The sequence below is a fragment of the Halomonas sp. H10-59 genome, from assembly GCF_040070555.1.
Lineage (GTDB): Bacteria > Pseudomonadota > Gammaproteobacteria > Pseudomonadales > Halomonadaceae > Halomonas > Halomonas litopenaei.
The window spans coordinates 2,167,800-2,283,142 of the sequence record NZ_CP098828.1; the positions used below are offsets into that span (position 1 = coordinate 2,167,800).

The window sequence follows — 115,343 nt, forward strand, 5'->3', positions numbered from 1 at the left end:
CGGCTGGTGGCCTGGTGCCTGCTGTGTGCAGCGCTGATGGCGCTGGGTATCGGCCTTGGACTATGGCAGTGGGAGCGCGCCGCCGGCAAGCGCGACTATCTTGCAAACCTTGCCGAGGCACCGACCTTGAACATGCCAGGGACATTGCCGCCGGACGGCAGCCGCCTGTCGCTCGAAGGCGTCTTTCAGGCCGACGAAACCCTCTACCTGGACAATCGGATGCTCGGCAATCGACTCGGGGTGGCGGTGCTCACGCCCTTTGTCGACGTCGAGGGACAGCGGTGGCTGGTGGAGCGCGGCTTTCTCGAGACAGGGGTGTCGCGCCAGGCGCCCTACGCAGCGACGCCGAAGGGGCTGGTGTCGCTGAGCGGTGACTGGCAGGCGGACGGCCGGCGTACGCCGCGGTTCGGTGACAACCTCGAAGGCACGCGACTGCAGCGCATCGAACTCGGAGCCTGGGACGAGGAGTTCAGCTTTGCCGGTTGGCTGCATCAGCGCCAGGGTCCCGGGCATCTGGAGGACTGGTGGACGCCTAACGTCATGCCACCAGAGCGACATCTGGCCTATGCACTGCAGTGGTGGGGGCTTTCGTTGGTGGCGCTGCTGGCGCTGCTGTTTGGAGGTCGACGACTCTATCGTGACCTGTGGGCGGCGGGTACCTCACGCCCTGAAACGTCGATCGCCGACATGACCGCGAGGCAAGAACGCTAAGGCCGTGAGATGGCAAGACCGCGAAAGAAAACCGCGAAAGAAAACCGCGGAAGACAACAACGCCGCGAAAGACAGGAAAGGGTCGAAAGACAAGCGACATCAACGAGGACAAGAGGCTAGCGCGAGAGCACGACACTAGGCGCTGTCCGAAAAGTCGACGAGCGAAGGTTAGACAAGGCAAAAATCGGTGAGAAAGCGCAGTTTACGGGGTGTAAATGAGCATTTTGATCCGATTTTTAACGCCGTATTACCGAGTGCAGGCACTTTTCAGACAAGCGCTAGCGCGAGAACGACAGATACCCGATAGCCCAGCGGACACGACAGGACCGAACGTGTCGACGCAAGGAGTGGAGGTGCGAGGATGACGACGATGGGGTGGCAGCGGCTGAAGCTGGTCGCACTGATCGCGATCTTTGTGATGCCCATGGCGCTTGCCTGGGGCATGGTCGAGTTCCGTATCGGCATTCCCGACAACCGTACCGCACACGGGGCGCTTGATGCCGATGTGCCGCCGCTATCCCGGTGGCCGGCTCTTGAGCGCACAGACATTGCCAGTCGCGATCGTGGAGGGGAGGTCGCGGCGCATGCCTGGACCCTGGCCTACGACTGCGGCGATAGCTGCGCCGAAGACGCGGATCGCTGGTGGCGCCTGCACCGGGCGTTGGGCAAGGACGCCCATCGTCTGAGTCGGCTGCGCGTGGGTGGAGACGCTGCCGCCTTGCCTGGCGAGTCGCTGATGACCTGGACCGAGTCGCCGGAGTGGGCCAGTCAGGGGCAGGCATGGCTGCTTGACCCCCAGGGGTGGGTGGCGGTCGCCTATCCTGCCGGGGTGGAGACCCGGGCGGTGATGGACGACATCGAGCATCTGTTCAAGCGCAACCCCGAGCCACCGCTTGCTGCCCTGGGCGAAGATCCCGGTGAGGCCGAGGCTACCCAAGGTGCCACCGAACTGGTCAGTCTGCACGACAGCCAAGGTGCCAGCGAAGACGGCCGCCAGGAGGTGCGCCATGAATGATCGACGCCTGGCGACGCTGCGGCTCTTGAGTCTGGTGGGGGCGCTGTTCACCGCCCTGGTCATCATGGCCGGTGCCTTCACCCGCTTGCTGGATGCGGGGCTGGGTTGTCCCGACTGGCCGGGGTGCTATGGGGCGCTGGTCGTGCCCGATGCAAGCAGCGCTCTGCTGCATAGTCCGGATGCACCGCTGGAGGCATCCAAGGCCTGGATGGAAATGATCCATCGCTACCTGGCCGGATGTCTCGGGGTCATGGTGATGGCCCTGCTGGTGCTGGCCTGGCCCAGGCGGCGCAAGCCTGGGTTTCCCTGGCGTCTGATGCTGATTCTGTTCGCCGCCTTGATGGTGCAGGGGGCCTTCGGTGCCTACACCGTGACCCTCAAGCTGTGGCCCCAGGTGGTAACCCTTCACCTGCTGGGAGGTCTCACGGTGATGACGCTGTTCATCTGGCTGCATCTGCGCCTGCGTCGCGTCGCCAGGGGCGAGGCGGCGCTCGCTGCCCGACCACTGGGGGCGCTGATGGGGGTGGCCACCATGCTGCTGGTGCTGCAACTGGCGCTGGGCGGCTGGACCTCCAGCAACTACGCGGGCATCGCCTGTCAGGGGTTTCCCACCTGCAATAGTCAGTGGGTTCCCGACACCGACTGGGGTGAGGGCTTTCACCTTACCCAGACGGTGGGGCCCAACTATCTGCACGGGGCCCTGCACGCCGAAGCACGCACGACGATCCATCTGGCCCATCGGCTGGGAGCGCTGGTGTTGACGCTGGCGCTGGCACTGGTGGTGATACGTCGCTGGCACCGCCGTGAAATGCGGCCCTGGTTGCTGACGCTGGCAGGAGCGACAGCTTTGCAGGTCGCCCTGGGTATTGCCAATGTGCTGTTGTGGCTGCCGCTGGGGCTGGCGCTTCTGCATACCGCCGGCGCGGTACTGCTGGTCTTCAGTTTTACCCTGGTAGCGTGGAAGCAGCGCCATTCAAGACAGGCGGTGAAGGGACGTCAACGCCAGACCAGAGGAGGGTGGCTCCATGCGTGATGCACAGGCCATGGGGGCAGCGACCCATCCGCTATGGCGTGACTTGCTGACGTTGTGCAAATGGCGAGTGGTCATGGTGATGCTGGTATGCGCCCTGGTGGGGATGTTGCTGGCGATCCCCGGTGCGATATTGCCAGCTGCGCTTAACGCCATGGTGTGCGGGCTTATCGGGATTGCACTGGCCGCCGCCGGGGCGGCGGCGATCAACCACGTGGTGGATCGCAAGCTGGATGCGCGGATGCATCGCACCTCGCGGCGCCCGCTGGCGTCCGGTCGCTTGTCGACGCCACTGGCGCTGGCCTGGGCGCTGTCATTGTCCACATCGGGGGTGGCGCTGCTGGCGCTGACCGTCAATCCGTTGACCGCTTGGCTTACGCTGTTGTCGCTGGTCGGTTATGCGTTGATCTACACAGTGTTTCTGAAACGGGCCACGCCGCAGAATATCGTCATCGGTGGAGTCGCCGGTGCCGCGCCGCCACTGTTGGGCTGGACCAGTGTGACCGGGACAGTGGGAGCCGAGCCGCTGCTGCTCATGTTGATCATCTTTGCCTGGACGCCGCCGCACTTCTGGGCGCTGGCGATCTACAAGCGCGATGAATACGCCGAGGCAGGGGTACCGATGCTGCCCGTGACCCATGGCCTCGCCTTTGCCAGACTGCAGGTCTGGCTATATGGCTGGTTGACGGTGGCCGCCACCTTGCTGCCGTTCACCATCGGCATGAGTGGCTGGCTCTATCTGGTCAGCGTCTGTGTGCTCAATCTACGCTTCATGCAGTGGAATCTCAGGGTCTGGCGTGGACACGACGAACAGGCGCCCTTGCAGGCCTTCTGGTTTTCCATTCGCTATCTGCTCGGCGTCTTTCTGGCCTTGTTGCTGGATCACTATCTGAGCATCGCCTTGAGTCCGTGAGGGCCGACTACCTTCGTTCAACGGTCCGGTGTCACGGGAGTGTCATCGGCAGGTGGCAACAATGCAGGCGGCAGTCACCGGTCTTTCTCGCGATGAATGGTTCAGCCTCTCTGGTAGATGTGTAGAATGCCCCCTTTGACCATCGCACAGGGGGCTGCATGTCCACGACGCTCGCTTATGCCTTGCTCGGGCTTGGCATTGTCATCATTGCCGCGTTGGCGTGGTACGCCTGGTCGTTGAAGAATGAGGTGCGGCGCCGAGAGGGAGTGATTCGGGACGAGGAACGTCGTGCCAGGGAAAATGGCCTGGAAAACCTCGGTCTGGTTGCGTCGGCGCTATTGCAGCGTCAGGTCGATGTGACCGAAGGCTGCTGGCGGTTGAAAGTATTGTTCGAGATCATCGATCCGGCACTGCTTGAGCGGCGCGAGTTCAGAGTCTTTGCCGAGGTCTACGAACAGACCCGTCATCTGCACACACATCAGGCGCGTCAAGAGCTTACGCCCAAGGAGCGGTTCGCTGAAGACAAGCAGCGACTGGCCGTGGAAGAAGCGAATCGCGACGATGTGCTGGCTGCGGCACAGGCTGCGCTGGATTTTCAAGCCCGTTACCCCGACTCTCTCAATTGAGCGATCTCGAACACTGTTCGATGAAGTGAATGACGGGCGGGTATCGCCTGTGCTAGTTTGATTGTACAGAAGCGATACGTCATGATATCGCCTGCAAGGGATTGGTCGTGCAGCAATTGTCTTGCACGATGGGCCGTTGGCAGAAGACGTTGAGATATTGGCGACTAATAGACTGGCTAGGCGCTGTATTTCATGCTTTTCTTGCCTATGAGGAAGTAGGGTACCTATCCTGTTTCTCGATCGGCACAACATTGGACCCGCTGAAGAACAGGGTTACCCGTATTCAGCATTGAGTGTCAGATAGAAGAAGGAGTCTTACATGAAAAAATCAACGACTGGCTTGCTGCTCGGTTCTGCACTGGTTGTCGGCCTCTCCGGCTGCGCCAGCTCCGCCTCTCAGTCCTCCTCCGGCATGAGCGCATCTGACGCCAAGCCGTGGTACCAGCACCCGATGGTGTGTGGTATCGCTGGTGGTCTGATCGGCGGTGGTATCGGCTACGGCACCACCAGCGATGACGACGAGGAAACCGGCGCTGCTGTCGGCGCGACCGTCGGCACCGTGGCTGGCGCTCTGCTGTGTGCCGAGCCGAACAAGGAGCCGATGAACGCTCCGAAGGATTCCGACGGTGACGGCGTCTACGACGCCAACGACCAGTGCCCGGGTACTCCGGCCGGTGTCGCCGTGGACGCAGTGGGTTGCCCGCTGGATTCCGACAACGATGGCGTGCCGGACTTCCAGGACCAGTGCCCGGGTACTCCGGCTGGCGTCGAGGTCAACTCCCTCGGTTGCGAGAAGGACCTGGTCCTGCGTGACGTGAACTTCGAGTTCGACTCCGCCGTCCTGACCGCTCAGGCTGAGCAGGTTCTGGCTGGTGTTGCCGAGCGTCTGCGCGCCAACCCGAACGTCGGCGTGCGCATCGAAGGTCACACCGACAGCGTCGGTTCCGACAGCTACAACAAGCAGCTGTCTCAGGAGCGTGCCGCTTCCGTTGCTCGCTTCCTGGCGAGCCAGGGTGTTCAGCCGAACCGCATGCGTGCCATCGGTTACGGTGAAGAGCAGCCCATCGCGACCAACGACACCGATGCAGGTCGTGCGGAAAACCGTCGTGTGGAACTGGGTGAGTGGCAGTAAGTCTGCCCTGACCGAGTCCGTCTCGATCGCCTGATCGAGCACGATGACATCAGCGAGGCGCCTTCGGGCGCCTCGCTGCGTTTCGGGTGGTGGTGGCCAGGCTTGCCATTCCGCTCGCTAAAGGTGTCGCGACGCCCTCCACAGGGGTAGAGCATGGCGCCGGCGGCGCCATTTCTGATATTCTATGTCGCTGTTTCACCCCTCGAATCCATTTTGGCGACACGTGATCCCTGGTATGGATCACCACTGCGCACAAGGACAGCTTGCATGCCCATCGTGACACTGCCTGACGGCAGTCAGAGAACCTTCGATTCCCCCCTTAGCGTCATGGAGCTGGCCGAGAGCATCGGCCCGGGACTTGCCAAGGCCTGCGTGGCCGGCAAGATCGACGGCGTATTGGTGGACGCCGCGGACCTGATCGAGACGGACGCCGAGGTGGCGATCCTGACCGCACGTGACGAGGAAGGCCTGGAGATCATCCGGCATTCCTGTGCCCACCTGATCGGGCACGCGGTCAAGCAGCTCTATCCCGAGGCCAAGATGGCCATCGGCCCGGTGATCACCGACGGCTTCTATTACGACATCGATTTCGGCCAGTCGATCACCCCGGAAGACCTCGAGACCATCGAGAAGCGCATGAAGCAGCTAATCGATGAAGAGTACGACGTGGTCCGCGAGTACGTCGATCGCGATGCCGCGATGCTGGAATTCCTGCATCGCGATGAGCCCTACAAGCAGGAAATCGTGCGCGGGATTCCCGAAGGCGACACTATTCGCCTCTACCGCCACAAGGAATATACCGACATGTGTCGTGGGCCCCACGTGCCCAACACGCGTCACCTCAAGGCGTTCAAGCTGACCAAGCTGGCCGGTGCCTACTGGCGCGGCAATGCCGACAACGCCATGCTGACCCGCATCTACGGCACCGCCTGGGGCGACAAGAAGCAGCTCAAGGCCTACCTGCACCGCCTCGAGGAGGCCGAGAAGCGCGATCACCGCAAGCTGGCGCGTCGTCTCGACCTCTTCCACATGCAGGAAGAGGCGCCGGGCATGGTGTTCTGGCACCCCAACGGCTGGACCCTGTGGCAGCGCGTCGAGCAGTACATGCGCGGGGTCTACAAGGAGGGCGGCTATCAGGAGATTCGCTGCCCTCAGATCATGGACGTGTCGCTGTGGAAGAAATCCGGCCATTGGGATAACTACGCCGACGGCATGTTCTTCACCGAGTCCGAGAAGCGTGAGTACGCGCTCAAGCCGATGAACTGCCCGGGCCACGTCCAGGTGTTCAACTCCGGCCTGCGCAGCTACCGTGAACTGCCGGTGCGCTTCGGCGAATTCGGCGGCTGTCACCGTAATGAGCCGTCCGGCGCGCTGCACGGCATCATGCGAGTGCGTGCCTTTACCCAGGACGACGGCCACATCTTCTGTACCGAAGAGCAGGTGCAGCCCGAGGTGACGAGCTTCCATCGCCAGGCGCTCAAGGTCTACAGCGACTTTGGCTTCGAGGATATCGCGATCAAGATCGCCCTGCGCCCGGAAAAGCGCATCGGCGACGACGACACCTGGGATCGTGCCGAGAACGCCCTGCGTGGTGCGCTGGAGGCCTGTGGGGTCGAGTGGCAGGAGCTGCCGGGCGAGGGCGCCTTCTATGGTCCCAAGATCGAGTATCACATGAAGGACTGCCTGGGCCGCGAGTGGCAGGTCGGCACCATGCAGGTCGACTTCATGATGCCCACGCGGCTGGGTGCCCAGTACGTGACCGAAGAGGGCGAGCGCAAGCCGCCGGTCATGCTGCACCGTGCCATCGTCGGTTCCATGGAGCGCTTTATCGGCATCCTGATCGAGCACTACGCCGGCGCCATGCCGCTGTGGCTCGCGCCGGAGCAGGCGGTGGTGATGATCATCACCGATGCCCAGAAGGAATACGCCGAAGCCTTGACCTCACGACTGCAAAAAATCGGTCTTCGCGTCAAGTCGGACTTGAGGAACGAGAAGATCGGCTTTAAAATTCGCGAGCATACGTTGCAGAAGGTACCCTATCTCCTGGTGGTCGGAGATAAGGAAGTAGAGGCCGACTCGGTGGCTGTGCGTACGCGCAGCGGCGAAAATCTGGGCACCATGACCGTGGACGCCTTTATTGAACGAGTTCAGGCCGAGCGGTACTAACGGGTAGGCGGCATGGGCCGCCCCCTCGTGTGAGGCTCTAGGCACGCACCTTCCCAGCTCTCGCACCTTCCAAAGCTACAGTGGAGACGGAACCATCAAGAGAAGCAACCCCAGAGGACGCCCCCAGGACAAGCGTCCGCCAATGAACGAGCGCATCACCGAAGATCAGGTCCGCCTGATCGCCAGCGACGGCGAACAGCTTGGCATCGTGGATACCCGCGACGCCCTTGAGCGTGCTGAAGCGGAAGGGATGGACCTCGTACAGATTTCCAATGCCGATCCGATCGTCTGCAAGATCATGGATTACGGCAAGTTCGTCTTCGAGCAGAAGAAGCAGAAGGCTGCTCAGAAGAAGAAGCAGAAGCAAATCCAGGTCAAGGAAGTCAAATTCCGTCCTGGCACCGACGAGGGTGACTATCAGGTCAAGATGAAGAACCTGATTCGATTCCTCGAAGGTGGCGACAAGGGCAAGGTCACCCTGCGTTTCCGCGGGCGTGAAATGGCGCACCAGGACATCGGCCGCAAGCTGATGGAACGGATCGCAGCGGATCTCGAGGAAATCGGGACCGTGGAATCCTTCCCCAAGATGGAAGGGCGCCAGATGATCATGATCATTGCCCCCAAGAAGAAGTGATCCGACGGCCGGTTCAACGATTGGTCAGCCTGTGAAGGCTGGCCATTGGCCCCGGATTTTCTAAAGAAACTCGAGCGGAGTTATTCTCATGCCGAAGATCAAGAGCAACAGCGGCGCTGCCAAGCGCTTCAAGAAGACTGCCAACGGCTTCAAGCACAAGCAGTCCTTCCGTAGTCACATTCTGACCAAGAAGTCCACCAAGCGTAAGCGTCAGCTGCGCGGCATGCAGCAGATCCACGACGCCGACAAGGCACTCGTGCGTCGCATGCTGCCGTACGTATAAACCCTTGGTGAACCCCCTTTAACGTCAGGAGAGTGCTATGACTCGTGTCAAGCGTGGTGTCGTCGCCCGTCGTCGTCACAAGAAGATCATGAAGCAGGCCAAGGGCTACTACGGTGCCCGTTCGCGCGTCTTTCGCGTTGCCAAGCAGGCCGTCATCAAGGCCGGCCAGTACGCGTACCGCGACCGTCGCCAGCGCAAGCGTCAGTTCCGTGCCCTGTGGATCCAGCGTATCAACGCCGGTGCCCGTCAGCACGGTCTGTCCTACAGCCGCTTCGTCGGTGGTCTGAAGAAGGCCGGTATCGAAATCGACCGCAAGGTCCTGGCTGACCTGGCCGTTCACGAGAAGGCAGCCTTTGCTGCCATCGTCGAGAAGGCCAAGGCTGCCCAGTAAGCGCGTTCGAATGATGAGCGAGCTCTCCCCATGGGGAGACGAGCGTTCATGATCGCCCCAGGGGAAGAGCAGCCGCTCTTCCCCTGTTTTTTTGGCGACCCCTTTTTCATCGCGATCTCTCTACTATTGCGCGACCACTCCACCACTGAACGATCAACGATATCGGAGCTCAACGTATGGACCACCTTCCCGACCTGGTTCAACAAGCTCGCGACGCCATCCAGTCAGCCGACTCCATGGCCGCACTCGACGAGATTCGCGTCAAGTACCTGGGCAAGAAGGGCGAACTGACCGCGCTGCTCAAGGGGCTCGGCAAGCTGCCCGCCGAGGAGCGCCCGGTGGCCGGTGAGCGCATCAACCAGGCCAAGCAGGAGCTGGCCAAGGAACTCGATACCCGGCGCGAGGCCCTGGCCAAGGCCGAACTCGACGCCAAGCTTGCCGCAGAACGCCTGGACGTGACCCTGCCGGGTCGTGGACAGCCCACCGGTGGCCTGCATCCGGTGACACGCACCCTGGAGCGTATCGAAGGCCTGTTCCGTCGCATCGGCTACGAGGTGGCGGTGGGGCCAGAGCTCGAAGACGATCACCACAACTTTGAAGCCCTGAACATCCCGGCCCACCATCCGGCGCGAGGCATGGCCGACACCTTCTATTTCGACGCCACCCGGCTGTTGCGCACCCACACCTCGCCGGTCCAGGTGCGCACCATGAAGGCCGAGGAGCCGCCGATCCGCATCGTCTGCCCGGGTCGGGTGTACCGCAGTGACTCGGATCTGACCCATACCCCGATGTTCCATCAGGTCGAGGGCCTGCTGATCGAGGAAGACGTCAGTTTTGCCGACCTCAAGGGCACCATCGAAGACTTTCTGCATGCCTTCTTCGAGCGCGATGACCTGTCGGTACGTTTCCGTCCGTCCTACTTCCCCTTCACCGAGCCCTCCGCCGAGGTCGATATCGCCTGCGTGATGTGCGCCGGTGAGGGCTGCCGTGTGTGCTCCCACACCGGCTGGCTCGAGGTGATGGGCTGCGGCATGGTCCACCCGGAAGTCTTCCGTCACGGCGGCATCGATCCCGAGCGCTATACCGGTTTCGCCTTCGGTATGGGTGCCGAGCGCCTGGCCATGCTGCGCTACGGCGTCAACGATCTGCGCCTGTTCTTTGAAAACGATCTGCGCTTTCTTCGTCAGTTTCACTGAGCGCTGCGGGCCAGAGGGCTCGATAAAGAACATCGAATGCAGGAACAGGACGTCAAGGAGTCCTCATGAAAGTATCCGAACAGTGGCTGCGTGAGTGGGTATCTCCGCAGCTTTCCACCCAGGGGCTTGCCGACCAGATCACCATGGCGGGGCTCGAGGTGGACGCCGTCGAACCCGTGGCGGCGGCCTTCAGCGACGTCGTGGTGGCCAAGGTGGTCGACAAGGCCCCGCACCCTGATGCCGACAAGCTCAACGTCTGTCAGGTCGACGACGGTAGCGGCGAGACCGTGCAGGTGGTGTGTGGCGCACCCAATGTGGCCGCCGGTCAGCACATCCCCTTCGCCCGCGTGGGCGCGGTGTTGCCGGGTGACTTCAAGATCAAGAAGGCCAAGCTCAGGGGCGTCGAGTCCCGCGGCATGATCTGCTCCGCCTCGGAGCTGGGCCTGGAGGAGGGCACCTCCGAGGGTATCCTGGTGTTGCCCGAGGACGCTCCGGTGGGCACCGCCCTGCGCGACTACCTGGGCCTGGATGACCACACCATCGAGGTCGATCTGACGCCGAACCGCGGCGACTGTCTGAGCGTCCAGGGCCTGGCCCGCGAGGTTGGCGTGCTCAACCGTCTTGGCCTGAACGAGCCGCAGATCTCCGAGGTTGCGGCCAGTCATGACGAAACCTTCCCGATCAGGGTCGAGGACGCAGAGCGCTGCCCGCGCTATATCGGCCGTCTGATCAAGGGCGTCGATATCAGCCGTCCCACGCCGATGTGGATGGTCGAGCGTCTGCGCCGTAGCGGTGTGCGCGCCATCGATCCGGCGGTAGACGTGACCAACTACGTGATGCTGGAGCTGGGCCAGCCGCTGCATGCCTTCGATCGTGCCAACCTCGAGGGTGCCGTGATTGTGCGTCTAGCGCGCCAGGGCGAGGAGCTTGTGCTGCTCGATGGCCAGACCGTCAGTCTCGACCCGAGCACCCTGATCATCGCCGACGAGAAGGGGCCGCTGGCCCTGGCCGGCGTGATGGGCGGCGAACACTCCGGTGTCAGCGAGGCCACCCGCGATATCTTCCTGGAAGGCGCCTTCTTCACCCCCTTGGCGGTGGCCGGGCAAGCGCGCTCCTACGGGCTTCACACCGATGCCTCGCATCGTTTCGAGCGCGGCGTCGATCCCGAGCTGACGCGCCGTGCCATCGAGCGGGCCACCGAGCTTCTGATCGCCATCTGCGGCGGCGAAGCCGGGCCGCTCAATGAGCAGGCATCCGACGCGCACCTGCCGGCTCAGCGTGAGGTGACCCTGCGCACCGAGCGGCTGGTCAAGGCGCTGTCCAAGCGCCTGGACGACGCCGAGGTCGGCGAGATCCTCGAGCGCCTGGGCATGGCGGTGGAAAGCATCGACGCTGGCTTCCGGGTCAAGGTGCCGAGCTGGCGTTTCGACGTCGCCATCGAGGAAGACCTGATCGAGGAAGTGGCGCGGATTCACGGCTATAACCGTTTGCCGGTGCGTCGCCCCGCCGTGCGTCTGGCACTCAAGGCAGACCATGAGTCCAGGAGCCCGTTGTCGCGGTTGCGTCGTCAAATGACCGCACGTGGCTACCAGGAAGCGATCACCTACAGTTTCGTCGCCCCGGAGCTGCAGCGTGTGCTGCTGCCCGAAGCGGTGTCGCCGGTGCTGGCCAACCCGATTTCTGCGGATCTGTCGGTGATGCGGGCGAGCCTGTTCCCGGGCCTGGTCAGGGCGCTTGAGCACAATCTCAATCGCCAGCAGACCCGCGTGCGCCTGTTCGAGAGCGGCCTCATTTTCCGCGGTGAGCTCGATGAACTGGAGCAGGTGCCGATGCTCGGCGCCATCGTCTGCGGCTCGCGCCTTCCCGAAGGCTGGGCTGGCGGTCGCGACAAGGTCGACTTCTTCGATCTCAAGGGTGACCTCGAGAGTCTGTTCGAAGTGACCGGCAGCGCCGACGCCTGGCGTTTCGAGCCGGGCGAGCACCCGTCACTGCATCCCGGACAGTGCGCGCGCATCCTCCATCGCGGCGAGGAAGCCGGCTGGATCGGCACCCTGCACCCGGCGGTCAAGGCCAAGCTTGGTCTCAAGACCGACGCCGTGCTGTTCGAGGTGCGCCTCGATGCGCTCAGCCAGGGCAGCATCCCTGCCTTTGCGCCGCTGTCACGGTATCCCGAGGTGCGTCGCGACCTGGCCTTTGTGGTGGATGAGGACCAGCCGGTGCAGGCGCTGCTCGACCGCGTGCGTGCCGAAGCCGGTGAATGGCTCACCGAACTGGGGCTTTTCGACGTCTATCAGGGTAAAGGCGTAGCCGAAGGTCGTAAGAGTGTGGCCTTGGGCTTGACCTGGCAGCATCCTTCGCGCACGCTAAATGACGAAGAAATCAATCAGTTGGTCGATGCCATCGTGGCAACGGCTCGGCAGGGACTCGATGCCGAGCTGCGTGCCTGACGCTTTCCCCTGACGGGCGCGGACGGTTGGCGTGACCATCACCATGAGGATAAGAACATGGGAGCGTTGACCAAGGCAGAACTGGCCGAGCATCTGCATACCGAGCTCGGCCTGTCCAAGCGGGAGGCGAAGACCATGGTGGAAGCCTTCTTCGAGGAAATTCGCGCCTGTCTACGGGAAAACGAGCAGGTCAAGCTGTCGGGATTCGGCAATTTCGACCTGCGCGACAAGCGTGAAAGGCCTGGGCGAAACCCCAAGACGGGAGAAGAGATTCCGATCTCGGCTCGGCGTGTGGTGACCTTCCGGCCCGGGCAGAAATTGAAAAGCCAGGTGGGGCATCCCGAGGAAGCCTAGAGGAGTGAAGCCTTGGCTTTGCTGGCCTCGCCCGATCGCCAAGCGTTGCTCCACGATGGTGTCGTCTTGCGACGTCTTGCGCCGTCTTGAAAGGTTCCGGCCCGTAAAGGCGTCACCCTGAAGAAGTGTCGTAACCGAAGGTCGTGACGCAAAGTGTCATCGTAAAAAGCGCCGCCCCAAAGGGGGCGGCGCTTTTTTTGTGGCGGGGCTGGAGTGGAGCCTTGCAGCAGAGCCTTTGCAGCCGTTGCTGATATCAAGGTCAGCGGCGCACCGGGCGTCAGCCTTCCTCGGTGCTCTGGCGATCGAGATTCGTCTGTCGGGCTTCTTCCTCCCTTTCCTGGGCCTCCTGGGCCAGTGTCTTGCGCGGCAACAGCAGGTTCAACAGGAAGGCGCTGATCGCGGCGATCACGATGGGTGCACCTGTGACCACGTCCTTGACCGTTTCCGGGAACTGCTCGATCGCCGACGGCACCGAGGTGATGCCCAGGCTGAGGGCCAGCGACAGCCCGACGATGGTCATGTTGCGGGCGGTCATCTCGTCCTTGATCAATAGCTGGATACCGGTCACCGTGATCATCCCGAACACGGTGATGGTGGCGCCACCGATGACCGGATAGGGGATGGTCGTCATCAGCGCGCCGAACTTGGGGCTGAGGCCGGCCAGCAGCACGATGACACCCGCCAGCATGAAGACGCTTCGACTGATGACCTTGGTGATCGCCACGATGCCGACGTTCTGGCTGTAGGTGGAGGTCGGCAGGGCACCGAAGAAGGTGCTCAGGGTGGTCGTCAGGCCATTGCCGAGCAGGCCGCCGGTGAGTTCCTTTGTCGCCAGTTCCCGGTTCATCCCCGCCACGCTGGTCGCGGAGAGATCGCCAATCGTCTGGACCGAATTGATCACGCAGATCACCACCATGGAAATGATGGCCGCGGAGTGAAACTCCATCTCGAACGGCATCAACTCCGGCACTGCCAGCCACGGGGCGTTGCTCACCGGGGAAAAGTCGATCATGCCCAGGGGGATGGCGACCAGGTAGCCTACCAGCATGCCGATGATGATGGCCGACAGCTTGACCACGCCGCGCCCGAACTGGGACGCCACCAGGACGGTGACCAGGGTCAGGACACCCAGCCCCCAGTTGATGAGATCACCGAAGCCTTCGGCGTTGACGTTGCCACTACCGGCCATGTAGCGGATGGCGATGTCATAGAGCGACAGTCCGATCACCAGTACCACGGTTCCTGCCACCACCGGTGGGAAGAGGTGGCGGATGAACTGTATGAAGTAGCCCACCACCATCATGGTGATGCCACCGATCAGTTGCGCACCCAGGATGCCCTCGATGCCGTACTGGGCGCCGACGGCGATCAGCGTCGGCACGTAGGCGAAGCCAACACCGAAGATGGCCGGCAGGCGGGCGCCGAACTTCCAGACGCCGTAGAGGTGGAAGAGGGTGCACACGCCGGAGGCAAGCACCGCTACCTGAATCAGCTGGAGCTTTTCCGCCGGGGTGGCGCCGACCACGCCGGCGACGATAAGCGGCGGCGTGATGACACCGGCGATCATCGCCAGCACGTGTTGAAGCGAGATGGGCAGCGCCCGGGCTATGCCGGGCCGGCCGTGGAAGTCGAACAGCGTCGTGGGGGGTGTCTGCATGATCCTGGCCATTGTGGTTGTTGTCAGGGCGTCTGTAGTCGCTGAATACACTATGCAACGTTAGTGTATCCAATGTAGGACGACGAACTGTATACAACAATGGTTCGATACCTGATATCGGCGGTACGAACAAAACGGCAGAATCGGTAAGACAACGACGACATGGACAATGGCGATATCGACCTGGAGGCCGAGGCTCTGGTGGAATAGTCGACGAGTGCAAGTGTCGCCAGGAGCGGTGCTAGACCCCCTTGCCTTCCAGATACCAGGTAATGACGACCTTTGCCACGTAGCCCAGCATGCCGGCGCCAAGCACGATGAACAGCATCAGGGTGCCGAAGCGGCCAGCCTTCGACTGCTTCGCCAGGTCCCAGATGATAAAGCACATGAACAGGATCAGGCCGCCGATCATGATGGGGGTGATCCAGGCCTCGAAGGTCTCGCGCATGGGGCTCTCGCTTGTGTGGTGGCGGTGGGCGGGGGAGTGTGAACTGGCCTGCCATGGTATCCGGTCCAGACACGGCTTGCAGCGCCCGAGGGATGCGCAGGCGCCAGCCTACGTGCTAGAATCCGACCAAAATTCTCAGGTAATTCCATCACATGCCTACTCTCAAGATACTGGTTGGCACCATGTACGGTGGTGCTCTCGACGTAGCCGAACAGGTCAAGCCGTTATTCGAGGACGCGGGCTACGAGGTTTCGGTGCTCGAAAACCCGACCCTGGCCGACGTCACCGACGACGCACCCGATCTGGCGCTGTTCTGCGTGTCTACCACCGGCAGCGGCGACTTTCCGGGAAATTTCGTCAGCTTCGTGCGCGAGTTGCAGGACAAGAGCCCCGGCCTTGGGCAACTTCGCTATGGCCTGATCGCCCTGGGCGACAGCTCCTACGGAGAAACCTTCTGCGGCGCCGGGCGCCGCCTGGACCAGCTGCTCGAGGAACAGGGCGCAACACGCCTCGACGACCGGCTCGAGATCGACGCCATGGAGACCTTCATGGCCGATGACGAGGCGCTGCCCTGGGTCGAGGGCTGGATTGCCCGTCAGAACCTGAAGGTGGCCTGATGGCCAGGGCGATCGCGAGCCCAGCTCGCCTGAGCCTGATGGTCGGCCTGATGCTGGTGCTGGCGCTGACCCTGCCGCGCTACCAGATGGCCGGTCTCGATACCCGCGAGACGCTGGGCTATATCGTGCTCGGTGTACTGGCCCTGGCCAGCCTGTTTCAGTGGCGGTTGCTCGATGGCGCGGGACGCTCGCGCTTTCTACGCATGCTGTTCACCCTGTTGGGCTGCATGGTCGTAGGCCTGGTGGTAATGGCGATCTACAGCACCCTGGTCGATGGCATGGCGCTTGGCCTGGCGGTGCTTTCCCAGGGCGCGACCGCAGGACTGTTGCTGCACGCCGTGGTGCTGGTGTTCTCGAAGCGGGATTGATTGAAGGTCTCAATGCACATCGCCCCGAGCCTTGCGGCTCGGGGCGATGTGTTTTTATGGTGCCGCGGATACGGATGAGGTCGATCAGGCGACAGCGCCGCCCAGGGTATAGCAGGGGACATAGTCACCCGCGAGTTTCATGCGACCCTGGGCGACGAAGGACGTCAGCAGGGCGTCGAGCTTCTCCATCAGGTCGGCCTCGGCGTGCAGGCGGAAGGGGCCGTGGGCCTCGATGGCGCGAATGCCCTGTTCCTTGACGTTGCCGGCGACGATGCCGGAAAAGGCGCGGCGCAGATTGGCGGCCAGTTCGTGCTTGGGCAGTTCACGGTTCAGCGCCAGCGACGCCATGGCTTCGTGGGTCGGCACGAAGGGCTCCTGGAAGTTGCGCGCGATGGTCAGGCGCCAGTTGTAATAGAAGGCGTCCTGGCGGGCGCGACGATACTCGGTGACCTTGTCGATGTTGGCGCGCATGGTGCGGGCCACCTCGGTCGGGTTATCGATGATGATCTGATAGAGCTCGCGCACCGATTCGCCAAGGGTGTAGACCAGGAATTCGTCGATTCGCTGGAAGTACTCGGCGGCGCTGGCGGGGCCGGTGAACACCACCGGGAACTCCATGTCGGCGTTGTCCGGGTGCAGCAGGATGCCGAGCAGGTAGAGGATTTCCTCGGCGGTGCCGACCCCGCCGGGGAAGACGATGATACCGTGGCCCAGGCGCACGAAGGCTTCCAGGCGCTTCTCGATATCCGGCATCACCACCAGTTCGTTGACGATGGGATTCGGCGCCTCGGCGGCGATGATGCCGGGCTCCGACACCCCCAGGTAACGGCCGGGGTAGCGGCGCTGCTTGGCGTGGGCGACGTTGGCGCCCTTCATCGGTCCCTTCATGGCGCCGGGGCCGCAGCCGGTGCAGATGTCGAGATCGCGAAGCCCCAGGTGGTAGCCCACGTCCTTGGTGTACTCGTACTCCTCGCGGGAGATCGAGTGGCCACCCCAGCACACCACCAGGCTGGGATCCCGGCTAGGCTTGAGCGTGCCGGCCTTGCGCAGGATATGGAACACCGCGTTGGTGGTGCCTTCGCCTGTGGCCAGGTCGAAGCGCGACTGGTTCTGGATCTCGTTGTAGACGTAGACGATGTCGCGCAACACGCTGGAGATATGCTCGCGGATGCCGCGAATCATGCGGCCGTCGACGAAGGCCTCGGCGGGGGCATCGGTCAGCTTCAGACGTACCCCGCGGTCCTGCTGCAAAAGCTCGATATCGAAGTTGGGGTAGGTCTCCAGCAGGGCCAGGCCGTCATCCATGGGGTTGCCGGAGTTGAGCACCGCCAGCGTACAGCGGCGCAGCATCTCGTGCAGGCCGGTCTGGGAGCTGTCGCGCAGACGATTGACCTCGTGCTGGGACAGGATCTCGAGGCTGCCTTCGGGGGAGATTGTGGTGGAAATGGTCTCGGGCATACAAGGCTTCCTTGTCTGGGCGGGTGTCAGGGCGCAGGGGCCTTGGCACACGCCTGATTGAAGAGGGCGCGCACGGCGCTCTGATCCGCGTCGCTCATGCCGTCCTGGGCAAAGGCGCCGTCTAGCCATTCATGGAAGACGGCGTCGAAATCGTCACTGGTGACTTCGCTCGGGTCGTAGTCCAGCTGGTCCACCACCAGGGGGATCTGGGGAATCAGATAGCCCAGCGGAAACAGCTCCTCGGCGCTGGCGTCACGCTCCATGTCGATCAGGGCATCATGGATGGCGTCGGCACGGGCGGCGATGGGGTCATGCATGGTGGTGAACTCTTGGTCGGAGGTGGTGTGAAATGAACGATCGATCATGGCTCGATGCTACCACGGCCGGGCGTCAGGGCGCACCGCTGCGGGCTTCGTGCTGAAGTGGTAGACTATGCCGACCCAAGGAAAGGGCCTCGTTCACCGCGTGGGCATTTCCTCAATTGGCCTTGGTTTGCAGCAGCCATGACCTGGCTTGTCGCTGGCCTGCAAACCGGACGGATCACCCTGGCGTCACTCCATGTTCAATGCCCTGTACTTCCGCACCTTCATCACCCTGGTAGAGACCGGCAGCTTCACCCGTACCGCTCAGCGTCTCGAGATGACCCAGCCGGGGGTGAGCCAGCACGTGCGCAAGCTCGAGCGTTATCTGGACAAGACCCTGCTGGAGCGCCAGGGGCGCCGCTTCCGCCTGACCGAGGCCGGTCGCCGAGCTTACGACTACGCGGTAAAGCTGTTTTCCGAGCATGAACAGTTTCGTCACTCTCTGGACGACGAGAGTCTCGATAGCGGCGAGTGTCGGCTGGCGTCACCCGGCAGCATCGGGCTCATGCTCTATCCGTTTATCCTGGGCCAGCAGCAGCGGCATCCAGGGCTGACCGTATCCTATTGCTTCGCCTTTCATCAGGAGATCCTGGCCGATGTGCTGGCCGGTCGGCACGATCTCGGCATCGTCACCGAGGTCACCCGTCACCCGGATCTCGAGTGTGAGGCGTGGCACGACGAACCCTTGAGCCTGGTAGTGCCGGCGGACTTTACCGGCACCAGCCTCAATGACCTGCTGGGGCTCGGCTTCATTAGCTATACCGATGGTCTGGACAAGGCCGGTAGCCTGCTGCGAGCCAATTTTCCCGACGACTTCAGCTCCATGAGCCACTTCCCGCGCCAGGGCTTCACCAACGAGGTGGGCATGGTGCTCGACGCCGTGGCCCGTGGCCTCGGCTTCAGCGTGGTCTCGCGCCTGGTGCTCGAGACCTCGCCCTGGCAACGTCAGGTGCGCGAGATGACCCTGACCCACCCCATGGACGAGACGCTCTACCTCGTCAGTCGACGCGGGGCGCGGGTCCCCAGTCGCTACCACCACCTGCTCGAGGCCTTTCGCGAGCAGCGTCACCTGGAGCGCTTCGGCCACCCCGAGGGTCGCCAGGCCGAGGGCTGAGGCGTCAGTCCTTCCTGCACACATGCGATAAACGACAGAACCCCGCCGTGGCGGGGTTCTGTGCTTTGCCTGCGACGGGATCAGTCGCGGTATTCGTCGATGCTCGGGCAGGAGCAGATCAGCTGGCGATCGCCCAGCACGTTGTCGACCCGGTTGACCGCCGGCCAGTACTTGGCACCCTTGACCGCCTCGGAGGGGAAGGCGCCGATCTCGCGGGAGTAGCCCCGGTTCCATTCCGCGTCCATCAGGTCGGCCATGGTGTGCGGGGCCTTCACCAGAGGGTTGTCCTCCAGGCTCCACTCGCCGCTCTCGACCCGGGCGATCTCCTCGCGGATGCCGATCATGGCGTCACAGAAGCGGTCCAGCTCATAGAGCGACTCCGACTCGGTGGGCTCGATCATCAGGGTGCCGGCCACCGGGAAGGACATGGTGGGGGCGTGGAAGCCGTAGTCCATCAGGCGCTTGGCGATGTCTTCCTCGCTGATGCCGGAGGCCGCCTTGAGCGGACGGATGTCGATGATGCACTCGTGGGCCACGGTGCCGTTCTGGCCCTTGTAGAGCACCGGATAGTGCGCTTCGAGGCGGGTGGCGATGTAGTTGGCGCCGAGGATGGCAAGCTCGGTGGCTTCGCGCAGGCCGCGTGCGCCCATCATCTTGATGTAGGCCCAGGAGATCGGCAGGATCGAGGCCGAGCCGAAGGCCGCCGCGGACACCGCGCCGGAGTCCTCTTCGACGCCGTCGATCGGGGTCACGCTGTGGTTGGCCACATGGGGCGCCAGGTGCGCCTTGACACCGATCGGGCCCATGCCGGGGCCACCACCGCCGTGGGGGATACAGAAGGTCTTGTGCAGGTTGAGGTGGCTGACGTCGCCGCCGAAGTCACCCGGACGTGCCACGCCGACCTGAGCATTCATGTTGGCGCCGTCGATGTACACCTGACCACCGTTGGCGTGGACGATGTCGCAGGCCTCGCGCACTCCTTCCTCGAACACCCCGTGGGTGGACGGGTAGGTGAGCATGATCGCGGACAGCGCCTGTGAGTGCTGCTCGGCCTTGGCCTTGAGGTCGGCCAGGTCGATGTTGCCGTCCTCGTCGCACTCCACCACCACCACGCGCATGCTGCACATGGCAGCGGAGGCCGGGTTGGTGCCGTGGGCCGAGCTGGGGATCAGGCAGACGTCACGGTGGCCCTCGCCCTGGGCCGCCTGGTAGCGACGGATCGCCAGCAGACCTGCGTATTCGCCCTGGGCGCCGGAGTTGGGCTGCATCGAGATATGGTCGTAGCCGGTGATCTCCACCAGGAAGGCCGCCAGTTCGTCGATCATCTGGCGATAGCCGGCGACCTGATCCTTCGGTGCGAAGGGATGGATGCGGGCGAACTCCGGCCAGGTGATCGGCATCATCTCGGTGGTGGCGTTGAGCTTCATGGTGCAGGAGCCCAGCGGAATCATCGCGTGGGCCAGCGACAGGTCCTTGTTCTCCAGGCGCTTGAGGTAGCGCAGCATCTCGGTTTCGCTGCGATAGCGCTGGAAGGTCGGGTGCTCAAGGAAGTCGCTCTCGCGTCGGCAGGCGGCGGGAATGCCGCTGGCCTGGGACTCGAGGATGCCGTCATCGAGTTCGCGCACGCCAAGGCCGTGCTCCTCGCCAAGCAACACGTCGAACAGTGCGTCCAGATCGTGGGCGGTGGTGGTCTCGTCGAGACTGACACCTACGTCGCCATTGTCGAAGTAGCGCAGGTTGATCTCGTGGGTCATGGCACGACCGTGGATCTTGCCGCGATCGACCCCGGTCAGACGCAGGGTGTCGAAGTAGCTGTCGTTGGCCAGGCTGACGCCTTTCTGGGCCAGGCCGGTGGCCAGGATGGTGGTCAGCCGATGGATGCGCCCGGCGATGGTGCGCAGGCCCTCGGCGCCGTGATACACCGCGTAGAAGCCGGCGATGTTGGCCAGCAGCGCCTGGGCGGTGCAGATGTTGGAGGTGGCCTTCTCGCGACGGATATGCTGCTCGCGGGTCTGCATAGCCATGCGCAGGGCGGTGTTGCCGCGGGCATCCTTCGACACCCCGATGATACGGCCGGGGATCGAGCGCTTGAGCTTGTCGGTGGTGGCGAAGAAGGCAGCGTGGGGGCCACCGAAGCCCATCGGCACGCCGAAACGCTGGCTCGAGCCGACCACGATATCGGCGCCCATGGCGCCGGGCTCCTTGAGCAGGACCAGGGCCATCAGGTCGGTGGCAACGCAGGTCATCACGCCGCGTTTCTTGGCCTCGGCGATCAGCGGCGCCAGGTCGTGGACGCGGCCGTCATTGCCGGGGTACTGCAGCAGTGCGCCGAAGACGTCATGGCTTGCGAGTTCTTCCGCCGGGGCGATGACGATCTCGTAGCCGAACCAGGAGGCGCGGGTCTCGAGCACGTCCAGGGTCTGGGGGAAGACATCGTCGGCAACGAAGAAGGCATTGGTCTTGGCCTTCTTGTTGGAGCGTCGGCACAGCGCCATGGCCTCGGCGGCGGCGGTGGCTTCATCCAGCAGCGAGGCGTTGGCCAGCTCCATCCCGGTCAGGTCCATCACCATCTGCTGGAAGTTCAACAGGCCTTCCAGGCGGCCCTGGGAGATCTCGGGCTGATAGGGGGTGTAGGCGGTGTACCAGCCCGGGTTTTCCAGCACGTTGCGCTGAATGACCGCCGGCAGGTGGGTGTCGTAGTAGCCCTGGCCAATGTAGCTGCGGGCGACCTTGTTCTGGCGGGCCAGACGATACAGGTAGTCCAGCGCCTCGGCTTCGGCCTTGGGGGGATCCAGATCGAGCTCACGGCCCAGGCGGATGTTGGCGGGTACCGTCTTGTCGATCAAGGACTCCACGCCTTCGACACCCAGGGCCGACAGCATCTTGGCCCTGTCGTCCCCATCGGGACCATTGTGACGACGGAGAAAGGCATCGTGATCGGCCAGTTCGGCCAGGCGACGTGTATCGAAAGCCATGGAACACCTTGAGTGTGACGGACCCCGAAGATCCGGATGAATAACGGGTTGCCTCGCGTGGTGGCGGGCGCGTTGGCCGGGGCCACATGGCCCCGGCGAGGGGAGAGAGTGGCTCCCCCTGGTGGCGCGGGTCACAGAGGCCCGGCTCAGCCTTCGGCGTCGACCACTGCCTGATAGGCGTCGGCGTCGAGCAGGTCGTCGAGGGCGCTCTGGTCGTCGAGGCGCACCTTCATGATCCAGCCATCCTCGTAAGGCGCTTCGTTGACGGTCTCCGGAGCGTCCTCGAGGGACTCGTTGACCTCGACGATCTCGCCGTCCACCGGCGCATAGAGGTCAGAGGCGGCCTTGACCGACTCGATGACGCCGAATTCGTCGCCCTTGGCGAGGCTGGTGCCGACCTCGGGCAGGTCGACGAAGACCACGTCACCCAGGGCTTCCTGAGCGTGATCGGTGATGCCGATGGTGACGGTTCCGTCGCCGTTGTCCTGAATCCATTCGTGGCTGTCGACATAGCGCAGGTTGGCGGGGATTGAGCTCATCTCGATTTCCTATACGAAAAAGGTTTTCCGGTTTCGCGCATGCTAACGCCATTCTCGGCGTTTGGCGAGTCCATGATGAGAGAAAAACGGGGTGGTCGCCGCACTCTCAAGACATAGGGTGGAACGACTCGCGGTTGGCGTCCAGTCCACGCCCGTGGCTGAAGCCACGGTGAGGTGAAGGGGATGGGCGGATGGCACGTGATGGACGCGTTGGTGGCGAGACCCGGCATGATTCGACGTTGGCGACTATGCTACAGACGTCGAAGAGGCGCGGGGGCCTTCAGCGACCAAAGGGGGATTTGCCAAGACCAAACGCCTTGGCTAAGGTGGCAAAAGTTTCCAATAGGAAACACGGTTGACGTTCACGCATGCGACGGCTGGCGATGCGGCGTTAGCGTGGACAAGCGTTGCTGGTGCCCTTGCGACAATATCCGCTATCGTAGGCGGGTCCGTGCTGTCGATTCGTCTGATATGCCTGTTATTCCGATAACAATTCACGGTAAACAGGCTTTCTGCTGGTCGACAGCGCATAACAACAAGTGCCGAGTCAAAAGGGAGACTTCCGTGGAAGCACTCAACAATATCTTCTCCGCCATCAATGGGGTGGTGTGGGGACCGATCATGCTGATCCTGTTGCTGGGGGTGGGTATCTACCTCCAGTTGGGTCTCAAGCTCATGCCCATCCGCAAGCTGGGGATGGGGTTCAAGCTGATGTGGGGCGGGCGTGACAGCAAGTCCGAAAGCAAGGATGAAGGTGAGATCTCGCCGTTCAACGCCTTGATGACGGCGCTGTCGGCGACCATCGGTACCGGTAACATCGCCGGTGTGGCCACGGCGATCGCCCTGGGTGGCCCCGGTGCGGTGTTCTGGATGTGGATCACCGCCCTGGTGGGCATGGCGACCAAGTTTGCCGAGGCGGTGCTGGCGGTGCGCTATCGCGAGACCGATGACACCGGTTTCCATATCGGCGGACCGATGTACTACATCAAGAACGGACTCGGCCGCAAATGGCTGTGGCTGGGTGGCGCCTTCGCCTTCTTCGGCGCCGTGGCCGCCTTCGGTATCGGCAACACCGTGCAGTCCAACTCGGTGGCCGACGCCCTCGAGTCGAGCTTCGGCATCGAGCCCTGGATTACCGGTGTGGTGATCATGGTGCTGGCCGGTGCGGTGATCCTCGGCGGTATCAAGCGTATCGCCAAGGTGGCCGGCAAGCTGGTGCCGATCATGGGTATCGCCTACATCATCGCCGGTGTCAGTGCCCTGGCGGTCAATGCCGACCAGATCGGCGGCGCCCTGAGCAACATCTTCTACTACGCCTTCAATCCCCACGCCGCCATGGGAGGTTTCGCCGGCGCAGCCGTGATGGCGGCCATCCGGTTCGGTGTCGCTCGGGGTATCTTCTCCAACGAGGCCGGTCTTGGCAGCGCGCCGATCGCCCACGCCGCGGCCCAGACCAAGAACCCGGTTCGCCAGGGGCTGATCGCCATGCTCGGTACCTTCATCGATACCATCATGGTGTGCACCATCACCGCCCTGGTGATCCTGACCGCGCCGATCTGGGAGACCGGTGAGGCCGGCGCCTCGCTGACCGCGCTGTCGTTCGACAATGCCCTGCCCAATGGCTGGGGTGAGGCCATCGTGTCGATCGCCCTGGCGATCTTCGCCTTCACCACCATCCTTGGCTGGTCCTTCTATGGCGAGAAGTGCTTCCAGTTCCTGTTCGGTACCCGCTCCATCATGATCTACCGGGTACTGTTCGTGCTGGCCATTCCGGTGGGTGCGCTGGCCCAGCTTGGCTTCATCTGGCTGATGGCCGACACCTTCAACGCCATGATGGCGATTCCCAACCTGATCGCCCTGGCGCTGCTGTCGCCGGTGGTGTTCAAGCTGACCAAGGACTACTTCGACGGCAAGGACATCCTGCCGGGCGAGGCCCTTGATCACGACAAGTCCTGAGCCTGAGCCGACCACGGGAGGTGCCCTCAGGGGCACCTCCTGTCGTTGCAAGGGTTCTTTCACGAACCACGAGACGAAACGCCATGAGTGAACTCAAGACGACACCGCTGAATGCCCTGCATCGAGAGCTGGGGGCCAAGATGGTCCCGTTCGCGGGCTATGACATGCCCGTTCAGTATCCGCTGGGGGTCAAGAAAGAGCACGAGCATACCCGCGCGGCCTGCGGCCTGTTCGACGTCTCGCACATGGCGCAGATCCTGATTCGTGGCGAGAACGCGCTGGCCGCGCTGGAGACCCTGGTGCCGGCGGATCTGGTCGGCCTGCCCGAAGGCATGCAGCGCTATGGCCTGTTTACCAGCGAAGACGGCGGTATCCTCGATGACCTGATGACGGTCAACGCCGGTGACCACCTTTACCTGGTGGTCAACGCGGCCTGTCGGGATCAGGACATCGCCCATTTGCGTCGCGGGCTGCCCGACCACGAAGTCGAGGTGGTCGATCGCGGCCTGCTGGCGCTGCAGGGGCCGAAGACCGCCGATGTCATGGCGCGCCTGTGTCCGGCAGCCTGCGAGATGGTGTTCATGCAGCATGGTCGCTTCGACATCGACGGTATCCCGGTGTGGATCAGCCGCAGCGGCTATACCGGCGAGGATGGCTTCGAGATCTCGGTGCCGGCGGAACAGACCGACGCCCTGGCGCGCAAGCTGCTGGCCGAGGAAGAGGTCGAGGCCATCGGCCTGGGGGCGCGTGATTCCCTGCGCCTGGAGGCTGGGCTCTGTCTCTACGGCCACGATATCGATACCACCACCACGCCGGTGGAGGCGGGGCTGATCTGGGCCATTGGCAAGCCACGTCGTCGTGGCGGCGAGCGCGCCGGTGGCTTCCCGGGGGCTGATCTGGTGCTGCACCAGGTCGAAGTCAAGGACCACCAGCGCAAGCGCGTCGGCCTGCTGGGCGAGGGGCGTGCTCCGGTGCGCGAAGGTGCCGAGCTCTACAGCGAGGACGATCGTCTGCTTGGGCAGGTGACCTCCGGTGGCTTTGGCCCCAGCGTCGGCAAGCCGGTGGCCATGGGCTACGTCAGCCTCGATCACGCCGAGATCGGCACCACCGTGTACGCCGAGGTGCGTGGCAAGCGTCTGCCGATGACGGTGACTCGCATGCCGGTCATCACACCGGGTTACTATCGGGGCTGATAATGCGGCTGACATCTCGATAGATAACGTGTTATACCGTTATCTTCGGTGGCGTAAAGTTGCCATCGGATGAACGATCAACGGCGCCCACAGGGCGCCGTTTTTATGTCCTGGAGAAAGAGACGGCTCGGGTCTGGCGCCGGCATTGCAGGTCAGGCGATAAGTCGACGAAAGGTCAGGTTGATTCGCTCACCCGGGATCTTGCGCGGCAGCAGGGCGTGTTCGAGCTGTTCCTGGCAGCCGGGCCCCATCCACAACAGGCTGCCGCTTTCGAGCCAGACGTTGAAGGCCTCGGACGAGCGGTCCTTCCAGCGAAAGCGCATGGGACGGGTCGCCCCCAGGCTGATGGAGGCGATGGTAGGGCAGTCGCCAAGTTCCGCTTCGTTATCGCAGTGCCAGCCCATGCGGTCCTCGCCGTTGCGATAGCGGTTGATCAGTACGCTATTGAAGGCGCTGGTCGGTGTGCTCTTGTCGACGGCCGAAAACCGTTCGAGGAGGTCATTGAGACGATCACGCAAGGCCGCCACCGACGGATGCCAGGGGCAGGGCGCGAAGTCCCTGCCGGAGTAGCGATAGGCGTGATCGCCCATCCATACCTGCTGGCGGGGAATGGGATGACTGCGCCCGTAAAGGGTCAGTTCGGGCTGCTGCCAGTCGAGTTCCTGGCGCAGCCTATCCTGCAGGTCGCTGGCGTCGGACTCGCTTATGAGCCCGGGCAGGTAGTAAAGCGGCGGGGTCTCGACCAGGGTTTGGGGTGGCGCTTCGAGTGGTGCTTCGTGTAGCAATTTGAACAGCGCTTTGGGGTCATGTGGAGGCATTCAAGCAGGATGCCAGTGAAGGCTGGCTGGCGCCACCGATCAGGAGCGGTGGCGCTTGTTCTGGAGGTGCGGGCGAGATGCGGGCGAGCGGCAGTGATGCCCCCCCGAGGCGGCGTCAGTGGGACGCCGCGATCAGCAGAGTGGTCGAGGAAAGCCCGAGGCTGGCCAGGGCCATGCCATAGCCGAGCGCCGCGCCGGCAAGGACGTCACTGTAGTAGTGCAGCCCCAGGCCCACCCGCGAGATAGCGATCAAGCCCGCCAGCGGCAGCAGCCAGGGCAGCAGGGCGGGGCTGTGTACCGCGACCAGGGTACAGAACATCACCGCGTGCATGGTGTGGCCGCTGGGGAAGCTGTAGCGGTCCCTGGCCGGTTCGTTGCACTGGATGCTGCCGCCAAAGGTGATGAAGGGCCGCTCTCGACACAGACGGGTCTTCAGCAGCTTGTACACCGCGATAGCCACCACGGCGGTGAGGGTGTATTCGAGCATCAGGCGCAGACCGATATCGCGGCCGTGGATCGCCGGCAACGCCACGATCAGCGCCACCCAGATCGGCCAGTCGCCCAGCTTGCTGGAGATCTTCAAGGTGGATAGCCAGGGGCGGTGAATGCTGAGGCCGGCGGTGCGCTGGCACAGTTGCCACTCGAGCATATCCAGGCGGTCGAACATCTGCGGGATTTTAGTGGGCATGTCACATCTCCCTGGCGGTAAGTCGTCTTCTAGCGTCTTTTGTCGTCATGTGTCGTCATGTGTCGTCATGTGTCGTGCTAGGGCCCGCTTCCTGTGGCCTCCACGCCGCCGCTCGGGCCGGCGGCGGGGTGTTCAACGAGCGATCTAGGCCTTGGCGGGGTCCGACAGGCCGGTTCCCGACGTCAGGGCTTGGTGATGGGCGTCGAGGAAGGTCTGGGCGATGGATGGCCAGCGGTAGGCCAGGGCGCGTTCCCGGGCGGCGCGGCCCAGGCGGGCGTAGCGTGCCTGCTGCTGGCATAGGGCTGTCGCCTGCTGGCGGAATTCGGCGTTGTCACCGGCGGCGACGCTGACACCATCCTTGTCGGTGGTGATCAACTCGGCGCCGGCCGCGTGGCGGAAGGCTACCACCGCCAGGCCGCTGGCCATGGCTTCGAGAATGACGTTGCCCCAGGTCTCCGACAGCGAAGGAAAGACGAAGATGTCAGCGCTGGCGTAGTGGATTTGCATCTCGGCGGAATCGATGAAGCCGGTAAAGATGGCGTCCGGCAGGGCCTTTTCCAGCGATGCCCGCCCGGGGCCGTCGCCCACCACCACCAGGCGCATGTCGGGGCGCGCCTCGAGCATGTCGAGAAAGGTGTCGCGCAACAGCTCCAGGTTCTTCTCTGGCGCCAGTCGGCCCACGTAGAGCGCCACCGGCTGGTGCTGGCCGACACCCCAGCTGTCGCGCAGTTGCTGACTACGCTTGGCGGGGGTGAAACGATCGCCTTCGATGCCGCGTGCCATGACGCTGACGCGCTCGAAGCCTCTTTGCGCAAGCTCCCGGGCTTGCTGATGGGTCGGTACCAGGGTCGCCGCACAGCGATTGTGAAAATGACGCAGGCGATTGCGTACCAGTGGCGCCAGCCACGGCAGACCATAGTCCTGGCAGTAGTGATCGAAGTTGGTGTGCCAGCCGCTGACCACGGGAATGTCCAGCTTTTCTGCCGCGCGCAGGGCTGACCAGCCCAAGGGGCCTTCGGTCGCTACATAGATGGCGTCGGGACGATTGTCGCGCCATAGCCTGCGCAAACGACTGGCGGAGGCCCAGCCGATACGCACTTCCTTGTAGCGCGGCATCGACATGCCGCGTACGCGAAGTTCGTGGGCCATCCCGGTGGCGGGTTCGGTGGAGCCGTCGACGGGGGCCGGCCGGACCAGCTGCAGCGTCACGCCAAGAGCACGCAGTTCCTGGCTGATGCGCCCCAGCGTATGGGCGACCCCATTGATATCAGGAGACCAGGTTTCGCTGACCAGACAGATGCGCATGGAATTCCTCGTACCGGTCGGGCCCCGTATGGCCCGCTCCCGAGACAGGGTGATACGCCAGCATGACATCTCTAGGTCAGCGATATGAACAGGCTGTTACGGTGGCCACGGGGCCGGGCGACGGACAAGCGCATTACGCTTGCGTCGGCTCGGCCCGCAGCGCTCAGCGAAGGATGGTGTCCGGGTCGATGGGCTTGCCACCGTGGCGCATGTCGAACAGCAGATCGTGGCGGCCGGTCGAGGCATGCTTGCCGACCACGCATAGCGGGGCGCCGCGGCTCACCTGGTCCCCTTGCTTTACCAGCAGGTCGTCACACAGCGCGTAGACACTCTGCAGGTTGTCGGCGTGGTGCACGATCACCACCTGGCCCAGTTGGCGCATGCCGTCGGCGAAGCGTACCTGGCCATCGGCAACGGCCTTGGCCCGGGCGCCCTCGTCGGTGGCCAGCAGCATCGGCTGCAGGCTGCCGCGGCTGTCCTTGCCGTAACGGCGCACCACCCGGTAGTCGTCCAGCGGCCAGGGCCAGCCACGAGCGTTAGAGGCGACCGGACCGGGATCCGGCAACGAAGCGGAGCGAGAGGGGCTGGCCGTGGCTGAGCTGCTGGATGATGAGCGGCTGGCGACCGATCGGCTGGCCAGCGGCACCTGGATCACCTGGCCGACCTTGAGGTCGGTGGCGCGGACGCCAGGGTTGGCACTCTGGATGCGCTGAGCGGTGGTGCCGAAGCGCCTGGCAACGGCGCTATAGGTGTCGCCGGGGCGGATCTGATAGCGATAGGGGCCACCGGACGGCGCCCGCTCCTGATGAGAGGGCACCAGCAGGCGCTGACCCACGGCCAGGTGGCGGGCGTCGACACCCGGATTGAAGCGCTGCAGTCGCAATAGCGGTACGCCGGCGCGGCGGGCGATGGAGCCGAGGGTGTCGCCGCGCTGCACGCTGATCCAGTCGCCGGCAATGCTGCTGCCGGCGACGCTGGCGCTGCGTTGTGATGACGTCGGGGATGCCCCCTGACCGGCGCAGCCGGCCAGCAGCAGGGCGATCACCAGCGGTGCGAGTCGAGTGAGGCGTCCTTGTTCTGCCACAGGGCGTTGAGCCATGAGTGGAAGCGTTCCTTGTAGTGCGGGTCGTCGTGATAGCGCCCCTCCAGCATCCACGGCGCCACGTCGAGGCGGCGTGCATCAAGGCGAATGGCCTTCTCCTGGCCGCACAGGAAGCGCCAGAAGCTGGGTTGGCTCGACTGGTAGTCGATGGTGAGGTCGATGATGGCGTCGAGACGATCGCCGAGCAGGTTCAGTACCTGGGCGATGCCGCCGGCCTTGGGGCGCAACAGATGGCGAAAGGGGCTTTGCCTGGCCTCGCGCTTCGCCGGGGTGAAACGGGTCCCTTCGACAAAGTTGATGATGGCAATGGGGACGTCGCGGGCACGCTTGCACATGCGCTCGGTGGCCTTGCGATCGCGTTCGGCCAGGCGTGGGTTGGCGGCCAGGCGCTCCTTGCTGTAGCGGCGCATGAAGGGAAACTCCAGTGCCCACCAGGCCATGCCTACTACCGGGATCCAGATGAGCTGCTGCTTGAGAAAGAAGCGCGGCATCGGGATCTTGCGATGAAACGCCATCATCAGCAGGAAGATGTCGGTCCAGCTCCGATGGTTGGACAGCACCAGGTACCAGGCGTCCGGGCTCAGTCCCTCGGGCACCGACATGTGAAGGTCGGGCTTGATCCAGTGACGCATCCACCACAGGTTGAAACCGATCCAGTTGAGGGCGATGGCGTTGAGCCCGGCCAGCACGCGCCGCTGCCAGCGTCGCCCGGGGGTGACCACCTTGAGCAGGGTCAGGATCACCAACGGGATGGTCCAGAATAGCGTGTTGCCAACCAGCAGCAGAACGCTGATCAGGCCCTTGAGGGTCGACATTCCTTGGATAACCTCGCAACAGCAGATAGAGCGGGTGTCGCCTGGCCGTGACAGTGGGCGAGGCAGGCCCGCCAATCCTAATGGATCCGGTGCCGGCTGCCCAGTGCGAGGGTCCACGGCCATGTCGGCGTCATGCTTCGGAGAGGGTCGGTGTCTCGATATTGTTGACCAGTACCTGGAGCATGGCGCGGGCGGCCACCGACAGCTCATGGGGATTCCAGGTGACCACCCCCACGGCGCGCTCGATGACGGGATCCTTGAGCGGGCGGCAGACCGCGCCGGCCTCCTGCATCTGACGCAGGCATAGCGAGGGCACGGCGCTGACGCCCAGGCCATTGGCCACCATGCGTCCGACGCTGGCGAGCTGATGGGTCTCGAAGGCTACCTTGAGGGCCCCGTGTCGGGCACCGAGCTGCTGCTCCAGCAGGCGGCGTACCATGGAAGGCCGCTGCAGCGCCACAAAATCCCAGCTCATCAGGCTTTCCCAGTCGAGGCTTGAATGCTGTACCAGAGGCGAGCGTGGGGGCAGCACGGCCACGAAGCGGTCGTGAAACAGCGGAGTGAAGTGCAGGCTGCCGGTGGCCTCCGGCTCGAAGGCGATGCCCATCTCCACCTGGCGCTGGCGCACCATGTCGATCACCTGCTCGTTGACCACGTCATGTACGGTGACGTTGATACGCGGGTGCTGGCGGTGAAACACCCCCAGCGCCGGGGCCAGCAGATTGCCGGCAAAGGCCGGCATGGCGGCCAGGGAGAGCCGTCCAAGTTGCAGGGTGAAGCGTTGGCGCAGGGCGTCCTCGGTGTTGTCCCATTCCACCAGCAAGCGTTTGGCCAGCGGCACCAGGGACTCACCTTCGGGGGTCAGGCGGACGCTTCGGGTCGTGCGGATCAGCAGTCTACCGCCTAGGCTGTCCTCGAGACCCTTGATCGCCAGGCTCAGCGCCGGCTGGGAGAGGTGGAGCTGTTCACAGGCCTGGGTGAAGCTCAGGGTTCTGGCCACCGCCAGAAAGGCACGCAGTTGCTTGACGGTCACGACATGCTACCAAGGTCAAATTTATTTAAAGATATAAATAATCAATAAAGAAAACAAACTTAACAAATATATGGGGGCGAGCAACACTGCCTTCAGTGCTACCTTGAGGCAGGGCGGGGCACCGGAACGGTGCCGGTTCGCCACCTCTCCTTTCACTTTCATCGACAGACGAGGCGCCCCACATGGCCGGATTCGACAAGCGCGTGTATTCCTATGAAGAGGCGATGGACGGCATCGAGAGCGGTATGACGGTGCTGGCCGGAGGCTTCGGTCTCTGCGGCATTCCGGAGAACCTGATCGCCGAGATCAAGCGTCGCGGGGTCAAGGACCTCACGGTGGTCTCCAACAACTGTGGCGTCGATGGCTTTGGCCTCGGGGTGCTGCTGGAGGACCGTCAGATCAGCAAGATCCTGGCCTCCTACGTGGGCGAGAACGCCCTGTTCGAGCGTCAGATGCTCGACGGCGAGATCGATGTGCAGCTGACCCCGCAGGGGACGCTGGCCGAAAAGATGCGCGCCGGTGGTGCCGGTATTCCCGCCTTCTACACGGCAACCGGCTATGGCACCCCCATCGGTGAGGGCAAGGAAGTGCGCGAATTCAACGGTCGCCACTATATCCTCGAAGAGGCCATCGTCGGTGACTTCGCCATCGTCAAGGGCTGGAAGGCCGATCGCTACGGCAATGTGGTCTATCGCAAGACCGCCCAGAACTTCAATCCCATGGTCGCCACCGCCGGCAAGATCACGGTGGTCGAGGTCGAAGAGATCGTCGAGCCGGGCGAGCTGGATCCGGCCGAGATCCACACGCCCGGTATCTACGTCGACCGCCTGATCCAGGGCACCTTCGAGAAGCGTATCGAGAAGCGCACCGTACACCAGGGCTGATCAGGCGCATCGCCCTGACGCAACGACTTCTCCAAAGAACAGCAAAGAGGCATCAAGATGGCACTCACTCGTGAACAGATGGCGCAGCGTGTCGCGCGCGAACTCGAAGACGGCTTCTACGTGAACCTGGGCATCGGCATTCCGACCCTGGTGGCAAACTATATTCCGGAAGGCATGGACGTGATGCTGCAGTCCGAGAACGGTCTGCTCGGCATGGGGCGTTACCCCACCGAGGAAGAGGTCGATCCGGACATGATCAACGCAGGCAAGCAGACCGTCACCGCGCGTCCGGGGTCGGCGATCTTTTCCTCGGCGGAGTCCTTCGCGATGATTCGCGGCGGTCACGTCGACCTGACGGTGCTGGGCGCCTTCGAGGTTGACCAGAACGGCAACATCGCTTCCTGGATGATCCCGGGCAAGCTGATCAAGGGCATGGGCGGAGCCATGGACCTGGTGGCGGGTGCCGAAAACATCATCTGCACCATGACCCATGCCTCCAAGGACGGCACCTCCAAGCTGCTGGAGTCCTGCAGCCTGCCGCTGACCGGTGCCGGCTGCATCAATCGTGTGCTGACCGATCTGGCCTATCTGGAGATCGACAACGGCGCCTTTATTCTCAAGGAGCGGGCACCGGGCGTCAGTGTCGAGGAGATCAAGGAAAAGACCGCCGGCAAGCTGATCGTGCCGGATGACGTTCCGGAAATGGTCTTCGACTGACCAAAACGCCCTTTGACCAGCGTCACCCTTGCCGAGCCAGCATGTTCTGCTGGCTGATACCTTGAGCGACAACAAGGTTTTGGCACCCTCGCAGCGGCCCGGCTTACGCCGGGCCGCTGGCGTTTGCGAGACCCTGTCGCGGTTGCCGAATTTATGACCATCTTGAGTCCGGTGCCGCAGTGATCGGGCTTTTGGACGGTTCAAACGCCTTGATGCACAGCTTTATCCACAGAATCTGTGGATGAACCTCGTGGGAGGGATGGAGACTCGAGCCCTGGCAGGTACAATGCGGCGCCCAGGTCACTGGTCGAGACGGGCTCTCGGCCGGCCATTCGCCATCGCCACGGAGGTCTCTGTTGCGCGCACTCCCTGCCACTCTCCCGGTTCTGTTCCTGTGTGAGATCAGCTTCCTGCTGGGTCACGGTCTGATCATGACCCTGCTCGGGGTCCGCATGTCGCTGGAGGGCTTCCCCTCCCAGATGGCGGGGCTTCTGATGTCGAGCTTCTCGCTGGGGTTCGTGGCCGGAAGCTACTGGCTCGAGAAGCGCATTCGCAGCGTCGGCCATATTCGCGTGTTCGCCGCCTGTGCGGCGTCGCTGGCGGTTACCGCCATGCTTCATGGACTGTGGATCAATCCCTGGGCCTGGCTGGTCTGGCGGCTGATCGGGGGTGGTGCCACGGCGGGCCTGTTGATGGTCATGGAGTCCTGGGTGTCGGGGGAGTCCAGCAACGATAATCGCGGTCGCGTGCTGGGCTGGTACATGGTGATTTCGACCACCTCGCTGGCCGGCGGCCAGTGGATGCTCAATCTGGCCGACCCGGGCGGCCCGGTACTGTTCTCGGTGGTGGGGATGCTGTTTGCGCTGTCGCTGGTCCCGTTGTCGATTCATCGCATCCACGGGCCCAGTCGTCACCACGACGTGACGCCGCGCAAGATTCGTCTGTCGACCCTGTATCGGCGGGCGCCGGTGGGCCTGGTCGGTGCCTTTACCGGCGGCCTGATGGTGCAGGCGTTCTTCGCCATGACTCCGTACTACGGTCAGGAAATCGGCCTGACCACCGCCCAGACCGCCAAGTTCATGGCGGTTACCACCCTAGTGGCGCTGGTCGCCCAGTGGGGGCTGGGACGGGTTTCGGATCGTCTCGACCGGCGTCGCGTCATTCTGTGGATGGCGATCGTGATGACCGTCACCGGTGCTCTGATCTCGGCGGCGGCCGGTGCCAGCTTCTGGCTGCTGCTGGCGATCGCCTGCGGCCACACTGCCATGCTGCACACCCTGTACTCGCTCAGTCTGGCCCATACCAATGACTGGCTCGAACCCGAGGAGGTGGTCGCTGCCAATGCCAAGCTGATGATCTGGTACGGCATCGGCTCGGTCATCGGGCCTTTCAGTGCCTCGCTGGTGATGCAGGCGGCGGGTCCCGACGGACTGTGGCTGTTTCTCGGCATGGCGGCCTTTGCCCTGGCCATGTTCGTGATGGTCAGGCTCCACGGTGAGCGGGGCAAGTCGGTCGAGCAGGAGCCCTTCGTCGCTCAGCCGGTGATGGAGACTCCGCACTTCGCCGAGATCGATCCCCGCTACGAGCCCCAGCAGCTTGAGCTGGACCTGGAGGGTGAAGAAGAGCACACAGCCGACGCCGTCGGCGGACGCCAGGGCGTCAGGTGATTTCGCAGCGGCTGTGGGGTGGCAGCATCACGTCGGCGGTACGTTGCTGGCCCGCACTGGCCTGTTTTTCCAAGAGCAGCAGGCCGCCGAGCTGCACCCGATGTTCATCTCCCAGGGCGAACGCCAGACGCCGAGAACAGGTCGGGTAGAAGCGGTGTTCGACCATCGCCGACAGCGGGAGCGCCAGATCCTCGTTCTGTCCGGCGTGCAGGCCATGTTGCTGGAGTGCCTGGTCCAGCTCGACCAGGCTTCTGTCGAGTCTGCGGCAATCGAAGGCGACGTGATGCACCCGGGGGCCCATGACCGCCAGCCAGCCGGCCAGTGGATGGGCGCGATGAAGCTGCTGGTAGCTGTCCCAGTCAGGCATCGACCAGGGGCGGTTGGCGCCAAGCAATGGGGTTCGTTCTGCGTTGCCGGTGGCGACCAGCTTCAGCAGAGTATCGCGAGGCTGGCGCGACAGACGGGTGGTCTGCAGCTCGACGATGTTCAGTCTCGGCCCTTCTTCACGGCCGGCGAACAGGCAGGCGAGCAGGCCTCGGTCGGGCAGGGCGTAACGATATAGAGGGCGGTAGCCGTGCTGTTCAAGATCTGGCAACAGGGAGGCCAGGCTCCAGGGGGACTGGCTCACGGTGACCAGCGTGAAGCACTCGACCGGCGCATCCACCGGCCACAGGCGCAGCGCACCGATGTCAGGGTGCTGATGGACGTAGTCCAGCCACAATTGCTGAACGAAGCGCTGCTGCTCTGTCATTGCCGATCCTTGCCTGCCAGGAAGCCTGTTCTGTGAGTATAGGCAGGAAGGAGGGACGATCTTTCAACGACGGGCGAACGTTCAACGGTTTCGGCGGCCAGACGGGTGAGGGCAAGCTCTGTTGGCCAGGATGGGCAGGGCAGGTGGCATGACCAGGCGCACGTTTCGTGGGGTCTTCAGCAAAAAAACGGGAAGCCCGTGTGGGCTTCCCGTCTTGTTACCGGCTGTGCCGTCGGTTCAGGCAGGCATCAGCTCATTGTCGCGAACGTACTGGTCGAACTCGGTGAAGCCGCCCACGTGGGTCTGGTCGACGAAGATCTGCGGCACGGTGGTGACCGGCTTGCCGATGGTCTTTTCCATATCGGCCTTGGTGATGCCTTCTTCGTGAATATCCACGTAGCGGTAGCCCTCGATGCGACCGGCGTCACTCAGAGAGTTGGCGAGCTCCTTGGCGCGTACGCAGAAGGGGCAGCCGGGGCGACCGAAGATGACAACAATCATGAAAGCTCCTCGCATCGTTGATGCAGTGGGTAGTGTTGAATCAGCGACCTGTCCGGCGCCATGCAGCGGGACGGTCAATGAGTAAGTGGATGGCGCGCATTGTGACGGATTGCGTCGTGGAAGGCCAATAGCGTTGCTGAATGCCGTTCGATCGAACACGGCTATCGGCATGGCGAAAAGTCGACGCTCAACCGATACCGATATCGCGCAATTCCCCTGCGTCGGCCTGGCGCAGCAGCTCTCCGAGTTCGTCGAAGATCGCCGGGGCGCTGACCAGCAGGTTCTCGCCGTAAAGGTCCTCGGGCAGGCCCTCCGGGCAGGGATACAGGTGCCCGGTGCGGGCGCCGGCCTCTCGGGCGATCAGCCAGCCTGCGGCGAAATCCCAGGGAGAGACGGTTTCGTAGTAGGCGTCCAGGCGGCCACAGGCGACATCGCACAGATCCAGGGCGGCGGCGCCGTTGCGACGCACATCGCGACAGTGGTGAAGCACCGCGCCAAGGCGTCGCATCAGAGGCAGTCGGCTGTCACGCCGGTACGGAAAGCCGGTACCGACCAGGCTCTGCTCGAGGGACTCGCTCTGGCTTGCGCTGATCGACTGTCCATTGCGCCAGGCACCCTTGTCGCGTATCGCGGTGAAGGTCTCGCCGAGGAAGGGGGCATGGACCACGCCCAATTGGGTGACGCCATCCTTGACGTAGGCGATGGACACCGCCACATGGAAAAGTCCGTGGGCAAAATTGACGGTACCATCGATGGGATCGACCACCCACAGGGCGCCATCTTCTTCCACGGCATCCTTGTCGGGGGCCAGCTCCTCGCTGAGGCGGTCCTCGCCGGGGAAGGCCGATTCCAGGCGTTCGGTGATCATGGTGTCCACCGCCACGTCGGTATCGGTGACCAGCTCCTGGCCTTCCTTGAAGTGATGCTTGAGGTCGTCACCTTCGCGGGCATCGCGGATCATCTTGCCAGCCGCCGTGGCGATGTCGATGGTGGCTTCCAGACGTTCCTCGAGGGTCATGGGCGACTCCTTGCAGGGGGAGGGATTTTGGCTGAAGTCTAACATTCCCGTTCGGCGCGTGCCTGTGGGTGTCGAGGACAGTAACGGGGTATCAAGGGTTCAACAGTGACAGGAAGGTGTGATGTCTGCGTTATCGATGGAGCAGTACCGGCGGCTGGAACGTCTTGCCAGGGAATTCAGTGATCGTCACCTGCGAGCGTTCAAGGCGCGTCCGGAGTTTCACCCCCGGCTTGCGGTGGATGCCTTGTGTTTTGCGCCCTGTCCTGGCCGGCCTGGATGGCTGGTTGGCGCCTGGCTGACGCCCTGCGACCTGTCGCTGGCGCTGGTGCGGGAATCCGCCGAGGCGTGCGATACGGACACGGCTGGGCCTCAGGTGCTGGAGCTGCCAAGGGGGGAATTCGAGCTGGAGCCGGAAATCATGGCCGGGGACATATTGTGGCGCTGCCTGCTATTGAACGACCTTGGCGATGTCGACGACATGGGCGAGGCCTGTCGCCTGGCACAGCGGCTGATGGACAAGGTGATGACGGCCCCCGAGTGAGCGATCGAGACCTTTGTCCGGCTGGCGCTGCAATGCAGCACTGGCATATGCTGGGATGCTGATGTAGGCATTGGCAGGCATCGTCATCAGCGACGCCACCCGTTCGACGGGTGATGTGTTCCAGACCCAGAGGAGAGCAATAGTGAGCGATCATTCCACTCCCAGAGTTGCCCTGGTGACCGGCACCAGCAGCGGCATCGGTGCGGCGGTCGTCGCCCATCTGCGTGCTCAGGGGCATCAAGTCCTGGCGGTCGACTTCAACCCGGCCGGACGGGAGGTGGCCGAGGCCGAGGGTGCGGTCTTCCACGAGGCCGATCTCACCCAGGCCGAGGCCTGTCGCGGCGCCGTCGATGAAGCCCTGAGGCGTTTCGGGCGGCTGGATATTCTGGTCAACAACGCCGGCATCCAGCACGTCGCTCCCATCGAGGAGTTCCCCCAGGAAAAATGGCGTCAGATCATCGATCTGATGCTGACCGCGCCCTTCCTGCTGACCCAGGCGGCCTGGCCGTCGATGCGCGAGAATGGTTGGGGGCGCATCGTCAATATCGCCTCGGTCCATGCCCAGGTGGCCTCGCCCGGCAAGGCCGCCTACATCAGCGCCAAGCACGGCATGATCGGACTGACCAAGACCGCTGCGCTGGAAGGCGGCGCCCAGGGCATCACCGCCAACGCCCTGTGTCCGGCCTACGTCAAGACGCCACTGGTGGACAATCAGATCGCCGACCAGGCCAGACTCCATGGCATGGAGGAGCAGGAGGTGATCGAACAGATCATGCTCAAGAATGCCGCCGTGAAGCGCTTGATCGCCCCCTCCGAGGTGGCGAGCCTGGTGGGCTATCTTGCCTCGGATGCGGCCGGTGCAGTCACCGGCGCCAGCTGGAATATCGATCTGGGCTGGACCGCCCAGTAAAGCACGCTGTAGCAGAGCCTCCGTTTCAGAGCCTCTGTTGCAGACCCCCCGGCGCTTGGCCCTTCGTGTTGAGAGTCTGGGGGTAAAATGCACGGGCGCAAAGACCTCTGATCTAGAGGCGCCTGGCGCAATGAAGGACGGTAGAGAGGGCCGGTAGAGAGAGGGCTGGTAGAGACACACCTGACGTCGGACAGCGCCTAGCGTGTTGAGCTTAAACAAGAGACGCAGCCCTTGGGCTGCGTCTCTTTTTGTATCGGGTGTCCGCTGTATCGGGGGGCTGTCACCGGCAGCGTACGCTGGTGTCATCAACGCCGGACAGGACGCTTCTGCAGTTTGCGCTGCAGGGTGCGACGGTGCATGCCGAGCGCCCTGGCGGTGGCCGAGATGTTGCCGTCGTGTTCCTGCAGCACCTTCTGGATATGCTCCCAGGTCAGGCGGTTGATCGACGGCGGGTTGTCTGCCACCTCGGTCTCGGGATTGCCCTCACGCTGTTCCAGGGCGCTGAGTACCTCGTCGGCGTCCACTGGCTTGCACAGGTAGTTGACCGCCCCGAGCTTGATCGCCTCCACCGCCGTGGCGATGCTGGAGTAGCCGGTCAGCACCACGATGCGGCAGTCGGGAACCACCTCCAGCAGTTCGGGCAACAGCTTCAACCCCGAGTCCTGGTCGAGCTTGAGGTCCAGGGTGGCGACCTCAGGCTGGTGGCGACGCGCCAGTTCCAGCGCCTGGGTGGCGTCATGGGCCACCTCGACCTCGTGGCCGCGGCGCTGCATGGCGCGTTCGAGTACGTGGCAAAAGACCTCATCGTCATCGATGATCAGTAGCCGGTGTGCGGTGTCTTGCATGATGTCCTCGTGAATGGAGACTCAGCCGACGCGGGGCAGGGTGACCTCGGTCAGGGTGCCGCCGTCGTGATGATTATACAGACTGACGCCCCCGCCGAAGCGATTGATGGTGGCATGGGTCAGGAACAGGCCGATTCCCAGTCCCTTGCTCTTGGTCGACACGAAGGTCTCGCCGAGCTGGTCGGCGATCGACATGGGGATGCCTGGCCCATGATCGCGGATATCGATGATCACCCTGTCGGCGGTCCAGTCGAGCTGGATCTCGATATCGTCTGGCTGGGCGTCGGCGGCGTTGTTCAGCAGGTTGGTCAGCGCCTGGTCCAGGGTGGTATCCACCGCGATCGATGGCTGGCCGCGTCTGCGTGCGACCTCAAGGCGATGGGTAACGTCCGGGCGCAGCACCAGCCAGCGGTCGATCACGCCGTCGAGCCAGCTCTGGGCGTCGCGGGTCTCCGGCTCGTCTTTGCGCCGGAGGTCGGCGCTTTCGACCAGGTTGCGCAGGCGCGCCTTGCAGGTGTCAACCTGCTGGCGCAACAGGTCGATATCTTCCACCAGCCTGGGGTCGTCGTGGTATTCGTTCTTGAGTTCGGACAGCACTACCGCCATGGTCGACAGCGGCGTGCCGAGTTCGTGGGCGGTGCCGGCGGCCTGGGTCGCCACCGCCAGCACCTGTTCCGAGCGCAGCGCCGCCTCGCGAGTCCGAGCCAGCGTCTGGTCGCGATGGCGCAGGGCGTGGGCCATCTTGTAGATGAAGAAGGTCACCAGCCCTGCCGACAGGAAGAAGTTGAGCCACATGCCGAGCACGTGAAGGTTGACGCTGGAGGCATAGTGGGAGCCCAGCTGTGGCACCGGATGGTAGGCCACCATCAGGGCGCTGTAGGCGGCCATGGCGGTGAGCGCCAGGATCCAGGCGTGACGCCAGGGCAGGGTGGCGGCGGCGATGGTCACCGGCACCAGATAGTAGGTGATGAAGGGATTGGTCGCACCGCCGGTGAAGTAGAACAGCAGGGTCAGCCCGGCCACGTCCAGCAGCAGGTGGATCAGGTACTCGTGATGGCTTACATCCCTGGGCCGGCCCAGGCGCCACCAGGTGGCGATATTGATCAGGCCCATGGCGACGATCACCGCGATCACCGCAGGAACGTCGAGGGCGAAGTCCAGCAGCTCGATGCCGACGATGATGGCGACCAGAAAACCGGTCCAGGTGATGCCGCGTACAAAGGTCAGGCGGATCAGATTGCGGTTGGGCGTCGACAGTGGCAATGGAAGGGCGGCAGGCATGATCTCTCCCTCGATGAGTGGCGGCATGATAGCGCATCGCAGGCCCGACCGTCGTGGGGCGCGCGCAACAGGCCTGGCGCCCGAATCGGCGGGTTCGGCCTGGGGTCATGCGCACCAGGGATAAAGTCGTTGGCGGCGAGCGATTGCGTCGTGCCCTCGGCTGGGCAACAGTGGCAGGAGCCTGTGCAGCGAAGACGCCAGGTGGTGTCTTCGACGTGACTGTCGGCTTGAGCACACTACCAAGTGGCTTTATCGGCATGCGTTGACACAGCGCTTCATCGGCAAAGGGCGCGGTCTGAACAAGGGAATGGATGGAATGCTGAAGCGACTGCTACCGATCGTGGTTCTGGCGATCGGCGTGGGTGGGTTCTGGCTGTTGAAGGTGACGCGGCCGGCGCCGCCTCCGGTAACGGTGGAAGAGCGCGAGTGGCCGGTCTCCGCCATGACGCTGTCGCTGGGCCTCCACGCACCGACCCTGGCGCTCTACGGAGAGGTGCTGGCGCCGGATCGCCTGAGGCTGGTGGCGTCGCTGGATGGCCACGTCGGGCAGCGCCCGGTACGTGATGGTGACCGGGTCGAAGAGGGCGACCTGCTGGTAGCCCTGGCCGAGGAAGACGTGGTGCCGGTGGTGACGCGGGCCGAGGCGGAGGTGGCACGGCTGGAAGCCGAGATCGAGGCGGAAAAGATTCGCTTCGAGAGCGATCGACAGGCGCTGGCCCGGGAACAGTCGCTGCTCGACAACGCCCGCAGTCAGCTCGAGCGTATGCGCTCGCTGGTGCGGCGTAATCTGGCCTCCCGGGCCGAGCTTGACGCCGACGAGAACGAAATCGCCCGAGCCCAGGTGACGCTGGTCAGTCGCCAGGGCGAACTCGACGGACACCCCGCCAGGCTGGCCAGTCTCGAGGCCCAGCGGCGCCAGGCCGAGGCGTCGCTGGCCGAAGCCCGTCGCGATGCGCGAAGGGCCCGGGCCGAAGCGCCTTTCGCCGGTATCGTCACCGCTGTTGAAGTCGCGCCGGGCGACCGGGTGCGCGAGGGTGACGCCCTGCTCGATCTGATCCCGCTCGATGGCCTCGAGGTACGTGCCCGGGTGCCCAGGGGCGTGCAGTCCGAACTGGTGTCGAGCCTGGCCGATGGCGCTCGCCCTGAGGCCGTCGACGACGAGGGCGGGCGCTATCGGCTGAGAGCACTGTCGGGCCAGGGGGACCCCGCCGGCACCGAGGCCATCCTCGAGGTGGTGTCCTCGCCTGCTCGCCTGCGGCCTGGTTCGCTGGTATCGCTGTCGCTTGCCCGTCCCGAGGTGGCCGAGAGTGCGGCGATACCCTTCAGCGCCCTGTACGGTGCCGATCGGATCTACGTCATCGAACAGGGACGTCTGCGGCCGATTGAGGTCAGGCGTCACGGCGAGACCAGCGGGCCTGACGGGGGCTCCTGGGTGATCGTCAGCGGTGAGGGTCTGGCCGACGGCCAGCGCCTGGCCACCACCCATCTGCCCAACGCCATCGAAGGATTGAGAGTGGTGGACCTGTCCCGGGGCAACGGGCCCGCCGAGATCAGCGCAACCCAGACGCCGGCTGGCCAGAGGTCTGGTGAGCCCGTGAGCTCACCGTCCGCGGGCGACGATGTTCGGGCGGAGGCCGGCCCGTGAGCGAAGATACCCAACCGAATGCCCCCAGAGGCCCGATCGGCTTCTTTGTCCGCCACCGGGTCGCGGCCAACCTGGTGATGCTGGTGATGCTGATCGGCGGCGCCCTGGGCCTGTCGCGGATGAACATCCAGTTCTTCCCCGATTTTGCGCTGGACATCGTCTCGGTGCAGACCGTCTACAGCGGCGCCTCGGCCGAAGACGTGGAGCAGGGCATCACCATCCCGCTGGAGCAGCGCCTGCGCAATCTCGATGGCCTGAAGCGGATGACCTCGACCTCGGCCCAGGGGGTGTCGAGCATTACCCTGGAGTTCTACGAGGGTACCGACCCGGTGCTGGCGCTGGATGATGTGCGCGAGCAGGTCGATGGCTTCACCAATCTGCCCGGGGACGCCGAGGAGCCGCGCGTTTCGCGGGCCCAGAACTTCGAACCGGTGGCCCGCCTGATACTGTCAGGTGACGTCGATCGCGAGGCGCTGCGTCGGCTGGCCCGGCGTTTCGAGGACGAGCTGTTGTCGGCCGGGATCGATCGGGTCGAGCTGGTCGGGCTGCCGGAGCAGCAGATCAGCGTGGAGGTGCCGGTGGAGCGGCTCGGCGAGCTGGACCTGAGCCTGCCGGAGATCGCCGAGCGCATCGAGGGACTGTCGCTGGACCTGCCGGCGGGGCTGCTTGGCAGTCAGGACGGCGAGCGCGAGCTGCGCGCGGTGGAACAGCGCCGTAGCGCCGAGGAGTTCGCCGATATCGCGGTGCGCGGAGGCCAGCGGGTGCGTCTGGCGCTCGGTGACATCGCGGTGATCCGCCAGGAGAACCGTCCGCGTCAGGTGGAGGTGCTCCACCACGGACAGCCGGCGGTGGAGTTGATGCTGCAGCGCTCGGAGAGCGGCAACTCACTGGCCGCCGCCGAAGTGCTCAATGGCTGGCTGGAGCAAACCCGCGCGGAGCTGCCGGAGAGCATCACGCTGGAGGTCCACGACGAGACCTGGCAGCTGATCGCCGATCGCATCGGTCTGCTGATCAACAATGGCCTGGGCGGGCTGGTGCTGGTACTGGCGCTGTTGTATCTGTTCCTGCCGGCGCGGGTGGCGCTGTGGGTAGCCATCGGTATTCCCACCGCCTTTCTCGGCGCACTGGCGGTGTTCTGGGGCATCGGCGGCTCGGTCAACATGATCTCGCTGTTCGCGCTGATCATGGCGTTGGGGGTGATCGTCGATGACGCCATCGTCGTCGGCGAGGACGCCGATGCCCACTTTCGCGCAGGCGAGGCGGCACGCCTGGCCTCGGCGGGTGCGGCCCGCAGGATGCTGTGGCCGGTGGTGGCGTCGTCGCTGACCACCGTGGCCGCCTTCATGCCGCTGTTGATGGTGGGGGGAATCATCGGCAACATCCTGCGCGACATTCCGGTGGTGATGATCTGCGTGCTGGTGGCATCGTTGCTTGAGTGCTTCGTGGTGCTGCCGGCCCACCTGCGCAACGCCTTCTCGCCTCGCGCCGGTGGCGAGCGCCGTCCGGGGCCGCTGGGGCGTCTGCGAGGTGCCTTCGACAGCGGCTTCGATCGTTTTCGCCAGGGGCCCTTCCGGCGCTTCTCCGCCAGCACCCTGCGCCATCGGGCGCTGACCTTGAGCGCGGCGCTGGCGCTGGTGCTGGTGACGGTGGGGCTGCTGGCGGGCGGACGTCTGGCGTTCAATTTCTTCCCCACGCCGGAGCCGAATATCCTCTACGCCAACCTGAGCTTCGTCACCGGCACCTCGCGGGATAGGGTCGAGGACTATCTGGCCACCATGCAAAAGGCCCTCGACGACACCGAAGAGGCCCTCGGCGGGGATCTGGTGCGCAGCGCCGTGGTGCGCGTGGGTGGCACCCTGTCCGCCGACGCCAGCGGGCGGACCGGTGACAATGTCGGCTCGATCATGGTCGAGCTGGTGCCGTCAGACCGGCGCTCGGTGCGCAATCTGCCGTTTATCCGTGCCTGGCGAGAGCGTCTGTCCGAGGTCCCGGGACTCGACACCCTGTCCATCGTCGAGCGCAGCGGCGGGCCACCGGGGCGTGACGTCAACGTGCGCCTGGTCGGCGAGTCCGCCGAGTCGCTGAAGCGGGCGGCGGAATCACTGACCCGCAGCCTCGGACAGTTGCCCGGGGTGCTGGAGCCCGAGGACGACATGCCCTGGGGGCGCGAACAGCTGATCTACTCGGTCAACGCCTATGGTCAGGCGCTGGGCCTGACCACCCGGGAACTCGGGCGCCAGCTGCGGGCAGCCTTCGATGGCGTGCTGGTGCAGACCTATCAGGACGGTGCCGACGAGATCGAGGTGCGGGTGCTGCTGCCGCAGGACCAGCGTGAGCACCTGGCGACCCTGCCGCGGCTGATGGTGCGAGTGGATGATGGCCGCCTGGTGCCATTGGACCAGGTGATGGCGCTGGATCACCGCCAGGGCTTCGAGGCGCTGCGTCACGCCGATGGCCGTCTGGCCGTCGAAGTCAGCGCCGACCTCGACACCGAGGTGACCAACACCGCTACGGTGGTCGAGGCGCTGCAAGCCGAGGTGCTGCCGGCGCTGACCGAGCGCTACCACCTGAGCTACACCTTCGAGGGCCAGGCGGCGGACCAGCGTGATACCTTCGCCGACATGCGTACCGGTCTGATCATCGGGCTGGGGCTGATGTACGTGGTGCTGGCTTGGGTATTTGCCTCCTGGAGCCTGCCGCTGATCGTGATGGCGACCATTCCGCTGGCGCTGGTGGGAGCCCTGCTGGGCCATTGGGTGATGGGGCTGGATCTCACCATCCTGTCGATGTTCGGGCTGTTCGGGCTGTCCGGGATCGTGGTCAACAATGCGATCATCCTGGTGACCTTCTATCGTCACGAGCGTGACGCCGGGCGGGATATCGACGCGGCTCTCAACGAGGCGGTGGTGCAGCGGGTCAGGGCCATGTTCCTGACATCCCTGACGACCATCGGCGGGTTGACCCCACTGCTGTTCGAGACCTCGCTGCAGGCTCAGTTCCTGATCCCCATGGCGGTGACCATCGCCTTCGGCCTCGGTGTCTCGACCCTGCTGGTGCTGGCGGTGATCCCGGTACTGCTGAGCTACCTGGAACACCTCAAGGCCGCGTTGGCCTCACGGACATCACGTCACACCACGTCTGAGGGCTAGGCCGCTATAGGGGGGCGCGGTCGGACCTGCGCATGGTGGGCCTGTCGTGCGCTCCATTGGGCCCGTGGCCCAGGTGCAAAGGACAAGCGCCGCCTTGACGGCGGCGCTGTCGGGTCTTGGCAGCGACAGGCGGCATCGCCTGACTAGCTGGCCTGCTGGGGCGTCAATACCTGCTGATGCAGGCTGTTGCCCTCGGTGTCCTTGAGGGTGACGGTGAGCGCCAGGCTGTCGCCATCCAGGTCCACCTGGCCGAAGAACTGAAAGCCTTCGCTGGGCGGCAGGTTGGCTCGACCATCGGCGGGGGCCTTCTGGAACACCACCTCCGGGCCAAAGGTGGCGTCCAGGGTATTGGGGCCGAAGGTACCGGCGTGCAGCGGGCCGCTGACGAATTCCCAGAAGGGCGTGAACTGCTGGAAGCTGGCACGTTCCGGCGCATAGTGATGGGCGGCCGTGTAGTGGACATCGGCGGTCAGCCACACCACGTTGGCGATGGCGTTGTCGTGGATCGCCTTGAGCAGTCGGGCGATCTCGTGCTCGCGCCCGGAAGGGGCGCCACCCTCGCCATTGGCCACCGCTTCGAAGTGCTCGCCGTCGGCGACCACCAGGCCCACAGGCATGTCGGAGGCGATGATCTTCCAGGTGGCCGTCGAGGCCTTCAGCGCCGCGATCAAGTCGTCCACCTGGCGAGCCCCCATCAGGCTTGAGGCCGGGTCGTCGGCGCCCTGGGTATTGGTGCTGTTGGCCGCGCGATAGGTGCGCATGTCGAGCATGAACACCTCGAGTTCGGGACCGTAGGTGAAGCGACGGCGAATCATCTCCGGGGCCTCGGGGCGCTGACGGATCGGCATCGACTCGAGGAAGGCGCGGCGGGCACGCGCCGCCAGCAGCGAGACGTTCTTCTCGGTATAGCGCGGATCATCGAGGATCTCGCCGGGGTACCAATTGTTGACGGTCTCGTGGTCGTCCCACTGGGCGTACATCGGCACCTCGGCGTTGAAGCGCTTGAGGTTGTCGTCGAGCAGGTTGTAGAGGTACTGGCCGCGATACTCGTCCAGGGTCTCGGCCACCTTGCTCTTGGCGTCGGTCATGCGGTTGCGCCAGACGCTGCCGTCCTCCAGGTTCACGCTTTCTTCGAGCGGGCCATCGGCGTAGATGGTGTCGCCGGAGTGCAGGAAGAAGTCCGGCGACTGCTTGAGCATGGTGTCGTAGATGCGCATGCCGCCGCGGGATTCGTCGATGCCCCAGCCCTGGCCGACGGTATCGCCGGACCACACGAAACGTACCGAGCGGCGTGTGCGTCCCGGCATGACCAGCCGGCCGATGACCGGCTCGCTGACGGCGCGGTCGTCGCCGAGGGCCGCAAAGCGCACGCGGTAGAACACCTCCGGCAGGTCGGCAAGGCCAGTGACGTCGAGCTTGGCGGTCAGCCCGCTGGCCGGCAGGGCGGTGGGTCCCTGCAGGGTACGGGCGTTGTTGAAGGCAGCGTTGTCGGCGATGTCCAGCAGCATCCGCGAGGGGCGGTCGGCACGCGACCAGATGACGGCGCGGTCGATGCCGACGTCGCCGCTCATTACCCCGGAGGTGATCACGGGTCGACGGGATTCGGCCAGCACGATGCCGGGGGCGGCGGTGATCAGGCCGAGGCCGGCACCGGCCTTGAGGCCGAGTCCAAGAAACTGGCGTCGGGTGGGTTGCATGGGGCTCTCCTTGTCGTTGCGTCCGATGGTCTTGGCGGGGTGGCGCGTCGCCCTTCGAGGGGAGCGGTCGCGGCCAGTCGCCTAGCATTGCGGCCGTCGATGACAGCTTGATCGCGAATCTATTGCATTAATGCGAAGCGCAATGAACCGCAGAGCCGTAACGACGCTCGAGGGGGCTCGATAGAGAGGATGATGGTGTCAGTATAGTCAGATGCAGCCAGGGCCCCTGTCGCGGTATCATGGCGGCCTTGCGCATGGGGGCCTTGTCCCCGTGCCCCACTTTTTTACGAGCAAGCAGGCAACCGTCTCCATGTCCAACCCCAAGCAGGCCCAGGAAACCGGGCTTCGGCGCACCTTTGCCATCATCAGCCACCCGGACGCGGGCAAGACCACCATCACCGAAAAGATGCTGTTGTTCGGAAACGCCATCCAGCTGGCCGGCTCGGTAAAGAGCAAGCGTGACGATCGCCACGCCACCTCGGACTGGATGAAGATGGAGCAGGAGCGCGGTATCTCCGTGACCACTTCGGTGATGCAGTTCCCCTACGGCGGTCGCATGGTCAACCTGCTCGATACGCCGGGCCACGAGGACTTCTCCGAGGATACCTACCGCACCCTGACCGCGGTGGACTCAGCGCTGATGGTGATCGACGGCGCCAAGGGCGTCGAGGACCGCACCATCAAGCTGATGGAGGTCTGCCGCCTGCGTACCACGCCGATCCTCACCTTCGTCAACAAGATGGACCGCGACATCCGCGACCCCATCGAGGTGATGGATGAGGTCGAGACGGTGCTCAATATCCAGTGTGCGCCGATGACCTGGCCGATCGGCATGGGGCGTCAGTTCAAGGGGGTCTATCACCTCTACAATGACGTCATCCACCTGTACACCCAGGGGCAGGGCAACCGGATTCCGGAAGACAAGCGTATCGAAGGCCTCGATAGCCCCGAGGTGGACGAGGTGCTCGGCGAGGATCTGGCCGAGGAGCTGCGGATGGAGGTCGAGCTGGTGCGCGGTGCCTCCCACAGCTTCGACCTCGAGGCCTATCGTCGTGGCGAGCTGACGCCGGTGTACTTCGGTACCGCCATGGGCAACTTCGGTGTACGCGAAATGCTCGATGGCTTCGTCGAATATGCGCCGCCGCCCCAGGCGCGGGAAACCGACGTGCGCGAGGTTCCGGCCGAGGACGAGCGCTTCACCGGCTTCGTGTTCAAGATCCAGGCCAACATGGATCCCAATCACCGTGACCGCATCGCCTTCCTGCGGGTGTGCTCGGGCAAGTACCAGAAGAACATGAAGATGCGCCATGTGCGCATCAACAAGGACGTCAAGATCGCCGACGCCCTGACCTTCATGGCCTCCGATCGTGCCCACGTGGAAGAAGCCTGGCCCGGTGACATCATCGGCCTGCACAACCATGGCACCATCCAGATCGGTGACACCTTCACCCAGGGCGAGGACATGCGATTCACCGGCATTCCCCACTTCGCCCCGGAGCTGTTCAAGCGGGTCAGGCTCAAGGACCCGCTGAAGATGAAGGCCTTGCAGAAGGGCCTGCAGCAGCTTTCGGAGGAGGGCGCCACCCAGGTATTCATGCCGTTGGACAACAACGACCTGATCCTTGGCGCCGTCGGTACCCTGCAGTTCGATGTGGTCGCCCATCGCCTCAAGGAAGAGTACAAGGTCGACTGCATGTATGAAGGGGTGAACGTCAATACCGCCCGCTGGATCTACTGCGACGATCCGAAGATGCTCGAGGAGTTCAAGCGCAAGGCCAGCACCAACCTGGCCATCGACGGCGGTGGCTACCTGACCTATATCGCCCCGACCCGGGTCAATCTGCAGATGACCCAGGAGCGCTGGCCGGATATAAGGTTCAGGGAGACCCGCGAGCACTAAAATGCTGATCGACGCCCACTGCCACCTCGACTTTGCCGACTTCGACGCCGATCGCGACGCGGTCCTGTCCAGGGCCCGGCGGGCGGGCGTCGAACAGCTGGTGGTCGCCGGTACCCACCGTGACGCCTGGCAGGGCACCCTGGAGCTGGCCGAGCAGACGGGGTTGCACGCCTGTCTCGGTCTGCATCCGGTGTTTCTGGAGCATCATCGCCTGGATGGCGAGGATGACGACATCAGCGCGCTGGGCCAGGCGCTGAAGGCCCACCCTCGCTGCGTCGCCCTGGGGGAGTGCGGGATCGATGCGCGCTTTGGCGACACCCTCGATCGCCAATGGCACTTGTTCGATGCCCAGCTCAGGCTGGCGCGGGATCTGCGCCTCCCGGTGGTGATCCACTGTGTGCGTGCCAACGACGAAGTCGCCAAGCGTCTGGCCCAGTTGGGCCTCCCCGCAGGGGGCCTCATCCATGCCTTCGCCGGCTCTCCGGAGCAGGCGAGGCGCTTTGTCGATCTGGGATTTACGCTGGGCCTCGGCGGGGCGGTGACCTATCCCCGGGCCAGGAGGGTGCGCCGGGCGGTGGCGTCGCTGCCCGATGACGCCTACGTGCTGGAGACGGATAGCCCTGACATGCCGTTGTCGGGCCACCAGGGCGAGCGCAATGAACCTGCCCTGGTGGCCGAGGTGTGTCGCCACGTGGCCGAGATCAGAGGGCAGACACCGCAAACCGTAGCGCTGCACTCAAGTGACAACGCCCGTCGGCTGTTCGGCCTGCCGGCACCCTGACCACGGCGCCGGCAGGAATATCGCCCGGATCGAATTACCCGGGCGTCAGCGGTGTCAGACCAGACTCTCGGGGTCGAGGCGATCGATGGCGTAGGGCAGGTGCAGAAGCTTCAGGCGTTGATCCTCGCAGCTGAGGGCGGCTTCATCGGCGCGGGTATTCAGCACCGCCAGTACCTCGGCCTGCCCATAGGCATCGAGGGCGCTTGCCACCACCTCGCCCTGGCGCTTGCCGCTTTCGTCGATCACCTCGCTGCCCAGCGGCGGCAGTCGAGCCCCCTCTAGCTGGGCGCGATACAGGCGCTTCTTGACCTGGCCGCGGAAGTGGGCGCGGGCCACCACTTCCTGCCCGGTGTAGCAGCCTTTCTTGAAACTGATGCCTGCCAGTGCCTCCCAATTGAGCATCTGGGGCAGGTAGGCATCCTGCTGATCGGCATCGATGAAACACAGCCCCGCCTGGATATCCGCCAGCCGCCATACCTGATTGCCCACCGGCTGACACTGCTCGATCAGGCGCGAGAACAAGGCCTCTGCCTGGTCTTCTGGCAGCATGATCAGGTAGCGGGGGCGAGGGCCAGGCTGGCCGAGCACCAGGGGCTCGCCGTGGCTCGCCTGGCGCCAGGGATCGGGCGGTGTCAGGTCGCAGTCGACCTCGGTCAGGGCGGGTGCTTCCTGGCCGATCAGGCCGATCAGCGCCAGGTCATCGCGAGCCGTCAGCTCGGCCTTGTAGAAGGCGGCGAACTTACCCAGGTGCTGGGCCAGCGGGGCCACCAGACTGCGATGCAGCACGATCCTGAAGCGTTCGTCGTCGACCTTCATCAGCTGGCCGTTGGCCAGCATGCGGCCCTTGGGGGTGCAGAAGCAGGTCAGCGGAGCGAAGTGGCCATTGGCGTGGGCGAGCTGGGCACTGGTCTGGCCCTGCAGAAAGCGCTCAGCGTCGGGGCCGACCACGTCCAGCGCGCCGAGATGGACCAGCGGGGTGGCCACGGTGCTGTCCAGGGCAAGGCGGGCCGCGTCGGGGGTGTCGAAGTCGACCTGGTCCGAGCCGGTCAAGCGGCCGCCGTGGGCGGTGATCCAATCCGTCATGAGCAATCCTGTCGCGCGTATCGAAAAAAGGTGAAGTTTGCGCCTGTCAGCAATGTGAGGGTGAGACGCCCCTTTTGCAAGGTACGGGCAGAAGAACCCGCACGGGGTGTCGTGCTAAGCTTTTCCACCAGTTTCAAGCTTGCTGTTACGATCTTCGGTCCTTCCGCTTCACCCGCCAAGGAGGCGCGCCTCATGTCCCAGCAATCCCTGACCTTCCAGGGCGTCGACAACGCCGACCAGGTCAACCAGATCACCACCGCCTTGATGATGCTCGACGGCGTCGACAGTGTGGAGGTCGGCCGCCATGGAGCCGAGGTGGAAGGGCGCGCGCGTCGCGAGGCCCTGATCGAGGCGATCAAGCGACTCAAGCTCGGCATCGAGGTGAAATGATGAGTATCGAGATTACTACCGAGAAGGATGGGAAGCTGCGCCAGCGGGTCAGCATCGACAGCTTCGACGACCTGCTGGTCGATGTGCCGGTTGCTTACGGCGGCGATGGCCTTGCGCCGGACCCCCACGACTACTTCGATCTGTCGCTGGGGGCGTGCAAGGCGATCACCTCGCGCATGTACGCGCAGCGCAAGGAGTGGCCGCTGGAAGGCGTCAGCGTCACGGTCACCAGAGACGAGCGCGACGAGCGCAAGGGCGTCTACCGGCTCGATGTGGCGATGACCTTTCACGGCATCGAGGATCCCGAGCGGCTGGCACGGCTCGAGGAGATCAGCCACAAGTGCCCGATCCACCGCTTGATGACCACTTCCACGGTGGAAATCACCACGCGAACGCTGGCGCCAACGGCCCAAACCTGACGTCGGCGAGCGTGCGCGAGACTTGAAGTCGGCGCCAGCCGCCCCGATCTGGGTGGTGTCCCCCAGCAGGAGTCATGATGAGCAAGTCCTTTCGTCTGTCGTCGAAGTTCCAGCCTGCCGGTGACCAGCCGAGCGCTATCGAAAGCCTGGTCGGGGGGCTCGATTCGGGCCTGGCCCACCAGACCCTGCTCGGGGTGACCGGTTCGGGCAAGACCTTCACCATGGCCAACATCGTCGAGCGATTGCAGCGGCCGACCATCGTCATGGCGCCGAACAAGACCCTGGCGGCCCAGTTGTACGGGGAGTTCAAGGCGTTCTTCCCGGACAACGCCGTGGAGTACTTCGTCTCCTACTACGACTACTACCAGCCCGAGGCCTATGTGCCCTCGTCGGACACCTTCATCGAGAAGGACGCCTCGATCAATGACCATATCGAGCAGATGCGACTGTCGGCGACCAAGGCCCTGCTGGAGCGTCGCGATGCGCTGATCGTGGTGTCGGTGTCGGCGATCTACGGCCTGGGTGATCCGGACCAGTATCTGAAGATGCGCCTGCACTTCACCCGCGGCGAACTGATCGATCAGCGCGGCTTTCTGCGTCGTCTGGCGGAACTGCAGTACACCCGCAACGACATGGACTTCAAGCGCGGCACCTATCGGGTGCGTGGCGACGTCATCGACATCTTCCCTGCCGACGCCGAGGATGAGGCGGTCAGGGTGGAGCTGTTCGACGACGAGATCGACACCATCAGCCTGTTCGATCCGCTGACCGGCGAGGTGCGCGGCAAGGTGCCGCGCATGACCATCTATCCCAAGAGCCACTACGTGACCCCGCGGGAGACCATCCTGGCGGCGGTGGATCGGATCAAGGAGGAGCTGGTCGAGCGACTGACCTTCCTGCGCAAGGAAGACCGTCTGGTCGAGGCCCAGCGGCTGGAGCAGCGTACCCTCTACGATATCGAAATGATGCTGGAGCTGGGCTACTGCAACGGTATCGAGAACTACTCGCGCTACCTGTCCGGACGCAACCCCGGCGAGCCGCCCCCCACCTTCTTCGACTACCTGCCCGCCGACGCGCTGCTGTTCATCGACGAGTCCCACGTCAGTGTGCCCCAGGTGGGCGGCATGTACCGCGGCGACCGCTCGCGCAAGGAGACCCTGGTCGAGTACGGTTTCCGCCTGCCGTCGGCGCTGGACAACCGTCCGATGAAGTTCGAGGAGTGGGAGCGGATCTCGCCCCAGACCATCTTCGTCTCGGCCACGCCGGGTCCCTACGAGGCCGAGCACGCCGGCCAGGTGGTGGAGCAGGTGGTACGTCCCACCGGGCTGCTGGATCCCGAGATCGAAGTGCGTCCGGCCTCGACCCAGGTGGATGACCTGCTGTCGGAGATCCGTTTGCGCACCGCCGTGGGCGAGCGGGTGCTGGTCACCACCCTGACCAAGCGGATGGCGGAAGACCTGACCGAGTATCTCGACGAACACGACGTCAAGGTGCGCTACCTGCACTCGGACATCGACACGGTGGAGCGGGTCGAGATCATCCGCGACCTGCGCCTGGGCAAGTTCGACGTGCTGGTCGGTATCAACCTGCTGCGCGAGGGGCTGGATATTCCCGAGGTGTCGCTGGTGGCGATCCTCGACGCCGACAAGGAAGGCTTCCTGCGCGCCGAACGTTCGCTGATCCAGACGGTGGGGCGGGCCGCGCGTAATGCCAACGGCAAGGCGATCCTCTACGGCGACCGCATCACCGACTCGATGCGCAAGACCATCGACGAGACCGAGCGGCGCCGCGCCAAGCAGCAGGCGCACAACGAAGAACACGGCATCACGCCGCAGACGGTGACCCGCTCGGTGGCGGATATCCTCGAAGCCGCCCAGGCTCCGGGCAGCCGCAAGACTCGTGGACGCAAGGGCGAGCGCAAGGTGGCCGAACCGGAAGCGGTCTACGATCCCGCCAGCCTGTCCCCGGAGGAGCTGCGCAAGGAGATGACGCGGCTCGAGGACGCCATGAGCGAGGCCGCCGCCAATCTGGAGTTCGAAGAAGCGGCGCGGCTGCGCGATCGCCTGCATGGGCTCAGAGAGCGTCAGCTGGCGCTCGGAGCGGTATAAAGGAGGCAGCGTAAGCGGGGCGCGCGAATCTGGCAGTCCGTCCTGCCTTGTCCGCGCTCCTGGTGCCTTTAATCGAACATTATACCGTTATCTTGCCGATTGGCCTGATCTTCCGCCTGGCTGCCCTTGCTGGCGCATCCTGTTCAATTGGCGCAGCCCAGGCTCGTTCTCCAGAGTGAGGCGGGATCTCCGCCAGCCGGCAAGCAGACGCCGGATCAGTAGCGCGTTAAACGAACCGGCACAGACGGCTGCCGAGCCGTGGCGTAATGCGCTACACTACGGGCCCTCGCAAGCCCGCCATGACGCCTACGGGACGCCAAGAGAGCGGGCGTATCGACCCAGCCAAGGAGTCTGCCATGACCGTGATCCGCCAGGACGACCTCATCACGAGTGTCGCCGATGCCCTGCAGTACATCTCCTACTACCACCCCAAGGACTTCATCGACGCCATGGCGGCCGCCTACGAGCGGGAGGAGAATCCGGCGGCGAAGGATGCCATCGCCCAGATCCTGATCAACTCGCGGATGTGTGCCACCGGCCATCGTCCCATCTGCCAGGATACCGGCATCGTCACGGTCTTCGTCCATGTGGGCATGAACGTGCGCTTCGAGGCCGACATGAGCCTCGATGACATGATCAACGAAGGGGTGCGCCGGGCCTACAACTTCCCGGACAACGTGCTGCGCGCCTCGGTGCTGGCCGACCCCGACGGCAAGCGTCAGAACACCAAGGACAACACTCCGGCGGTGATCCACCACAAGCTGGTGCCTGGCGATACCGTCGAGGTTCACGTGGCGGCCAAGGGCGGCGGCAGCGAGGCCAAGTCCAAGTTCGCCATGCTCAATCCCTCCGACTCGGTGGTCGACTGGGTCATGGAACAGCTCCCCAAGATGGGGGCCGGCTGGTGTCCGCCCGGCATGCTCGGCATCGGCATCGGCGGAACCGCCGAGAAGGCCATGGAGCTGGCCAAGGAAGCCCTGCTCGATCCGATCGACATCCAGGATCTTCAGGCCAGGGGCGCTGCCAATCGCGCCGAGGAGCTGCGCCTGGAGCTGTTCGACAAGGTTAACCGCAGCGGCATCGGTGCCCAGGGGCTGGGTGGCCTGACCACGGTGCTCGACATCAAGGTCAAGGATTACCCGACCCACGCCGCCAACAAGCCGGTGGCGATCATCCCCAACTGCGCGGCGACCCGTCATGCCCACTTTACCCTGGACGGCAGTGGCCCGGCGGCGCTCAAGGCGCCCAAGCTCGAGGATTGGCCGGAGATCACCCGTGAAGCCGGTGGCAACGTCAAGCGCGTCAATCTCGATGAGGTCACCCCGGAAGAGGTGAAGACCTGGCAGCCGGGCGATACCCTGTTGCTCAACGGCAAGCTCTTGACCGGTCGCGACGCGGCGCACAAGCGCATGGTCGACATGCTGGCCAAGGGCGAGTCGCTGCCGGTGGATCTGAAAGGGCGCTTCATCTACTACGTGGGGCCGGTCGATCCGGTCGGTGACGAAGTGGTGGGGCCGGCCGGACCGACCACCGCCACGCGCATGGACAAGTTCACCCGCACCATGCTCGAGCAGACCGGCCTGTTGGGCATGGTCGGCAAGGCCGAGCGTGGTCAGATCGCGATCGAGGCCATCCGTGACAACCAGGCGGTGTACCTGATGGCGGTGGGTGGTGCGGCCTACCTGGTGTCCCAGGCGATCAAGGCCTCCAGGGTTGTCGGTTTCGAGGACCTGGGCATGGAAGCCATCTACGAGTTCGAGGTGGAGGACATGCCGGTGACCGTGGCGGTGGATAGCCAGGGTTCATCGGTGCACCAGACCGGTCCGGCCAAGTGGAAGGAAATCATCGCCGAGAGCGTCTGATCTCCCCATGCCATGTCTCGCCCCGGTGCACGGCGAGACACGATAGGCGGCCCCGTCATCTGGCGGGGCCGCCTGCGTTACGGGTATGCTGAAGTCCGCAATAACGCTAGCTAGTGCGCCCCGACGCTCAGCGCTCGATGTGGTGCGGTGTCACACGGATGGAGACCTTCGATGACCTCATGGCTGCTTGGCCTGGCCATCTTTCTGATTCACCTGGGCGGGGCCATCTCCGCCGTGCTCGCGCTGATGTCGAGTCGAACCTCTCAGGGGGCGATCGCCTGGATCATTTCGCTGGTCGCCATGCCGTATCTGGCGTTGCCGGCCTACTGGGTCTTCGGCCGACCACGCTTCTACGGTTATGTGTCGGCGCGCGGCCAGCGCGATACGCTGCTGCGGCGCGTGTTGTTGCGCTATCGAGATCGCTTCGATTCCTATCTGGTGGGGGCCACCGACGCCGACGTCAAGGCGGTCGAAAAGCTTGCCATGATGCCGCTGACCCGCGCCAACTCGACGGAGCTGCTGGTCGATGGCGATCAGACCTTCGACAGCCTGTTTGCCGGTATCGATGCGGCCCGCTCTTATATCCTCATTCAGTTCTTCATCGTGCGTAATGATGAACTTGGTCGTCGGCTGCAGGAACATCTGGTGCGGGCGGCACGGCGTCAGGTGCGGGTCTACTTCCTGTACGACGAGATCGGTAGCCGGCAGCTAGGCGACGGCTATCTGGGCGAGCTGCGCGAGGCGGGCATCCACGTCAGCGCCTTTCACTCCTCGCGCGGATGGCGTCACCGTTTTCAGCTCAATTTCCGCAACCATCGCAAGATCCTGGTAGTGGACGGTCGAGAAGGCTGGCTCGGTGGTTTTAACGTGGGGGTGGAGTATCTGGGACAGGATCCTCGCCACGGACCCTGGCGCGATACCCATCTGAAGCTGGTCGGGCCCAGTGTGCTGGGGCTGCAGGAAGCCTTCTGGGAGGACTGGCACTGGGCCACCGGCACCATGCTGAGTCTGTCCTGGGCGCCCCAGGTGGATCAGCGCACGCTCGATGAAGGCAACGGGCGCCATGTGGTGATCGTCCCTTCGGGCCCGGCGGATCCGCAGGAGACCGCGAGCCTGCTGGTCCAGCACCTGATCCACAGCGCCCATCGGCGTCTGTGGGTGACCAGTCCGTACTTCGTTCCCGATGAGGGCGTACAGGACGCACTGCGCCTGGCCGCCATGCGCGGGGTGGATGTGCGCATCATGATGCCGGAACGTCCCGACCATCTGCTGGTGTTCCTGTCGGCCTTCGCCTTCCTGCCGGACATGATCCGCGCCGGGGTCAAGGTCTATCGCTATCAGCCGGGATTTCTCCATCAGAAGGTCATGCTGATCGATGACAGCGCCGCCAGTGTCGGTACCGTCAATCTGGACAACCGCTCCTTCCGGTTGAACTTCGAGATCACCGCCCTGGTGCCACATCAGGCGTTCGCCCTGGAGGTGGAAGCCATGCTGGAACAGGACTTCGCCAACTGTCGCGAGGTCAGCCTCGACGAGCTGCGCTCGCGTCCGCTGTGGCGCAAGCTGGTGTCCCGGGCCGCCTACCTGCTGGCGCCTGTGCAGTAGCCTGTGCAGGCGCCGCCGCTGCCTTGCCATCCCCCGAGGCAAAAAGAGAACAAGGCTCTGCTGGAGGCTGGTCAATGTCCGGCACAGTGGCACGCAGCATGGCGGAGCAATAAAGCGTCAGTATTCCCTTGGGAAGGTGGGCGCTTTCCGGTACATTTAGCCGTTTTATCGGGCGGTCTGATGTGGCCCCTTCGGTCACGTTCAAGGCGATGGCGTCCCGTGTGGTTGGTGTCTTGACAAGGAGTGCTGGTGAATCTAGAAACGAAATGGCTCGAGGACTTCGTTGCGCTGTCCAACACCCGCAGCTTCTCGGCCTCCGCACGCCAGCGCCACGTCACCCAGCCGGCCTTCAGCCGTCGTATTCGCTCCCTCGAACAGGCGGTGGGCGTCACCCTGGTGGATCGTTCGACCACGCCCATCGACCTGACCCCTCAGGGGCAGCTGTTTCTGGTGACCGCTCGCAATATCGTCGAGCAGCTCAACGAGTCCCTCGGCCATCTGCGCGGCCTGGCCATGGCCAACGAGGCGCTGGACGTGGTGGCGGCCCATTCGCTGGCCCTAAGCTTCTTCCCTCAATGGATCTCGCGGCTGCAGAAGGGGCTCGGGGAGTTGCCGACGCGGCTGGTGGCGATGAACGTGGGGGAGGCCATCCATGTGCTGCGCGAAGGCAACTGCGACCTGATGCTGGCCTACTACGACCCCTACGCCAGCATGCAGCTTGACGGGGAAGTCTTTCCCTCCTTTTCCATCGGGCGGGTCAAGATGATACCGGTGAGCCTGCCGGATGAGCAGGGGGCGCCGCGCTTCCCTCTGGACGGTGACGACTCCCTGCCGTACCTGGCCTACACCCAGGGCGCCTTTCTCGGGCGTAGCGTGCGCATGCTGTTGAAGAATGACCCGTTGCGCATGCGCCTGCGTACCGTCTACGAGACCGCCATGGCCGAGGGGCTCAAGGCCATGGTCATGCAGGGCGTGGGCATGGCCTGGATACCCGATTTCTGCCTCAGGCAGGAGCTGAAGAGCGGGGCGGTGGTGCGGGCCGGTGGCGAGCAATGGGACGTCCCGCTGGAGATCCGCCTGTATCGCTGTTCACTGGTGCATAAGCCCGGTGTCGAAAAACTGTGGCGCCAGATGATGAAGCTGCCGCGAGACTTCCTCGAGGCCTGATGTCGGTGAGATTGCTAACCACTGTCGGCCACGCACTGCATCGCTGTTCACTACTCCTGGTGTCATTCAGTAAGCCCGGCGTAGAAAAACTGTGGCGCCAGATGATGAAACTGCCGCGAGACTTCCTCGAGGCCTGATCGCCTTTACCTCTGACAAGCGCCTGAGGACCTGTGCCCGTCAGGCGCTATCCCCTCCTTGTACGACGACAGACAGGCAAGCCGCTGCTGGACCCGGCATGGAGGTGCCATGTCGCTCAGTGGTTGCGAAGACCCCCGCGTCTATTCCCATTTCCTGTCTTTGATCCCGCTTTGTTTTCCTGGTTGATCCCAACATTCGTGTCCTGACGTTTTTACCATGCTTTCCTGACTGATCCTGGCTGTCGCGTACTGGCGTTTTCGCTCTAGATGGCTTGGAAATTCACGATGCTGGCTGGTGGCGCTTGTCCCGTTAAGCGAGGGTTTCGCATCCGATGGCATGCAGCTAGGTCATGCCTTTCTCGCGCTACCTGCTGCGTGTGTATCCGTACCCAGCCAATGAAAAGGAGCATGAAAGGTGTAACAAAAGAGGGCCTTTCTCGCCCAGGTGACACTCTGTGCACTACCGAACGTTGTCGGTCATGACTGTGATCAAGGTCAAGAAACTGGGCCAACCTTTGCGCTCTTCGGGTTTTCATATTGACCCATTGTCCAGCTCTCTGGATAGTTGATTACACGAAGTAACATAAGTTATACGCTCGCTTTCTCGACGTTTGTGCGCTGTTGCAATGTTGGGCGCCTGTCGGTGGCGGCCGGTAGGCAGGTGCGCAACCAGCAGGCAAGACGCGTCACTCTTGAAGGCTGAGGTAATTTCGGCAGGGGGCACAGGGATGGTCGATAAAAAGTGTGGAGTGGCAGGCCAGAGGGCCTCGTGCTTCGGAAAGCAATATGGAAAGACCTGGGTCGGCGTCGCAACGGCGCTGGTGCTGTCCGGCTGCGCTGTCACCCCTCAACCGATGTCGCAACAGGCCAATGAACAACGCGCCGACGACCTGTTGGCGAGGGTCACGGCCAGTCAGGAACCTGTTATTGCCCCTATCGATCTCTATTCGGCAATGGCCCGCGCCATCAAGTACAACCTGGACTATCGGGTGGAAGTGATGGAGCAGGCCCTGCGCACCAAGGAGCTCGATCTGGCGCACTACGATTTGTTTCCAAAGGTGGTCGGCAACCTCAACTATACGGGACGCGACAATGAACCCGGCAGCTCCAGTATTTCTCTGTTGAGTGGTCAGGAGTCGCTGGAACCTTCGTCCTCCAGCGAACGCAACCAGTTGGCGACCGATCTTACCATGAGCTGGGACGTGCTCGATTTTGGCCTGTCCTATGTGCGGGCTCAGCAGAGGGCCGACAGCGTCATGCTGGCCGAGGAAAGCAAGCGCAAGGTCATCCAGCGCATCATCGAGGATGTACGCGCCGCCTACTGGCGAGCGGTCAGCGCAGAACGTCTGTTGGCCAAGACTCGAGAGCTCGAGGAGAGCACACGAAGGGCGCTGGATCAGGCCCACCGGCAGCAGCGCAGTGCTTTGACGGCGCCGCTGCCTGCGCTTAGCTATGAACGTGAACTGCTGACCATTCGCCGCGACCTCGAGTCACTGACGCGGGAACTGCGGGTGTCCAAGCAGCAGTTGGCAGCGCTGATGAACCTTCCGCCCGAGCAACCCTACCAACTGGTGTTGCCGCCGCGTGACCTGGCCTGGAAAGGGATCGATCTTTCCTACGACACCATGTTGAAGCTGGCGGTGATGAATCGCCCGGAGCTGCGCGAAGTCGCCTACCAATTGCGCAACAACGAGCGCGAGGGCACCACAGCGATTCTGGAAACCTTGCCGAGTCTCAAACTCTTCGTCGGAGCCAACTATAGCGACGACGATTTTCTCTACAACAGTGACTGGGTCAGCTATGGCGCTCGCGCCAGCTGGAACCTGCTGAAGGTGTTCAGTCTGCCGGCCCGTCAGGATCGTATCGACGCCCAGAGCGATCTGCTCGATGCACGGAGCCTGGCATTGACCATGGCGGTGGCGACTCAGGTATCGGTGACCCGAGCACGCTATGAACTGCGGCGTGGAGAACTCGGCACGGCCAAGCGATTCCTTGAGGTGCAGCGAGCGATCGAGCATCAGGTGGAAGCCGGCTATCGTGCCAGGCACGTCAGCGAGCAGACCCTGATTCGCGAACAGATGAATACCCTGCTGGCCGAGGTGCGGATGGATCAGGCGCTGTCGGACCTCCAGGGGGCCTACGCCAATGTCTATACGGCCACCGGCATCGACGCCGTGGATGCCGGCATGAGCAGCAACGAAAGCGTCCTGGAGCTTGCCGATGATCTGCGTGCTCTGTGGGCGCAGCGTGGCGATGCCTTGGCCATTGACGTGGTGGCATCGCCATGAGGGCGCACGGGATGAACAGCAGAAGCCTGGGGGCGGGGCAGTGTGGCCAGCGGACTCGCACGCTCTGGCCGGGACTCGTGCTGGCAGTGCTGCTGTCGGGGGCTGCCCAGGCCAGCGACATGGGCGAGGCCAGAGGCATCCTGAGGGCCGAGCACGAGGCGATACTGTCGAGTCGTCTATCGGCCAGAGTGCTTGAGGTGCCGTTCAAGGAAGGCGACCACTTCGATGCCGATGAGGTACTGGTCGGCTTTGACTGCGCCGGACTCGACGCCGAGTTGCGTGCGACGGAGGCTAAGGCCGCAGCGGAATCCCGCAACGCCGCCATGCAGAACGAGCTGTTGCAGATGGGCGCCACCGGACAGGCGGATGCCGACATTGCACGTTTCAAGCTGCGTGAGCAGCGGGCCCGGGTGGCCGCCATCCAGGAGCAACGCAAGGATTGTCAGATCAAGGCACCTTTTGCCGGGCGAGTGGTTGAGCCCATGGTACGCCCCAACGAGACGCCGGAAGCCAACGCTCCCCTGATCCAGGTGGTGAGTGACGGCGCACTGGAATTGCATATGGTGGTGCCTTCCTGCTGGTTGAGTTGGATGACCCGGGGTAGCGCCTTCGGCTTTGAGGTGGACGAGACCGGCGACAGGCTTGACGCAGAAGTGTCGCGCATCTCGGCTGCCGTCGATCCCGTCAGCCAGACCGTCAAGGTCATCAGCCGAGTGGACAAGGCACCGGCACGGGTTCTTCCCGGGATGAGCGGCACCGCGACCTGGCTCTCTAGTGGGGACGGTGAGGGCAGGCGCTGTGGAGTGACCTCCTCATGACGAGTGTGGCGATTGAGCGCCAGTCTACCGCCGAGGCGCAACACCCGGTGACGGTGGGCCAGGCCAGAGCGAGCGGCTCGGAGATGGGGCCAGGTGGCGAGCGGCTGATTCGTATCGAAGGCGCCTTGCGACACTGTGACAGCCTCGACCAGCTGTGGTGCCACCTGGCCAATGAGGGGCAGAGTCTGCTCCAGGCTCGCCAGTCACTGGTGTTTTGCCTGTCGGGCAGAAATCGCTGGCGAGTCAAGGCGGTGGGAGGACTCGCGCGGGTGCCTCATGACAGTGCTCAGGTGCTTGCCTACCAGCATCTGGTGGGCAGTGACTGGCGTGAACACCGGGACGAGACGCAGCCGCGCTTGCTGGATCTTGCCAACGTCCTGGAGGACGAAGGCATACCCGCCATGCGCCATGGGCTGTGGATACCATTAAGCCACGGCGACCGGCCCATCGGCGCCGGTTGGTTACTGACTCGCGAGCATGCCTGGGAAACACCGCACCTGGCCCTGGCCAGTCGTCTTGCCCAGGCCTACGGTCACGGCGCCAGTGCGATCCGAGGTCGACGCCGTGTGCCTCTTGGGCGAGCACGGGGGGCGCGCGGACTGGCGCTGGCGGCGATGCTGGGCCTGGGGGCAGCCTTGGCGCTGGTGCAGGTACCGCTGACGTCGAGGGCGCCCGCTGAGGTGGTCGCCAGTGATCCGTTTGTCGTGGCGGCACCGATGGCGGGCGTCGTCGACCGCATCCTGGTCGCTCCCGGCGCCCGGGTGGCGCTGGGTGATCCGCTGGTGCAGCTGGTGGACGTGGAACTACGCAATGACTTCGAAGTTGCCCAGCGCAAGGTCCAGGTGGCCCAGTCCAAGGCGTTGAGGTTACAGCAGGCTGCCATCGCAAGCAGTGAGGCCAAGCGCGAGCTCGCCATCGCTCGCAGCGAGCTGAGAGTTGCCGAAGCCGAGCGGGATTATGCCCATGATCTGCTCGACAAGGCGGTAGTTCGCGCCGAGCGCAGCGGGGTCGCCCTCTATGGCGACCCTCAGGATTGGGTAGGGCGTCCCGTGCGGGTGGGTGAAGCCGTGATGCAGGTAGCTGACCCGGCGGATATTGCCTTCCGGCTCGAAGTGGCGGCCGCCGACGCCGTCACCCTCGAACGTGGGGCCTCGGTGGATGTGTTTCTTGATGCAGCACCCCTCGAACCGGTGTCGGCGGTCGTGGCACGGGCCGCTTACAAGGCCGAAAAGAACGCCAGCGGTATCGCCAATTTCAAGGTGATGGCGATACCGGAAAAGCCGAGCGAAGACATGCCGCGACTGGGTCTCAGAGGCACGGCGCGAATCCATGGTGAGCCGGTGTCACTGTTCTACTATCTGTTCCGGCGCCCGATCGTCACCTTCAGACAGTTGACCGGCGTCTAGGCGTGGCCAGGGCAATGCAGGGCACGTCTGATTCAGCAGAGCAGGAGCTGCTTGGGTCGCTTCGTCAGGAGCTCGAGCTGATTGAAGGTGGGGCAGAACCAGGCAAGGCCGCTCGCTGGAAGATTCATGACCCGCTGGCCGGACGGTTTTTCGAGATTGATGCCAGGGTCGTCGATATTCTCGCCTGCTGGTCGGCGGGGACGGTGGAGGCCTTGAGACGACGTCTTGACGCTCGCGGACACGTCGACATCAGCGAAGAGGATATTCGCCAGATCCAGCAATTTCTGGATCACAACGACCTGCTCGAGGCCAGCGAAGGCCGCAGCTTCGACAAGGCTCGGCGATATCGTGAGGCCAGCCGGCCATCCTGGTGGAAGTGGCTGCTTCATCACTACCTGTTCGTGCGTATCCCCCTGGTGTATCCAGGGCGTGGGTTGAAGCGCTGCCTACCGCTGGTCGCCATCTTCTTTCATCGAGGCTTTTGGCTCTTCACGGCTATCCTGGGTGTCATTGGCCTCTACCTTGTTTCTCGCCAATGGGAGAGCTTCTTCACCACCTTGCCGGCGATGTTCAGCGTTTCCGGCGTGGTCGCGTTTTCCCTGAGTCTGGTGCTGGTGAAGACGCTGCATGAGCTTGGCCACGGCTTCTGTGCGACCCGCTTTGGGGTTCGTGTGTCGAGCATGGGGGTGGCGCTGATCGTGATGATGCCGGTGCTGTTTACCGACACCACCGATGCCTGGCGGCTGCCCCGGCGGCGCAAACGTGTGCTGATCGATCTGGCCGGGGTGGCGGTGGAACTGGTCATCGCTGTCTATGCCACTCTGGCCTGGGTTTTTCTACCGGGTGGCGCACTGCGCTTCGTGGCCTTCGCGCTTGCCACCACCGGTTGGGTGCTGAGCCTGGCGGTGAACCTCAATCCCCTGATGCGCTTCGATGGCTACTACCTGTTCAGTGACCTGCTCGGCATTGTCAACCTGCAGGAGCGGGGCTTTGCCATGGGGCGCTGGTGGTTGAGGGAAGGGCTTTTCGGTTTTGGCGATACGCCGCCGGAAGCGCTGAGTCGTGCCAAGCGCCGGGTATTGATCGGCTATGCCCTGGCGGTATGGGTGTATCGCTTCTTTCTGTTTCTCGGGATTGCCCTGGTGGTCTACCACCTCTTTTTCAAGGTGCTGGGCGTCTTTCTCTTCAGCGTGGAAATTCTATGGTTCATTGTCATGCCGATACTGCGTGAGCTGATGGTCTGGTGGAAAAGACGCAGGGAGGCCGGCCGGCGCGTGCTGATGACCCTGGCGGTGGCCGCCGGCATCGCTGTCTTCGTTGCCTTGCCTCTGCCTCATCGAATCACGGTGCCGGTGGTGTTCGGCGCCAGTCAACAGGTTCCGGTGTTTGCCCATCGCGCCGCCAGGGTCGAGCAGGTGCTGGTCCGCGTCGGCGATGTCGTCGAGCGGGGGCAGGTACTGGTCAGGCTCGAAGTGCCAGCGTTGCAACAGCGGGAAAGAACGGTGCAGGAACATCTGAATCTGGTGGATAGACGCCTGGACCGACGAAGTGCCGACAACACGGACCTGTCCCAGAGTCTGGTGCTGGAGAGCGAACGGGACATGCAACGCCAGCAGCTCGCTGGACTCACCGATCAACGTCGTCGGCTCGACGTCATCGCCCCCATGGACGGCACAGTGGTTGAGCTTGCTGACTACCTGCATCCGGGCCGCTGGGTTGGCACAGACCTTCGTCTAGCGTTGGTAGCCAGTACGGATCGGCTATCCGCCCGTGGCTACGTCAGCAGCGATGATCTGGGATTGCTGGCGCTCGGTCAGCCTTGTTTTTTTGTCGATGACGAGCGTCTCTGGCCGCAGACCCCCATGCACGTCGAGCGAATCGCCGCCGCCGCTTCCCGCTACGTCGATCAGTGGATGTTGGCGTCAGACCACGGCGGGCCTATCGCGGCACGGCCCGATGACCAACGTTCCGTACCGGAACGTGCGCTATTCGAACTGTTGGCGGTCTCTGACCAGGACCAATCGTCGCCGCTCACCGAGCTTCGCGGGGAGCTTCACCTGGAGGGGCAACCGTCGAGCCTGGCAGCCAGCATGGCACGCCGCGTGGCCCAGGTGCTGGTGCGTGAGTGGGGGTCATAGGCGTCGCAGTCATTGAAACCTGACACGTCCAGGTGACGGTCAGCCCGAATTCAAAGAGGGAGATCCGACATGATCAAGGACGACTTGTTGATTCGCGAACTCGAAGCCCGGGTGTTGCTGGATGCTGCCAGTACCGCCACCGTCGATAACGTCAAGCAAGCGGCTGACGCTGCGGTCGCAACGACAGATGCGGGCTCCGCGGATCATGATGCAGGCCATGATGTATTGATGAGCGCCCTGCAGCACGTGGAAGCCCAGAAGGGCGGGCGGGAGCGTGCTGCCGGGGGCTCCGACATCGATGGAGATGGCGTCCTGGATGTCGACGATATCGATGATGACGGGGACGGTATTCTCGATTCAGTGGAAGGTGGGTCACAGAAAATAACCTGCAACGGCGTGACGAGCGGCGGGGCTTCTTCGGCTCCTCTGGATCGCCTGGTAGATGGGGATCGCCAATCTTACTTTATCTCGTCCACTGCAGAGCAAATCAGCGATTTTACGTTCAACTTTGATCCACCCATCGATCGTATCTATGGGATCGATCTGTGGAACAATGCGGGAAGTGTGCTTAATGATTCGCAATCGATTGGCTCGATAGGTGAGATAAGGTTTTACAATTCTTCAGGGGACTTGATTTATTCAAGCACTCGGTATGCTGCCACTAACTCTATCCCCGAAGGGGCGGCGGGTCGGCCGCTTCATATGGATATACCGAAAGATATACACGGCGTGGCAAGCATTCAGTTTTTCAATATAAAAGAGCAGGTGGGGGGGGGATCAGGGATTGCGGTGACAGAAGTCGAATTCTTCGGCAGGATCGACAGTGACGGAGACGGAGCCGCTGATTCTGCTGACCTGGATAGCGACAACGATGGTATCACCGACAACATCGAGGCCCAGTCCAGCAAGGGGTATGTGGCGCCCAGCGGTATCGACAAGGACAAGGATGGCCTGGATGACGCCTACGATGCTGCCACCGCCAATACCTCCGCTACGGCCAGCAAGGGCCTGGCGCCGGTCGATACCGATGGCGACAGCACCACAGACTACCTCGACAGCGACTCCGACGACGACGGCAAGCAGGACATCGCCGAGCGCGACGCTGGGGCCTGGTCCATCACAAGTGAAACCGATACCGATGGCGACGGTCTGCTCGACATCTTCGAGGGCGCGGATGCCAATGATGGCTTTGATGCCAATGACGAGCTGATCAAGGACGGGAGCTTTACCCTTTCCGATAGTGACAACGACGTCAGCGCGGATGGGTCAGACGCGGTGCCGAACGTAGCTGACTTTGATTATCGCGATAGTGCTCGTCTCGACCCGGATGGTGATGGCATCGATAACAGCGTCGATATCGATGATGATAATGATGGGATTATCGACGATAACGAGTATGACTTTAGTCGACCAAACCTGGTGGAGAATGGCGGATTTTCCGGAGGGGATTCCTCCGGTTGGTATTTCAGCGGCTCAGACCTTGTTGATAACAATACTTCAAAGCCTAGTTGGGTTAATAGTGCAAAAAACTCATCGCTGAGCGGGGGGCTTTTTGATGAGATTAGCCCTGGTGAGAACGGTGGGAATCATAGTTTGGTAAATGCAGCGGACCACAGCGAGTCACTTGTCTACAAGTTCGGCAAGGAGTTGGCGGCAGGTGACTATCGATACAGCTTCGATCTCTCAAAAACGTATTCGCGTGGTTCGGATAGATATAATGTATTTATCTGGGATTTTGATGCTGGGAAGCGCGTCAAGACGCTTGCGTACGGCCTTATTGGCGATCTTCCTGGAAGCGGTATTTTCAAGACGTTTAGCGGTGTGTTTGATCTGAGCAAGGCCGGCAACTATGGCATCGTGATGGTGGTTGATCAGGACGGGGACGGAGGAAACGGTGACTACGCCATGGACCGGGTGGCGTTTCAATATATTTCAAAGGATACCGATGGTGATGGTATCTGCGATGACAAGGATATCGACAGCGACAACGATGGCATCACCGATAACGTCGAGGCGCAGACGACCCAGGATTATATAAAACCTTCTGGCACCGATGTCGACAAGGACGGACTCGATGACGCCTACGACAAGGACACCAGCAATACCTCCGCTACGGCCAGCAAGGGGCTGACGCCGGTCGATACCGATAGGGACACCACGGCAGACTACCTCGATCGTGACTCCGACGACGATGGTAAGTTGGATATCGCCGAGCGTGATGATGGGGCCTCTTCCATTACGGATGCGACCGACACCGATCATGATGGCCTGTTGGATATCTTCGAGGGAACGAACGCCAACGATGGCTATGATGCAAACGATGAAAATGTCACGGAGAATGGTTTTACGCTGGCTGATTCCGACGACGATCTGCCGGCGGATGGCGACGGAGCACAACCACTTGTTGTCGATTTTGACTATCGGGAAAATGCTGTCTTGGATCGTGACGGCGATGGTATCATCGATACGGTTGATATCGATCAGGATAACGACGGCATCATTGATGTTACCGAAGGAAAAGATACCTCTGTACAAGAACAAATCGACACGACCGATATCGCCAACGACAAGATACCGGATCTTGACTTTAACGGCACAAAGGTAGAGGTGACCTCAAATACCACCGAGGGTAGCCTCAGCTATGGTCAAGAAGCCGGAGCGGTAAACTTTGACTATTCCGCGGATAATGTTGCAACGGTCAGTCTTGCAACAGATACCTTTGTGGACTTCGTCATCGACAGCAAGAACGTACCTAGTAGCAGACAGTTTGATAGGTATGACCAGCTTACCGTATCGAGCCCCGGTGCCTATATCGTGGTCTACGATCCCAACAATGTCCTGAATGTCGCTCAGGGGGTTTATCTCAACTCGCTCACATTCAGCATGAGAGGATTGGGGAACCTGTACGGACTGTCGTGGTCAGTAAGGGTCGTTGATGTAAAAACGGTGACCCTGAGCATGGGGTGGCATCCTGACTACAATGTGGCTGCCAATGTAGGGTCATGTGTCAGGATTGGTATCGGTGGTGTGGCGAAGGACACCGACCGTGACAATATCGCCGATCACCTGGATATCGACAGTGACAACGATGGCATCACCGACAATGTCGAGGCGCAGACGACCCAAGGTTACATAAAGCCTTCTGGCACCGATGTCGACAAGGACGGACTCGATGACGCCTACGACAAGGACACCGGCAATACCACCGCTACGGCCAGCAAGGGGCTGACGCCGGTCGATACCGATGGCGACAGCACGGCAGACTACCTCGATCGCGACTCCGACAACGATGGCATGCCGGATATTGCCGAGCGCGATGATGGCGCCTGGGCCATCACGGATGCTACCGACACCGATCATGATGGCCTGCTGGATATCTTCGAGGGAACGAATGCCAACGATGGCTATGATGCCAACGATGACAACCTTGTTGACGGCAACTTTGCGCTCTCTGACAGCGACAACGACGTCGCGGCCGACGGCAGCGACGCTTCGCCCCCCGGTTCCGACCTGGATTATCGGGATAGCCAGATTGATACCGATGGTGACGGAATCGCAGATAGCTTGGACATCGATGACGACAATGATGGAATCCTTGATATCAATGAGTGGGGTGAGGGTGTCGCGGGAAATTGGATAGGAACAGACTACTGGGACAACTCTTCCATCAAGGTGGATGGCGGCGAAATCGTCGTGGGTGAAGCCGGGGATGTATTCGACGGTGATGATTCGAGTAGCGATTACATACATATCGATACAGGAGGCAGGAAAGGGGAGCTTGATCCGCCGATAGTGATATCTGTCTCTGTAGTAGATTCCTTGTCGAATTCTGGTTTGACGGTCGATCAGTTTTATATTGCCAATGATCGCGGTATTGTTGGTGATGGGATAAGATCGGCTACTATCAGGGTGTATGGGAAGGATGGGCTGCTGGGCGAGGAAGTTTTAGCGAATATTAGTTGTGATAATACGAGTACGCACGATATTTATAACTTTAGTCATGTGTATCGCGGCGTTCTCCGGTTTGAAGTTGTTATCACGAGTACCTATGAAACTGGTCCCTCAATAAAAGGATATAAGCTTCAGCTAAGGGAGTTGGGGCTTGCCAGTTCCGGCAATCATGCGGCCTACAGGGACAGTGATAAAGACGGCGTCTTTGATCACCTGGATATCGACAGTGACAATGATGGCATCACCGACAATGTCGAGGCGCAGACGACCCAGGATTATATAAAGCCCACTGGCACCGATGTCGACAAGGACGGACTCGATGACGCCTACGACAAGGACACCGGCAATACCACCGCTACGGCCAGCAAGGGGCTGACGCCGGTCGATACCGATGGCGACAGCACGGCAGACTACCTCGACAGTGACTCCGACGACGACGGCAAGCTGGATATCGCCGAGCGCGACGATGGCGCAACGTCGGTCAGTGACAGCACCGATACCGACGGCGACGGGCTCCTCGACATCTTCGAGGGATCGGACGCCAACGATGGCTTTGATGCCAATGATGAGAACCTTGTTGACGGCAACTTTGCGCTCTCTGACAGCGACGATGATATCGCAGCAGACGGCAGCGATGCCTCACCTCCCGGCTTCGACCTGGACTATCGCGACAGCATCGGTCCGCCGACGGCGGTGGAAGACGCCGCGGAAACCGATGAGGACGTGGCGCTGGAGGTCACCAAGGATAAGGGCTTGTTGTCCAACGATACCCTGGCGGGGGCCACCGAAATCGCCTCGGCGGCCATCGATACCGACGGTGACGGCGTGGCCGATACCGCCCTGGTACTGGGGCAGGCCAATACCGTCAAGGACAGTGACGGCAATGTCATCGGCAAGCTGACGCTGGCCAAGGATGGCTCCTACCGGTTCGATCCTGTGGCGAACTTTTTCGGTGCACTGCCGATCATCAGCTACACCCTGAAGGGATCCGGAGGCTACGCCAGTTCGACGCTTACGATTACGGTGACCGCCGTTAACGATAATCCCGTGGTCACCAACGACAAGGGCGATGCCAAGGAAGACGAGACGCTGAGTGTCGACAAGAGCGAAGGGCTTCTGGCCAATGACAGCGATGTGGACGGGGATAGTCTGGTCATCTCCGGTTTCAGCGTGGCCGGCGTCACCGGCAGCTTCACCGCGGGTGAGACCGCCAGCATCCCCGGCAAGGGGACGCTAACGCTCAACGCAGATGGCTCCTACAGCTTTACTCCGGCGCCCAACTACCACGGCAGTGTCCCGGAGATCACCTACACCGTCAGCGACGGCAAGGGCGGGACCTCCAGCGGGTCCCTGACCATTACGGTTGCCTCGGTGGAAGACAGCGTGTCACTTGGCGGCCTCGGGGATGGCAGCGACGGCAGCGATGGCAGCGTCAACGAATCGGCCTTGACCGGGGGCTCTGCCGCCGGCGGCAGTGGTAGTGTGCACACGGGCTCCTTTACCCTGGGGCCTGCCTCGAGCCTCGACAGCCTGACCATCGGTGTCACGATGATAACCCGGGCACAGCTGGAGGCCAGTGGCACCACCGCGATCACCATCACGGGTAGCTACGGTGAGCTGTCGATTAACGGCTATGACAGCGATACCGGGGTCGTGTCCTACCGCTACGTCCTGTCGTCGGTCGCCGATCATGGGTCGGATCCGGTTCTGGACAGCTTTACCATCGGCACCACCGACAGCGATGGCGACGAGACCTACAACGCAGGCACGCTGGCCATCCTGGTGGTCGATGACGTATCGACCGCCAAGGCAGACCAGGGCAGCGTCGACGAGGACGCCAGCGGCGGCAGTTCGCTGACGGGCAATGTCGTTTCCAATGACACCCTGGGGGCCGATGGGGCCGCCGACAGCGGTGCACTCAGCGCGGTCGGCAAGGGCGAGGCTGCGCCTTCGGGGGGTGTGGGCAGCAGCATTGCCGGTGACTACGGTAGCCTGGTGATGGACGCCAGTGGCAAGTACCTCTACACCCTGGACAACGCCAACGCTGCGGTCAACGGCCTGCAGAAGGGGGAAACCCTCACCGAGACCTTTATCTATCAGATCACCGACGCTGACGGCGATACCAGCACGTCGACCCTGACCATCACCATCAAGGGCGCCAACGATGCCCCGACAGCGGAGGATATCACCGCCAAGTGTGCAGAAGACGCCGAGATCACGGGCACCATCGTCGGCGAGGACCCTGACGGTGACTCCTTGAACTTTACCCTTGATGCTCAGCCCGAGGGGGGAACCGTCACCCTCGACGAGGACACCGGCGCCTTCACCTTCGTGCCGGACGCCAACGTCAACGGCGACATCACCTTCAGCGTCACGGTGGATGACGGCCACGGCGGCAAGACCCAGGTGGAGGTGACGGTCAAGATCAGTGCGGTCAATGATGTGCCGGTCGCGTCAGACGACAGCGCCAGCACAGCGGAGGACACACCCTTGATCGTTGGCAAGGACGAGGGCGTGCTGAGCAATGACAGCGATATCGATGGCGATGCCTTGTCGGTGGCAAGCTTCAGCGTCGAGGGGCTGACGGGCACTTTCACGGCAGGGGAAACCGCCAACATTGCCGGGGTGGGGGCCCTGACCTTGAACGCCGATGGTTCCTACCGCTTCGATCCCGCGCTCAACTATCATGGCAGCGTACCCAAGGTGACCTATGTGCTCAGCGACGGGCACGTCAGCGACACCGCCACCCTCAGTATCACGGTCGATTCGGTCGACGATAGCGTGTCGGTGGGCGGGCTCGGTGATGGCGGGGACGGCGTCGACGGAGAGGTCAAGGAGTCAGGGTTGGTCGATGCCGAGGGCACAGGACTGACCCACGACGGCACCTTTACGCTGGGTCCGGCGGACAGCCTGGCGAGCTTTACCCTGGGTGGTTCAACCATAACGCTGGCCCAGCTCGAGGCCAGTGCCACGACGCCGATCAAGGTGACCGGCAGCCACGGGACCCTGACGATCAAGGGCTATGATCGCCAGACCGGGACGCTGAGCTATCGCTACACCCTGACCTCCGCCGCCGACCACTCAAGTGGTGCGGTGAAGGACAGCTTTGCCATCGATGTGACCGATGTCGAGGGAGATATCACCAAGGGTATCGGTACCCTGTCGATCCGCATCACCGATGATGCGCCGTCGGCCACCGCCGATACCGGTTCGGTGACCGAGGACGACGCCGCCTCCACAGGCAACGTTCTGAGCAACGACCGGCAGGGCGCCGATGGCAGCAAGGTGTCAAAGGTGGGTGTTGCCGAATCCACCGATGGGGGAAGCGTCGGCAGCGCCCTTGTGGGCAGCTTCGGCACCCTGACGCTCAACGCCGATGGCAGCTATGTCTATGCGCTGGACAACACCAACGCCATGGTCAATGCCCTGCAGCAGGGCGAGACCCTGACCGAAACCTACAGCTACCAGATCATCGACGCCGACGGCGATACCAGCACCGCCACCCTGACCATCACCATCAAGGGGGCCAACGATGCACCGACCGCGTCGGTCGACGCCTTGACCACATCGGAAGATACGCCGGTGGACGGCAGCATCGTGGCCGAGGACGTGGATGGCGATAACCTGTCCTTTGATCTGGTCGCCCAGCCGGAAGGCGGTACCGTCAGCCTGAGTGAGGATGGCAGTTTCACCTTCACTCCCGACGCCAACGTCAATGGTGACATTACCTTCAGCGTAACCGTCTCCGACGGCAACGGAGGCACCGTCACCGTCGAGGTCAGCGTCACGGTGACGCCGGTCAATGACGCCCCGACGGTAGTGGATGACAAGGCCGAGACCAACGAAGACACGACGCTCGAGGTCGCCGAGGACAAGGGCGTACTGGCCAACGATGCTGATGTGGAAGGCGATAGCCTGAGCGTCAGCGGCTTCAGTGTCGAGGGCATGACGGGCAGCTTCAAGGCGGGCGAAACCGCCACCATTGCCGGGGTGGGGACCCTGACCCTGAACGCCGACGGCTCCTATACCTTCGTGCCGGCGACCAACTATAACGGCAGCGTGCCGAAGGTCACCTACAGCGTCAGTGATGGAAACGGCGGGACCACCAGTGGCGTACTGGTCATCAAGGTAAAGCCGGTGGATGATGAGGTCAGCCTGGGCGGGCTTGGCGATGGCAACGATGGCAGTGACGGCAACGCCATGACCGACGGCTCTGTCAAGGAGTCGGGCCTGACCGGTGGCTCGGATGTGGCGGGCGGCGGGATATCCCACAGCGGCAGCTTCACGCTGGGGCCCGCCGATAGTCTGGCAAGCCTGTCCATCGGCACTACATCGATTACTCGGGCGCAGCTGGAGGCCAGCGCCACCACCCCGATCAAGATCAACGGCACCCATGGTCTGCTGACCATTACCGGCTACGACCAGAAGACCGGTATCGTCAGCTACACCTTCACGCTGACCACCAATGCCAGCCATGGCGATGGTGCGGTCCACGAAAGCTTCGTCATTGGGGTGACCGACGTCGAAGGAGATGTCACCGCCAATGCGGGCACTCTGACCATCGCCGTCATCGACGATGCACCGGTGGCCAAGGCCGATACCGGTCAGGCCGTGGAGGACGGTGGCAACATCAGCGGCTCGGTCATCGGCAACGACCTGGCAGGAGCCGATGGTGCCCCCAGCAAGGGGCTGGTCAACGCGGTGGGCAGCGGCAAGGAATCGCCGAGCGGCGGTGTCGGCAGCAGCGTCGCCGGTAGTTACGGTAGCCTTATCCTCGATGCCAACGGCAACTACCTCTACAAGCTCGACAGCGGGAACTCCGAGGTCAACGAGCTGGCGGTGGGGGCGCACCTGACCGAGGTCTTTACCTATCAGATCATCGATGCCGATGGTGATACCAGTACAGCGACCCTGACCATCACCATCATGGGCGCGAACGATGCCCCTGTGGCCAGCGTGGATGCGATATCCACGCCTGAAGACACGCCGGTCGACGGCCAGATCACGGCCAGCGACGTGGATGGGGATTCGCTGTCCTTCGATCTGGTGGCCCAGCCGGACGGGGGCACGGTCACGCTCAATGAAAACGGCAGCTTCACCTTTACCCCCGACGCCAACGTCAACGGTGACGTCAGCTTCAGCGTTACGGTAGACGACGGTCACGGCGGTACCACCACGGTGGAAGTTACGGTGACGGTGACGCCGGTCAACGATACTCCTGTGGCCACCCCGGACACCAACAGCACGAGTGAAGACACCCCCCTTGTGGTGAACAAGGACAGTGGGGTACTGGCCAACGACAGCGATGTGGATGGTGACAGTCTCAGCGTCAGCGGCTTTACCATCGAGGGCGTGACGGGAACCTTCGAGCCGGGCGAGACGGTCGCCATCGAGGGCGTCGGCAAATTCACCTTGAACGCCGATGGGGCCTACCGCTTCGAGCCGGCGCTGAACTACCACGGTGACGTGCCCAAGATCAGCTACAGCGTCAGCGATGGTGCCGGCGGAACTACCACCGGAACGCTCCAGCTCACCGTCGAGGCGATCGACGACAAGGTCACCGTCGGTGGCCTGGGCGATGGTAGTGGTGACGGTGATGGTGCCAACGATGGACAGGTCAGCGAGTCCGGCCTGGCGGGGGGGACCGGTACCCTGGGTAGTGGCGTCTCCCATACCGGCAGCTTCACCCTGGGACCGGCGGACAGCCTCGCCAGTATCAAGCTTGGCGGAACCACCTTGACGCTTGACCAGCTGGTCAACAGTGCCGGTACGCCGATCAGGATCCAGGGTGGCCACGGCGAGCTTTTGATCAATGGCTACGACAGGGCCAGTGGCACGGTCAGCTATATCTATACCCTCAAGGCACACGCCGACCATAGCCAGGGCCCTGTCAGTGACGATTTTGCGATCGCCGTCACCGACGTCGACGGTGACGTCACTGCGGATGCCGGTACCCTGTCGATTGCCATACTCGATGATGCACCGAAGGCCGTGAACGACGTCGATGACACGATCAACAAGCCGAATCAACCCAGCAGTATCGCCGATGGAAACGTCTTGACCGGCGACGGAGGCGACGATCCCGATGCCATGGACGGTGACGCCGATTTCCTGGGCGGTGACGGTGGCACGGTCAGTGCAGTGGGGGCAGGATCAGACGGGCCGTCGGCGTCCCATATCGGACAGGGGCTTCAGGGCGAATACGGCACTCTTGTCTTGAACGCCGACGGCAGCTACCGCTATGTACCCGATTTCGACTCGGACACGGTCAAGTGGCTGGCTGCCGGGCGACACGTTTCAGACACCTTTACCTACCAGATCACCGATCCTGACGGAGATACGGCCACCGCCACCCTGACCATCCGCATCTACGGCACGACGGCGGTGGTTGGCACGGAAGGGGGCGAGGTAGACGAAGCTCAACTCAACACGGATGGCGCCACCGGCACAGACCCTGGAGACTCGGGTGAGGTGATCTACGAGGGATCATTCTCGGTGGTGGACCGGGTGACGCAGCAGCTCAAAACCCTGACCATCGGCGACACGAGTTTCACCCCGAGCGAGTTGGCGGCGTTGTCCGCCGACAATCCGTCGGTACGCATCGAGACCGATCACGGCTATTTCGAGATTATCGGCTACCAGCAAGGCGACGGCACCGACGTGCGGGAAAACACCGTGCTCTATCGGTTCGTGCTGACAGAAGCGGCTGAGCATGGTGGAGAGCAAGTGTTCGATAGCGTCGACGTGGTCATGACAGACCAACTTGAAAATTCGACCCGGGATTGCCCCAAGGCCTTGATGATCGAGATTCTCGACGATGCTCCCATCGCCGCCAAGGACAAGGTCAGCGTCGCCGAGGACGGCGATGCCGGCACCGGTAGTGTATTGACCAATGACCGCGAGGGCGCCGATGGAGACGTCACGGTGACGGCGACGGGCCCGGGCTCCAGCGTCAGCTCAGACGGTGTCGGTAGCGAGGTTGTCGGCAAATACGGCAGTCTGACCCTGGCCGCCGACGGCAGCTATACCTACACCCTGGACAACACCAATACGGAGGTCGATAGCCTCAAATCGGGTGGTTCGCTGACCGAGATCTTCAGCTATCAGATCACCGACGCCGACGGCAGCACGTCCACCGCAACTCTGACCATCACCATCGAAGGGGCCAACGACGCGCCGACGGCCAGCGTCGATGCATTGACGACCCAGGAGGATACCCCAGTCAGCGGTACCATCGAGGCCAGTGACGTTGAAGGAGATGACCTCAGCTTCGATCTGGTCGCGCAGCCCGACGGGGGCAAGGTCACGCTCAACGACGATGGCACTTTCACCTTCACCCCCGACGACAACGTCAATGGCGATATCACCTTCAAGGTCACGGTTTCCGATGGCAATGGCGGTACCACCACTGTCGAGGTCACGGTCAAGGTGGAAGCGGTCAATGATGCGCCGAAGGTGACCGGCGAGACCGCCAGTACCCCCGAGGACACGCCGCTTGACTCGTCGAGCGACGACAGTCTGCCGGGGCTGCTCGACAACGACAGTGACATCGAGACCGATCACGACAGCCTGGTGGTCGTGGACGTTCGCGTTGACGGCATGAGCGAGAGCATCGATGTCGGTGAGACCGTCACCATCGATGGTGTCGGCAAGCTGACGGTGGAGGCCGATGGTGCCTGGCGATTCGAACCGGCACTCAACTACCACGGCAAGGTGCCAACGATCACCTACACCGTCAGCGATGGCGAGGGTGGGACCAGCAACGCCACCCTGGACATCACGGTCACGCCGGTGGACGACCAGGTCAACCTGGGCGGCCTGGGCGACGGTAACGATGGCAGCGACGGCAACCACGTCAGTGACGGCTCCGTCAGCGAGGCCGGCCTGGCCGGGGGCAGCGATGAAGGTAGCGGGCTGATCCATAGTGGCAACTTTACCCTGGGGCCGGCGGACAGCCTGGCGAGCTTTACCCTGGGCAGTCGCAGCATCAGCCTTGCCGAGCTCGAGGCCAGCGCGTCGTCACCCATCGCGATCGGGGGCCGCTACGGCACCTTGACCATCGAAGGCTACGATCGCGCCACCGGTACGGTCAGCTACCGCTATCTGCTGACCTCAAACGCAGATCACGCCAACGAGCCGGTCAGCGACGACTTCATGATCAGCGTGACCGACGTCGAGGGTGAGGTCACCGCCGACGCCGGGACGCTGGTGATCGACATCGACGATGATAGTCCGAGTGCGACCGATGACAGCGGTACCGTCGTCGAGGACGGCGCTGCCGGCGCAGGCAGCGTCTGGGCCAATGATCGCCCAGGTGCCGATGGTGCGGATGCCAATGGGGCGGTGGTCGGGGTAGGTGTGGAAGGCGGAAGTTTCGATGGGGCCACCGGCGTCCCGCTGGAAGGGAGGTACGGCAGCCTGATCCTCAACGCCGATGGCAGCTATAGCTATACGTTGGACAACACCAATGGCGAGGTGGACGGGCTCCAGGTCGGTGACACGCGGACCGACACGTTCAGCTATCAGATTCGCGACGCCGACGGCGATCTCGCCACCGCCACCTTGACGATCACCATTCGTGGAGCCAACGACGCGCCGGAGGCTTCTGCGGAAAAGGTGACCGCCAGCGAGGATACTCCGGTGGATGGCAAGATCATCGCCACCGACGTCGATGACGATGAGCTCACCTTCAGTCTGGATGCGCAGCCTGAGGGTGGCACCGTTAGCCTCGATGAGGAAGGTAACTTTACCTTTACCCCGGATGCCAACTTCAACGGCGACACCAGCTTCACCGTCACCGTGACCGACCCTTCCGGTGCCACCGTCACGGTGGAGGTCGAGGTCTCGGTGACCCCGGTCAATGACGCGCCGTCCGCCAAGAACGACCAGGCCACGATCGCCGAGGACACGCCTCTGACGGTCGCCGCCGAAGACGGCCTGCTGGCCAACGATAGCGATATCGAGGGCGATAGCCTCCGTGTTACGGGCTTCAGTGTCGATGGTATCGAGGGAACCTTCCTGGCAGGGCAGACCGCCGTCATCGAAGGCGTCGGCGAGCTGACCATCAGCGCCAATGGCAGCTACCGTTTCGTGCCGGCGCTGAACTACAACGGCGAAGTGCCACTGGTCACCTACACCGTCAGTGACGATGGGGGCGCGACCTCCGACGCGAGCCTGAGCATTTCGGTCACGGCGGTGGACGACAAGGTGACTGTCGGTGGGCTGGGGGATGGAGGCGGTGAGCCAGGAGGGGGCGATTCAGCAGGCGACGCCACCACCGATGGGTCGGTTGACGAGGCCGGTCTGACAGGAGGCAGCCACGAGGGCTTGGGCCTGAGCCACAGTGGCACCTTTACCCTCGGACCAGCCGACAGTCTGTCCAGCCTGACCCTGGGGGGAAGCACCATCAGCCTGGATCAGCTCAAGGACTGTGGTAGCCATCCCATCGAGGTGACCGGCGATCACGGCACCCTGGTGCTGCGCTACTACGACCCCGCCACCGGAGAGGTGAGCTATACCTACCATCTGGCCTCGAGGGCTGATCACTCCGGCGGCGCGGTCAACGACAGCTTCGCCATCGGCGTCACCGACGTGGAGGGAGAGACCACCGACAACATTGGCACCCTGGCCATCGCCATCATCGACGATGGTCCTGGCACCGGCAATGACCGCGGTGAGGTGAGCGAGGAAGGCTCAGAGCCGGGAAGCGACTGCAGCGGTAATGTCCTCCTCAATGACCACTATGGTGTCGATGGCGTTGCGGTGGATGGCGGGGTCACGGCGGTCGGGTCAGGTCAGTCATCGCCCGAGGGCGGCGTTGGCGAGCCGGTGGAGGGCCGTTACGGTAGCCTGGTGCTGAACGCGGACGGCAGCTATTCCTATACGCTGGACAACAGCAACCCGGTGGTGGACGCGCTCAAACCGGGGCAGACGCTCACCGAGACTTTCAGCTACACCATCACCGACAGCGATGGCAGTGTTTCCACCGCGACGCTGACGATCAGCGTTCTCGGCGCCAATGACGCCCCTGTCGCCAGCGTAGATCCCATCGTCACCACCGAGGATACCCCGGTCGAGGGGCGCGTCGTCGCCACCGACGTGGATAATGACGACCTGACCTTCCGTCTCGACCATCAACCGGACGGCGGCACCGTCACGCTCAATGAGGATGGCACCTTCACCTTTGTGCCCGATCCCGACGTCAGTGGCGATATCAGCTTCATCGTGACCGTGACCGACGCCAGCGGTGCCACCACTACCGTGGTAGTCACCGTCTCGGTTGAGCCGGTCAATGACGTCCCTGTGGCCAGTGCCGATCCTATCGTCACCGGCAGCGGTGAAGCCGCCGCTGGTCAGGTGGTGGCATCGGACGTTGAAGGGGATGATCTCACCTTCGCGCTGGATGACGGTCCTCGACACGGTCAGCTTACCCTGAACCCGGATGGATCCTTCGTCTATGTGCCGGAAGCAGGCTTCTCCGGCAGCGACAGCTTTGTCGTCGCGGTGTCGGACGGGCAGGGCGGTGTAACCTACGTGACCGTCTCGGTGACGGTGGAGCCCCTCGATAGCTTGTATATCGGTGACCGTGCGCCCGAAGTCCCGGCGCAGGATGTCGAGTCGGATGCTGAAGGGCCCTTGATGCATGCCGATGGCATGGTCGATGAGGTGGTCAATCAGTACGGAGGCCTTGGTGGCCTTGCCGACCTGTCTGCCGATGGGGCAGTAAGAGCGGCGGTACACGGCATCTCGGCGCTGACCGACGCTGAAATGGAGGTGGTAAACAAGGATAAGCCGAGAGAATCCAGCGCCTGGAACTCCTCGATGCTGCAGGAAGCCAGGTCGCTGGCTCATCCCGGTGAGGTGCGAGCGACGTCGTGGGCAAGCAGCGATGGCCGAGCGACGCTGGAGGCTCTGGTCGAGAACGAGCGGGCGTGGCTCACGCTGCCGGAAGGGCAACGCGACATCAAGGTGTCATTACCCGGGGGCCGAGCCTTGCCGGACTGGATCCAGCGTCCCTCGATCGGTCAGTTGCTGATCGAACGGTCGGCGGCGCTGGAAAAGGTGACGCTGGATATCGATAGCCGAGGCAGTGAAGGGGAAGCACATCACTATCGCCTGGTGCTGGACCTGGACAAGGTGCGGCTGGAGGTGAGTGAAGGTGAGCCATCGTTCCCTATGGCCGCGCCAGGCTTCAGCGAGCAGCTCAGTCGGGCCCATCACCGGTCGAATGACCTGGACCCGAATCTGCTGGAGGCGCTGGCGCTGCTGACCGAGCACGATTGACGGTTAGCCAGGCCGTCACAAGCAGGAAACTTGGCGGACAGGGGGCTTCCCTTGTCCGCCATGTCGTTACCGCCGTTGGATCTTGCCGCGTGCCTCAGGAGCGTCGATCGGCAGGCAGCCCGAGAAAGTTCTGGATGATGAAGAAGTGATCCTCGAACAGGCTTTCCGGCTCGAGTTCCGCCAGGGGCACCCAGCGCGCATGGTCGCCCCCCTTGACGGGCTTCAGCCTCGGCAGGTTCTGATCTGGTCTCAGGGCAAAGTAGAAGGCTTCGGCCAGGGTTCGCCCACGCCAGCTTCGGTGCGGCTCGTCGAATAGCCGTTGACCGCGTAGCGATCCCTTGAGCACCGGCTCCGGCACCTTCAGCCGAATGCGTTCGCGCAGCTCGCGCAGGCAGGCGTCCATCAGTCGTTCCTGGGCGCTGATAAAGCCCCCGGGCAGGGCATAGAGTCCCTTGCCGGGTGCCGAGGTGCGCCGCACCAGCAGCACATGACCCGACTGCACCACAACCGCACAGACGGTGACGAAGATCGGCGGGTAGGGCGCCTGGGCCCAGGCCGAGCGGTACTGGTCGAGCAGTTGCTGTTCTTCACCGAGCTGGCGGTAGGGCTTGCCGCTCATGAAGCGGCGGATATGTTCCACCACTCCCGGTGGAAGATCGTGGCTTGCGTTGGTGGAGAGATACTCCACCGCCGAGCCCTCGGAGCGAAATAGCCGTTCTCGAATCTGGCTGGCAGAGATCGCTTCGACCAGCGGTACGCTCACCGACTCCCACTGGGGGAACAGTGACAGGTAGTAGCTCGACTGACCGCGGCTGGCGCCGATCAGCCCGATACGTGGTAACCGTGCGCTCTGGGGATGGGCTAGATCGCGTACCTTGCGCTGGACGTCGTGTACCCAGACATCGTCGTTGTACAGCGCATCCAGCAGCGGCACGATTTCGAGGCGAGCGTTGTCGTCTTCGTCGAAGGCGCTGCGCAGCATCTGGCGGCGTTCGTCGAAGCGCCAGGGGTTTCGCAGTGAGCGCGCCTGCCAGGCGGAGCCTACCAGCACGATGACCTGTCTGGCCTGCTTCAGGGCCGCCCGAATCACCGCCAGATGGCCGAGGTGCGGGGGCTGAAAGCGTCCGATGAACACCAGGCAGTCGAACTCGGTCTGCGGCGGAGAGGTGACCAGATCGGTGGGCATGGAGGACTCCTGGAAAACGTCGCCGCCATTATGGTGGCGACGACTGGCAGGCGCAAACAGACCGGTGCAAACAGACAGGCTCCAGGGATAGGTGAATGAGGCTAGATGAGTGAGGCTAGATGAAGGAGGCTTGATAAACCCGTCACGATGATCCGGTCGTGATGAACTGGCAGCGCTTGGGCGTCGCGTTGGCGCATGTTCCTGCGTATACCGTCGGTGTTAGGTATGCTGAGGGCAACGATAATGACGAGGGAACGCCATGATCATTCAGTTTTTCGCCTTCTGGTGGGGAGTGCTGCGTCGCTCGGTGGCGTTGTGGCTGGAGCGCAACGCCTTCAGCTACGCCGGCTCGCTGGCGTTCTATACCCTGTTTTCGCTGGCGCCGACGGTAATCATCGCGGTGACGGTGATCGGTGTGGTGCTGGGCGAGGAGGCGGCACAGGGGCAAATCTTCGCCCAGTTGCAGGGCACCATGGGCCCCGAAGCGGCCACCGCCATCGAGCATGCCGTCGCCCAGTCGCGGATCCAGGAGTCCGGGCTGTTGCCGACGCTGCTGGGTTTTGCCGCCCTGGCGGTTGGTGCCACTACGGTGTTCGGCCAGATGCAGTTCTCGCTGAACACCATCTGGGGCGTCGCGGCACGCCCCAGCAGCAACAGCCTGTGGATCTTCGTCAAGAATCGCATGCTGTCACTGACGATCGTGCTGGCGATCGGCTTTATCCTGCTGGTGTCAGTGGGGCTCGGGGTGTTCGTCAGGGCGGCGCTGAAAGCCGCCGATGATGTGCTGCCCTACGTCAGCCTGCTGACACGAGGGGTGGAGCTGCTGGTGTCGATCGGCGTGATCGCCGCGCTCTTTGCCACCATCTTCAAGGTGTTGCCCGATGTGGTGCTGCGCTGGCGCGACGTCATCGTCGGTGCGGTTGTCACGGCCTTGCTGTTCTCGATAGGGCGTACCGGTATCGCGCTCTATCTGGCCTACAACGCGACTGCCTCGACCTACGGTGCGGCGGGGTCGGTGGTGGTGGTGTTGCTGTGGGTCTACTACTCCTCGCTGATCCTGTTGTTTGGTGCCGCCTTTACCAAGGTCCATCTACTCGCCCGGCACAAGCCCATCATCCCGCGCAACAGCGCCGTACTGGTCAAGCAGGAACTGCTCGATCAGCAGAGCGTGCGTGCCCAGTTGAGCGCCGAAGAAGAACGGGAATTCGAGCAGGAGGCTCGCGAGCGTCAGCATGAGGCGGAGCTGGAGGCAGGTGAAACGGAGACTGCCGGCACGGCGGAGAGTCGTCAGGCCAACGAAGATGACGAGGTCAGCGACGATGATACGGTTCAAGAGGCCGATGTCGCCAGAGAGGAACCAATGGACGAGCAGCAGGAGGCAGCCACGATGTCCGATGACACCCTATGCCTGGAGGCCCTGGTGGAAGGGCGAGTACAGGGCGTGAGCTATCGCTTTGCCACCAGGCAGCAAGCCGAGGCAGAGGGGCTTGCGGGGTATGCGCGCAATCTGCCGGACGGCAGTGTCGAGGTGTTGCTGTGTGGACCTCGTGACGCGGTGGAACGGGTCGCCGACTGGCTTGAATATGGGTCCGAGCAGGCCGAAGTGACCCAGGTCACCACCCGTGAGGTGACGCTGGATAAGCCGCCGAGGGATTTCACGACGGGCTAGAGCCCGGTGTAGAGCGCCCGCGGTCGTCGCCGCTGGCGCCATGACCTCAAAGGTCCAGCGATAGAAGAGCCCCGGGCGGGCACGACGGATAATGTCGAGGGACAGTGTCGTGCCCGCCCGGGGCTTTTGCTGGCTTGAGTCGTTCAGGCCAGGGTGTCCGCGATCCAGTCGCTGACGGCCTTGCCGTCTACCTTCATGCAGACGTTGACCACGGGTGTCTGCGACCAGCGGTCGGCGATAAAGCCTCTGCCTTCCGGCGCGAGGATGGTCTGCCCTTCGGCCGGCCCTTCGGTGACCACACCCAGGTGGCCGCGGGTGGTCTCGAACAGGTCCGGGCGCAGTAGCCAGGCCAGGGCCACACTGTCATGGGGGCAGCAGCCGTCGATGCCGAGGGCTTCACGATAGAAGGCGCGATAGAAGTCGTAGCTGCCGGCCAGAATCTTGCCGAGCTCGCCCTGGCCAGCCTCGATGCGGGCCATGTGGTCCGGCGTCAGGATGCAGCGATGGGTCACGTCGAGCCCCACCAGGGTCAGCGGCCAGTCGGCGGTCAGTACGCGCTGCGCGGCGTGGGCATCGTTGAAGATGTTGGCTTCTGCCACCGGGGTGACGTTGCCGCCTTCGCGAATTGAGCCGCCCATGATGACCACCTGCTTGACCAGGCGGGTGATCTCGGGGTCCAGCTGCAGCGCTGCGGCAAGGTTGCCCAACGGGCCGACCGCCACCAGGCTGACCTCGCCCGGACGCTGGCGCACGGTGTCGACGATAAACTGGGCGGCGCTGCGAGCGTCGGCCTGTCCGTTGACCTCGGGCAGGCTGATATTGCCCAGGCCGTTGTCGCCATGGATATGCTTGGGTGCCGGATGACGAGGCTTGACCATGGGGCAGGCCGAGCCCTGGGCCACCGGCACCGGCTGGCCAGCGATCTCGCCGAGCAGCAGGGCATTGTGGGTCGCCGTCTCGATGTCGACGTTGCCGAAGGTGGTGGTCATGCCGAGCAGCTCAATGTCGGGATGGCGCAGGGCGATGGCGATGGCCTGGGCGTCGTCGACGCCCGGGTCGGTATCGAAGATGATCGGGGTGCTCACGGAAGCTCCTGTGATTGGCCTGAAGGTCTCAACGAATGGCGTGCTGGCCGCTCGCCAGCGCTGTGTCGACCTCGTCGCGGGTCGGAATGCTGGCGGCCGCGCCCTGGCGCTGAACGCCGAGGGCGGCGGCGGTGGAGGCCAGCGCCAGGCAATCCGCCACGGTCTTTTGTTCCTGCATCGCGGCCAGATAGTAGCCGATGAAGGTGTCCCCGGCGGCGGTGGTGTCAACCGCCTCGACCCGACTCGCCGCCTGGAACTGGCGTTGACCGCCGTGCTGATGCCAGGCGCCTTCGCCTCCGAGCGTCAGTACCAGTTGGGTGCTGGGCAGGCGCTCGGAAAGGGCGGTGAGCAAGGCGTCGGCATCGGTATCCTCTGCAGCACCGGCCAGCCAGGCGGCCTCGCCCCGATTGACGAAAAGGAGATCGCACCGGTCGAGCGGCAGGTCCAGCACGGCGTCGCTCATCGGCGCCGGGTTGAAGGCGATGTTCAGTCCCTTTTCATGTCCGAGCCGGATGGCATCGGCCAGGGCGCTGCATTCATTCTGCAGCAGCAGCCAGTCGCCGGCCTGAGCGCCCTCCATCAGCCTGGAAAGGTCATTGGCCGCGTGGTGGTGGTTGGCTCCGGGGAACAGCAGGATGGCGTTCTCTGCGCCGTCGTCGACCTGGATGATGGCGTGGCCGGAGGGGGCGGCCACCTCGGCAATACCATTGACGTCGACCCCGGCATCGGCAAGCTGCTGGCGGGCCCAGCCATCCTGGGCATTCAGGCTACCCCAGTGAGCCACCTGACCACCGGCCTTGGCCAGCGCGAGCGACTGGTTGGCTCCCTTGCCTCCAAGGCCGACTCGGTGCTCATGACTCGCCAGGGTTTCCCCCGGGCGAACGAGATGGGGAACGCGATAGACATGGTCGAGATTGATCGACCCGTAGTTGTACAGCATGGGGTGTCCGATGAGGGGGTGGGCTCAGCGCGAAGTATCGGAGTGATGCCGAGCCGACGCAAGAGTGAAACCGCCATCGACAACGAGGCTGTTGCCTTGTTTAAAAAAATTATACCGTTATCTTGGTTTAGCAAAATCCGAACGTGCCAGTTGCATCGACGTGTTAGACATAGGCGATGAGGACAGGCCGTTGGGTGGCGTCGCATTCGCTAAACTCGCCCGAACATGCCGATAAGGGCGATAACGTTGCCTAAGCGTGGCGAGAGCTTGGCATCGGCGTGACGATAACGTTGTATCAGCGTGACGAAAGCCTGGAGAGAGCGCAGCAAGGGGCAGGGTGGCAAGAATGACCTGGTGTCAGGCGGGCACGGTCTGCTGTGCCCGCCATGGACGGCGTCAGCTCTCTTGCGCAGCGTTCCGCAGATTGTCGACGGTCAGCTTGACGATGTTCTGTCGCGCTTCAGGGGTGATCCAGGCGCTGTGCGGGGTGACCAGCAGGTTCAGGCGCGGCGACTCGTTGACTGCGTCAACCAGGGCGTGGCCATCACGAGGCGGCTCCGCGGGAAGGACATCGACGGCAAGGCCTCCCAATTGCCCTTCGCGCAGGGCGGCCAGAGCGGCTTCTTCATCGATCACTCCACCCCTGGCGCAGTTCACCAGCAGGGCGCCTTTCTTGATGGTCTTGAGGTTGTCGGCGTTGAGCAGATGACGACTGTGTTCGGTCAATGGGCAATGCAGGCTGACCACGTCGGCCTCGGGCAGCAGCTCGGCCAGTGCCGGGCGCCGGTCATTGGCCTCGTTGCCTGGACGCGCGCTGAAGCTCACCCGCATGCCGAACGCCTCTGCCAGGGCGGCCACCTTGGAGCCCAGTTCACCCTGTCCCACCAGCACCAGATGCTTGCCCTCGAGTTGCAGGGTCGGGTGGTCCATCAGACAGAAGAAAGGGCTCTCACCCCAGCGGCCCTCGGCCACGTCGCGCTGGTACTGGGGCAGGCGAGTGGCCAGGGCGAGGATCAGCATCAGCGTATGCTGGGCAACACTGGCGGTTCCGTAGGCGTTGACGTTGTCGACGCGGATGCCACGCTCTTTCGCCACCTCCATGTCGATATTGTTGGTGCCGGTGGCCAGTACGCAGATATGCCGCAAGGAAGGCAGGGCGTTCAGGGTATCGGCATCCAGCACCACCTTGTTGACGATGGCGACGTCGGCTCCGGCCAGCCGTTCACGCGCCTCGGCGGGGGTGCTGGTGGGGTGAACCTCGAGGCTCTCGAGCTGCTCGCGCAGCGGTGCCAGGTCGATATCGGTGCCCAGGCTGTCGGCGTCCAGTAATACAGCTTTCATCGCTTCTCCTGTTGTGTTTGGTGGGTGTGGTGAGTCTGGTGGCGAAGTTCGGTGCACAGGGCTGGGCCTTGAGGTGCTCAGCACGCTATAATGCGCCCCTTTGATTTGGGCTTGGAATTGCTGTTGGCCGGCCCTATATCGCATGTCGGGATCGGAAGCGGCGTGATCGAGGGTGTGTCAGGCAGATCAGACGCCGGCTTCCCGCCCCGCAGCAACAATGCGAACGGAGACCTAGAACCATGCCCATCTACGAATATCAGTGCAAGGCCTGTGGCCATCGGCTGGAGAAGCTGCAGCGCATGAGCGCCGCTCCCTTGACCGACTGCCCGGCCTGCGAAGCTCCCGAACTGAACCGCCTGGTCTCGGCGGCTGGCTTCCGTCTTGCGGGTGGCGGCTGGTACGAGACCGACTTCAAGACCGGTGGCACCAAGAAGAATCTGGCGGGTGACAGCGGCGGAGGCGGCGCCTCCTCCGGTGGTGGCTCCGCTTCCGGTGACGGCGCCGCTGCCTGATCCAACGAATTGCCTTTACCTTCACGCAACATGACAGGAACCAACATGCGCAGCCATTATTGCGGCCAGCTCAACGAAACCCTGGTGGACCAGACGGTCAGCCTGTGCGGCTGGGTACACCGCCGCCGTGACCACGGTGGGGTGATCTTCCTCGACCTTCGCGATCGTGACGGTATCGCCCAGGTCGTGGTCGACCCCGATACCGCCGAGGCCTTCGCCAATGCCGACCGCGCCCGCAGCGAGTACGTGCTGCGCATCCAGGGCCGAGTGCGCATGCGTCCCGAGGGAACCCAGAACCCGAACATGCCGACCGGCCTGATCGAGGTGCTGGCCAAGGAAGTGGAGGTGCTCAACACCGCCGCCACGCCGCCGTTCCAGCTCGACGAGCACGGCAAGGTGGGTGAGGAAATTCGCCTCAAGCACCGCTACATCGACCTGCGTCGCCCGGAGATGATCGAGAAGCTGCGTCTGCGCTCTCGCATCTCCCATAGCGTGCGGGCCTTCCTGGAAGGCGAGGGCTTCCTCGACATCGAGACACCGGTGCTGACCCGGGCGACCCCGGAAGGTGCACGTGACTATCTGGTACCGAGCCGGACCCACGCTGGCAGCTTCTTTGCGCTGCCGCAGTCGCCTCAGCTGTTCAAGCAGCTGCTGATGGTGGCGGGCTTCGATCGCTACTACCAGATCGCCAAGTGCTTCCGTGACGAGGACCTGCGTGCCGACCGTCAGCCGGAATTTACCCAGATCGACCTCGAGGCCTCCTTCGTCGAAGAGGCCGACATCATGCGCATCACCGAGTCCATGGTGCAGGGCCTGTTCAAGGACGTGCTCGACGTGGATCTGGGCGAGTTCCCGCGCATGACCTGGCATGAGGCGATGCACCGTTTCGGCTCCGACAAGCCGGACCTGCGCATCCCGCTGGAGCTGACCGACGTCGATGACCTGATGAAGGAGGTGGACTTCAAGGTCTTCTCCGGTCCGGCCAACGCCGATGACGGCCGTGTTGCCGCACTCAAGGTCAGCGGTGGCGCCAAGCTGTCGCGCAAGGAAATCGACGAGTACACCAAGTTCGTCGGTATCTACGGCGCGCGGGGCCTTGCCTGGATCAAGGTCAACGAGCGTGCCAAGGGCATCGAGGGCCTGCAGTCGCCGATCGTCAAGTTCATGGAAGGCGTGATCGAGACCCTGCTGGATCGTGTGGGTGCCGAAGACGGTGACATCATCTTCTTTGGTGCCGACAAGGCGCGCATCGTCAACGAGGCGCTGGGGGCTCTGCGGGTCAAGCTGGGTGAGGATCTCGATCTCTACACCCAGCCCTGGGCGCCGCTGTGGGTCGTCGACTTCCCGATGTTCGAGGCCGACGACAACGGTCGCCTGAGCCCGCTGCATCACCCCTTCACCTCGCCGGCGTGCAGCCCCGAGGAGCTCAAGGCCAACCCGGCCGAGGCCCTGTCACGCGCCTATGACATGGTGCTCAACGGGACGGAGCTGGGTGGCGGCTCGATCCGTAGCCACGATCAGGCCATGCAGAGCGTGGTATTCGAGATCCTGGGTATCGGTGAAGAAGAAGCCCGCGAGAAGTTCGGCTTCCTGCTGGACGCGCTGCACTACGGTGCGCCGCCCCACGGTGGTCTGGCCTTCGGTCTCGATCGCCTGGTCATGCTGATGACCGGCGCTCGTACCATCCGTGAGGTCATCGCCTTCCCCAAGACCCAGAGTGCAGCCTGTCTGATGACCGACGCCCCTGGCGAGGTCAGCAACGACCAGCTCAAGGATCTGAGTATCCGCCTGCGTCAGAAGGCCAAGCCCGAAGCCGGCGAATAACGCTAGGCGCTGTCCGAAAAGTCGACGAGCGAAGGTTAGACAAGGCAAAAATCGGTGAGAAAGCGCAGTTTACGGGGTGTAAATGAGCATTTTGATCCGATTTTTAACGCCGTATTACCGAGCGCAGGCACTTTTCAGACAAGCCCTAGGCTATCGTGCTGTACCGAAAAACCCCCGCCCATCGGCGGGGGTTTTTCGTTGATGGGAGATCAGCCCAGCAGCCTGGACAGTGGTGACGGCAAGAAAGACGCCGCGCGACGGGCCAGCGACGGAAGGGTGGTGAGAGGCGATAGAGACGATAGAGGCGAGATCGGTGAGCCACCATGAGGCTCGGTCAGATGCTGACCGATCATTCTACGCGCCGGTGCCAGTCGGTCACCCAGGCGCAGCCCCAGGTGACGGACCATTCGTGCCGGCACTCCGTCATCGGTGTAGAGGCCAACGATGGCCTGGGTGGCTTGATACAGCGGCCAGGTGGCCAGCCGATGCTCGCGCTCATAGCGCTTCAGCAGTTGCGGGTCGGCGATGTCCTGTCCGAGTTGGTGGGCACGGATCAGCCGGCGGGCCAGGCGGTGCTGACTCTGGGCGCCAAAGTTGAAGCCGTGTGCCGTCACCGGATGCATGCCCACCGCGGCGTCACCGACCAGGGCAAAGCGTTCGGCCACGAAGCGCTCTGCGTAGGCGCTTACCAGGGGATAGACGTGGGTCTCTCCCTCCAGGGTCATGGCGCCGAGCCTGCGTCCGTAGCGATGGGTCAACGCCTGCGACAGTGCCTCGGGCGGCAGCGCGGTAAGCTCCGACATCTGCTGGCTGGGCAGGGTCACCACCGCCGACGACAGGTGTTCGTGCAAGGGCAACAGCGCCAGGGTCTGGCCGTGGTCGAACCACTCCCAGGCAGACTGGTCATGGGCGCGTTGGTGGCGAACCCGGCACACCAGCATGCTGCGCCCGTTGTCGCGCATGCGCGCAGCGATGCCCATCTGACGGCGGGATTCGGAGAAGCGACTGTCCGCGGCCACCGCCAGGCGTGCCGACAGTCGAGTACCGTCTTCCAGTGCCAGGCGCGCCGCACCGGGGTCGCTGGTGATGCTTTGCAGCGCCGAGAAGTGCCAGTCGATGCCATCCATGCGTTCGGCTTCCTCGAAGGCGGCGCGGCGGATCAGATGGTTCGGCACCATGAAACCCAGTGGTCGATCGTCGCCGGAGTCGAAGTCCATGGCAAAGGACGACTGTCCGTTGAACACCTTGGCATGTGTCAGCGGTGCCACCTCGTGCTGGGGGATCCGCTGCCACACACCAATGTCGGCAAGCAGGTCGCAGGATGCCTGGGTCATGGCGATCTCGCGCCCATCGGGCCTGGGTTCGGCCAGTCGAGGGCGATCGATTCGATCGATCAGTGCCACACTCAAGCCGGCACCGGCCAGTGCTCGCGCCAGGCATAGGCCCACTGGCCCTGCACCAATGATGGCCACATCCTTCATTCGTCACTCCTGAGCTGGATTCGCTGGTGAGCTGCACGCGCGGTAGAATGCGCGATAAATCAAGCGCCCGACGCTAGCACAAAGGGTGATCAGGTGGCGGGCTTTGTGGCGCGCCTTTGATCCAGCGCCGGGTTCAGGTGCTTTTGGCAGGCTCCTTCAGGGCCTTGTCTTCCAATATCGCCCGGCGACGTGCGAAGCGTCGGCTTCCAGCAACCAACGGGATGCACCATGGCAGGACATAGCAAGTGGTCGAACATCAAGCATCGCAAGGCCGCCCAGGATGCCAAGCGCGGCAAGATATTCTCCAAGCTGATCCGCGAGCTGGGCGTGGCCGCTCGTCAGGGCGGGCCCGAACCCGCTGACAATCCGCGTCTGCGGGCCGCCATCGACAAGGCCCTGTCCAATAACATGACCAAGGACACGATCCAGCGGGCGGTGGATCGCGGGGCAGGGCAGAATGATGGCGATGACATGGAGGAGATCACCTACGAGGGCTATGGTCCGGAAGGCGTCGCCATCCTGGTGCAGTGCATGAGCGACAACCGCAATCGAACTGTCTCAGATGTGCGACACGCGTTTTCCAAGCATGGCGGTAACCTGGGCACCAGCGGATCGGTCGCCTTCATGTTCCATCACCAGGGGCGACTGACCCTGGCACCGGGAACCTCCGAGGAGGCAGCCATGGCGGCCACCCTGGAGGCGGAGCCCGAGGATATCCTGACCGACGAAGACGGCAGCCTTGAGGTGGTGACATCACCGGAGCGCTTCGGTGCCGTCAAGGATGCCCTGCTGGCCGCGGAGCTTGAGCCCGTCTACAGCGACGTCGGACTCTTCGCCGATACCACCACGCCCATCGAGGATGCCGATCTCGCGCGCCGTGTGCTCGCCCTGATCGATCACCTCGAAGACCTCGATGACGTGCAAAATGTTTTCACCAATGCGGACTTCAATGATGCCATTCTTGCCGAACTGGAGCGCTGACCTGCCGGGGAACACGGCATGATCGTGCTGGGGATCGATCCTGGCTCGCGTATCACCGGCTACGGGGTACTCGACGCCAGCGAGCGGCAGCCGCGCTACATCGCCAGTGGCTGCATCCGCCTCAAGGATGACTCCCTGGCCCAGCGCCTGGCGCAGGTCTATGCCGGGATCAGCGAGTTGATCGGGATCCACCGTCCCGCGGCCTTCGCCATCGAGCAGGTGTTCATGTCGAAAAATGCCGACTCTGCACTGAAACTGGGCCAGGCGCGGGGCGCCGCCATCGTCTGCGCCGCCAATCACGGCCTTGACGTGCACGAGTATGGGCCGCGCCAGATCAAGCAGGCGGTCACCGGCAGCGGTGGTGCCGACAAGACCCAGGTGCAGCACATGATCACGGCGACGCTGGGACTGTCCGGCACGCCCCAGGCGGACGCCGCCGATGCTCTGGGAATCGCCCTGACGCACTGCTACGCGTCACGTGGCTTGATCACCCAGGGCTCCTTCGGTGGGCGGCCCAGCGGCTCCAGGGGGGGCGGCAAGGGGACGTCCTGGCGCCAGTATCGTCCCTAGGGCTTGTCTGAAAAGTGCCTGCGCTCGGTAATACGGCGTTAAAAATCGGATCAAAATGCTCATTTACACCCCGTAAACTGCGCTTTCTCACCGATTTTTGCCTTGTCTAACCTTCGCTCGTCGACTTTTCGGACAGCGCCTAGGTTTTTTTACGCCGATGCGCCGGGTTGTTGTTGCTGCGTCGGCTGACGTTCAGGCTGTCGCAAAGTGGCGACGGAAGCATTATCGAACAGCGTTTGTTTGTGCTGGCGGGGCCCAGGCTGCCACCGTATAGTGGGATGCAAGGTACGCTTGCAGGGTAGCCGCTCCCGCGATTCGTGACCGCCGTCTCAGGTACACTGGCGATCACTTTTACCGCCGAGATCAAGGAAGTATTCGCGCCATGATTGGACGCATCACGGGCACACTGCTCGAAACCCAACCACCCTGGCTGGTGGTCGACGTCAATGGCGTCGGCTACGAGATGGAAGCCTCCATGACCACCCTGGTCGCCCTGCCGGGCGCCGGGGAGCGAGTGTCGCTGTACACCCATCTGACCGTGCGCGACGATGCCCATCTGCTGTATGCCTTTGCCCGAGAGCAGGAGCGCGCGCTATTTCGCGCACTGATCAAGGTCAACGGTATCGGCCCCAAGCTGGCCCTGGCGATACTCTCCGGCATGGACGAGGACGCCTTCATCCGCTGCGTGATGGAAGACGACGTCAAGGCGCTGACACGTCTGCCTGGCGTCGGCAAGAAGACGGCCGAACGTCTGGTGATCGAGATGCGCGATCGCTTTCCCCACTGGCAGCATCCCGACAGCCTGCCGCTTGAAGGGAACGCTCAGCCGTCCACACCGGTATCCGGCAAGACGGCATTGGCTGACGCCGAGGCGGCGCTGGTCAGTCTGGGCTACAAGCCCACCGAGGCAAGCCGCATGTTGTCCGGCCTCGAGGATGAGGGCAGCACCGAAGCCATGATCAAGGCGGCGTTGGCGCGCCGCATGGCGGGTTGACCATGATCGATACCGACCGACTGATCGCCGCCGATCCGCAGGAAGGAGAAGGGCGGGTGGACCACGCCATCCGCCCCAGGCGCCTGGCCGACTATATCGGCCAGCCCCGGGTCAGGGAACAGCTCGAGATCTTCATCCACGCCGCCCGGGCCCGGGACGAGAGTCTCGACCACACCCTGGTATTCGGCCCGCCTGGACTCGGCAAGACCACCCTGGCCAATATCATCGCCACCGAGATGGGCGTGGGCCTGACCTCGACCTCCGGGCCGGTGCTCGAGCGTGCCGGCGACCTGGCCGCCATGCTTACCAATCTCAAGGCCGGTGACGTCCTGTTCATCGACGAGATCCATCGACTCTCGCCGGTGGTGGAAGAGATCCTCTATCCCGCCATGGAAGACTTCCAGCTGGATATCGTCATCGGTGAGGGCCCTGCGGCCCGCTCGATCAAGCTCGATCTGCCCCCCTTTACCCTGGTCGGGGCGACCACCCGAGCCGGGCGTCTGACGTCACCGCTTCGCGACCGTTTCGGTATCGTGCAGCGCCTCGAGTTCTATGCCATCGACGAGCTGACCGAGATCGTGGCACGCTCGGCGCGCCTGCTCGAGGTACACACCGACACGGATGGCGCCCGTGAGGTGGCCAGGCGCTCCCGTGGCACGCCACGTATCGCCAACCGGCTGCTGCGTCGGGTTCGCGACTTCGCCGAGGTCAAGGCGGCAGGGCGCATCACCGCCGAGGTGGCCGACCAGGCGCTCAACATGCTGCACGTTGACCACCATGGCCTCGACCATATGGACCGTCGCCTGCTGCTGGCGATGCTCGAGAAGTTCGACGGTGGCCCGGTGGGGGTAGATTCGCTGTCGGCGGCCATCGGCGAGGAGCGCGACACCATCGAGGACGTGATCGAACCCTACCTGATTCAGCAAGGTCTGATGATGCGCACCGCACGAGGCCGGGTGGTGACGCGCCAGGCCTGGACCCATTTCGGCATGGCCCCTGACGACCAGGCCTTCGACGCTTCCAACGACTGACCCGAGACGAGGATTTCCGTGAACGACTCCATGTCCATTCCCCATCTGATCATGAACGCCAGCGGCGTGGTGCAATTTGTCATGCTGCTGCTGATGATCGGTTCCGTGCTTTCCTGGATCGTGGTGTTCCAGCGCAGCTTTGTGATGCGCCGTGCACGCAAGGCGCATCGCGCCTTCGAGGACCGCTTCTGGTCCGGCGTCGACCTCAACGAGCTGTATCGAGACGCCCCGGCCGAGGGCGAGACCCAGGGCGCCGAGCACATCTTTCGCGCCGGCTTTCGCGAGTTCAATCGGTTGATGCCGAAGACCCGCAGCCCCCAGGCGATCCTCGACGGCGTCCAACGCAGCATGCGGGTGGCCTGGTCACGTGAAGAAGAGCGCCTGAACCTGCACCTGGTGTTCCTCGCCACGGTGGCCTCGGCCAGCCCCTATATCGGCCTGTTCGGCACCGTCTGGGGCATCATGGGCTCCTTCCAGTCGCTGTCGATGGCCCAGCAGGCGACCCTGGCCACGGTGGCGCCATGGATCGCGGAGGCGCTTGTCGCGACCGCTATGGGCCTGTTTGCAGCGATCCCCGCGGTCATCTTCTATAACCGCCTGTCGGCGGAATCGTCGCGCCTGCTGGGCAAGTACGAAGACTTTGCCGAGGAGTTCCACTCCATCCTGCACCGCAACCTGCAGGGCCGGCCCGACGCCGGCGCCGCCTGATCAAGGAGACGCCGCATGCTTGGACCCTTCAATCGCCGTGGGCGCAGCAAGCCCATGGGGGAAATCAATGTGGTCCCCTTTATCGACGTCATGCTGGTGCTGCTGGTGATCTTCATGATCACCGCGCCGATGCTGACCCAGGGGGTCAAGGTCGACCTGCCTCAGGCGACCTCGGAGCCGATCGAGGACACCGAAGACACCGACCCGATCATCGTCTCGGTGGACAAGGAAGGGCAGTACTTCATCAGCCTCGGTGGCGACGAGACCCAGGTCAGCCTGGACGAGTTGAGTGACCGGGTGGTCATTCTGCTCGAGCGCAATCCCGGCACGCCGGTCATGGTGCGGGGTGATCGCAATGTCTCCTACGGCCAGGTGGTGACCTTGATGAGCACGCTGCAGGTGGCCGGCGTCGCCAACGTCGGGTTGATCTCCGAACCCCCGCCCCAGGACGGTTAGGAGCGCTCATGGCGAAACCACAGCGGCGAAAGACACTCAAGCGTTCCGCCGGGCGAGTTGGCTATGGTCTGCCGACGGTGCTGGCCGTTGCCCTGCACCTGGGTATCCTGGTCATCAGTGTGATCAAGTGGCCGAGCAGTGAACCCGAGGCGCCCAACAACGCCATCGTGCAGGCTACCCTGATCAGCACCGAGACACGTACCGATCAGGCCCAGCAGGCGGCCGAGGCACGCACGCGCGCGGCCGAACGTCAGGCTCAGGAAGAAGCCGAGCGCCAGGCCCAGGAGGAGGCCGAACGTCAGGCCCGCGAGGCCGCAGAGCAGCAGGCCGCCGAAGAGGCCGAGCGTCAGGCGGCAGAACAACAGGCTCAGCAGGAAGCCGAGCAGCAGGCAAGGGAAGAAGCTGCCGAACAAGCCCAGGCGGAAGCCGAACGGCGGGCCGCCGAGGCTGAAGCCGCCGCCCAGCGCAAGGCCGAAGAGGAAGCCGAGCGTGAAGCCGCTCGCCAGCAGGCCGAGCAGGAGCGCCAGGCCGAAGCCGAGCGACGTCGTCAGGAAGAGGCGGCGCGACAGCAGGAGGCCGAACGACAGGCCCGCGAGGAAGCCGAGCAGAAAGCAAGAGAGGAGGCTGAGCGCAAGGCACAGGAAGAAGCCGAACGTCAGGCCCGCGAGGCAGCCGAGCAGAAAGCAAGAGAGGAAGCGGAGCAGCAGGCAAGAGAGGAAGCCGAGCGCAAGGCACAGGAAGAGGCCGAACGTCAGGCCCGCGAGGAAGCCGAGCAAAAGGCACGAGAAGAAGCCGAACGTCAGGCCCGCCAGGAAGCGGAACGCAAGGCACAGGAAGAGGCCGAGCGCCAGGCCCGCGAGGCCGCCGAACAGAAGGCCAGAGAAGAGGCCGAGCGGCAGCTTCAGCGGATCATCGAGGGCGATTCCAGTGCCGTCTCCAACGCCGAACAGGGGAACGAGGCCGCCAATGGCTTTATCCAGCTGGTGCGGCGTGCGGTGGAGCAGGCCTGGGTCATCCCGCCCAATGTGGGCGACGGCACCACCGCCGAGGTACAGGTCAGGTTGGGGCCCTCGGGTGAAGTATTTGCTGCAACGGTCACACGTTCGAGCGGAAACGCCGCCTTCGACAACTCCGCCATCCAGGCGGTGGAGTCTGCTGCTCCGTTCACCGAACTGCGAGACCTTCCCAGCGGCGTGCAACGCGACTATCGTCAATTCAATCTGCGATTCAGACCGGGAGACATTCGCTGATGAGAGCCTTGAATGCGAGTTGGTGGACCAGGAGGGTCAGCATGACCGTCGCTCACACGAGCCTTGCCAAGCGTCTGCTTGCTGTTGTGGCAGGCATGCTGGTATGGCTGGCCGGGCCAGCGGCCCAGGCCGATCTGACCATCGATATCACCCGCGGCAACGAAAGGGCCACACCGATCGCGGTGGTACCCTTCGCCGACCAGGCGGGTGGGCTACCGGAGGATATCGCCCAGGTCGTCTCCGATGACCTGGAGCGCAGCGGCTACTTCGAACCGTTGCCGCGCTCAGAAATGTTCAACCAGCCCTCGAGCAGCGAAGAGGTCACCTACGGTGACTGGCGCAGTCTCGACTCGCGCTACCTGGTGGTCGGCAGCACCAGTCAGGAGGGTGGCCAGGTCAAGGTGCGCTTCGAGCTTCTCGACGTCAGTGGCGAGACCCGGCTGCTGGGCGAGACGGTCACGGCATCGAGTTCCGATCTGCGCGGCGCGGCGCACTATATCAGTGACCAGATCTTCGAGGAGATCACCGGAATTCGTGGCGCCTTCTCGACCCGCATCGCCTATGTCACCTCGCAGGGGGTGGGCGACAACACCCAGTACGGGCTCTATGTGGCCGACGCCGATGGGCGCAACAGCCAGCAGGTCCTGACGTCCGATGAACCGATCATGTCACCGGCCTGGTCGCCGGATGGCGGCAAGCTGGCCTATGTGTCCTTCGAGACCGAACGGCCGGCCATCTACGTGCAGAATCTGGCCACCGGTCAGCGCGTCAAGCTGACCGACTTCGAGGGGCTCAACAGCGCACCGAGCTGGTCGCCGGATGGTCGTCGCCTGGCGATGGCGCTGTCCCGGGACGGCCAGCCCGAGATCTACGTGATGGATATCGGCTCGCGCAACGTTCAGCGTGTCACCAACTCCTCGAGCATCGAAACCGAGCCGGCCTGGGCGCCGGACGGCCGCTCCCTGATCTTCACCTCGGACCGCTCGGGCGGCCCCCAGATCTATCGCCAGAGCGTGTCCGGTGGTGAGGCCGAGCGTCTGACCTACACCGGCAACTACAATGCTCGTGGTCGCCTGTCGCCGGATGGCGAAACGCTGTTCTTGATCCACCGCGGCAACAATGGCTATCAGGTGGCCAAGCAGGACCTCGAGAGCGGGCGTCTGGTGGAAATCAGTGATGCCCAGCAGGCCGAATCTCCCAGTATCGCGCCCAATGGCACCATGGTAATCTTCGCCACCCAGCAGGGTAGCACCGGGGTGCTGGGAGCGGTCACCGCCGATGGACGTGCGCAGTTCCGTCTGCCCGCCGCCCAGGGCGATGTCCGTGAGCCGGCCTGGTCCCCGTTTCTGAACTGATTCGACGGCCATATGCCGATGAATCGACTTTGATGCATCACGCAAGGAGAGTGACACGATGTTTCTCAAGCCCTACGCCCGTTCGCTGGCCATCGCCGCTTCCCTGGCCGTTCTGGCTGGCTGTTCCAGCACCGGCGGCACCCAGGACGGCAGCGCCGCAGGCACCGGTACCGGCGGTACCATGGGTGGCACCGGCGTCGGTACCGGCACCGCCGGCAGCGGCCAGGTCAGCGGCTCCGGCTATGGCACCGACGGTGCCGGCCAGATGGCCGACGGCCGCATCCCGGAAGTGCGCACCATCTACTTCAACTACGACAGCGACGCCATCCGTCCCGAGTTCGAATCGGTGGTCAACGCCCACGCCCAGTACCTGAGCAGCAACCCCAACGCCTCCGTCGTGCTGCAGGGCCACACCGACGAGCGCGGTACCCGCGAGTACAACCTCGCGCTTGGCGAGCGTCGTGCCGGGTCCGTCGAGCGCTACCTGCGCCTGCAGGGCGTCAATCCCTCGCAGATGGAAGTGGTGAGCTACGGCGAAGAGCGCCCCGCAGCTCGCGGCAGCAACGAGGATGCCTTTGCACAGAACCGCCGTGTGGTCTTTGCTTACTAAAAGCCACTGACGTCGGACGTGGGAGAAGTCAATGAGACACAGTCTTAAGGGACTGTGCGGCGCGGGAGCCCTGGTGCTCCCGTTGTCCGTCATGGTACCCGCCATCCTGTCACCTGCACTGGCTCAGCAGCCGGTCGTCAGAGACCTCAGCGGTGGCAACAGCTTTTACGATCAGACGGCCACCCAGGCCCAGGCCAGCGGCAATCTCGCACTGTTCAACCAGGTCGAGCAGCACCAGCGCGAGCTGCGAGAATTGCGCGGGCAGATCGAAGAACTGCGCTACCAGCTCGATCAGCTCAAGCAGCAGAGTCGCCAGCAGTACATGGACCTTGATCAGCGCATGTCCGAGTTGCCGCGCCAGGCAGCGTCGCCAAGCGCCCCGAGTGAGCCCTCGGAGCCGCCGAGCGAATCCGCAGACAGCAGCGGCAGCGGCAGCGGAGCATCCTCTTCGTCCTCTGGCCAGGCCAGCGATGATGCCAGGGAGGCCTATCAGTCGGCGTTCTCCAAGGTGCAGTCGCGAGACTTCGATCAGGCGATCAGCGACTTCGATACCTTCGTCGATCATTATCCCGACTCCAGCCTTACCGCCAACGCCTACTACTGGCTCGGTGAATTGCATTCGGCACAGTCGTCCTTTGGCGATGCCGCCATTGCCTTCGAGACCGTACTGGACCGTTTTCCCGACAGCAGCAAGGTTCCCGATGCCATGTACAAGCTGGGACTGCTGAAAGCGCGCCAGGGCGACACCGAGGGTGGCCACGCACTACTGGAGTCTGTCCAGCAGGACTATCCTGACAGCAATGCGGCGTCTCTCGCCGATGACTATTTGCGTCAGGCCGGGGCCTGATCAAGGGAAGCGCCATGACCGAATGCAAGATGGATTATCAGGCTCCTGAAGACCTGCTCAAGGATCGCATCGTGCTGGTGACCGGTGCCGGAGACGGCATCGGGCGCACCGCGGCGATCGAATACGCACGTCGCGGGGCCACCGTGATTCTGCTGGGCCGCACCACCGCGAAGCTCGAGAAGGTGTACGACGAGATCGAGGCCGCCGGTGGCCCACAACCGGCGATCTTCCCGTTGAACTTCGAAGGGGCGACGCTCAAGGATTACCACGATATGGCCGAAGCGCTGGACAAGGAATTCGGCCGCCTCGATGGCATCCTACACAACGCCGGACTGCTCGGCCGGATCACTCCGTTCGAGCAGTACAATCCAGAACTGTGGGATCAGGTCATGCAGGTCAACATCAATGGGCCCATCTGGATGACCCAGGCGCTGTTGCCGTTGCTGACTCGGTCTGCCGACGCCTCGGTGATCTTCACCTCGTCAAGCGTCGGCCGCAAGGGACGTGCCTACTGGGGCGCCTACTCGGTCTCCAAGTTTGCCACCGAAGGCTTTGCCCAGGTGCTGGCCGAGGAGATCGATCATCTGGGGACCCTGAGGATCAATACCCTCAACCCCGGGGCGACCCGCACCGCCATGCGCAAAAGCGCCTACCCGGGCGAGGACCCCATGAGCCTGCGGACCGCAGAGGACATCATGCCGACCTATCTGTGGCTGATGGGCCCTGACAGCAAGGGCCGCAACGGGGAAGCCTTCGACGCCCAGCCGCCGAGAAGCTGACGTCACAGGCAAGCGAAGCGAGCAACGAGCGTTGCAAAAGGAACGGCGAGCCGATCGGCCCGCCGTTCCTTGCGTCTCACCGCCGAAACTGCCGATCCCGACCCCAGCGCCAGCGAAGCGACGCTCAGCTCGCGCCTCGCGTCGTCGTGCAGGGCTTCGGCCGCCGCCCTGGCCTCGTCGACGTCTGGCTTTCAGTAACGTCTCAGTGGCCTCTCAATGGCCCTCAATGGCCTCTCAGCGTCCTCTCATTAGACTCTCAGTGCCGTTTCAGCGCCTCGAGAACCGCCTCCGCGGTATCGAACCAGCGGTCGGCCGGCCAGTCCCGGTAATCTTCTTCCTCGGCAATGTAGCCATAGCCCACGGCGATAGCCGGCATGCCCGCGGCTTTTGCCGCCTGCATGTCGCGCACGTGGTCGCCTAGATACCAGCACGCCTCGGGCGCGACGTCGAGGCGCCTGGCCGCCTCCAGCAGTGGCTCTGGATGTGGCTTCTTCACCGGCAGGTCATCCGCGCAGAGCATGACGCCCGGCGCGAGTCCCAGCGCCTCGACCAGGGGCTCGGCATACAGACGTGGCTTGTTGGTGACGATCCCCCAGGGCCGGTCGAGGCCATCCCAGTGGAGCAGCAGACGATCGAGCGGCGGGAACACCTGGCTGTGTTCGGCCACCGCTTCGGCGTAGAGATCGAGCAGCTGCTGACGTGCTGCCGCGTGGTCGGGATGCTCGCTTTCGAGCCCCAGCGCGAGGGTGACCAGGGCGCTGCCACCATTGGACACCTGGGCGCGAATGGTAGGGTAGGGCAGCTCGTCCAGACCATGCAGCCGGCGCAATCGATTGGTGGCCTGGGCCAGGTCAGGGGCGGTATCCACCAGGGTGCCATCAAGGTCGAACAGCAGGGCGTGAGGTAGCGAATCGTTCACGCGGTCTCCTTGCGACAGATCATCAGGTAGTTGACCGAGACGTCGTTGGCAGACAGAGAGAAGCGACGAGTGATCGGGTGGTAGACCAGACCGCTTTGCTCCTCGATCTCGAGTCCTGCATCGCGACACCAGCGGGCCAGTTCGGCTGGGCGGATGAAACGGGCGTAGTCATGGGTACCACGAGGTACCATGCCGAGCACGTATTCCGCGCCGAGAATAGCCAGGGCGTAGGACTTGGGATTTCGATTGATGGTCGACAGCGCGAGCTGTCCGCCGGGCTTGAGCAGGCGAGCGCAGGCACGCACGATGGCTTCGGGATCGGGCACGTGCTCGAGCATTTCCAGGCAGGTCACCACTTCGAAGCGCTCCGGCGCTTCCTCGGCCATGTCTTCGACGCTGATGTAGCGGTATTCGAGAGCGACCCCCTGCTCATCGGCGTGTTGACGCGCAACCGCGAGCGACGCCTCGGCCAGATCGATACCGGTCACCCGAGCGCCGCGGCGTGCCATGGCCTCGGAGAGGATGCCTCCGCCGCAACCGACGTCCAGCACTTCGCGTCCGGCCAGTCCCACTCTGGCGTCGATGAAATCGAGCCTCAGCGGGTTGATGGCATGCAGCGGTTTAAATTCGCCTTCGGGATCCCACCAACGTTCGGCCAGCGCGGAGAACTTGTCGATCTCGTTGTGGTCCACGTTGGCGGAAGGGGTATCGGATATGCTCATCTGTATCTCCAGGGCGTTCCATGCCGCCGATGTCAGCGGACCGAGTTCGTCTGGTACGCTATTCTACGCATTCCCTGTTCCGAGTCCCATGGCCCAGATCGCCATGGACGACAGCCGAACCCAATTTCGAGAAGAAGGAAGTCTCATGATCCGCAAGGCCGTTCTCCCCGTCGCAGGTTTTGGCACACGGTGTCTACCGGCGTCCAAGGCCATCCCCAAGGAAATGATCACCATCGTCGATCGCCCGGTGATCCAGTACGTGGTACAGGAGGCCGTTGCGGCGGGCATTCGTGACATCGTGCTGGTGACCCACGGCACCAAGAGCGCCATCGAGAACCACTTCGACAAGCATTTTGAACTGGAGGCCGGGCTCGAGGCCAAGGGCAAGACCGAGCTGCTCGAGGAGCTGCGTGCCATCGTTCCTGCCGACGTCAACATCATCAGCGTGCGCCAACCTGAACCTCTGGGCCTCGGCCACGCGGTGCTGTGCGCTCGTCCAGTGATCGGTGACGACGAGCCCTTTGCCGTGCTGTTGCCCGACGTACTGGTCGACGATGATGGCCTTGAGCGCAATGACCTTGCCGGCATGATCGACGCCTTCGAGCGCACCGGACGCTCCCAGCTGATGGTGGAAGAGGTTCCACGCGAGCTGGTCTACAAGTACGGCATCGTCGCGCCCAAGGGCGAGTCTCCCGAGCCCGGTGAGTCCTGTGAGCTTTCCGGCCTGGTCGAGAAACCCAAGGTCGAGGAAGCGCCCTCCAACCTGTCGGTGATCGGACGCTACATGTTGCCGGGTCGTATCTTCCCGCTGCTGGCCAAGACCCCGCCCGGCGCCGGCAACGAGATTCAGCTTACCGATGCCATCGAGGAGCTGCGCGTCGCCGAAGGCGTGGACGCCTACCGCATGCAGGGCACCACCTACGACTGCGGCCACCAGCTCGGCTACCTGGAGGCGATCCTGGCCTATGGTCGGCGCCACTCCCGCTATGGCAAGGGCTTCACCGAGCTGCTGAAACGCTACGCCGCCGAGGACTGAAGCCATGAAGGTCGTGATACATGGAAGTGAGCTTTCGGCAGCCACCGCTGCCGCCGCGCTCTCCTGGGTTGGACATGATGTCTGCTGGCAACCGCTGGATCGCCGCTGGAGCGAGCTCAAGGATAGTGACTGGCTGATCCGTGAGCCTTCGGTACTGCAACGCCTGACGGAGGCCATGGAGGCCGGGCACCTGACCCTGGATCGGAACAGCGAGGTCGACGGCCCTGATATCGACGTGCTGTGGCTGGCCTTGTCACCGACCCAGCGCGACGATGCCAGCCGTCTGGTGGAGGAGAACGCCTCGCGTCTTGCCGACGGTGCCATCATCGTCAACAACGCGACCTTTCCGGTAGGGGACACCGAGCGGCTCGAGTCTGTGCTCGAGGGCCAGAACGTGACCTCGGTGGCGCTGCCTGACACCCTCGAGGAAGGGCGCGCCTGGGAGACCTTTACCCGCGCCCGCAGCTGGCTGCTGGGCTGCGACGATGACCACGCCGAGCGCCAGGTGCGGGAATTGATGCGCGCCTTCAATCGGCGTCACGAGGTGTTCAAGCGGATGCCTCGACGCGCCGCGGAGCTGACCAAGCTGGCCATCAATGGCATGCTGGCGACCCGTATCAGCTACATGAACGAGATGGCCGGTCTGGCCGATACCCTGGGCGTCGACGTGGAGTACGTGCGTCAGGGCATGGGGGCAGATCAGCGCATCGGCTATGAATACCTATACCCCGGTTGTGGCTTCGGTGGCCCCAATTTCAGCCGGGATCTGGTGGGCCTGGTGGATGTCCAGTCGGCCAGCGGCCGCCACTCCGAGTTGCTCGACCAGGTGCTCGAGATCAACGAGCACAAGAAGGAGACGCTGTTCCGCAAGCTGTGGGCTCACTATCAGGGGCGTCTGGAAGGTCGTACCGTGGCCATCTGGGGGGCTGCTTTCAAGCCCGGCACCGCACGCATCGATCATGCGCCCGTGCTGACGCTGCTGCGCGCCCTGTGGGCCCAGGGTGTGCACGTCAGATTGCATGACCCCGCTGCGCTCCCTGCCGTACGTGCGGTGGTCGGTGACCACCCGCTGTTGAGCCTGCATCAGGACGACCCGCTCGACGCCTGCCATGGCGCCGATGCGCTGATGCTGGTCACCGAGTGGAAGGCCTACTGGAATCCCGATTGGATGGCGCTCAAGCGACAGCTGAAGGGCGCCCTGGTCCTCGATGGTCGCAATATCTATGACCCCCAGTACGTCGCCGCCCAGGGCTTTCACTATCGCGGCATCGGCCGACGTGCCGACCCGTCAACCTGATACATCGATCAGGGCCTGACAGCCGAACCATCGGCCCGGCACCGGGTCTGTCCCGTAAAGAGCGCAGTATTTACTGCGCTCTTTGCTTTGGTGTCTTGTTCTGTCTTGGCCAGACCAGGCCTGGCCCGACCTGAGCTGGTCGAGGTGTCATCGGTCAATGACAGTCGCCCAGATTCTGGGCGACAAAGTCCCAGTGAATCAGCGGCCAGAGTTGCTCCACCGGAGACTTTCCACAGCCAAGATCCATGACCAGCAGCGGCCTGCCCGATGCGGCATCAAGCCGCTGGCCACGCGCACTGATCGTCAGGCTCATGCCACGGTTGGAGTGCAACAGCCACAGCCAGCCTGGCCGCCGGTTCCCTTGCTCGAGTTCGTCCTCGACCTGCCCGTGCATCGCCTCTCTCAATCCTGTAAAGGAACCGAACTTCTGTGTCAGTTCCTCGTTCAGTCGACCCTCCGGTGCTGTTGGGCGCGGTAACAGGCAGTGCCAGAACAGGGTAAGGTTCCAGGCTTCGACAGCGTGTTCGAGCACCTCACCATGGGCCTTTGACACTACGTCTTCGAGGGAGCTCGTAGCCGCGCCTGTGCCGCTCGTCCAACGATTGAGCGCTGTCAGATGACGTTGATGGTCCCCCTGATAGCGATCCTCGACCCAGGCCTTCGAGAGGTAGGGTTCCAGTTGGTGGCTATCGAAGGGCAGCGCGGGCAATTCAAGGATCATGGGGACTCCGGGGTCGTGAACGTCATGGTGAAGCGAGGTATGGCAGGTGCCCCACAGCAAGGCGTTGATCGGGGTAGCGCTAACGCGTTATCCGTCTGCCGTGCGTAAATATGGTAAAAAACCTTACACTATCAGCCAACTTTGGCCGCCAAGGCCCGTGGCACGTGATCGGCCCTGAGCCAGCGATGTCATCCGGTGCCACAGTGCCACACGCTGAACCGCAAGGAGAGTTTCATGGGGCATCCACCGGAAGTCGGCCGTCCGGGCGCTATCGTACCCGATCCAGGAGAGAGTGTATCCGCCGCTCGCTATCGCCGGCCCCCGGCGCCTAGACTTTGGCCGTTATGGCTACTGGTGCTGTTGATTATCTGTGCAGTGGGGGCCGCTGGCTGGCTGGCCTGGCAGGAACGTCAGCGGCTCGAGGGTGAGCTGACCCGCTTGAGGGGGGAGTTGTCCAACATTCATGCGCGGTTCGACGCCGAGCAGGGAGAAGGGGACCTGGTGGCGGACATCCAGCGGCGAGTGGCCGAACTCGAACAGCGGGACGATGCCCTGGCCCAGCGACTCGAGTCGACCGCCGAGAATATAAGAAACACTGTTTCCGAACAGGCACAGACAACGCTGGACCAACACAGCAACAACGCCGACACTCTGCAGGATGTCGAAGAGCGTATCGCCTCCATCGCCGATACGCTGGCGGCGACACGCACATCGCTGGGTGCCGTTGAACGAGCCGGCGACAATGCCCGAGGTGCCCTGGAGGCTCGCATGGACCGCTTCGATGATGCCCGCGAGTCCTTTGCCGGCCGGTTGGGGTCGCTGACTACCAGGGTCGATGAGGTGGTAACGCGCCTGGATACTCGCTTGGGACAGCTGTTGCCGCGGTTCGACACCCTGGAGCAGCGGCTTGCCTCCCTGGACGAGGACGTTGAAGGCCTGCGCCAATCGCGCCAAGATGGTGCGGAGGAACGTCGCGCAATGGAAGCCAGGCTCGAGCAGCGCCTGGATGCGCTGGATGACAGCGCCCGGTCGCTTGGCGCCGATCTTCGCGAACTGCGTCAGTCCCAGCTCGCGTTCAGCGCCCAACTGGAGGCGCTGCGTTGATCCAGCACCCACGTCAGGAAAGCCAGTCTATTATGGAAAATCGCGTTCCCGCTTGTTCGGGTCTGGGTCCGTTCGTCCGTCGATCAGGGGCCGCCCTTTGCCTGGTCTCGGTGTCGGTGCCGGCCCTGGGCATGGATGCCGAGATCGTCGGTATCGAAGGGGATATGGCCAACAATGTCGAGGTCTACCTGCAGGGGCTCGACGGCAGCCAGTATAGTGTGGAGCGGCTGCGCAACGAGGTGGTTCGACTGACCCAGGAGGCGATGCGGGTCTACGGCTACTATGAACCGCAGATCGAGATGCGTTTCGACCGCGATGACGAGCCCCAGGAGGTCTTCCTCACCATCGACAAGGGGGAGCCGGTCAAGCTGGAAGTGATCGATTTCACCCTGGAGGGCGACGCCCGCGATGACGCCCCCTTTCAGTTGGCGATCGACGCCTATCCGCAAGAGGAAGGCGACATCCTAAAACACGCCCCCTACGAGAGTCTCAAGGGCAGGCTGCAGGGCCTGACCGTGGAGCGAGGCTACTTCGATTGGCAGTTCACAGATGAGCGCATGGAAATTCGCCCCTGGGCCAACAGCGCCCGGCTGTACCTGGGCATGGACAGCGGGCCGCGCTATCGCTTCGGCAAGGTCAATTTCAAGGGCCATCACATCGTCGAGGAACGCCTGCGCAATCTGGTGCCCTTCGACTACGGCGATCCTTACCTGGCAAGCGACGTCGCCGAACTCAACAACCAGTTGAGCGAGACCGAATGGTTCGGCTCGCTGACGGTACGCCCCCGCCTGGAACGCCAGAAGGGCTCCCTGGCGCTGCCCGAGAACGACAACTGGTGGTACTCGGTGGACGTCGCGGAGATCCCGACGCCGTACCAGGGGCCGCGGATCAGCCGCGACGCTCTGGCGGTGGCGCTTGGGCTGTATCCGCCGGAATTCCCGACCATGCCGATCGATGTCAGCGTGACGCCGGCGGATCGTCACCAGTTCGAGGCGGGTATCGGCTTCGCCACCGATGTGGGGCCGCGCCTGCAGTTCTCCTGGGAGCAGCCCTGGGTCAACCGCTACGGCCATAGCTGGACCAATCAGCTATACCTGTCGGCACCGGATCAGCAGTTCAGCGGCACCTACAAGATCCCGCTGGAGGATCCGCTCAACGATAGCTACCGACTGCAGTACGGGCTGCGCAAGCAGGACATCGAGGACACCGAAAGCTTCGAGAGTACCGTCGATTTTGGTCGGCACTGGGTGTTCGAGAATGACTGGGAGCAGACGGTCTATCTGCGCGCCACCTACGAGGACTTTACTCAGGGGGAGCAGTCCGATCAGGTGCTGCTGCTGTATCCCGGGGTAAGCTGGTCGCGTACCCGCACGCGCAACCCTCAGTTTCCCACCTGGGGCGATCGCCAGAATCTCGAACTGCAGTACTCCAGCGACGCCTGGGGCTCTGACGCCGAGTTCTTCCGCATGACCGGCGATACCGCCTGGATCCGCAAACTGGGTGACGACAACCGCTTTATCGGCCGACTGGGTGTCGGCGCGATCAATACCGACGATTTCGAGAAGATTCCCCCTTCGCTTCGCTTCTTTACCGGTGGTGACTCCAGCGTGCGTGGCTACAGCTACGAGTCGCTGTCGCCGGAAGACGAGAACGGCGACCTGGAAGGCGGTCAGCACGAGTTTACCGCCAGCGTCGAGGCCCAGCGCCGGATCACCGGCAAGTGGTGGGGCGCGGCCTTCTTCGATGTCGGTGACGCCTTCTCCGAGTGGTGGCCTGGCGACCTGAACAAGGGCGCGGGTCTGGGCGTGCGCTGGATATCTCCGGTCGGCCCGATCCGCTTCGATGTCGCCCATCCCTTCGATGACGAAGACGACAATTTCCGGCTGCACTTCGCCATCGGGCCCGAGTTTTGAACCCGATGCCGCTGGCCCCTGACACGAGGCTTCAATGAGAAAAGGACGCGCCCTGTGGGCCCTGACACGTCTGCTGATCTGGCTGCCGTTGACCCTGGTTGGCCTGGTGCTGCTGATTGGCGGCCTGGTGCTGAGTCCCTGGGGCACCCGAATGGCGCTGGATCAGGGCCAGCGCATGGGCTTTCTCGAGTACGAGGCGGTCGAAGGCGCGCTGCTCGACACCTTTGCGCTGGATGGCTTTCGCATGGAGATGGGCAGCCTGCGGCTGTCGGTGGACACGTTGTCGCTGTCCTGGGCAGAGGACTGCGTTCTTGATGGCCGGCTGTGTCTTGATTACCTGAGGGTGTCGGGTACCGACGTACGCCTGGGCGAGAGCGAAGCCGCGGAGGAGCCTCCCGTCGAACCCGAACCGACCAGCGCCGAGCCGGGGCCCCTGGCGTTGCCGTTTCCCGTCGAGATCCGTGAACTGGCGGTCGAGGACGTCGCCGTGCAACTGGCCGACGGCACCCGACTGGCCTGGGACAGCTTCACCACCGCGGCGGTGGCCGAGGGCGATACCCTTAGCGTTCGACCCACGCGCCTGGCGGGTCTTCATCTGACCCTGCCGTTGACGCCCGGCGCCATGCTGGCCCTGAGCGACGCCGAACATGAAGGGCCCATCGTCAGCGCCGAGGCCATCGACGCCGCCATCGCGGTGCGCTCGCCGTTGCCGAGCGAGGCCGCCGCCGAGATGGAAGGGGCCGCAGCCAAGGCCGATGACATCCCGCTGGATGAGCGTGAGCGTCTGGTGCTGCCCGAGGTCACCTTGCCACTGGCCATTGAAGTACCCGAGCTGGTGGTCGAGGACACCACCGTCGACGGTGCCTTCGACTACCACGTCGAGCGTCTGGACCTGAGTCTCGATGCCCGCGGCCAGACCGTTACCATCGAGCCCCTGGCGGTGGCCTCCGCCGATGCCGACGCCGAGCTCCAGGCCCGCGCCACGTTGAGCGGCGACTACCCGCTGGAGCTCAATTTTGCCGCCGATCTGTACCTGCCGGAAATCTTCCCGGCGCTGTCCGGCGAGCGGGTCGAGCTGAGCGCAGCCGGCAGTCTGGCCGACCTGGAAATCGACCTGAAGACCTCGGGCCCGGTGGACACCCACCTGGTCGCCCGACTCGACGCCCTCGACCCCACGTTGCCCTTCAGCGCCACCTTCCAGAGCCCCAGACTGCAATGGCCGCTGCCTGGCATGGACAGCCCCCTGCCTGAAGGCATCGAAGAGACTGGCGAGGTGAGCGACGCCGAGACAAGCGCACCAGACAATGCTGAAGCTGGCAATGCCACCGCTGCCACGGCCGAGGTGGAGCCGTGGATCGCCCGCGATCTGGATCTCGCCATCGAGGGTTCCCTGACCGGCTATACGCTGCAACTGGCCCTGGCCGCCGAGGGACCGGATGTACCGCCAACCACCCTGGCCCTTCAGGGGCAGGGGGATCTTTCACAGTTTGCCTGGGCGCCTCTTGAGGTCGCACCGGAGGGTGCCGGCGCGCTCAGCACCGAGGGACGTGTCGACTGGTCTGACGGCGTCTCGGTGGAGGCGGCAGCGACCCTCACGGACCTTAATCCGGAACCCTTCGTCGAAGGCCTCGCGGGGGATATCGACGGCACCCTGCAGGTGGCTTTCGCCCAGACCGATGAGGGTTGGCGGGTGGAGGTGCCGGCGCTGGATATCGAGGGTACCCTCGATGGCCGTCCGCTGTCGCTGGAGGCCCAGCTCGCCGGCAACAGCAATATGCAGTGGGACATCGACAGCCTCGATTTCCGCCAGGGCGACAATCGCATCCAGGCCGTCGGCCAGGTCAGCGAGTCCAACCTCGACGTCGACGCCGAGATATCACTGCCGGACATGGCGAGCCTGTATCCGGGGCTTGCCGGCCAGCTATCCGGTGACATCACGGCCAGCGGCAGCCTCCAGGCGCCTCAGCTAGACCTGGCCATGAACGGCAGCGGGGTAGCGTTTGAGGAAAATCGTGTCGGCGAACTGTCGCTGTCCGGCCGTGTGGCCGGTATCGACGACCCCGAGCTCGATATTGGTCTTGAGGCAAGACAGGTCGAAGCCGGCGGTCAGCGATTCTCCGATATCGCCCTGGATCTCGATGGGCGGCTGTCGGATCACCGCCTTGAGCTCACCGTGGAGGGCAGCGAGGACGGGCCACTCAACCGTCTGGTACTGGCCCTTGACGGGGCCATGAACGAGGCCCGCGACCGCTATCAGGGCACCCTGTCGCCGCTGGAGGTCACGCTGCCCCAGGGCGATATCGCCCTCGCTGATCCGCTGAGCTTCGAGGCCGACCTGGCCGCGGGGTCGGTCCAGGCCGAGCCCTTCTGCCTGGCACGTCGCCAGGGCGGCGCCGTGTGCATCAGCGAGCCGCTGAGCGCCTCGGCGGACGCCGGCTCGCTGACCCTCGAGATCAATGAGCTGCCCATGGATCTGGTCAACGAGGCCTTGCCTCAGGGCTGGGCCATCGACGGCGACACCGGCGCTCGTGTCGTCGCTGGCTGGTCGGCCGGCGGCAGTCGCTGGCAGGCCGACGTCCAGGTCGACAGCGAGGTCAGCGTGACCGGCGAGGACGCCTATGGCCAGCCTTGGTCGGTGCCTGCCACCAGCATGTCGCTCAGTGCAGACGCCAGCGAGGCCCGCATCGACATGGACCTGGCGCTGTCACTGGCCCAGAGCGGCGATATCGACCTGGCCCTGGCCATCGACGATCCCATGGGACGCGGCGGCCTGGACGGCACCCTGACCATTACCGACGTGCGCCTGGCACCCTATCAGCCATTGGCGGCCGGCCTCGATGAACTCGAGGGCAGTCTTGGCGGCACCATCCGTATCGCCGGCAGCCGCGAGGCACCCGACCTCAGTGGCGACATCAGTCTGACCGGGCTCAGGGTCCACGGTGGTGATATCCCCCTGGCGGTCACCGACGGACGGCTGGATATCGCGCTGTCCGGCGACAGCGCGCGGATTTCCGGCCATGTGGACGCCGAGGAAGGGCGCCTGAATATCACCGGTGACGCCGCCTGGCCTGACGGTAGCTGGGAGGCCAATATGGCGCTGTCCGCGGTGCAGGATCCACTGCTCGCCGCCATGCCGGCCTTCGGCAAGCTGAAGCTGGCCCCGGACCTGACCATCACCGCCAACCCCTCGCGACTGCGGGTACGTGGCGAGGTGCGGATCCCCTGGGCCAGGCTCAAGGTCGGTGACGTCCCGGCCTCCGCGGTCACCCCGAGCGGTGACGAGATCATCATCACCCGCGAGATGGACGAGGAGGCCAAGGAGGCCGAACGGCGTGCCCAGGAAGACCCGGTAGGAGAATCCACCGCCGAGGCCATGGCCGAGGCGGGCATGGCCATCGACATCCGCGTACGGCTGCTGCTGGGACCCGACATGCGCCTGAGCGCCTACGGTCTGCAGACCGAGCTGGAAGGGGATCTGGAGGTGCGCCAGAACAACGGGCCACTGCAGTTGTTCGGCGACGTCAGCCTGGTCGATGGCCGCTTCCGCGCCTACGGCCAGGATCTGCAGATTCGCCAGGGCAAGCTGATCTTCGCCGGCCCGCCGAGTCTGCCGACGCTGGACTTCGAGGCTATCCGTAACCCGGCCAGCACCGAAGACGGAGTGATCGCCGGTCTCAAGGTCACCGGTACCGCCAGCCAGCCCGATCTGGAGATCTTCTCCGAGCCGTCGATGGACGAGTCTCGGGCGCTGTCCTACGTGCTGCGCGGCCGGGCGCCGGATGACAGCGGCGACTCCAGCGGCGCCCTGACCTCGGCGCTGATCGGCCTGACCCTGGGCAAGACCGGGGGGGCGGTAGGCGCCATGGGTGAGGCCTTCGGCATCCAGGACCTGTCGCTGGATACCTCCGGCAGTGGCGAGAGCAGTCAGGTGGTGGTCAGCGGCCGTCTCACCGACCGTCTGGAGGTGGGCTACGGCGTCGGCATCTTCTCGCCCATCGCCGAGCTGACCCTGACCTACCAGCTATGGAGGAGCCTCTACCTGGAAGCGGTCTCCGGCGCCGCCCAGGCGGTGGACCTGATCTACACCTGGAGCCTGCCGGGAGAGCCTCCGGAACTGCAGTGACCAAGCGCGCAGCACCCCACGCAACACACGGCGTAAAGCACAAGAGCCCCGGCCATGGCCGGGGCTCTTGTGTGATGTTGCGTGACATTGCTTGATCTGACTTGCCCTTGCATGAGCAGGAGCCATGTCATTGCTTGTCCAGCGACAGCTCCTGCAGGTAGCGCGCCAGCCGTCGGCCAAGCCAAGGGCGAGGGCGGCGAGGGCCTGGCTCCATGAATCCGACATGGCCGCCGCGTTCGGCGACTTCCAGGGTCACCAGCGGCGAGCGAGCCGGGAAGCGCTCGATTAGGTCGGCCGGCATGAAAGGATCGTCACGGGCATGCAGCATCAGGGTGGGAACGGCCACCCGATCGAGCACCGGGCCGCTGGAGGCGCGGGCATAGTAGTCATCGGCGTCCAGGAAGCCGTGCATCGGCGCCGTGATGACGTCGTCGTAGTCGCGCAGGCGCTTAAGCCGGCGCACCTGCTCGACGCTGACCTTGAGGGAAAGCTCACCGCGTTCGAGCCGAGGTATCACCTTGCGCTTGAGCGAGGCCAGCAGGTGGCGTTCGTAGACCCGTGAAAAACCCTCGCCCAGGCGCTGGGCGCAGGCCGCCAGATCCAGCGGCGCGCTGATCACCACCGCGGCGTCGAGCCCCAACGAGTTCGCGTCCTCTTCGGCGACCAGCCGTAGCAGCATATTGCCCCCCAGCGACACGCCACCGGCGACCTTGGGTGCCTCGGGATAGCGATCGCCCAGTACCTCAAGCAACACCCTTGCGTCCCCGGTATCGCCGCTGTGGTAGGCGCGCGGCAGACGGTTGGGGCGAGAGCCGCAGCCACGGAAGTGCATCAGCAAGGCCCGATAGCCCTGGTCTCTGGCGGCCGCCAGCAGATCGTGGGCGTAGGGCGAGGTGATTCCCCCCTCGAGGCCGTGGAAAAGCACAAAGACAGGGGCGCGGGGGTCTTCGGGTTCCGGTAGCACCCAGCTAAGCTCTACCTCGTCACCGTCGGGCAGCGCGAGAAACTCCTGCCGCCAGTCCACCTCGGCGGGGCGGAGCACCCGCGGCAGCAGCGTCTGGACATGCGGATTGGACAGCCAGCGGGCGGCACGAAAGCCGCCCGGTGTTGCTGCATCCGCGCGAAGGCCCGAGGTGGCCGGGGGCAAGCTTGAATGGGCGTCAGGCTGGGGCAAGGCAAGGTCTCCGGGGGCATCGGGGCGTCATGGTTGAGCCTCGGCGTCGAGGGCGTGAGCACACAGCTCCTGCCAGGCGGCATCGACCGCCGCGCGACGGGTCGAGAGGTGGCGATACAGGCGGATATCGAAGGACACCGTCCAGCGTGGCGGTCCTGCCGCCACCAGCGCGCCGGAGGCCAGGGCCTCGCCCAGGCTGCGCTCGGGCAACCAGCCCAGGCCATAGCCCAGCGCGACCAGTTCTCGGATATTGCCGCTCTGTACGCTCTCGTTGAGCACCGTCAGTGTAGGGGCGTCGCCGAGTCGGTCCAGATGGGAGCGGATGGCGGCGTCGATCATGCCCCGGGGATGATAGGCGATCAACGGCAGGGCGCGCCCCTTGCCGCCTTCCAGCGCAAAGCGAGGCTGGCCGCTGGCATCCGGCAGGCACACCGGCATAAAGCGCTCGCGGCCGATGACGCAGTAATCGGTGTCTTCGTTGGCCAGTTCCAGCGGATTGCCGCTGGTCGGCCAGTAGCACAGGGCAAGATCGATCTCGCCGGAGGCCAGTCCCTGGAAATAGTCGCCCACCAGCCAGGCCGTGGCACGCAGGTAGGGCTGCAGCGGCGGTGGCGACTGCCAGCCGCTGAGCCACTGGGGCAGGAACTGCGCCAGCAGGCTCTGGGGTGCCCCCAGGCGTAGCTGTCCGGCCTGTTCCTCGGCCATCTGCGCCAGTCGCTGGCGGGTCAGGTCGACCCGCCGGGTGACGTCGTGACACATGGCGAGGAAGGCCTCGCCGGCCGGCGTCAGCGACAGCGGCAGGGTCTGACGGTTGATCAGGGTGGTGCCCATCTCCTCTTCGAGCAGCTTGATGCGCCGGGAGAAGGTGGGCTGAGTCACGTTCTGTTCTTCGGCGGCACGGGAAAAATGACGCGTGCGGGCCAAGGCGAGAAAGTCTTCCAGCCAACGTATTTCCATGGAAGTGTCACCTGTCCTGCGAAACGTCGATTGTGCCAGATAACCCGACGCCGGGCGTACCCGGCGTCGGCGTATTGCAGGTGACGGCGATGGAGGTCAAGGCAGCGGTCAAGACAGACGACCTTCCTCGACACCATGACAGGCGACCTGGCCGCCCTCGTCGGTGGCGATCAGACGGGGGATCTCCCGGCGGCAGCGCTCGTTGGCGTGGGGGCAGCGCCCGTGGAACACGCAGCCCGAGGGCAGGTTCACCGGGGTCGGCACCTCTCCCTGCAGGCGCAGGTGCTGGGGACGGTCGTCCTCCAGGCGTGGAATCGCCGACATCAGCGCTTGGGTGTAAGGGTGACGCGGGCGGGCGAACAGCGTCGCCGTGGGCGCCACCTCGCACACGCGGCCCAGGTACATCACCGCCACCCGGGTCCCGAAATGCTCCACCACCGCCAGGTCGTGGGTGATGAACAGGTAGGTGAGATGGTGCTCGCGCTGGGCTTCCATCAACAGGTTCAGCACCTGGGCCTGGATCGACACGTCCAGCGCCGAAATTGGCTCGTCGGCGACGATGAATTCCGGATCCACCGCCAGCGCCCGGGCGATGGCGATACGCTGTCGTTGGCCACCGGAGAACTCGTGGCCATAGCGCGAGCCCCAGTCCGGGGCGATGCCTACCGAGCTCATCACCTCGTGGACCTTGTCGACGACCTGCTGTGGCTTCCAGTCGGGGTGGTGAAGGCGGATCGGCTCTTCCAGCGTCTGCTGGATGGTCATGCGCGGATTGAGCGAGGCGTAGGGGTTCTGGAAGATCATCTGCATGCGCTGACGGAAAGGCAGCAATGCTTTCGAATCGAGATGATCGATACGCTCGCCGTCGTAATGGATCTCGCCGGCGCTGGGCCGCAGCAGGCCCATTACGGTACGCGCTACCGTCGACTTGCCGCAGCCGGATTCGCCCACCACGCACAGCGACTCCCCGCGGCGGATGTCCAGGTCGACCCCATTGATCGCGTGCACGTGCTGTTGCTCGCGCACGATACGACCACGCCGGAACTTGAGCTGCTCGAGGAAATCCCCGGACAGTGAAAAGCGCTTTTCCAGCCCGCGGATCTCGAGCAGGCTGTCGCCTCCAGCGGCAGGGTTCATGTCGGCGGGGCCGTCCTGCTGAATCGGCTCGGTCGGCGGTTTGACGGCTGCCTGAGTGGTCTGGCTCATGAGTTGTCCTCCCTGGCCACGATGCGTTCGGCATCCTGCATCTCGGCGACCATATGGCAGGCCACCTCACAGTTGCCGGAGCGCACGAAGGCCGGTACCTCGGTCTTGCAGGGTGTCCGTTCGCTGCCGTCGTGGCGCTGGGTAAAGTCGCAGCGCGGATGAAACGGACAGCCGCTGGGGAGCTGGCTCAACGACGGCATGCTGCCACGTATCTGGTTGAGCCGCTCGCCCGGGGTCGCCATCTGGGGCAGGGCGTTGATCAAC

88 protein-coding genes and 1 pseudogene (2 of these 89 cut by a window edge) are annotated in these 115,343 nt (G+C 63.7%); 58 read left to right on the forward strand and 31 right to left on the reverse strand.

Annotation, left to right across the window (positions count from 1 at the left end):
- The 13 genes from NFG57_RS09430 to ihfA form a co-directional block, all read left to right on the forward strand.
- A protein-coding gene (locus NFG57_RS09430; protein WP_348816040.1) for an SURF1 family protein crosses the window boundary here: on the forward strand, window positions 1-711 show its 3' portion. Its footprint begins 45 nt before the window's first position; the window shows 711 of its 756 coding nt (coding positions 46-756); its start codon lies beyond the left edge, outside the window; the stop codon is at window positions 709-711.
- A gap of 361 nt (window positions 712-1,072) precedes the next feature.
- Complete coding sequence (locus tag NFG57_RS09435; RefSeq protein WP_348816042.1) at window positions 1,073-1,726, forward strand: hypothetical protein; 654 nt, start codon at window positions 1,073-1,075, stop codon at window positions 1,724-1,726.
- The gene (locus NFG57_RS09440) at window positions 1,719-2,759 is read left to right on the forward strand and encodes a COX15/CtaA family protein (protein ID WP_348816043.1); all 1,041 of its coding nucleotides are present in this window, start codon (window positions 1,719-1,721) and stop codon (window positions 2,757-2,759) included. Before NFG57_RS09435 ends, NFG57_RS09440 begins: the two co-directional genes overlap by 8 nt.
- Window positions 2,752-3,669 (forward strand): heme o synthase, encoded by a 918-nt coding sequence (gene cyoE, locus NFG57_RS09445; RefSeq protein ID WP_348816045.1) that lies wholly within the window; start codon window positions 2,752-2,754, stop codon window positions 3,667-3,669. Before NFG57_RS09440 ends, cyoE begins: the two co-directional genes overlap by 8 nt.
- A 158-nt stretch (window positions 3,670-3,827) precedes the next feature.
- The gene (locus NFG57_RS09450; protein ID WP_045991499.1) at window positions 3,828-4,295 is read left to right on the forward strand and encodes a DUF2489 domain-containing protein; all 468 of its coding nucleotides are present in this window, start codon (window positions 3,828-3,830) and stop codon (window positions 4,293-4,295) included.
- Window positions 4,296-4,614: 319 nt separating this feature from the next.
- Window positions 4,615-5,427, forward strand: coding sequence for an OmpA family protein (locus NFG57_RS09455; RefSeq protein WP_045991498.1), 813 nt, complete (start codon window positions 4,615-4,617; stop codon window positions 5,425-5,427).
- A gap of 267 nt (window positions 5,428-5,694) precedes the next feature.
- Window positions 5,695-7,593 carry a threonine--tRNA ligase gene (gene thrS, locus NFG57_RS09460; protein WP_045991497.1) on the forward strand — a complete coding sequence of 633 codons (1,899 nt, stop codon included), beginning with the start codon at window positions 5,695-5,697 and terminating at the stop codon, window positions 7,591-7,593.
- 94 nt (window positions 7,594-7,687) lie between these two features.
- Entirely contained in the window at window positions 7,688-8,227 is a 540-nt protein-coding gene (gene infC, locus NFG57_RS09465; protein WP_083970214.1) for a translation initiation factor IF-3, read from the forward strand.
- 88 nt (window positions 8,228-8,315) lie between these two features.
- On the forward strand, window positions 8,316-8,510 hold the full coding sequence (rpmI, locus tag NFG57_RS09470; protein ID WP_045991495.1) for a 50S ribosomal protein L35: 195 nt from the start codon (window positions 8,316-8,318) through the stop codon (window positions 8,508-8,510).
- A gap of 37 nt (window positions 8,511-8,547) precedes the next feature.
- Entirely contained in the window at window positions 8,548-8,901 is a 354-nt protein-coding gene (gene rplT, locus NFG57_RS09475) for a 50S ribosomal protein L20 (RefSeq protein WP_045991494.1), read from the forward strand.
- Between the two features lie 176 nt (window positions 8,902-9,077).
- Window positions 9,078-10,097 carry a phenylalanine--tRNA ligase subunit alpha gene (pheS, locus tag NFG57_RS09480; RefSeq protein ID WP_348816046.1) on the forward strand — a complete coding sequence of 340 codons (1,020 nt, stop codon included), beginning with the start codon at window positions 9,078-9,080 and terminating at the stop codon, window positions 10,095-10,097.
- 65 nt (window positions 10,098-10,162) lie between these two features.
- Complete coding sequence (pheT, locus tag NFG57_RS09485) at window positions 10,163-12,544, forward strand: phenylalanine--tRNA ligase subunit beta (protein ID WP_348816048.1); 2,382 nt, start codon at window positions 10,163-10,165, stop codon at window positions 12,542-12,544.
- 57 nt (window positions 12,545-12,601) lie between these two features.
- Complete coding sequence (gene ihfA, locus NFG57_RS09490; protein WP_045991491.1) at window positions 12,602-12,898, forward strand: integration host factor subunit alpha; 297 nt, start codon at window positions 12,602-12,604, stop codon at window positions 12,896-12,898.
- A gap of 277 nt (window positions 12,899-13,175) precedes the next feature.
- On the opposite strand, the gene NFG57_RS09495 is transcribed toward ihfA, so the two are convergent.
- Both NFG57_RS09495 and NFG57_RS09500 read right to left on the reverse strand, forming a co-directional pair.
- Window positions 13,176-14,555 carry a nucleobase:cation symporter-2 family protein gene (locus NFG57_RS09495; RefSeq protein WP_348816050.1) on the reverse strand — a complete coding sequence of 460 codons (1,380 nt, stop codon included), beginning with the start codon at window positions 14,553-14,555 and terminating at the stop codon, window positions 13,176-13,178.
- A 241-nt stretch (window positions 14,556-14,796) separates the two neighbouring features.
- Window positions 14,797-15,003 (reverse strand): DUF2788 domain-containing protein, encoded by a 207-nt coding sequence (locus NFG57_RS09500; protein ID WP_045991489.1) that lies wholly within the window; start codon window positions 15,001-15,003, stop codon window positions 14,797-14,799.
- A gap of 152 nt (window positions 15,004-15,155) precedes the next feature.
- Between NFG57_RS09500 and NFG57_RS09505 the strand changes: the two genes are divergently transcribed.
- Both NFG57_RS09505 and NFG57_RS09510 read left to right on the forward strand, forming a co-directional pair.
- Window positions 15,156-15,620 (forward strand): flavodoxin domain-containing protein, encoded by a 465-nt coding sequence (locus tag NFG57_RS09505; RefSeq protein ID WP_045991488.1) that lies wholly within the window; start codon window positions 15,156-15,158, stop codon window positions 15,618-15,620.
- A complete protein-coding gene (locus NFG57_RS09510) occupies window positions 15,620-15,988 on the forward strand; it encodes a hypothetical protein (protein WP_045991487.1) in 369 nt (122 codons plus the stop codon). The genes NFG57_RS09505 and NFG57_RS09510 overlap by 1 nt, the downstream gene beginning before the upstream one ends.
- Window positions 15,989-16,072: 84 nt before the next feature.
- Here the strand turns inward: NFG57_RS09510 and ppnN are convergent, their stop codons facing one another.
- On the reverse strand, window positions 16,073-17,446 hold the full coding sequence (gene ppnN / locus NFG57_RS09515; RefSeq protein WP_348816053.1) for a nucleotide 5'-monophosphate nucleosidase PpnN: 1,374 nt from the start codon (window positions 17,444-17,446) through the stop codon (window positions 16,073-16,075).
- Between the two features lie 26 nt (window positions 17,447-17,472).
- The gene (locus NFG57_RS09520; protein ID WP_348816055.1) at window positions 17,473-17,811 is read right to left on the reverse strand and encodes a hypothetical protein; all 339 of its coding nucleotides are present in this window, start codon (window positions 17,809-17,811) and stop codon (window positions 17,473-17,475) included.
- Between the two features lie 193 nt (window positions 17,812-18,004).
- Here NFG57_RS09520 and NFG57_RS09525 point away from each other — a divergent pair, with 193 nt between their 5' ends.
- The gene (locus NFG57_RS09525) at window positions 18,005-18,922 is read left to right on the forward strand and encodes a LysR family transcriptional regulator (protein WP_045991484.1); all 918 of its coding nucleotides are present in this window, start codon (window positions 18,005-18,007) and stop codon (window positions 18,920-18,922) included.
- Window positions 18,923-19,002: 80 nt separating this feature from the next.
- Here NFG57_RS09525 and gcvP read toward each other — a convergent pair whose 3' ends face one another.
- Together gcvP and gcvH are read right to left on the reverse strand one after the other, a co-directional pair.
- Window positions 19,003-21,897: an aminomethyl-transferring glycine dehydrogenase gene (gcvP, locus tag NFG57_RS09530; protein ID WP_348816056.1), complete on the reverse strand. Its 2,895-nt coding sequence runs from the start codon at window positions 21,895-21,897 to the stop codon at window positions 19,003-19,005.
- A gap of 146 nt (window positions 21,898-22,043) precedes the next feature.
- Complete coding sequence (gene gcvH / locus NFG57_RS09535; protein ID WP_045991479.1) at window positions 22,044-22,436, reverse strand: glycine cleavage system protein GcvH; 393 nt, start codon at window positions 22,434-22,436, stop codon at window positions 22,044-22,046.
- Window positions 22,437-23,000: 564 nt separating this feature from the next.
- On the opposite strand from gcvH, the gene NFG57_RS09540 reads away from it, so the two are divergent.
- Together NFG57_RS09540 and gcvT are read left to right on the forward strand one after the other, a co-directional pair.
- Complete coding sequence (locus NFG57_RS09540; RefSeq protein WP_045991478.1) at window positions 23,001-24,392, forward strand: sodium:alanine symporter family protein; 1,392 nt, start codon at window positions 23,001-23,003, stop codon at window positions 24,390-24,392.
- Window positions 24,393-24,475: 83 nt separating this feature from the next.
- Complete coding sequence (gcvT, locus tag NFG57_RS09545; RefSeq protein ID WP_108133574.1) at window positions 24,476-25,585, forward strand: glycine cleavage system aminomethyltransferase GcvT; 1,110 nt, start codon at window positions 24,476-24,478, stop codon at window positions 25,583-25,585.
- A gap of 152 nt (window positions 25,586-25,737) precedes the next feature.
- Here gcvT and NFG57_RS09550 read toward each other — a convergent pair whose 3' ends face one another.
- The 6 genes from NFG57_RS09550 to NFG57_RS09575 all read right to left on the reverse strand — a co-directional run bounded on the left by NFG57_RS09550 (window position 25,738) and on the right by NFG57_RS09575 (window position 31,346).
- Window positions 25,738-26,370: an alpha-ketoglutarate-dependent dioxygenase AlkB gene (locus tag NFG57_RS09550; RefSeq protein ID WP_348816057.1), complete on the reverse strand. Its 633-nt coding sequence runs from the start codon at window positions 26,368-26,370 to the stop codon at window positions 25,738-25,740.
- A 148-nt stretch (window positions 26,371-26,518) separates the two neighbouring features.
- Window positions 26,519-27,091: a phosphatase PAP2 family protein gene (locus NFG57_RS09555; protein WP_348816058.1), complete on the reverse strand. Its 573-nt coding sequence runs from the start codon at window positions 27,089-27,091 to the stop codon at window positions 26,519-26,521.
- A 144-nt stretch (window positions 27,092-27,235) separates the two neighbouring features.
- Window positions 27,236-28,396 (reverse strand): glycosyltransferase family 1 protein, encoded by a 1,161-nt coding sequence (locus NFG57_RS09560; protein ID WP_045991475.1) that lies wholly within the window; start codon window positions 28,394-28,396, stop codon window positions 27,236-27,238.
- A gap of 163 nt (window positions 28,397-28,559) precedes the next feature.
- Complete coding sequence (locus tag NFG57_RS09565; RefSeq protein ID WP_348816060.1) at window positions 28,560-29,495, reverse strand: LysM peptidoglycan-binding domain-containing protein; 936 nt, start codon at window positions 29,493-29,495, stop codon at window positions 28,560-28,562.
- On the reverse strand, window positions 29,438-30,313 hold the full coding sequence (locus NFG57_RS09570; protein ID WP_213229070.1) for an acyltransferase: 876 nt from the start codon (window positions 30,311-30,313) through the stop codon (window positions 29,438-29,440). The genes NFG57_RS09565 and NFG57_RS09570 overlap by 58 nt, the downstream gene beginning before the upstream one ends.
- Before the next feature lie 130 nt (window positions 30,314-30,443).
- The gene (locus NFG57_RS09575; RefSeq protein ID WP_348816061.1) at window positions 30,444-31,346 is read right to left on the reverse strand and encodes a LysR substrate-binding domain-containing protein; all 903 of its coding nucleotides are present in this window, start codon (window positions 31,344-31,346) and stop codon (window positions 30,444-30,446) included.
- A gap of 182 nt (window positions 31,347-31,528) precedes the next feature.
- Between NFG57_RS09575 and NFG57_RS09580 the strand changes: the two genes are divergently transcribed.
- The 3 genes from NFG57_RS09580 to NFG57_RS09590 all read left to right on the forward strand — a co-directional run bounded on the left by NFG57_RS09580 (window position 31,529) and on the right by NFG57_RS09590 (window position 34,614).
- Entirely contained in the window at window positions 31,529-32,230 is a 702-nt protein-coding gene (locus NFG57_RS09580; protein WP_045991472.1) for a CoA transferase subunit A, read from the forward strand.
- Window positions 32,231-32,287: 57 nt separating this feature from the next.
- Window positions 32,288-32,947, forward strand: coding sequence for a CoA transferase subunit B (locus NFG57_RS09585; RefSeq protein ID WP_045991471.1), 660 nt, complete (start codon window positions 32,288-32,290; stop codon window positions 32,945-32,947).
- A 356-nt stretch (window positions 32,948-33,303) separates the two neighbouring features.
- Complete coding sequence (locus NFG57_RS09590) at window positions 33,304-34,614, forward strand: MFS transporter (RefSeq protein ID WP_348816062.1); 1,311 nt, start codon at window positions 33,304-33,306, stop codon at window positions 34,612-34,614.
- Here NFG57_RS09590 and NFG57_RS09595 read toward each other — a convergent pair.
- The 3 genes from NFG57_RS09595 to NFG57_RS09605 all read right to left on the reverse strand — a co-directional run bounded on the left by NFG57_RS09595 (window position 34,607) and on the right by NFG57_RS09605 (window position 36,884).
- Window positions 34,607-35,365, reverse strand: coding sequence for a DUF1338 family protein (locus NFG57_RS09595; protein WP_108133580.1), 759 nt, complete (start codon window positions 35,363-35,365; stop codon window positions 34,607-34,609). The genes NFG57_RS09590 and NFG57_RS09595 overlap by 8 nt on opposite strands.
- Before the next feature lie 237 nt (window positions 35,366-35,602).
- On the reverse strand, window positions 35,603-35,866 hold the full coding sequence (locus tag NFG57_RS09600) for a GrxA family glutaredoxin (RefSeq protein WP_045991468.1): 264 nt from the start codon (window positions 35,864-35,866) through the stop codon (window positions 35,603-35,605).
- Window positions 35,867-36,053: 187 nt separating this feature from the next.
- Complete coding sequence (locus NFG57_RS09605; RefSeq protein WP_045991467.1) at window positions 36,054-36,884, reverse strand: inositol monophosphatase family protein; 831 nt, start codon at window positions 36,882-36,884, stop codon at window positions 36,054-36,056.
- A 121-nt stretch (window positions 36,885-37,005) separates the two neighbouring features.
- Here NFG57_RS09605 and hybE point away from each other — a divergent pair, with 121 nt between their 5' ends.
- Together hybE and NFG57_RS09615 are read left to right on the forward strand one after the other, a co-directional pair.
- On the forward strand, window positions 37,006-37,425 hold the full coding sequence (hybE, locus tag NFG57_RS09610; RefSeq protein WP_108447907.1) for a [NiFe]-hydrogenase assembly chaperone HybE: 420 nt from the start codon (window positions 37,006-37,008) through the stop codon (window positions 37,423-37,425).
- A 139-nt stretch (window positions 37,426-37,564) separates the two neighbouring features.
- Window positions 37,565-38,335: a 3-hydroxybutyrate dehydrogenase gene (locus tag NFG57_RS09615; RefSeq protein ID WP_348816171.1), complete on the forward strand. Its 771-nt coding sequence runs from the start codon at window positions 37,565-37,567 to the stop codon at window positions 38,333-38,335.
- Window positions 38,336-38,640: 305 nt separating this feature from the next.
- Here the strand turns inward: NFG57_RS09615 and NFG57_RS09620 are convergent, their stop codons facing one another.
- Together NFG57_RS09620 and NFG57_RS09625 are read right to left on the reverse strand one after the other, a co-directional pair.
- Window positions 38,641-39,180, reverse strand: a complete 540-nt coding sequence (locus NFG57_RS09620; RefSeq protein WP_045991464.1) for a response regulator transcription factor — start codon at window positions 39,178-39,180, stop codon at window positions 38,641-38,643.
- A 21-nt stretch (window positions 39,181-39,201) separates the two neighbouring features.
- Window positions 39,202-40,461: an ATP-binding protein gene (locus NFG57_RS09625; RefSeq protein WP_348816063.1), complete on the reverse strand. Its 1,260-nt coding sequence runs from the start codon at window positions 40,459-40,461 to the stop codon at window positions 39,202-39,204.
- A 316-nt stretch (window positions 40,462-40,777) separates the two neighbouring features.
- Between NFG57_RS09625 and NFG57_RS09630 the strand changes: the two genes are divergently transcribed.
- Together NFG57_RS09630 and NFG57_RS09635 are read left to right on the forward strand one after the other, a co-directional pair.
- A complete protein-coding gene (locus NFG57_RS09630) occupies window positions 40,778-42,106 on the forward strand; it encodes an HlyD family efflux transporter periplasmic adaptor subunit (RefSeq protein WP_348816064.1) in 1,329 nt (442 codons plus the stop codon).
- Window positions 42,103-45,255: an efflux RND transporter permease subunit gene (locus tag NFG57_RS09635; RefSeq protein ID WP_348816065.1), complete on the forward strand. Its 3,153-nt coding sequence runs from the start codon at window positions 42,103-42,105 to the stop codon at window positions 45,253-45,255. The genes NFG57_RS09630 and NFG57_RS09635 overlap by 4 nt, the downstream gene beginning before the upstream one ends.
- A gap of 143 nt (window positions 45,256-45,398) precedes the next feature.
- Here NFG57_RS09635 and NFG57_RS09640 read toward each other — a convergent pair whose 3' ends face one another.
- Window positions 45,399-46,952, reverse strand: coding sequence for an alkaline phosphatase D family protein (locus NFG57_RS09640; RefSeq protein WP_348816067.1), 1,554 nt, complete (start codon window positions 46,950-46,952; stop codon window positions 45,399-45,401).
- Window positions 46,953-47,262: 310 nt separating this feature from the next.
- On the opposite strand from NFG57_RS09640, the gene NFG57_RS09645 reads away from it, so the two are divergent.
- Both NFG57_RS09645 and NFG57_RS09650 read left to right on the forward strand, forming a co-directional pair.
- On the forward strand, window positions 47,263-48,852 hold the full coding sequence (locus tag NFG57_RS09645) for a peptide chain release factor 3 (RefSeq protein WP_108133585.1): 1,590 nt from the start codon (window positions 47,263-47,265) through the stop codon (window positions 48,850-48,852).
- A 1-nt stretch (window position 48,853) separates the two neighbouring features.
- Window positions 48,854-49,633, forward strand: a complete 780-nt coding sequence (locus tag NFG57_RS09650; protein WP_348816069.1) for a TatD family hydrolase — start codon at window positions 48,854-48,856, stop codon at window positions 49,631-49,633.
- A gap of 54 nt (window positions 49,634-49,687) precedes the next feature.
- Here NFG57_RS09650 and NFG57_RS09655 read toward each other — a convergent pair whose 3' ends face one another.
- Window positions 49,688-50,716: a folate-binding protein gene (locus NFG57_RS09655; protein WP_348816071.1), complete on the reverse strand. Its 1,029-nt coding sequence runs from the start codon at window positions 50,714-50,716 to the stop codon at window positions 49,688-49,690.
- 192 nt (window positions 50,717-50,908) lie between these two features.
- On the opposite strand from NFG57_RS09655, the gene NFG57_RS09660 reads away from it, so the two are divergent.
- The 11 genes from NFG57_RS09660 to NFG57_RS09710 all read left to right on the forward strand — a co-directional run bounded on the left by NFG57_RS09660 (window position 50,909) and on the right by NFG57_RS09710 (window position 80,288).
- A complete protein-coding gene (locus NFG57_RS09660; RefSeq protein ID WP_045991458.1) occupies window positions 50,909-51,106 on the forward strand; it encodes a hypothetical protein in 198 nt (65 codons plus the stop codon).
- Complete coding sequence (locus tag NFG57_RS09665) at window positions 51,106-51,525, forward strand: OsmC family protein (protein WP_348816073.1); 420 nt, start codon at window positions 51,106-51,108, stop codon at window positions 51,523-51,525. The genes NFG57_RS09660 and NFG57_RS09665 overlap by 1 nt, the downstream gene beginning before the upstream one ends.
- Before the next feature lie 77 nt (window positions 51,526-51,602).
- Complete coding sequence (gene uvrB / locus NFG57_RS09670; RefSeq protein WP_348816075.1) at window positions 51,603-53,633, forward strand: excinuclease ABC subunit UvrB; 2,031 nt, start codon at window positions 51,603-51,605, stop codon at window positions 53,631-53,633.
- 356 nt (window positions 53,634-53,989) lie between these two features.
- Window positions 53,990-55,495, forward strand: coding sequence for a fumarate hydratase (locus NFG57_RS09675; RefSeq protein WP_045991456.1), 1,506 nt, complete (start codon window positions 53,990-53,992; stop codon window positions 55,493-55,495).
- A gap of 171 nt (window positions 55,496-55,666) precedes the next feature.
- Window positions 55,667-57,100, forward strand: coding sequence for a cardiolipin synthase (cls, locus tag NFG57_RS09680; RefSeq protein WP_222516832.1), 1,434 nt, complete (start codon window positions 55,667-55,669; stop codon window positions 57,098-57,100).
- Window positions 57,101-57,349: 249 nt separating this feature from the next.
- Window positions 57,350-58,267 (forward strand): LysR substrate-binding domain-containing protein, encoded by a 918-nt coding sequence (locus tag NFG57_RS09685; RefSeq protein WP_108133590.1) that lies wholly within the window; start codon window positions 57,350-57,352, stop codon window positions 58,265-58,267.
- A gap of 1,090 nt (window positions 58,268-59,357) precedes the next feature.
- Window positions 59,358-60,692 (forward strand): TolC family protein, encoded by a 1,335-nt coding sequence (locus tag NFG57_RS09690; protein ID WP_348816077.1) that lies wholly within the window; start codon window positions 59,358-59,360, stop codon window positions 60,690-60,692.
- A gap of 11 nt (window positions 60,693-60,703) precedes the next feature.
- Window positions 60,704-61,510, forward strand: coding sequence for an efflux RND transporter periplasmic adaptor subunit (locus NFG57_RS09695; protein WP_348816078.1), 807 nt, complete (start codon window positions 60,704-60,706; stop codon window positions 61,508-61,510).
- Window positions 61,507-62,916 (forward strand): HlyD family efflux transporter periplasmic adaptor subunit, encoded by a 1,410-nt coding sequence (locus NFG57_RS09700; protein ID WP_348816080.1) that lies wholly within the window; start codon window positions 61,507-61,509, stop codon window positions 62,914-62,916. The genes NFG57_RS09695 and NFG57_RS09700 overlap by 4 nt, the downstream gene beginning before the upstream one ends.
- 14 nt (window positions 62,917-62,930) lie before the next feature.
- Window positions 62,931-65,054 (forward strand): site-2 protease family protein, encoded by a 2,124-nt coding sequence (locus NFG57_RS09705; RefSeq protein WP_348816081.1) that lies wholly within the window; start codon window positions 62,931-62,933, stop codon window positions 65,052-65,054.
- Between the two features lie 69 nt (window positions 65,055-65,123).
- A complete protein-coding gene (locus NFG57_RS09710; protein ID WP_348816082.1) occupies window positions 65,124-80,288 on the forward strand; it encodes an Ig-like domain-containing protein in 15,165 nt (5,054 codons plus the stop codon).
- Between the two features lie 94 nt (window positions 80,289-80,382).
- Here the strand turns inward: NFG57_RS09710 and NFG57_RS09715 are convergent, their stop codons facing one another.
- Window positions 80,383-81,474 (reverse strand): bifunctional nicotinamide-nucleotide adenylyltransferase/Nudix hydroxylase, encoded by a 1,092-nt coding sequence (locus NFG57_RS09715; RefSeq protein WP_348816084.1) that lies wholly within the window; start codon window positions 81,472-81,474, stop codon window positions 80,383-80,385.
- Window positions 81,475-81,733: 259 nt separating this feature from the next.
- Here NFG57_RS09715 and NFG57_RS09720 point away from each other — a divergent pair.
- Both NFG57_RS09720 and NFG57_RS09725 read left to right on the forward strand, forming a co-directional pair.
- Window positions 81,734-82,630, forward strand: a pseudogene (locus NFG57_RS09720) (YihY/virulence factor BrkB family protein); the annotation flags it as partial.
- Between the two features lie 231 nt (window positions 82,631-82,861).
- On the forward strand, window positions 82,862-83,143 hold the full coding sequence (locus tag NFG57_RS09725) for an acylphosphatase (protein ID WP_348816172.1): 282 nt from the start codon (window positions 82,862-82,864) through the stop codon (window positions 83,141-83,143).
- 143 nt (window positions 83,144-83,286) lie between these two features.
- Here NFG57_RS09725 and NFG57_RS09730 read toward each other — a convergent pair whose 3' ends face one another.
- The 3 genes from NFG57_RS09730 to NFG57_RS09740 form a co-directional block, all read right to left on the reverse strand.
- The gene (locus NFG57_RS09730) at window positions 83,287-84,228 is read right to left on the reverse strand and encodes a nucleoside hydrolase (protein ID WP_348816086.1); all 942 of its coding nucleotides are present in this window, start codon (window positions 84,226-84,228) and stop codon (window positions 83,287-83,289) included.
- A 28-nt stretch (window positions 84,229-84,256) separates the two neighbouring features.
- On the reverse strand, window positions 84,257-85,168 hold the full coding sequence (locus tag NFG57_RS09735; protein ID WP_348816087.1) for a ribokinase: 912 nt from the start codon (window positions 85,166-85,168) through the stop codon (window positions 84,257-84,259).
- Window positions 85,169-85,564: 396 nt separating this feature from the next.
- Entirely contained in the window at window positions 85,565-86,509 is a 945-nt protein-coding gene (locus NFG57_RS09740) for a D-2-hydroxyacid dehydrogenase (protein ID WP_348816088.1), read from the reverse strand.
- Window positions 86,510-86,748: 239 nt separating this feature from the next.
- Between NFG57_RS09740 and NFG57_RS09745 the strand changes: the two genes are divergently transcribed.
- Window positions 86,749-87,021, forward strand: coding sequence for a zinc ribbon domain-containing protein (locus tag NFG57_RS09745; protein ID WP_045994967.1), 273 nt, complete (start codon window positions 86,749-86,751; stop codon window positions 87,019-87,021).
- A 45-nt stretch (window positions 87,022-87,066) separates the two neighbouring features.
- A complete protein-coding gene (aspS, locus tag NFG57_RS09750) occupies window positions 87,067-88,845 on the forward strand; it encodes an aspartate--tRNA ligase (RefSeq protein WP_348816090.1) in 1,779 nt (592 codons plus the stop codon).
- 209 nt (window positions 88,846-89,054) lie between these two features.
- On the opposite strand, the gene ubiM is transcribed toward aspS, so the two are convergent.
- Window positions 89,055-90,326, reverse strand: coding sequence for a 5-demethoxyubiquinol-8 5-hydroxylase UbiM (ubiM, locus tag NFG57_RS09755; protein WP_348816092.1), 1,272 nt, complete (start codon window positions 90,324-90,326; stop codon window positions 89,055-89,057).
- A 228-nt stretch (window positions 90,327-90,554) separates the two neighbouring features.
- On the opposite strand from ubiM, the gene NFG57_RS09760 reads away from it, so the two are divergent.
- The 11 genes from NFG57_RS09760 to NFG57_RS09810 all read left to right on the forward strand — a co-directional run bounded on the left by NFG57_RS09760 (window position 90,555) and on the right by NFG57_RS09810 (window position 99,907).
- The gene (locus tag NFG57_RS09760; protein WP_108133600.1) at window positions 90,555-91,307 is read left to right on the forward strand and encodes a YebC/PmpR family DNA-binding transcriptional regulator; all 753 of its coding nucleotides are present in this window, start codon (window positions 90,555-90,557) and stop codon (window positions 91,305-91,307) included.
- A gap of 18 nt (window positions 91,308-91,325) precedes the next feature.
- Window positions 91,326-91,877, forward strand: coding sequence for a crossover junction endodeoxyribonuclease RuvC (gene ruvC, locus NFG57_RS09765; RefSeq protein ID WP_213227806.1), 552 nt, complete (start codon window positions 91,326-91,328; stop codon window positions 91,875-91,877).
- A 382-nt stretch (window positions 91,878-92,259) separates the two neighbouring features.
- The gene (gene ruvA, locus NFG57_RS09770; RefSeq protein ID WP_045992044.1) at window positions 92,260-92,871 is read left to right on the forward strand and encodes a Holliday junction branch migration protein RuvA; all 612 of its coding nucleotides are present in this window, start codon (window positions 92,260-92,262) and stop codon (window positions 92,869-92,871) included.
- A gap of 2 nt (window positions 92,872-92,873) precedes the next feature.
- On the forward strand, window positions 92,874-93,902 hold the full coding sequence (gene ruvB, locus NFG57_RS09775; protein WP_045992045.1) for a Holliday junction branch migration DNA helicase RuvB: 1,029 nt from the start codon (window positions 92,874-92,876) through the stop codon (window positions 93,900-93,902).
- Between the two features lie 18 nt (window positions 93,903-93,920).
- Complete coding sequence (gene tolQ / locus NFG57_RS09780) at window positions 93,921-94,610, forward strand: protein TolQ (RefSeq protein WP_045992046.1); 690 nt, start codon at window positions 93,921-93,923, stop codon at window positions 94,608-94,610.
- 15 nt (window positions 94,611-94,625) lie between these two features.
- Window positions 94,626-95,066: a protein TolR gene (gene tolR / locus NFG57_RS09785; RefSeq protein WP_108133603.1), complete on the forward strand. Its 441-nt coding sequence runs from the start codon at window positions 94,626-94,628 to the stop codon at window positions 95,064-95,066.
- A gap of 8 nt (window positions 95,067-95,074) precedes the next feature.
- Entirely contained in the window at window positions 95,075-96,316 is a 1,242-nt protein-coding gene (tolA, locus tag NFG57_RS09790) for a cell envelope integrity protein TolA (RefSeq protein WP_213227810.1), read from the forward strand.
- Window positions 96,317-96,411: 95 nt separating this feature from the next.
- Window positions 96,412-97,671, forward strand: a complete 1,260-nt coding sequence (gene tolB, locus NFG57_RS09795) for a Tol-Pal system beta propeller repeat protein TolB (protein ID WP_240184157.1) — start codon at window positions 96,412-96,414, stop codon at window positions 97,669-97,671.
- Window positions 97,672-97,729: 58 nt separating this feature from the next.
- Complete coding sequence (gene pal, locus NFG57_RS09800) at window positions 97,730-98,281, forward strand: peptidoglycan-associated lipoprotein Pal (RefSeq protein WP_045992086.1); 552 nt, start codon at window positions 97,730-97,732, stop codon at window positions 98,279-98,281.
- 31 nt (window positions 98,282-98,312) lie between these two features.
- A complete protein-coding gene (gene ybgF, locus NFG57_RS09805; RefSeq protein ID WP_348816095.1) occupies window positions 98,313-99,128 on the forward strand; it encodes a tol-pal system protein YbgF in 816 nt (271 codons plus the stop codon).
- Between the two features lie 14 nt (window positions 99,129-99,142).
- A complete protein-coding gene (locus NFG57_RS09810) occupies window positions 99,143-99,907 on the forward strand; it encodes a YciK family oxidoreductase (protein WP_348816097.1) in 765 nt (254 codons plus the stop codon).
- 256 nt (window positions 99,908-100,163) lie between these two features.
- On the opposite strand, the gene NFG57_RS09815 is transcribed toward NFG57_RS09810, so the two are convergent.
- Entirely contained in the window at window positions 100,164-100,826 is a 663-nt protein-coding gene (locus tag NFG57_RS09815) for an HAD-IA family hydrolase (protein ID WP_348816099.1), read from the reverse strand.
- Window positions 100,823-101,548 (reverse strand): bifunctional 2-polyprenyl-6-hydroxyphenol methylase/3-demethylubiquinol 3-O-methyltransferase UbiG, encoded by a 726-nt coding sequence (gene ubiG, locus NFG57_RS09820; RefSeq protein WP_108133608.1) that lies wholly within the window; start codon window positions 101,546-101,548, stop codon window positions 100,823-100,825. Before ubiG ends, NFG57_RS09815 begins: the two co-directional genes overlap by 4 nt.
- 145 nt (window positions 101,549-101,693) lie before the next feature.
- Between ubiG and galU the strand changes: the two genes are divergently transcribed.
- The gene (gene galU, locus NFG57_RS09825; RefSeq protein WP_045992053.1) at window positions 101,694-102,584 is read left to right on the forward strand and encodes a UTP--glucose-1-phosphate uridylyltransferase GalU; all 891 of its coding nucleotides are present in this window, start codon (window positions 101,694-101,696) and stop codon (window positions 102,582-102,584) included.
- Window positions 102,585-102,588: 4 nt separating this feature from the next.
- Window positions 102,589-103,881: a nucleotide sugar dehydrogenase gene (locus NFG57_RS09830; RefSeq protein WP_348816100.1), complete on the forward strand. Its 1,293-nt coding sequence runs from the start codon at window positions 102,589-102,591 to the stop codon at window positions 103,879-103,881.
- A gap of 154 nt (window positions 103,882-104,035) precedes the next feature.
- Here NFG57_RS09830 and NFG57_RS09835 read toward each other — a convergent pair whose 3' ends face one another.
- On the reverse strand, window positions 104,036-104,602 hold the full coding sequence (locus NFG57_RS09835; RefSeq protein WP_348816101.1) for a Fe-Mn family superoxide dismutase: 567 nt from the start codon (window positions 104,600-104,602) through the stop codon (window positions 104,036-104,038).
- Between the two features lie 234 nt (window positions 104,603-104,836).
- On the opposite strand from NFG57_RS09835, the gene NFG57_RS09840 reads away from it, so the two are divergent.
- The 3 genes from NFG57_RS09840 to NFG57_RS09850 are packed head-to-tail and all read left to right on the forward strand — an operon-like array spanning window position 104,837 to window position 111,742.
- Window positions 104,837-105,706 (forward strand): hypothetical protein, encoded by an 870-nt coding sequence (locus NFG57_RS09840; protein WP_124804730.1) that lies wholly within the window; start codon window positions 104,837-104,839, stop codon window positions 105,704-105,706.
- 32 nt (window positions 105,707-105,738) lie between these two features.
- Window positions 105,739-107,619 carry an autotransporter assembly complex family protein gene (locus tag NFG57_RS09845; RefSeq protein ID WP_348816102.1) on the forward strand — a complete coding sequence of 627 codons (1,881 nt, stop codon included), beginning with the start codon at window positions 105,739-105,741 and terminating at the stop codon, window positions 107,617-107,619.
- A gap of 34 nt (window positions 107,620-107,653) precedes the next feature.
- Window positions 107,654-111,742, forward strand: a complete 4,089-nt coding sequence (locus NFG57_RS09850) for a translocation/assembly module TamB domain-containing protein (protein WP_348816103.1) — start codon at window positions 107,654-107,656, stop codon at window positions 111,740-111,742.
- A 127-nt stretch (window positions 111,743-111,869) separates the two neighbouring features.
- On the opposite strand, the gene NFG57_RS09855 is transcribed toward NFG57_RS09850, so the two are convergent.
- The 4 genes from NFG57_RS09855 to NFG57_RS09870 all read right to left on the reverse strand — a co-directional run.
- Entirely contained in the window at window positions 111,870-112,916 is a 1,047-nt protein-coding gene (locus tag NFG57_RS09855; protein ID WP_348816104.1) for a hydrolase, read from the reverse strand.
- Window positions 112,917-112,943: 27 nt separating this feature from the next.
- A complete protein-coding gene (locus NFG57_RS09860; protein WP_045992059.1) occupies window positions 112,944-113,873 on the reverse strand; it encodes a LysR family transcriptional regulator in 930 nt (309 codons plus the stop codon).
- A gap of 108 nt (window positions 113,874-113,981) precedes the next feature.
- The gene (locus NFG57_RS09865; protein WP_045992090.1) at window positions 113,982-115,010 is read right to left on the reverse strand and encodes an oligopeptide/dipeptide ABC transporter ATP-binding protein; all 1,029 of its coding nucleotides are present in this window, start codon (window positions 115,008-115,010) and stop codon (window positions 113,982-113,984) included.
- Between the two features lie 65 nt (window positions 115,011-115,075).
- Window positions 115,076-115,343: the 3' portion of an ABC transporter ATP-binding protein gene (locus tag NFG57_RS09870; RefSeq protein ID WP_108133615.1), read on the reverse strand. 755 nt of this gene lie beyond the right edge of the window; 268 of the gene's 1,023 nt are visible here — the last part of the coding sequence; its start codon lies beyond the right edge, outside the window — the gene reads right to left on this strand; it ends in the stop codon at window positions 115,076-115,078.

Bases quoted from the DNA above. Each gene is read 5' to 3' on its own strand.
- NFG57_RS09435 (WP_348816042.1), top strand. From the start codon at position 1,073: ATGACGACGATGGGGTGGCAGCGGCTGAAGCTGGTCGCACTGATCGCG.
- NFG57_RS09440 (WP_348816043.1), top strand. From the start codon at position 1,719: ATGAATGATCGACGCCTGGCGACGCTGCGGCTCTTGAGTCTGGTGGGG.
- cyoE (WP_348816045.1), top strand. From the start codon at position 2,752: ATGCGTGATGCACAGGCCATGGGGGCAGCGACCCATCCGCTATGGCGT.
- NFG57_RS09450 (WP_045991499.1), top strand. From the start codon at position 3,828: ATGTCCACGACGCTCGCTTATGCCTTGCTCGGGCTTGGCATTGTCATC.
- NFG57_RS09455 (WP_045991498.1), top strand. From the start codon at position 4,615: ATGAAAAAATCAACGACTGGCTTGCTGCTCGGTTCTGCACTGGTTGTC.
- thrS (WP_045991497.1), top strand. From the start codon at position 5,695: ATGCCCATCGTGACACTGCCTGACGGCAGTCAGAGAACCTTCGATTCC.
- rpmI (WP_045991495.1), top strand. From the start codon at position 8,316: ATGCCGAAGATCAAGAGCAACAGCGGCGCTGCCAAGCGCTTCAAGAAG.
- rplT (WP_045991494.1), top strand. From the start codon at position 8,548: ATGACTCGTGTCAAGCGTGGTGTCGTCGCCCGTCGTCGTCACAAGAAG.
- pheS (WP_348816046.1), top strand. From the start codon at position 9,078: ATGGACCACCTTCCCGACCTGGTTCAACAAGCTCGCGACGCCATCCAG.
- pheT (WP_348816048.1), top strand. From the start codon at position 10,163: ATGAAAGTATCCGAACAGTGGCTGCGTGAGTGGGTATCTCCGCAGCTT.
- ihfA (WP_045991491.1), top strand. From the start codon at position 12,602: ATGGGAGCGTTGACCAAGGCAGAACTGGCCGAGCATCTGCATACCGAG.
- NFG57_RS09495 (WP_348816050.1), bottom strand. From the start codon at position 14,555: ATGCAGACACCCCCCACGACGCTGTTCGACTTCCACGGCCGGCCCGGC.
- NFG57_RS09500 (WP_045991489.1), bottom strand. From the start codon at position 15,003: ATGCGCGAGACCTTCGAGGCCTGGATCACCCCCATCATGATCGGCGGC.
- NFG57_RS09505 (WP_045991488.1), top strand. From the start codon at position 15,156: ATGCCTACTCTCAAGATACTGGTTGGCACCATGTACGGTGGTGCTCTC.
- NFG57_RS09510 (WP_045991487.1), top strand. From the start codon at position 15,620: ATGGCCAGGGCGATCGCGAGCCCAGCTCGCCTGAGCCTGATGGTCGGC.
- ppnN (WP_348816053.1), bottom strand. From the start codon at position 17,446: ATGCCCGAGACCATTTCCACCACAATCTCCCCCGAAGGCAGCCTCGAG.
- NFG57_RS09520 (WP_348816055.1), bottom strand. From the start codon at position 17,811: ATGATCGATCGTTCATTTCACACCACCTCCGACCAAGAGTTCACCACC.
- NFG57_RS09525 (WP_045991484.1), top strand. From the start codon at position 18,005: ATGTTCAATGCCCTGTACTTCCGCACCTTCATCACCCTGGTAGAGACC.
- gcvP (WP_348816056.1), bottom strand. From the start codon at position 21,897: ATGGCTTTCGATACACGTCGCCTGGCCGAACTGGCCGATCACGATGCC.
- gcvH (WP_045991479.1), bottom strand. From the start codon at position 22,436: ATGAGCTCAATCCCCGCCAACCTGCGCTATGTCGACAGCCACGAATGG.
- gcvT (WP_108133574.1), top strand. From the start codon at position 24,476: ATGAGTGAACTCAAGACGACACCGCTGAATGCCCTGCATCGAGAGCTG.
- NFG57_RS09555 (WP_348816058.1), bottom strand. From the start codon at position 27,091: ATGCCCACTAAAATCCCGCAGATGTTCGACCGCCTGGATATGCTCGAG.
- NFG57_RS09560 (WP_045991475.1), bottom strand. From the start codon at position 28,396: ATGCGCATCTGTCTGGTCAGCGAAACCTGGTCTCCTGATATCAATGGG.
- NFG57_RS09565 (WP_348816060.1), bottom strand. From the start codon at position 29,495: ATGGCTCAACGCCCTGTGGCAGAACAAGGACGCCTCACTCGACTCGCA.
- NFG57_RS09570 (WP_213229070.1), bottom strand. From the start codon at position 30,313: ATGTCGACCCTCAAGGGCCTGATCAGCGTTCTGCTGCTGGTTGGCAAC.
- NFG57_RS09580 (WP_045991472.1), top strand. From the start codon at position 31,529: ATGGCCGGATTCGACAAGCGCGTGTATTCCTATGAAGAGGCGATGGAC.
- NFG57_RS09585 (WP_045991471.1), top strand. From the start codon at position 32,288: ATGGCACTCACTCGTGAACAGATGGCGCAGCGTGTCGCGCGCGAACTC.
- NFG57_RS09595 (WP_108133580.1), bottom strand. From the start codon at position 35,365: ATGACAGAGCAGCAGCGCTTCGTTCAGCAATTGTGGCTGGACTACGTC.
- NFG57_RS09600 (WP_045991468.1), bottom strand. From the start codon at position 35,866: ATGATTGTTGTCATCTTCGGTCGCCCCGGCTGCCCCTTCTGCGTACGC.
- NFG57_RS09605 (WP_045991467.1), bottom strand. From the start codon at position 36,884: ATGACCCTCGAGGAACGTCTGGAAGCCACCATCGACATCGCCACGGCG.
- hybE (WP_108447907.1), top strand. From the start codon at position 37,006: ATGTCTGCGTTATCGATGGAGCAGTACCGGCGGCTGGAACGTCTTGCC.
- NFG57_RS09620 (WP_045991464.1), bottom strand. From the start codon at position 39,180: ATGCAAGACACCGCACACCGGCTACTGATCATCGATGACGATGAGGTC.
- NFG57_RS09625 (WP_348816063.1), bottom strand. From the start codon at position 40,461: ATGCCTGCCGCCCTTCCATTGCCACTGTCGACGCCCAACCGCAATCTG.
- NFG57_RS09630 (WP_348816064.1), top strand. From the start codon at position 40,778: ATGCTGAAGCGACTGCTACCGATCGTGGTTCTGGCGATCGGCGTGGGT.
- NFG57_RS09640 (WP_348816067.1), bottom strand. From the start codon at position 46,952: ATGCAACCCACCCGACGCCAGTTTCTTGGACTCGGCCTCAAGGCCGGT.
- NFG57_RS09645 (WP_108133585.1), top strand. From the start codon at position 47,263: ATGTCCAACCCCAAGCAGGCCCAGGAAACCGGGCTTCGGCGCACCTTT.
- NFG57_RS09650 (WP_348816069.1), top strand. From the start codon at position 48,854: ATGCTGATCGACGCCCACTGCCACCTCGACTTTGCCGACTTCGACGCC.
- NFG57_RS09655 (WP_348816071.1), bottom strand. From the start codon at position 50,716: ATGACGGATTGGATCACCGCCCACGGCGGCCGCTTGACCGGCTCGGAC.
- NFG57_RS09660 (WP_045991458.1), top strand. From the start codon at position 50,909: ATGTCCCAGCAATCCCTGACCTTCCAGGGCGTCGACAACGCCGACCAG.
- NFG57_RS09665 (WP_348816073.1), top strand. From the start codon at position 51,106: ATGAGTATCGAGATTACTACCGAGAAGGATGGGAAGCTGCGCCAGCGG.
- uvrB (WP_348816075.1), top strand. From the start codon at position 51,603: ATGAGCAAGTCCTTTCGTCTGTCGTCGAAGTTCCAGCCTGCCGGTGAC.
- NFG57_RS09675 (WP_045991456.1), top strand. From the start codon at position 53,990: ATGACCGTGATCCGCCAGGACGACCTCATCACGAGTGTCGCCGATGCC.
- cls (WP_222516832.1), top strand. From the start codon at position 55,667: ATGACCTCATGGCTGCTTGGCCTGGCCATCTTTCTGATTCACCTGGGC.
- NFG57_RS09690 (WP_348816077.1), top strand. From the start codon at position 59,358: ATGGCCCGCGCCATCAAGTACAACCTGGACTATCGGGTGGAAGTGATG.
- NFG57_RS09695 (WP_348816078.1), top strand. From the start codon at position 60,704: ATGAACAGCAGAAGCCTGGGGGCGGGGCAGTGTGGCCAGCGGACTCGC.
- NFG57_RS09700 (WP_348816080.1), top strand. From the start codon at position 61,507: ATGACGAGTGTGGCGATTGAGCGCCAGTCTACCGCCGAGGCGCAACAC.
- NFG57_RS09705 (WP_348816081.1), top strand. From the start codon at position 62,931: ATGCAGGGCACGTCTGATTCAGCAGAGCAGGAGCTGCTTGGGTCGCTT.
- NFG57_RS09710 (WP_348816082.1), top strand. From the start codon at position 65,124: ATGATCAAGGACGACTTGTTGATTCGCGAACTCGAAGCCCGGGTGTTG.
- NFG57_RS09715 (WP_348816084.1), bottom strand. From the start codon at position 81,474: ATGCCCACCGATCTGGTCACCTCTCCGCCGCAGACCGAGTTCGACTGC.
- NFG57_RS09725 (WP_348816172.1), top strand. From the start codon at position 82,862: ATGTCCGATGACACCCTATGCCTGGAGGCCCTGGTGGAAGGGCGAGTA.
- NFG57_RS09735 (WP_348816087.1), bottom strand. From the start codon at position 85,168: ATGCTGTACAACTACGGGTCGATCAATCTCGACCATGTCTATCGCGTT.
- NFG57_RS09740 (WP_348816088.1), bottom strand. From the start codon at position 86,509: ATGAAAGCTGTATTACTGGACGCCGACAGCCTGGGCACCGATATCGAC.
- NFG57_RS09745 (WP_045994967.1), top strand. From the start codon at position 86,749: ATGCCCATCTACGAATATCAGTGCAAGGCCTGTGGCCATCGGCTGGAG.
- aspS (WP_348816090.1), top strand. From the start codon at position 87,067: ATGCGCAGCCATTATTGCGGCCAGCTCAACGAAACCCTGGTGGACCAG.
- ubiM (WP_348816092.1), bottom strand. From the start codon at position 90,326: ATGAAGGATGTGGCCATCATTGGTGCAGGGCCAGTGGGCCTATGCCTG.
- NFG57_RS09760 (WP_108133600.1), top strand. From the start codon at position 90,555: ATGGCAGGACATAGCAAGTGGTCGAACATCAAGCATCGCAAGGCCGCC.
- ruvC (WP_213227806.1), top strand. From the start codon at position 91,326: ATGATCGTGCTGGGGATCGATCCTGGCTCGCGTATCACCGGCTACGGG.
- ruvA (WP_045992044.1), top strand. From the start codon at position 92,260: ATGATTGGACGCATCACGGGCACACTGCTCGAAACCCAACCACCCTGG.
- ruvB (WP_045992045.1), top strand. From the start codon at position 92,874: ATGATCGATACCGACCGACTGATCGCCGCCGATCCGCAGGAAGGAGAA.
- tolR (WP_108133603.1), top strand. From the start codon at position 94,626: ATGCTTGGACCCTTCAATCGCCGTGGGCGCAGCAAGCCCATGGGGGAA.
- tolA (WP_213227810.1), top strand. From the start codon at position 95,075: ATGGCGAAACCACAGCGGCGAAAGACACTCAAGCGTTCCGCCGGGCGA.
- tolB (WP_240184157.1), top strand. From the start codon at position 96,412: ATGCTGGTATGGCTGGCCGGGCCAGCGGCCCAGGCCGATCTGACCATC.
- pal (WP_045992086.1), top strand. From the start codon at position 97,730: ATGTTTCTCAAGCCCTACGCCCGTTCGCTGGCCATCGCCGCTTCCCTG.
- ybgF (WP_348816095.1), top strand. From the start codon at position 98,313: ATGAGACACAGTCTTAAGGGACTGTGCGGCGCGGGAGCCCTGGTGCTC.
- NFG57_RS09810 (WP_348816097.1), top strand. From the start codon at position 99,143: ATGACCGAATGCAAGATGGATTATCAGGCTCCTGAAGACCTGCTCAAG.
- ubiG (WP_108133608.1), bottom strand. From the start codon at position 101,548: ATGAGCATATCCGATACCCCTTCCGCCAACGTGGACCACAACGAGATC.
- galU (WP_045992053.1), top strand. From the start codon at position 101,694: ATGATCCGCAAGGCCGTTCTCCCCGTCGCAGGTTTTGGCACACGGTGT.
- NFG57_RS09830 (WP_348816100.1), top strand. From the start codon at position 102,589: ATGAAGGTCGTGATACATGGAAGTGAGCTTTCGGCAGCCACCGCTGCC.
- NFG57_RS09835 (WP_348816101.1), bottom strand. From the start codon at position 104,602: ATGATCCTTGAATTGCCCGCGCTGCCCTTCGATAGCCACCAACTGGAA.
- NFG57_RS09840 (WP_124804730.1), top strand. From the start codon at position 104,837: ATGGGGCATCCACCGGAAGTCGGCCGTCCGGGCGCTATCGTACCCGAT.
- NFG57_RS09845 (WP_348816102.1), top strand. From the start codon at position 105,739: ATGGAAAATCGCGTTCCCGCTTGTTCGGGTCTGGGTCCGTTCGTCCGT.
- NFG57_RS09850 (WP_348816103.1), top strand. From the start codon at position 107,654: ATGAGAAAAGGACGCGCCCTGTGGGCCCTGACACGTCTGCTGATCTGG.
- NFG57_RS09860 (WP_045992059.1), bottom strand. From the start codon at position 113,873: ATGGAAATACGTTGGCTGGAAGACTTTCTCGCCTTGGCCCGCACGCGT.
- NFG57_RS09865 (WP_045992090.1), bottom strand. From the start codon at position 115,010: ATGAACCCTGCCGCTGGAGGCGACAGCCTGCTCGAGATCCGCGGGCTG.